The 115343-nt window shown below is 61.7% G+C and carries 99 protein-coding genes, 1 tRNA gene and 4 pseudogenes (2 of these 104 only partly in view); 48 read left to right on the top strand and 56 right to left on the bottom strand.

Features of this window, described 5'->3' with window-relative positions; translation table 11 throughout:
• The 3 genes from CO676_RS10335 to uvrA all read right to left on the bottom strand — a co-directional run.
• Nucleotides 1-3181, bottom strand: partial view of a vitamin B12-dependent ribonucleotide reductase gene (locus tag CO676_RS10335; protein WP_097520841.1) — the 5' portion only. It extends 611 nt beyond the left edge of the window; 3181 of the gene's 3792 nt are visible here — the first part of the coding sequence; its start codon is at nt 3179-3181; the stop codon falls past the left edge of the window.
• Between the two features lie 721 nt (nt 3182-3902).
• On the bottom strand, nt 3903-4706 hold the full coding sequence (locus CO676_RS10330) for a DUF72 domain-containing protein (protein ID WP_097520721.1): 804 nt from the start codon (nt 4704-4706) through the stop codon (nt 3903-3905).
• Between the two features lie 189 nt (nt 4707-4895).
• Entirely contained in the window at nt 4896-7817 is a 2922-nt protein-coding gene (gene uvrA / locus CO676_RS10325) for an excinuclease ABC subunit UvrA (protein ID WP_097520719.1), read from the bottom strand.
• Nucleotides 7818-8101: 284 nt separating this feature from the next.
• Here uvrA and CO676_RS10320 point away from each other — a divergent pair, with 284 nt between their 5' ends.
• The gene (locus tag CO676_RS10320; RefSeq protein ID WP_014764669.1) at nt 8102-8614 is read left to right on the top strand and encodes a single-stranded DNA-binding protein; all 513 of its coding nucleotides are present in this window, start codon (nt 8102-8104) and stop codon (nt 8612-8614) included.
• A 67-nt stretch (nt 8615-8681) separates the two neighbouring features.
• Here CO676_RS10320 and CO676_RS10315 read toward each other — a convergent pair whose 3' ends face one another.
• Nucleotides 8682-9311, bottom strand: a complete 630-nt coding sequence (locus CO676_RS10315; RefSeq protein WP_014764670.1) for a MarC family protein — start codon at nt 9309-9311, stop codon at nt 8682-8684.
• 302 nt (nt 9312-9613) lie between these two features.
• Between CO676_RS10315 and gyrA the strand changes: the two genes are divergently transcribed.
• Nucleotides 9614-12397, top strand: coding sequence for a DNA gyrase subunit A (gene gyrA, locus CO676_RS10305; RefSeq protein ID WP_097520716.1), 2784 nt, complete (start codon nt 9614-9616; stop codon nt 12395-12397).
• Nucleotides 12398-12496: 99 nt separating this feature from the next.
• On the opposite strand, the gene CO676_RS10300 is transcribed toward gyrA, so the two are convergent.
• The 3 genes from CO676_RS10300 to trxB all read right to left on the bottom strand — a co-directional run bounded on the left by CO676_RS10300 (nt 12497) and on the right by trxB (nt 16214).
• Nucleotides 12497-13468, bottom strand: a complete 972-nt coding sequence (locus CO676_RS10300) for a transglycosylase SLT domain-containing protein (RefSeq protein ID WP_179875441.1) — start codon at nt 13466-13468, stop codon at nt 12497-12499.
• 659 nt (nt 13469-14127) lie between these two features.
• The gene (locus CO676_RS10295; RefSeq protein WP_014764674.1) at nt 14128-15024 is read right to left on the bottom strand and encodes a LysR family transcriptional regulator VtlR; all 897 of its coding nucleotides are present in this window, start codon (nt 15022-15024) and stop codon (nt 14128-14130) included.
• A 215-nt stretch (nt 15025-15239) separates the two neighbouring features.
• Entirely contained in the window at nt 15240-16214 is a 975-nt protein-coding gene (gene trxB / locus CO676_RS10290) for a thioredoxin-disulfide reductase (RefSeq protein WP_097520712.1), read from the bottom strand.
• A 409-nt stretch (nt 16215-16623) separates the two neighbouring features.
• Here trxB and CO676_RS10285 point away from each other — a divergent pair, with 409 nt between their 5' ends.
• The 4 genes from CO676_RS10285 (at nt 16624) to CO676_RS10270 (ending at nt 20086) form a co-directional block, all read left to right on the top strand.
• Nucleotides 16624-17094, top strand: a complete 471-nt coding sequence (locus CO676_RS10285) for an Lrp/AsnC family transcriptional regulator (protein ID WP_012708105.1) — start codon at nt 16624-16626, stop codon at nt 17092-17094.
• Nucleotides 17095-17203: 109 nt separating this feature from the next.
• Nucleotides 17204-18016 (top strand): glycosyltransferase family 2 protein, encoded by an 813-nt coding sequence (locus CO676_RS10280; RefSeq protein ID WP_097520839.1) that lies wholly within the window; start codon nt 17204-17206, stop codon nt 18014-18016.
• Between the two features lie 19 nt (nt 18017-18035).
• Nucleotides 18036-19067, top strand: coding sequence for a glycosyltransferase (locus CO676_RS10275; RefSeq protein WP_097520709.1), 1032 nt, complete (start codon nt 18036-18038; stop codon nt 19065-19067).
• Nucleotides 19064-20086, top strand: coding sequence for a glycosyltransferase (locus CO676_RS10270; RefSeq protein ID WP_097520706.1), 1023 nt, complete (start codon nt 19064-19066; stop codon nt 20084-20086). Before CO676_RS10275 ends, CO676_RS10270 begins: the two co-directional genes overlap by 4 nt.
• A 9-nt stretch (nt 20087-20095) precedes the next feature.
• Here the strand turns inward: CO676_RS10270 and CO676_RS10265 are convergent, their stop codons facing one another.
• The gene (locus CO676_RS10265; protein ID WP_097520705.1) at nt 20096-21151 is read right to left on the bottom strand and encodes a glycosyltransferase family 4 protein; all 1056 of its coding nucleotides are present in this window, start codon (nt 21149-21151) and stop codon (nt 20096-20098) included.
• Between the two features lie 140 nt (nt 21152-21291).
• Complete coding sequence (gene greA / locus CO676_RS10260) at nt 21292-21768, bottom strand: transcription elongation factor GreA (RefSeq protein WP_014764680.1); 477 nt, start codon at nt 21766-21768, stop codon at nt 21292-21294.
• A gap of 289 nt (nt 21769-22057) precedes the next feature.
• On the opposite strand from greA, the gene CO676_RS10255 reads away from it, so the two are divergent.
• Entirely contained in the window at nt 22058-23521 is a 1464-nt protein-coding gene (locus CO676_RS10255) for an MFS transporter (RefSeq protein WP_097520703.1), read from the top strand.
• 9 nt (nt 23522-23530) lie between these two features.
• Here CO676_RS10255 and CO676_RS10250 read toward each other — a convergent pair whose 3' ends face one another.
• From CO676_RS10250 to CO676_RS10240, 3 genes are all read right to left on the bottom strand, one after another.
• Nucleotides 23531-23818 carry a hypothetical protein gene (locus CO676_RS10250; RefSeq protein ID WP_097520701.1) on the bottom strand — a complete coding sequence of 96 codons (288 nt, stop codon included), beginning with the start codon at nt 23816-23818 and terminating at the stop codon, nt 23531-23533.
• 174 nt (nt 23819-23992) lie between these two features.
• Nucleotides 23993-27484 (bottom strand): carbamoyl-phosphate synthase large subunit, encoded by a 3492-nt coding sequence (carB, locus tag CO676_RS10245; RefSeq protein ID WP_097520699.1) that lies wholly within the window; start codon nt 27482-27484, stop codon nt 23993-23995.
• Between the two features lie 219 nt (nt 27485-27703).
• Nucleotides 27704-28729, bottom strand: coding sequence for a zinc-dependent alcohol dehydrogenase family protein (locus tag CO676_RS10240; RefSeq protein WP_097520697.1), 1026 nt, complete (start codon nt 28727-28729; stop codon nt 27704-27706).
• 215 nt (nt 28730-28944) lie between these two features.
• Here CO676_RS10240 and CO676_RS10235 point away from each other — a divergent pair, with 215 nt between their 5' ends.
• A complete protein-coding gene (locus CO676_RS10235; protein WP_097520694.1) occupies nt 28945-29880 on the top strand; it encodes a neutral zinc metallopeptidase in 936 nt (311 codons plus the stop codon).
• A 38-nt stretch (nt 29881-29918) separates the two neighbouring features.
• Here CO676_RS10235 and CO676_RS10230 read toward each other — a convergent pair whose 3' ends face one another.
• On the bottom strand, nt 29919-30917 hold the full coding sequence (locus CO676_RS10230) for an aldo/keto reductase (RefSeq protein WP_097520692.1): 999 nt from the start codon (nt 30915-30917) through the stop codon (nt 29919-29921).
• Between the two features lie 115 nt (nt 30918-31032).
• Here CO676_RS10230 and CO676_RS10225 point away from each other — a divergent pair, with 115 nt between their 5' ends.
• From CO676_RS10225 to CO676_RS10215, 3 genes are all read left to right on the top strand, one after another.
• Complete coding sequence (locus CO676_RS10225; RefSeq protein WP_097520690.1) at nt 31033-31941, top strand: LysR family transcriptional regulator; 909 nt, start codon at nt 31033-31035, stop codon at nt 31939-31941.
• Nucleotides 31942-32103: 162 nt separating this feature from the next.
• Nucleotides 32104-33405 carry a TCR/Tet family MFS transporter gene (locus CO676_RS10220; protein WP_097520688.1) on the top strand — a complete coding sequence of 434 codons (1302 nt, stop codon included), beginning with the start codon at nt 32104-32106 and terminating at the stop codon, nt 33403-33405.
• 135 nt (nt 33406-33540) lie between these two features.
• The gene (locus CO676_RS10215; RefSeq protein WP_097520686.1) at nt 33541-34941 is read left to right on the top strand and encodes an MATE family efflux transporter; all 1401 of its coding nucleotides are present in this window, start codon (nt 33541-33543) and stop codon (nt 34939-34941) included.
• A gap of 193 nt (nt 34942-35134) precedes the next feature.
• On the opposite strand, the gene CO676_RS36760 is transcribed toward CO676_RS10215, so the two are convergent.
• On the bottom strand, nt 35135-35266 hold the full coding sequence (locus CO676_RS36760; protein ID WP_280952024.1) for a hypothetical protein: 132 nt from the start codon (nt 35264-35266) through the stop codon (nt 35135-35137).
• A 227-nt stretch (nt 35267-35493) separates the two neighbouring features.
• On the opposite strand from CO676_RS36760, the gene coaD reads away from it, so the two are divergent.
• From coaD to tgt, 5 genes are all read left to right on the top strand, one after another.
• Nucleotides 35494-35988 carry a pantetheine-phosphate adenylyltransferase gene (gene coaD, locus CO676_RS10210; protein ID WP_041414434.1) on the top strand — a complete coding sequence of 165 codons (495 nt, stop codon included), beginning with the start codon at nt 35494-35496 and terminating at the stop codon, nt 35986-35988.
• Between the two features lie 24 nt (nt 35989-36012).
• Nucleotides 36013-36585 (top strand): peptidylprolyl isomerase, encoded by a 573-nt coding sequence (locus tag CO676_RS10205; RefSeq protein WP_097520685.1) that lies wholly within the window; start codon nt 36013-36015, stop codon nt 36583-36585.
• 22 nt (nt 36586-36607) lie between these two features.
• Nucleotides 36608-37117 carry a peptidylprolyl isomerase gene (locus tag CO676_RS10200; RefSeq protein WP_014764693.1) on the top strand — a complete coding sequence of 170 codons (510 nt, stop codon included), beginning with the start codon at nt 36608-36610 and terminating at the stop codon, nt 37115-37117.
• A 287-nt stretch (nt 37118-37404) separates the two neighbouring features.
• Nucleotides 37405-38490, top strand: a complete 1086-nt coding sequence (queA, locus tag CO676_RS10195) for a tRNA preQ1(34) S-adenosylmethionine ribosyltransferase-isomerase QueA (protein WP_097520837.1) — start codon at nt 37405-37407, stop codon at nt 38488-38490.
• Nucleotides 38487-39617, top strand: coding sequence for a tRNA guanosine(34) transglycosylase Tgt (gene tgt / locus CO676_RS10190; RefSeq protein WP_097520683.1), 1131 nt, complete (start codon nt 38487-38489; stop codon nt 39615-39617). Before queA ends, tgt begins: the two co-directional genes overlap by 4 nt.
• Nucleotides 39618-39636: 19 nt before the next feature.
• Here the strand turns inward: tgt and CO676_RS10185 are convergent, their stop codons facing one another.
• The 7 genes from CO676_RS10185 to CO676_RS10155 form a co-directional block, all read right to left on the bottom strand.
• Complete coding sequence (locus CO676_RS10185) at nt 39637-40053, bottom strand: DUF4864 domain-containing protein (RefSeq protein WP_041415447.1); 417 nt, start codon at nt 40051-40053, stop codon at nt 39637-39639.
• 239 nt (nt 40054-40292) lie between these two features.
• Nucleotides 40293-41180 carry an SDR family NAD(P)-dependent oxidoreductase gene (locus tag CO676_RS10180; protein ID WP_014764697.1) on the bottom strand — a complete coding sequence of 296 codons (888 nt, stop codon included), beginning with the start codon at nt 41178-41180 and terminating at the stop codon, nt 40293-40295.
• Nucleotides 41177-41959, bottom strand: a complete 783-nt coding sequence (locus CO676_RS10175; RefSeq protein ID WP_097520681.1) for a hypothetical protein — start codon at nt 41957-41959, stop codon at nt 41177-41179. Before CO676_RS10175 ends, CO676_RS10180 begins: the two co-directional genes overlap by 4 nt.
• A gap of 10 nt (nt 41960-41969) precedes the next feature.
• A complete protein-coding gene (locus CO676_RS10170; RefSeq protein ID WP_097520679.1) occupies nt 41970-42557 on the bottom strand; it encodes a protein-S-isoprenylcysteine O-methyltransferase in 588 nt (195 codons plus the stop codon).
• Between the two features lie 71 nt (nt 42558-42628).
• A complete protein-coding gene (locus tag CO676_RS10165; protein ID WP_097520677.1) occupies nt 42629-43219 on the bottom strand; it encodes a hypothetical protein in 591 nt (196 codons plus the stop codon).
• 157 nt (nt 43220-43376) lie between these two features.
• The gene (locus CO676_RS10160; RefSeq protein WP_037383394.1) at nt 43377-43520 is read right to left on the bottom strand and encodes a hypothetical protein; all 144 of its coding nucleotides are present in this window, start codon (nt 43518-43520) and stop codon (nt 43377-43379) included.
• A 190-nt stretch (nt 43521-43710) separates the two neighbouring features.
• Nucleotides 43711-44295, bottom strand: coding sequence for a L,D-transpeptidase (locus CO676_RS10155; RefSeq protein WP_097520675.1), 585 nt, complete (start codon nt 44293-44295; stop codon nt 43711-43713).
• A gap of 364 nt (nt 44296-44659) precedes the next feature.
• Here CO676_RS10155 and CO676_RS10150 point away from each other — a divergent pair, with 364 nt between their 5' ends.
• Nucleotides 44660-45415: a glucose 1-dehydrogenase gene (locus tag CO676_RS10150; protein ID WP_097520673.1), complete on the top strand. Its 756-nt coding sequence runs from the start codon at nt 44660-44662 to the stop codon at nt 45413-45415.
• A gap of 65 nt (nt 45416-45480) precedes the next feature.
• Here the strand turns inward: CO676_RS10150 and CO676_RS35180 are convergent, their stop codons facing one another.
• A complete protein-coding gene (locus CO676_RS35180; RefSeq protein ID WP_245424290.1) occupies nt 45481-45750 on the bottom strand; it encodes a DUF1127 domain-containing protein in 270 nt (89 codons plus the stop codon).
• Between the two features lie 137 nt (nt 45751-45887).
• Between CO676_RS35180 and CO676_RS10140 the strand changes: the two genes are divergently transcribed.
• Nucleotides 45888-47396, top strand: coding sequence for a winged helix-turn-helix domain-containing tetratricopeptide repeat protein (locus CO676_RS10140; RefSeq protein WP_097520670.1), 1509 nt, complete (start codon nt 45888-45890; stop codon nt 47394-47396).
• 107 nt (nt 47397-47503) lie between these two features.
• Here CO676_RS10140 and CO676_RS10135 read toward each other — a convergent pair whose 3' ends face one another.
• From CO676_RS10135 to ftrA, 3 genes and pseudogenes are all read right to left on the bottom strand, one after another.
• Nucleotides 47504-47896, bottom strand: coding sequence for a GFA family protein (locus CO676_RS10135; RefSeq protein WP_014764706.1), 393 nt, complete (start codon nt 47894-47896; stop codon nt 47504-47506).
• Nucleotides 47897-48297: 401 nt separating this feature from the next.
• Nucleotides 48298-48468 (bottom strand): annotated as a pseudogene (locus CO676_RS10130) (IS30 family transposase); the annotation flags it as partial.
• 132 nt (nt 48469-48600) lie between these two features.
• Nucleotides 48601-49605, bottom strand: coding sequence for a transcriptional regulator FtrA (ftrA, locus tag CO676_RS10125; RefSeq protein WP_097520835.1), 1005 nt, complete (start codon nt 49603-49605; stop codon nt 48601-48603).
• A gap of 64 nt (nt 49606-49669) precedes the next feature.
• Between ftrA and CO676_RS10120 the strand changes: the two genes are divergently transcribed.
• The gene (locus CO676_RS10120; protein WP_014764710.1) at nt 49670-50071 is read left to right on the top strand and encodes a rhodanese-like domain-containing protein; all 402 of its coding nucleotides are present in this window, start codon (nt 49670-49672) and stop codon (nt 50069-50071) included.
• Nucleotides 50068-50544, top strand: a complete 477-nt coding sequence (locus CO676_RS10115) for a GNAT family N-acetyltransferase (protein WP_144051949.1) — start codon at nt 50068-50070, stop codon at nt 50542-50544. Before CO676_RS10120 ends, CO676_RS10115 begins: the two co-directional genes overlap by 4 nt.
• 105 nt (nt 50545-50649) lie before the next feature.
• On the opposite strand, the pseudogene CO676_RS10110 reads toward CO676_RS10115, so the two are convergent.
• From CO676_RS10110 to metG, 5 genes and pseudogenes are all read right to left on the bottom strand, one after another.
• Nucleotides 50650-51650: pseudogene (locus tag CO676_RS10110) on the bottom strand (IS30 family transposase).
• 285 nt (nt 51651-51935) lie between these two features.
• Nucleotides 51936-53362: pseudogene (locus tag CO676_RS10105) on the bottom strand (ISNCY family transposase).
• 249 nt (nt 53363-53611) lie between these two features.
• Nucleotides 53612-54448 carry an MBL fold metallo-hydrolase gene (locus CO676_RS10100; protein ID WP_097520668.1) on the bottom strand — a complete coding sequence of 279 codons (837 nt, stop codon included), beginning with the start codon at nt 54446-54448 and terminating at the stop codon, nt 53612-53614.
• A 1-nt stretch (nt 54449) separates the two neighbouring features.
• On the bottom strand, nt 54450-55229 hold the full coding sequence (locus tag CO676_RS10095; protein ID WP_097520666.1) for a TatD family hydrolase: 780 nt from the start codon (nt 55227-55229) through the stop codon (nt 54450-54452).
• A gap of 14 nt (nt 55230-55243) precedes the next feature.
• Nucleotides 55244-56794: a methionine--tRNA ligase gene (gene metG / locus CO676_RS10090; protein WP_097520664.1), complete on the bottom strand. Its 1551-nt coding sequence runs from the start codon at nt 56792-56794 to the stop codon at nt 55244-55246.
• 177 nt (nt 56795-56971) lie between these two features.
• Between metG and CO676_RS10085 the strand changes: the two genes are divergently transcribed.
• Nucleotides 56972-57277, top strand: a complete 306-nt coding sequence (locus CO676_RS10085; protein ID WP_014764717.1) for a MazG nucleotide pyrophosphohydrolase domain-containing protein — start codon at nt 56972-56974, stop codon at nt 57275-57277.
• Here CO676_RS10085 and CO676_RS10080 read toward each other — a convergent pair.
• From CO676_RS10080 to CO676_RS10065, 4 genes are all read right to left on the bottom strand, one after another.
• On the bottom strand, nt 57272-58303 hold the full coding sequence (locus CO676_RS10080) for a DNA polymerase III subunit delta' (RefSeq protein WP_014764718.1): 1032 nt from the start codon (nt 58301-58303) through the stop codon (nt 57272-57274). The two genes, CO676_RS10085 and CO676_RS10080, sit on opposite strands and share 6 nt — an antisense overlap.
• On the bottom strand, nt 58300-59004 hold the full coding sequence (gene tmk, locus CO676_RS10075; protein WP_097520833.1) for a dTMP kinase: 705 nt from the start codon (nt 59002-59004) through the stop codon (nt 58300-58302). Before tmk ends, CO676_RS10080 begins: the two co-directional genes overlap by 4 nt.
• A gap of 56 nt (nt 59005-59060) precedes the next feature.
• Nucleotides 59061-60215, bottom strand: coding sequence for a D-alanyl-D-alanine carboxypeptidase family protein (locus CO676_RS10070; protein ID WP_014764720.1), 1155 nt, complete (start codon nt 60213-60215; stop codon nt 59061-59063).
• 66 nt (nt 60216-60281) lie between these two features.
• Nucleotides 60282-61313 carry a septal ring lytic transglycosylase RlpA family protein gene (locus tag CO676_RS10065; RefSeq protein ID WP_041415450.1) on the bottom strand — a complete coding sequence of 344 codons (1032 nt, stop codon included), beginning with the start codon at nt 61311-61313 and terminating at the stop codon, nt 60282-60284.
• A gap of 288 nt (nt 61314-61601) precedes the next feature.
• Here CO676_RS10065 and CO676_RS10060 point away from each other — a divergent pair.
• A tRNA-Ser gene (locus CO676_RS10060) sits at nt 61602-61691 on the top strand.
• 1081 nt (nt 61692-62772) lie between these two features.
• On the opposite strand, the gene CO676_RS35985 is transcribed toward CO676_RS10060, so the two are convergent.
• Complete coding sequence (locus CO676_RS35985; RefSeq protein WP_080605820.1) at nt 62773-63072, bottom strand: hypothetical protein; 300 nt, start codon at nt 63070-63072, stop codon at nt 62773-62775.
• Between the two features lie 173 nt (nt 63073-63245).
• Here CO676_RS35985 and CO676_RS10045 point away from each other — a divergent pair, with 173 nt between their 5' ends.
• A complete protein-coding gene (locus CO676_RS10045; protein ID WP_041414439.1) occupies nt 63246-63488 on the top strand; it encodes a membrane protein in 243 nt (80 codons plus the stop codon).
• Here the strand turns inward: CO676_RS10045 and CO676_RS10040 are convergent.
• Nucleotides 63409-63849: an HNH endonuclease gene (locus tag CO676_RS10040; protein WP_080605642.1), complete on the bottom strand. Its 441-nt coding sequence runs from the start codon at nt 63847-63849 to the stop codon at nt 63409-63411. The genes CO676_RS10045 and CO676_RS10040 overlap by 80 nt on opposite strands.
• Entirely contained in the window at nt 63758-64072 is a 315-nt protein-coding gene (locus CO676_RS10035) for a DUF1476 domain-containing protein (protein WP_014764722.1), read from the bottom strand. The genes CO676_RS10040 and CO676_RS10035 overlap by 92 nt, the downstream gene beginning before the upstream one ends.
• A 224-nt stretch (nt 64073-64296) precedes the next feature.
• Here CO676_RS10035 and purC point away from each other — a divergent pair, with 224 nt between their 5' ends.
• From purC to CO676_RS10015, 4 genes are all read left to right on the top strand, one after another.
• Entirely contained in the window at nt 64297-65061 is a 765-nt protein-coding gene (purC, locus tag CO676_RS10030) for a phosphoribosylaminoimidazolesuccinocarboxamide synthase (protein ID WP_012708153.1), read from the top strand.
• Nucleotides 65062-65094: 33 nt separating this feature from the next.
• Nucleotides 65095-65337 (top strand): phosphoribosylformylglycinamidine synthase subunit PurS, encoded by a 243-nt coding sequence (gene purS / locus CO676_RS10025; protein ID WP_012708154.1) that lies wholly within the window; start codon nt 65095-65097, stop codon nt 65335-65337.
• A 126-nt stretch (nt 65338-65463) separates the two neighbouring features.
• Complete coding sequence (gene purQ / locus CO676_RS10020) at nt 65464-66135, top strand: phosphoribosylformylglycinamidine synthase subunit PurQ (RefSeq protein WP_014764724.1); 672 nt, start codon at nt 65464-65466, stop codon at nt 66133-66135.
• A gap of 53 nt (nt 66136-66188) precedes the next feature.
• Nucleotides 66189-66596 carry a hypothetical protein gene (locus CO676_RS10015; RefSeq protein WP_014764725.1) on the top strand — a complete coding sequence of 136 codons (408 nt, stop codon included), beginning with the start codon at nt 66189-66191 and terminating at the stop codon, nt 66594-66596.
• A gap of 51 nt (nt 66597-66647) precedes the next feature.
• Here CO676_RS10015 and CO676_RS35175 read toward each other — a convergent pair whose 3' ends face one another.
• Nucleotides 66648-66965, bottom strand: a complete 318-nt coding sequence (locus CO676_RS35175; RefSeq protein ID WP_041414440.1) for a DUF1127 domain-containing protein — start codon at nt 66963-66965, stop codon at nt 66648-66650.
• Here CO676_RS35175 and CO676_RS10005 point away from each other — a divergent pair.
• From CO676_RS10005 to CO676_RS09970, 8 genes and pseudogenes are all read left to right on the top strand, one after another.
• Nucleotides 66964-68385, top strand: a complete 1422-nt coding sequence (locus tag CO676_RS10005) for a PLP-dependent aminotransferase family protein (protein WP_014764726.1) — start codon at nt 66964-66966, stop codon at nt 68383-68385. The genes CO676_RS35175 and CO676_RS10005 overlap by 2 nt on opposite strands.
• Nucleotides 68386-68474: 89 nt before the next feature.
• Complete coding sequence (locus CO676_RS10000) at nt 68475-69062, top strand: acyloxyacyl hydrolase (RefSeq protein WP_097520662.1); 588 nt, start codon at nt 68475-68477, stop codon at nt 69060-69062.
• Between the two features lie 291 nt (nt 69063-69353).
• Entirely contained in the window at nt 69354-71585 is a 2232-nt protein-coding gene (gene purL, locus CO676_RS09995) for a phosphoribosylformylglycinamidine synthase subunit PurL (protein WP_097520661.1), read from the top strand.
• A 122-nt stretch (nt 71586-71707) separates the two neighbouring features.
• Complete coding sequence (locus CO676_RS09990; RefSeq protein WP_014328481.1) at nt 71708-71941, top strand: BolA family transcriptional regulator; 234 nt, start codon at nt 71708-71710, stop codon at nt 71939-71941.
• A 6-nt stretch (nt 71942-71947) separates the two neighbouring features.
• Nucleotides 71948-72172: pseudogene (locus CO676_RS09985) on the top strand (hypothetical protein); the annotation flags it as partial.
• 155 nt (nt 72173-72327) lie between these two features.
• Nucleotides 72328-72663, top strand: a complete 336-nt coding sequence (grxD, locus tag CO676_RS09980; protein WP_014764730.1) for a Grx4 family monothiol glutaredoxin — start codon at nt 72328-72330, stop codon at nt 72661-72663.
• Nucleotides 72664-73034: 371 nt separating this feature from the next.
• Nucleotides 73035-74273, top strand: coding sequence for a multidrug effflux MFS transporter (locus CO676_RS09975; protein WP_097520660.1), 1239 nt, complete (start codon nt 73035-73037; stop codon nt 74271-74273).
• A 66-nt stretch (nt 74274-74339) separates the two neighbouring features.
• The gene (locus CO676_RS09970; RefSeq protein WP_097520658.1) at nt 74340-75653 is read left to right on the top strand and encodes a multidrug effflux MFS transporter; all 1314 of its coding nucleotides are present in this window, start codon (nt 74340-74342) and stop codon (nt 75651-75653) included.
• Nucleotides 75654-75714: 61 nt separating this feature from the next.
• On the opposite strand, the gene CO676_RS09965 is transcribed toward CO676_RS09970, so the two are convergent.
• From CO676_RS09965 to CO676_RS09935, 7 genes are all read right to left on the bottom strand, one after another.
• Nucleotides 75715-76539, bottom strand: a complete 825-nt coding sequence (locus CO676_RS09965) for an inositol monophosphatase (RefSeq protein WP_097520657.1) — start codon at nt 76537-76539, stop codon at nt 75715-75717.
• Nucleotides 76536-77426, bottom strand: a complete 891-nt coding sequence (gene ttcA, locus CO676_RS09960; RefSeq protein ID WP_097520655.1) for a tRNA 2-thiocytidine(32) synthetase TtcA — start codon at nt 77424-77426, stop codon at nt 76536-76538. Before ttcA ends, CO676_RS09965 begins: the two co-directional genes overlap by 4 nt.
• 124 nt (nt 77427-77550) lie before the next feature.
• Nucleotides 77551-78498 (bottom strand): glutaminase, encoded by a 948-nt coding sequence (locus tag CO676_RS09955; protein ID WP_041414444.1) that lies wholly within the window; start codon nt 78496-78498, stop codon nt 77551-77553.
• 149 nt (nt 78499-78647) lie between these two features.
• The gene (gene rpsD / locus CO676_RS09950) at nt 78648-79265 is read right to left on the bottom strand and encodes a 30S ribosomal protein S4 (protein WP_014764737.1); all 618 of its coding nucleotides are present in this window, start codon (nt 79263-79265) and stop codon (nt 78648-78650) included.
• 239 nt (nt 79266-79504) lie between these two features.
• Nucleotides 79505-81019, bottom strand: coding sequence for an ATP-binding protein (locus CO676_RS09945; protein WP_097520653.1), 1515 nt, complete (start codon nt 81017-81019; stop codon nt 79505-79507).
• A gap of 417 nt (nt 81020-81436) precedes the next feature.
• Nucleotides 81437-82240 (bottom strand): glutamate racemase, encoded by an 804-nt coding sequence (gene murI / locus CO676_RS09940; RefSeq protein ID WP_097520651.1) that lies wholly within the window; start codon nt 82238-82240, stop codon nt 81437-81439.
• A complete protein-coding gene (locus CO676_RS09935; RefSeq protein WP_097520649.1) occupies nt 82227-83054 on the bottom strand; it encodes an RNA methyltransferase in 828 nt (275 codons plus the stop codon). The genes murI and CO676_RS09935 overlap by 14 nt, the downstream gene beginning before the upstream one ends.
• Nucleotides 83055-83259: 205 nt before the next feature.
• Between CO676_RS09935 and CO676_RS09930 the strand changes: the two genes are divergently transcribed.
• Nucleotides 83260-84474, top strand: coding sequence for an NADP-dependent isocitrate dehydrogenase (locus CO676_RS09930; protein WP_097520647.1), 1215 nt, complete (start codon nt 83260-83262; stop codon nt 84472-84474).
• 153 nt (nt 84475-84627) lie between these two features.
• Nucleotides 84628-85386, top strand: a complete 759-nt coding sequence (locus CO676_RS09925) for an HAD-IIB family hydrolase (RefSeq protein ID WP_245424289.1) — start codon at nt 84628-84630, stop codon at nt 85384-85386.
• 27 nt (nt 85387-85413) lie between these two features.
• On the opposite strand, the gene CO676_RS09920 is transcribed toward CO676_RS09925, so the two are convergent.
• Nucleotides 85414-86262, bottom strand: coding sequence for an AraC family transcriptional regulator (locus CO676_RS09920; protein WP_014764745.1), 849 nt, complete (start codon nt 86260-86262; stop codon nt 85414-85416).
• Between the two features lie 170 nt (nt 86263-86432).
• Here CO676_RS09920 and CO676_RS09915 point away from each other — a divergent pair, with 170 nt between their 5' ends.
• A complete protein-coding gene (locus CO676_RS09915; protein ID WP_097520646.1) occupies nt 86433-88088 on the top strand; it encodes a SulP family inorganic anion transporter in 1656 nt (551 codons plus the stop codon).
• A gap of 46 nt (nt 88089-88134) precedes the next feature.
• On the opposite strand, the gene alaS is transcribed toward CO676_RS09915, so the two are convergent.
• Nucleotides 88135-90798: an alanine--tRNA ligase gene (alaS, locus tag CO676_RS09910; protein ID WP_041414445.1), complete on the bottom strand. Its 2664-nt coding sequence runs from the start codon at nt 90796-90798 to the stop codon at nt 88135-88137.
• Between the two features lie 227 nt (nt 90799-91025).
• Nucleotides 91026-92111 carry a recombinase RecA gene (recA, locus tag CO676_RS09905; RefSeq protein ID WP_014764748.1) on the bottom strand — a complete coding sequence of 362 codons (1086 nt, stop codon included), beginning with the start codon at nt 92109-92111 and terminating at the stop codon, nt 91026-91028.
• Nucleotides 92112-92341: 230 nt separating this feature from the next.
• Between recA and CO676_RS09900 the strand changes: the two genes are divergently transcribed.
• Both CO676_RS09900 and CO676_RS09895 read left to right on the top strand, forming a co-directional pair.
• On the top strand, nt 92342-93289 hold the full coding sequence (locus tag CO676_RS09900; protein WP_097520644.1) for a carbohydrate kinase family protein: 948 nt from the start codon (nt 92342-92344) through the stop codon (nt 93287-93289).
• An 83-nt stretch (nt 93290-93372) separates the two neighbouring features.
• Nucleotides 93373-94311 carry a pseudouridine-5'-phosphate glycosidase gene (locus CO676_RS09895; RefSeq protein WP_097520831.1) on the top strand — a complete coding sequence of 313 codons (939 nt, stop codon included), beginning with the start codon at nt 93373-93375 and terminating at the stop codon, nt 94309-94311.
• A gap of 57 nt (nt 94312-94368) precedes the next feature.
• Here CO676_RS09895 and CO676_RS09890 read toward each other — a convergent pair whose 3' ends face one another.
• The gene (locus CO676_RS09890) at nt 94369-96984 is read right to left on the bottom strand and encodes a PAS domain-containing sensor histidine kinase (RefSeq protein WP_097520642.1); all 2616 of its coding nucleotides are present in this window, start codon (nt 96982-96984) and stop codon (nt 94369-94371) included.
• A gap of 366 nt (nt 96985-97350) precedes the next feature.
• Between CO676_RS09890 and CO676_RS09885 the strand changes: the two genes are divergently transcribed.
• Complete coding sequence (locus CO676_RS09885) at nt 97351-98370, top strand: flagellar biosynthetic protein FliO (protein WP_097520640.1); 1020 nt, start codon at nt 97351-97353, stop codon at nt 98368-98370.
• 123 nt (nt 98371-98493) lie between these two features.
• On the opposite strand, the gene dksA is transcribed toward CO676_RS09885, so the two are convergent.
• On the bottom strand, nt 98494-98913 hold the full coding sequence (gene dksA / locus CO676_RS09880) for an RNA polymerase-binding protein DksA (protein ID WP_012708186.1): 420 nt from the start codon (nt 98911-98913) through the stop codon (nt 98494-98496).
• Between the two features lie 394 nt (nt 98914-99307).
• Here dksA and CO676_RS09875 point away from each other — a divergent pair, with 394 nt between their 5' ends.
• The 4 genes from CO676_RS09875 to CO676_RS09860 all read left to right on the top strand — a co-directional run bounded on the left by CO676_RS09875 (nt 99308) and on the right by CO676_RS09860 (nt 103239).
• Complete coding sequence (locus CO676_RS09875) at nt 99308-99835, top strand: histidine phosphatase family protein (protein ID WP_097520829.1); 528 nt, start codon at nt 99308-99310, stop codon at nt 99833-99835.
• Between the two features lie 184 nt (nt 99836-100019).
• A complete protein-coding gene (locus tag CO676_RS09870) occupies nt 100020-101513 on the top strand; it encodes a YcjX family protein (RefSeq protein ID WP_014764755.1) in 1494 nt (497 codons plus the stop codon).
• Nucleotides 101510-102592 carry a TIGR01620 family protein gene (locus CO676_RS09865; RefSeq protein WP_097520638.1) on the top strand — a complete coding sequence of 361 codons (1083 nt, stop codon included), beginning with the start codon at nt 101510-101512 and terminating at the stop codon, nt 102590-102592. Before CO676_RS09870 ends, CO676_RS09865 begins: the two co-directional genes overlap by 4 nt.
• A 95-nt stretch (nt 102593-102687) precedes the next feature.
• Nucleotides 102688-103239, top strand: coding sequence for a hypothetical protein (locus CO676_RS09860; RefSeq protein ID WP_097520636.1), 552 nt, complete (start codon nt 102688-102690; stop codon nt 103237-103239).
• 38 nt (nt 103240-103277) lie between these two features.
• Here the strand turns inward: CO676_RS09860 and CO676_RS09855 are convergent, their stop codons facing one another.
• The 4 genes from CO676_RS09855 to folP are packed head-to-tail and all read right to left on the bottom strand — an operon-like array spanning nt 103278 to nt 105585.
• On the bottom strand, nt 103278-103805 hold the full coding sequence (locus CO676_RS09855) for an alpha/beta hydrolase (RefSeq protein ID WP_097520634.1): 528 nt from the start codon (nt 103803-103805) through the stop codon (nt 103278-103280).
• 31 nt (nt 103806-103836) lie between these two features.
• Nucleotides 103837-104361 (bottom strand): 2-amino-4-hydroxy-6-hydroxymethyldihydropteridine diphosphokinase, encoded by a 525-nt coding sequence (gene folK / locus CO676_RS09850; protein ID WP_041414449.1) that lies wholly within the window; start codon nt 104359-104361, stop codon nt 103837-103839.
• A complete protein-coding gene (gene folB / locus CO676_RS09845) occupies nt 104348-104719 on the bottom strand; it encodes a dihydroneopterin aldolase (RefSeq protein ID WP_014764760.1) in 372 nt (123 codons plus the stop codon). Before folB ends, folK begins: the two co-directional genes overlap by 14 nt.
• Nucleotides 104716-105585: a dihydropteroate synthase gene (folP, locus tag CO676_RS09840; RefSeq protein WP_097520827.1), complete on the bottom strand. Its 870-nt coding sequence runs from the start codon at nt 105583-105585 to the stop codon at nt 104716-104718. Before folP ends, folB begins: the two co-directional genes overlap by 4 nt.
• A gap of 198 nt (nt 105586-105783) precedes the next feature.
• On the opposite strand from folP, the gene CO676_RS09835 reads away from it, so the two are divergent.
• Nucleotides 105784-106413, top strand: a complete 630-nt coding sequence (locus CO676_RS09835) for a DUF922 domain-containing Zn-dependent protease (RefSeq protein ID WP_097520632.1) — start codon at nt 105784-105786, stop codon at nt 106411-106413.
• Nucleotides 106414-106926: 513 nt separating this feature from the next.
• Here the strand turns inward: CO676_RS09835 and CO676_RS09830 are convergent.
• Both CO676_RS09830 and CO676_RS09825 read right to left on the bottom strand, forming a co-directional pair.
• A complete protein-coding gene (locus CO676_RS09830) occupies nt 106927-107247 on the bottom strand; it encodes a 2Fe-2S iron-sulfur cluster-binding protein (RefSeq protein ID WP_097520630.1) in 321 nt (106 codons plus the stop codon).
• A 193-nt stretch (nt 107248-107440) separates the two neighbouring features.
• Entirely contained in the window at nt 107441-107809 is a 369-nt protein-coding gene (locus CO676_RS09825) for an Hpt domain-containing protein (RefSeq protein WP_014764764.1), read from the bottom strand.
• Between the two features lie 526 nt (nt 107810-108335).
• Here CO676_RS09825 and CO676_RS09820 point away from each other — a divergent pair.
• Together CO676_RS09820 and CO676_RS09815 are read left to right on the top strand one after the other, a co-directional pair.
• A complete protein-coding gene (locus tag CO676_RS09820) occupies nt 108336-115004 on the top strand; it encodes a kinesin (RefSeq protein ID WP_097520628.1) in 6669 nt (2222 codons plus the stop codon).
• A 230-nt stretch (nt 115005-115234) separates the two neighbouring features.
• Nucleotides 115235-115343, top strand: the 5' portion of a protein-coding gene (locus tag CO676_RS09815; protein WP_097520626.1) for a VOC family protein. The gene runs 314 nt beyond the window's last position; the window shows 109 of its 423 coding nt (coding positions 1-109); the start codon lies at nt 115235-115237; the stop codon falls past the right edge of the window.

Raw genomic sequence — 115343 nt, 5'->3', positions numbered from 1 at the left:
TGATCGCGTCGTTGCCCTGGACCATGCCGGCCGGCTCGAACTTGGTGAAGGTGAAGGCCTCCACATATTCCTCGAGCGGCACGCCATATTGCAGGCCGAGCGAGATGGCGATGGCGAAGTTGTTCATCATCGCGCGGAAGGCGGCCCCTTCCTTGTGCATGTCGATGAAGATCTCGCCGATGCGGCCGTCGCCGAATTCACCGGTCCGCAAGTAGACCTTGTGACCACCGACGATCGCCTTCTGGGTATAGCCCTGACGGCGGTTCGGCAGCTTTTCCCGGGCGCGCACGACCTTCTCGATGACGCGCTCGACGATCTTTTCGGTGACGGCGACCGCTTGCGCGGCGCCCGGCGCCTGCAGCAGTTCTTCAAGCGCGTCCTCGTCTTCCTCGTCCTCGATCAGCGAGGCGTTCAGCGGCTGCGACAGCTTCGAACCATCGCGGTAGAGCGCATTCGCCTTCAGTGCCAGCTTCCAGGAGAGCATGTAGGCGTTCTTGCAATCCTCGACGGTCGCCTCGTTCGGCATGTTGATCGTCTTGGAAATGGCGCCCGAGATGAACGGCTGGGCGGCGGCCATCATGCGGATGTGGCTTTCGACCGAAAGGTAGCGCTTACCAATCTTGCCGCAGGGGTTGGCGCAATCGAAGACCGGCAAGTGGTCGGCCTTGAGGAACGGCGCGCCTTCGAGCGTCATGGCACCGCAGACATGGATGTTCGCGACTTCGATGTCCTTCTTCGAGAAGCCCAGGTGCTCGAGGAGATTGAAGTCCATCGAGGCGAGCTGCTCGTCCGTGACCTTCAGCGTGTCCTTGAGGAAGTCGGCGCCGAGTGTCCACTGGTTGAAGACGAACTTGATGTCGAAGGCGGATTTCAGCGCCGTGTTGAGGGCGTCGACCTTGTCGTCGGTGAAGCCCTTGGCTTTCAGCGTCGAAGGATTGATGGCCGGCGCCTGGTTGAGATTGCCATGGCCGACCGCATAGGCCTCGATCTCGGCGATCTGGCTTTCCGAATAGCCGAGGGTGCGCAACGCCTCCGGCACGGCGCGGTTGATGATCTTGAAGTAGCCGCCGCCGGCGAGCTTCTTGAACTTGACCAGCGCGAAATCGGGCTCGATGCCGGTGGTGTCGCAATCCATGACGAGGCCGATCGTGCCTGTCGGCGCGATCACCGTCGCCTGGGCGTTGCGGTAGCCATGCTTCTCGCCGAGCTCGACGGCCTTGTCCCAGGCGCTCTTGGCGTGCGCGATCAGATCCTGGTCCGAGCAATCGGCGTGGATGAGGGCGACCGGGTCGACCGACAGGCCCTCATAGCCCGTGGTTTCGCCATGGGCGGCGCGGCGGTGGTTGCGCATAACGCGCAGCATGTTGTCGCGGTTCGGCGCGAAGCCGGGGAAGGGGCCGAGCTTGGCCGACATTTCCGCCGAGGTCGCATAGGCAACGCCGGTCATGATGGCGGTCAGCGCGCCGGCGATGGCGCGGCCTTCGGCCGAGTCATAGGGAATGCCGGTGGACATCAGCAGGCCGCCGATATTGGCATAGCCGAGGCCGAGCGTGCGGTATTCATAGGAGAGTTCGGCAATCTCACGTGACGGGAACTGCGCCATCATCACCGAAACTTCAAGCACGATCGTCCAGAGACGCACGGCGTGTTCGTAGTCGGCGATGTTGATCCGCTTGTTGGCGGCATCCTTGAACTGCATCAGGTTGAGCGATGCGAGGTTGCAGGCCGTGTCGTCGAGGAACATGTATTCCGAGCACGGGTTCGACGCGCGGATCGGCCCCGCCGCCGGGCAGGTGTGCCAGTCGTTCATCGTCGTGTTGAAGTGCAGCCCCGGATCGGCCGACGCCCAGGCCGCATAGGAAATCGACTCCCAGAGATCACGAGCCTTCAGCGTCTTCATCACCCGGCCGTCCTTGCGGGCCGTCAGGTGCCATTCGCCGTCGGCCTCGACGGCGCGCAGGAAGTCGTCCTTGATCGAGACGGAATTGTTGGAGTTCTGGCCTGAAACCGTAAGATAGGCTTCCGAATCCCAGTCCGTGTCGTAGGTCTTGAATTCGATGTCCTTATAGCCCTGCCGGGCGAACTGGATGACGCGCTTGACATAGTTTTCCGGTACCAGAGCCTGTTTGGCAGCGCGGATCTCGCGCTTCAGCGCCGGGTTCTGTTTCGGGTCGAAGCAGGCATCATCGCTGCCGTCGCAGTTGATGCACGCCTTCATGATCGCCTTCAGGTGCTTGGCGACGATCTTCGAGCCGGTGACGAGTGCGGCGACCTTCTGCTCTTCCTTGACCTTCCAGTTGATGTATTCCTCGATATCCGGATGGTCGATATCGACGACCACCATCTTGGCGGCGCGGCGCGTCGTGCCGCCCGACTTGATGGCGCCGGCAGCGCGGTCGCCGATCTTCAGGAAGCTCATCAGGCCGGAGGACTTTCCGCCGCCCGAGAGCTTTTCACCCCCGGCGCGCAGATGCGAGAAGTTGGAGCCGGTGCCCGAGCCGTATTTGAAGAGACGCGCCTCACGCACCCAGAGGTCCATGATGCCGCCCTCGTTGACGAGGTCGTCGGCGACCGACTGGATGAAGCAGGCATGCGGCTGCGGGTGTTCGTAGGCGGACTTCGATTTCGTCAGCTTGCCGTTGAAGGGATCGACATAGAAATGACCTTGGCCGGGGCCGTCGATGCCATAGGCCCAGTGCAGGCCGGTGTTGAACCATTGCGGCGAATTCGGCGCGACGCGCTGGGTGGCGAGCATATAGGCAAGCTCGTCACGGAAGGCGCTAGCGTCCTCTTCCGTGTCGAAATAGCCACCCTTCCAGCCCCAATAGGCCCAGGTGCCGGCGAGGCGATCGAAAACCTGGCGGGCATCCGTTTCGGAACCGTATTGCTCGTCCTTCGGCAGCGCCTTCAGCGCCTCCGTGTCGGGTACCGAGCGCCACAGGAAGGAGGGGACGCCGTTTTCTTCGACGTGCTTCAGCTTGGCCGGCACGCCCGCCTTGCGGAAATATTTCTGCGCGAGAATGTCGGCCGCGACCTGGGAGAACTGCGCCGGCACGTCGATATTGGCGAGGCGGAAGACGATCGACCCGTCCGGATTCTTGATCTCGCTCGTCGCCTTGCGGAATTCTATCTCGGCATAGGCCGATTGCCCTGCCTTCGTGAACCGACGTTCGATCTGCATTGTCCCGTCCTTCGTTGCCATGCGCCAAGGCGCAGTTAACCTCGCCCGGCCGCGAGGGTCCGCAGCCAGCTTCAGCTTCCGTTCACTAGAGGAAACCCAATACCCGGGTGTTCCGTATCTTGTGGTGATGCTGGCTGCAATCACTAAATATAGTATTAACAGGTTCTTTATGCCAGCCTTAACATTGTTTCGGTGCCCCTCGAATCGCGCAAAATTCCGCCGCTGCGGCCACGCGAGATCACCCGCTTCAGCCACATGCCAGAACCGACGATATGGGGGAATGAACCGGCTTCTCAACTTCCCGGTTCGCCGCCGTCGCAACGTGCAATCCATTAACCGTGAATCGCCTTGGGGCGTCAAGGGGTGGTTTGTGACGGAAATTTGAGCGCTATATCTTGTGTGGATCGACTGTGGAAAACGGGGACATCAACCAAGCCGTTGAAAATCAGGGACTTCCGGTGGCTATCTTGCAACAGGCGGCGACCGGGGAAAGAAAATGAGAGTTTTCACGGGTAAAAAAACAGGTAACGGGGCATCCCGCGGTGCTACTAGCAATTGCGGTGCGCGCCGGAATGTGAAGCGATCGCTTTCGTGATTCGGCTGACTATATGTTGTGCCTGAAGGGCCAGCACCCGAAGTCCGGTACATGCCTCGAATCGCATGTGAACGCGACCATGGCTCTCTTGCGGGGGCTCTCGTGCGGGACTCTCTTGCGCTTGCGTTAGCCCACTCGCTTCTGCAATTCCCGCGCGCCGTTCGGAGCATTGACCTTGCCCGAACTGATGAAAAAGGCAAAAACATCGCGTGGCGCCTTCTTCGCCTTTCGGTCTGGCGCGCTCTTTTCCAATCCGTCCGGCTCGCCGCCGGCGGCAAAGGTCTTGAGCCTGTCGGCCCAGAGATCGAGGCCCGCCGGTGGATAGCAGGTCTTGACGTCGTCGCTGCCCTTCTGCAGCCGCGCATAGACGAATTCTGCGGTCACATCGGCAATCATCGGATAGTCCTCGTGCTCGGCGAGAACCACCGCCGCCTTGTATTTATCCAGAAGCTCCACGAAATCCGGTACCTGGAAGGAAGGATGGCGCACTTCGACGACGTGCCGGAGCTTGAGGCCGTCCTGCTTTTCCGGCAGGAGCTTCAGGAAGCCCTCGAAGTCGTCCGGCTCGAATTTCTTGGTCGGCGCGAATTGCCAGAGAATGGGACCAAGTCGGTCGCCGAGTTCCGTCAAACCCTGCGTCAGGAATCGCTCCATGGATTCGCCGGCTTCCGCCAGGACCTTGCGATTCGTCACGTATCGGCTTGCCTTCAGGGAGAAGATGAAGCCGTCCGGCACCTCCGCGGCCCATTTGGCGAAGGTTGCCGGCTTCTGCGAGCTGTAATAGGTGCCGTTGACCTCGATCGCGCGGAGTTCCTTGCCGGCGAATTCGAGCTGCCGCTTCTTCGCAAGATCGGAGGGATAGAAGCTGCCCTCCCAGGGCTCGAAATTCCAGCCGCCGATGCCGACGCGGATTTTCCCGGTTTCTGCCATAATTTCCTCCTCGAAGCCGTAAGCGCGCCCGCGCTTCTCATCTCATTCGACAGTCTCGCCCGCCACCAGGCAGATCCCCGCAAGGCACAAAACTTGGCGGATCCCTATAGGAACCGCCACCCGTTTCTGTGAGCAGCAAGTCCGCCGACGTCCAACCGCTTGCCCAGCCATAGAAGGCGCGCCGCCCGATCACTCCGCCGCGACGACTTTCCTCACCGGACGTCGCTCCAGAAGCTCCTTCAGGAACTGCCCGGTATAGGAGCGTGGTTCCTTCACGACGTCCTCCGGCGTTCCTTTCGCGATGACCTCGCCACCGCCGTCGCCGCCTTCCGGCCCGAAGTCGATGACCCAGTCGGCCGTCTTGATGACTTCGAGATTGTGCTCGATCACGACCACCGAGTTACCCTGGTTGACGAGTTCGTGCAGCACTTCAAGAAGCTTGGCTACGTCGTGGAAATGCAAGCCGGTTGTCGGCTCGTCGAGAATGTAGAGCGTGCGTCCGGTCGAACGCTTCGACAGTTCCTTGGCGAGCTTCACGCGCTGCGCTTCGCCGCCCGACAGCGTGTTCGCCTGCTGGCCGATCTTGATATAGCCGAGCCCGACCTGGTTCAGCGTCACAAGCTTGTCGCGCACGGCGGGAACGGCCGAGAAGAATTCGACACCTTCCTCCACCGTCATGTCGAGAACGTCGGCGATCGACTTGCCCTTGAAGTGGACGTCGAGCGTTTCCCGGTTGTAGCGCTTGCCATGGCAGACGTCGCAGGTGACGTAGACATCCGGCAGGAAGTGCATTTCGATCTTGATGACGCCATCGCCCTGGCAGGCCTCGCAGCGGCCGCCCTTGACGTTGAAGGAGAAACGGCCGGGCTGGTAGCCGCGCGCCTTCGCCTCCGGCAGGCCCGCGAACCAGTCGCGGATCGGCGTGAAGGCGCCGGTATAGGTCGCCGGGTTCGAGCGCGGTGTCCGGCCGATCGGCGACTGGTCGATATCGATCACCTTGTCGATATGCTCGAAGCCATCGATCCGATCGTGATCGGCGGGGTTTTCGCGCGCCCCCATGACGCGGCGGGCGGCCGCCTTGTAGAGCGTTTCTATGAGGAAGGTGGATTTGCCGCCCCCCGAAACGCCGGTGACGGCGGTGAAGACACCGAGCGGGATCGACGCCGTCACATTCTTCAGATTGTTAGCCCGCGCCCCTACGACAGTGATTTCGTTCTTCTTTTTCGGTTTCCGCCGTTCGCCGGGAACCGCGACGCACAGTTCGCCGGAGAGATATTTTCCGGTCAGAGACTTGGGATTGGCCATGATGTCGGCGGGCACCCCTTCGGCGACGATCTCGCCGCCGTGAATGCCGGCGGCCGGACCTATGTCAACGACATGATCCGCCGTCAGGATCGCATCCTCGTCATGCTCGACGACGATCACCGTGTTGCCGATGTCGCGCAGATGCCGAAGCGTGTCGAGCAGGCGGGCATTGTCGCGCTGGTGCAGGCCGATCGACGGCTCGTCGAGCACATAGAGCACGCCGGTCAAGCCTGAACCGATCTGCGAGGCCAGCCGGATGCGCTGGCTCTCGCCGCCGGAAAGCGTGCCGGAATTGCGCGACAGGCTCAGATATTCGAGGCCGACATCGTTCAGGAAGCGCAGCCGCTCGCGGATTTCCTTCAGAATGCGCACGGCGATCTCGTTCTGCTTCGTGCTGAGATGCTCGGGCAAGGCCTCGAACCAGTCGCGCGCGGAGCGGATCGACATGTTGGTGACCTCGCCGATATGCAGCCGGTGGATTTTTACCGCCAATGCCTCCGGTTTCAGCCGGTAACCGGCGCAGGCGGGGCAGGGAGCGGCCGACATGAAGCGCTCGATTTCCTCACGCGCCCAGGCACTGTCGGTCTCCTTCCAGCGCCGCTCGAGATTGGGCACGATGCCCTCGAAGCTCTTCGTCGTATTGTAGGAGCGGGCGCCGTCCTGATAGTGGAAGGTGATCTTCTCGTCCGTGCCATGCAGGATCGCCCTCTGCGCGTCCTCGGAAAGCTCGCTCCAGCGATTGCCGAGCTTGAAGTCGAAGACCTTGCCGAGCGCCTCAAGTGTCTGGTTGTAATATGGCGAGGTCGATTTCGCCCAAGGCGCGATGGCACCGTCCCGCAAGGTCCGGTTTGGCTCGGGGACGATCAGCGCCTCATCAATCTTCTGCTGACTGCCGAGACCGTCGCAGGTCGTGCAGGCGCCGAAGGGATTGTTGAACGAGAACAGCCGCGGTTCGATTTCCGAAATGGTGAAGCCGGAGACCGGGCAGGCGAATTTCTCCGAGAACAGCACGCGCTCATGCGTTTCGTTCAGCGACTTGTTGGCGGAGCCACCGGCGGCTGTCTCTTCCGGCGGCAGCGGCTTGTCGGCGAATTCGGCGATCGCCAGTCCGTCGGCAAGCGTCAGGCACGTCTCCAGGCTGTCCGCCAGCCGGGCGGCGAGGTCAGCGCGTACGACGACGCGGTCGACGACGACATCGATGTCGTGCTTGTACTTCTTGTCGAGCGCCGGCGCGTCGGCGATTTCGTAGAACTGCCCGTCGACCTTGACGCGCTGGAAGCCCTTCTTCATCAGTTCGGCGAGTTCCTTCTTGTACTCGCCCTTACGGCCGCGCACGAGCGGCGCAAGGATATAGAGCCGCGTGCCTTCGCCGAAGTCCAGGACGCGATCGACCATCTGGCTGACCGTCTGGCTCTCGATCGGCAAGCCCGTCGCCGGCGAGTAGGGGACCCCGACGCGGGCAAAAAGCAGGCGCAGATAGTCGTATATCTCGGTGACCGTGCCGACCGTCGAGCGCGGATTGCGCGACGTCGTCTTCTGTTCGATCGAGATTGCCGGCGACAGCCCGTCGATCTGGTCGACGTCCGGCTTCTGCATCATCTCCAGGAATTGCCGGGCATAGGCCGACAAGCTTTCGACATAGCGGCGCTGGCCCTCGGCATAGATCGTGTCGAAGGCCAGCGAGGATTTGCCGGAGCCCGATAGGCCGGTCATCACGATCAGCTTGTTGCGCGGCAGATCAAGGTCGATGCCCTTGAGATTATGCTCGCGCGCGCCGCGAATGGAGAGGGTCTTGAGTTCGCTCATCGGAAGCCAGTTTTGCATGTCGGTTGAAAGCCCCCTATGTAATGACGAGAACGCCCATGTCGAGGCGCAAACGGCAAACAGGCGGCCCAATTGCGATTCGGTTGACAGGATAATACGGGAATATTAGAACAAATAAAGAACATACATAAGCCTCGGTCTGCCAAATGAGCTGTGGATTATGTACGATGCGGGGCGTATCGGCGACGGCTGGTCGCTAAGATGCGCGCTCTTGAGACATTCGAATGCCGGGCCGGTGGCCCTGCGGAAAGCACGGGAAAAGCGATATGGCTGGTAGCGTCAACAAGGTGATCTTGATCGGGAATGTCGGGGCCGACCCAGAAATCCGGCGCACGCAGGACGGCCGGCCGATCGCCAATCTCAGGATCGCCACCTCGGAGACCTGGCGCGACCGCAACAGCGGCGAGCGGCGCGAGAAGACGGAATGGCACAATGTCGTCGTCTTCAACGAGGGCCTCTGCAAGGTCGTCGAGCAATATGTGAAGAAGGGCGCCAAGCTCTATATCGAAGGCCAGTTGCAGACCCGCAAATGGCAGGACCAGACCGGCAATGATCGCTATACGACCGAAGTCGTGTTGCAGGGCTTCAATTCGACGCTGACGATGCTTGATGGCCGCGGCGAAGGCGGCGGAGCAGGTCGCGGCGGCAGCGATTTAGGCGGCGGTTACGAGGACTACGATCAGCCGCGGCAATCCTCCGGTGGCGGACGTTCCGGCGGCCAGCCGAACCAGGGCGGCGGCAATTTCTCGCGCGACCTCGACGACGATATCCCGTTCTGATCGTCAGGGTTTAAAACCTGCAGAAAAATACGGCCCGCCTCTGAGCGGGCCGTTGCGTTTTCTCGATCTAAATTGAGAATGCCGAGCGCACGCCGTCGATGACGAATTGCACGGCCAGCGCCGCAAGGATCACGCCAAGGAGGCGGGTGAGGATCGCCCGGCCGGTGACACCGAGAAAGCGATCGATCCGTTCGGCAATCACGAGGGCAAGGAACAGGATTGCCATCGACACGGCAATGACCACAAGAAGCTGCACGCGCTCGACGACCGAGGGAAACGAACTGCCGAGCAGGATGGTTGCCGAGATCGCTCCGGGGCCAGCTATCAGCGGCAAGGCGAGGGGAAAGACGGCGATGTTGTGGATGTGGTCCTTGGTCACCGCCGTTTCTCCGGTCTTTTCCTTTCTCTCCTGGCGCCGCTCGAAGATCATTTCGAAGGAGATCCAGAAGAGCAGCAGGCCGCCGGCAATGCGGAAGGCACCGATCGAGATGCCGAGCAGGCCGAGAATGCCGTCGCCGAAAAGCGCAAAGGCGGCAAGAATGAAGAAGGCGATCAACGAGCCGCGGGTAGCGACCTGGAAGCGCTCCTGCCGGCTCAAGCCGACCGTGAGGCTCAGAAAAATCGGCGCGAGACCCGGTGGGTCGAGCGTGACGAGCAGCGTCGTGAGCGCGTTGACCAAGAGATCCAAATCGAACATCCGTTCCCCCTCCGGATTGACCCCGGTATTTCCGGTAGCAGAGCCGCATTGTTAGGCAAGCCATGCGTGCTTGGAAAGGGGCGCTAGCCAAGCGCCGCGCAATGGCTTAAACCCGGTCGACGCGGGAGCATGCCAGCAGATCCGGCGCCTGTAGAGGAAGTTCTTCCGATTGGTGCAGGCGTGCCCTAGAAAAGCCCGTTCCGCCAGCAAAAGACTGTTCAAAACCATTGGCCAAAATTGGCGCTTGAAGCGGCATTCGGCTATAAGAACTGACTGATTCTGAACAAAGATCGTGATCGACATTGACTGAACAAAGCACTCCCGGCGGCGGAAAAACTCCGCCAGGCATCGAGCCGATTTCCATCATCGAGGAAATGCAGCGGTCTTATCTCGATTACGCCATGAGCGTGATCGTTTCGCGCGCGCTTCCCGATGTGCGTGACGGCTTGAAACCCGTTCACCGCCGCATCCTTTACGGGATGAGCGAGCTCGGCATCGATTGGAACAAGAAATACGTCAAATGCGCCCGCGTTACCGGCGACGTGATGGGTAAATACCATCCGCACGGCAACGCGGCGATCTACGATGCGCTGGCGCGCATGGCGCAGGACTGGTCGCTCAGGCTGCCGCTGATCGACGGGCAGGGCAATTTCGGCTCCGTCGACGGCGATCCGCCGGCGGCCGAGCGTTACACCGAGTGCCGGCTGCAGAAGGCGGCCCATTCGCTGCTCGATGACCTCGACAAGGAAACGGTCGATTTCCGCGACAACTACGACGGCACGCTGCACGAGCCGGTCGTCGTTCCGGCGAAATTTCCGAACCTGCTGGTCAACGGCGCGGGCGGCATCGCCGTCGGCATGGCGACCAACATCCCGCCGCACAATCTCAGCGAAGTCATCAATGGCTGCATCGCGCTGATCGACGATCCGGCGATCGAATTGCCGGATCTGATGCAGATCATCCCGGGACCCGATTTCCCCACCGGCGCCCTGATCCTCGGCCGCGCCGGCATTCGCCAGGCCTATGAGACGGGCAGGGGTTCCGTCATCATGCGGGGCCGCGCCCATATCGAGCCGATGCGCGGCGATCGCGAGCAGATCATCATCACCGAAATTCCCTATCAGGTGAACAAGGCGACGATGATCGAGAAGATGGCCGAACTGGTGCGCGACAAGCGCATCGAGGGCATCTCCGATCTCCGCGACGAATCCGACCGGCAGGGCTATCGCGTCGTCATCGAGCTGAAGCGCGATGCCAATGCCGAAGTCATCCTCAACCAGCTCTATCGCTACACGCCGCTTCAGACCTCCTTCGGCTGCAACATGGTGGCGCTGAACGGCGGCAAGCCGGAGCAGCTGACGCTGCTCGACATGCTGCGCGCTTTCGTCTCCTTCCGCGAAGAGGTCGTTAGCCGGAGAACGAAATACCTGCTGCGCAAGGCGCGCGAGCGCGCGCACGTCTTGGTCGGCCTTGCCATCGCCGTCGCCAACATCGACGAAGTCATAAAGTTGATCCGCCACGCGCCCGATCCGCAGACGGCGCGCGAGCAGTTGATGGAACGCCGCTGGCCGGCCCACGATGTCGATGCGCTGATCCGGCTGATCGACGATCCGCGCCATCGGATCAACGAGGACGGCACCTACAACCTCTCGGAAGAGCAGGCACGCGCCATTCTCGACCTGCGCCTGCAGCGTCTGACCGCGCTTGGCCGCGATGAAATCGGCGATGAACTCAACAAGATCGGCGAGGAGATCCGCGATTATCTCGAAATCCTCTCCTCGCGGCTCCGCATCATGCAGATCGTCAAGGACGAGCTTGCAGCGGTTCGCGACGAATTCGGTACGCCGCGCCGCACCGAGATCGCCGACGGCGGTCCGGATATGGACGACGAGGACCTGATCGCCCGGGAGGACATGGTCGTAACCGTGTCGCACCTCGGCTACATCAAGCGTGTACCGCTGACGACCTACCGGGCGCAGCGCCGCGGCGGCAAGGGCCGCTCCGGCATGGCGACGCGCGACGAGGATTTCGTTACCCGGTTATTCGTCGCCAATACCCACACGCCGGTTCTGTTCTTCTCCTCTCGCGGCATCGTCTACAAAGAGAAGGTCTGGCGATTGCCGATCGGCACGCCGCAGTCGCGCGGCAAGGCACTGATCAACATGCTGCCGCTGGAACCCGGCGAGCGCATCACGACGATCATGCCGCTTCCCGAGGACGAAACGACCTGGGAAAACCTGGACGTGATGTTCTCGACGACGCGCGGCACGGTGCGCCGCAACAAGCTGTCCGACTTCATCCAGGTCAACCGCAATGGCAAGATCGCGATGAAGCTCGAGGAGGAAGGCGACGAAATCCTCTCGGTCGAGACCTGCACGGAATTCGACGACGTCGTGCTGACGACGGCGCTCGGCCAGTGCATCCGCTTCCCGGTCTCCGATGTGCGCGTCTTTGCGGGCCGCAACTCGATCGGCGTGCGCGGAATTTCGCTCGGCGATGCCGACCGGATCATCTCCATGGCGATCCTCGCTCACGTCGAAGCCGAACCGTGGGAGCGCGCTGGATATCTGAGACGGTCGGCGGCCGAACGTCGCGCTACCACCGGCGAGGATGAAGAGATCGTGCTTGTCGGGGAGGAGGTCGCCAATGGTGGCGAACTCACCAACGAGCGCTACGAGGAACTGAAGGCCCGCGAGCAATTCGTGCTGACGCTTTCCGAAAGGGGCTTCGGCAAGCGCTCCTCCTCCTACGACTTCCGCACCTCCGGTCGTGGCGGCAAGGGCATTCGCGCCACCGATACCTCGAAGACAGCGGAAATCGGCGAACTCGTCGCGGCCTTCCCGGTCGAGCACAACGACCAGATCATGCTCGTTTCCGATGGTGGCCAGCTCATCCGCGTGCCGGTGGACGGTATTCGCCTGGCAAGCCGCGCCACCAAGGGCGTCACGATCTTCTCCACCGCCAAGGACGAGAAGGTCGTCTCGGTCGAACGGATCAGCGAACCGGAAGGCGAGGACGAGATCGAGGAGATCGTCACGGCCGGTGAAGCCATTGTGGCTGAGCCGCCAGCGGACGCCGACGATTGAGCGAGTTTGCTATAAGCGACAAGGAGCCCGCCGGATATGGCGGGCTTTCTTTATAAGTGAGTTTCGTCGAGGCCCGTGCGACGACACCGAGCTCTCGAATCAGTTCTTGAAGACAACGCAGGCGCCGCCGCTCCGGCGAATGGCGGTGCACAACTTGTCCGCCTCGGCGCGGGTCTGGCGGCCGATGCGGGCGGCATAACGCGTTCTGCCTCCGAAGCTGCCATTGCGCTCGCGCACCACCAGCGCCTTTTCACCACTGATTGGCGCCGGCAGTCTCTTTACGGCATTCACGAACAGGCGGTACGCAATGGTTTTGCGCTGGTGGGCCGCCAGTTGAACGCCCCATGGTGCCCAGGGAGCCTCGTCCACGACGACGACCTCTCGCAGTCGCCGGGTGTTGGCGAGCGCAACGCAGCCATCCAGGAAGCTCTTGTTTTTGTCGAGCGCGAGGTCGGGCGACTTTGGCGGGTTGTCACGCCAATCCTCCACCGGATGGGCGGTGATCGCCAGGACATATTCGCGCGTCTCGTAGGGCAACCAGTCAATCTCGAGAAACCGTTCGAGCCCGGCCTCTCCTGCATTGTAAGCGGCTGCTGCGAAACCAAGATTGCCGTAACGGAGCTTGAGTTCGCTCAGATATTCGGCCGACTTGCCGAGGGCCGCCACGGCGTCGAAGCTGTTGGACAGGCCGCGCAGCTTTGCCGTTCCGGGCATGAATTGGGCGATCCCTTCGGCGCCTTTCGGGCTGACGGCGTCCGGTTGGAATAGGCTTTCGCGCCAGATCAGCCGTGCGAAGAAGGGCGCTGGCAGACCGTTTGCCTCGGCATAATGCTCGATAATGCCGCATACGTCCCGGGCAAAATTCTCGCGGCGGACGCAGAGGGAAACCGACGGGCTTGTCGCAGACACACCGGAGTAGAGGCATTTGCGCGCGACCGGGGCGTCGGTTCGCGCGTCGGCGATACCGGCAAAGGCCATCACGGTCAGCAGTCCGGCCCAGGCAGTGCGCGCCAGACGTCCCATTCGGTTGCTCCAGATGTGGCATCGGCCCGCTCTGCTCGGTTTGACCATACGGCTCCTCGGCGCTGAACGAGTGAATATGAATAGCATCTTCGCCGCCGACGAGAAACGGGGCAGGCGCGGCGGCCGAACGAATCGCCGCTCTGCGCCCATACGCTTCGTCATCTCCCTCAACGATGTCGGGCAAAAAAAGAGGGCCGCAAGAAAACTTGGGCCCTTGTAGTTGTGAAGGTTTCAAAACCTCCAGAGGGGAACAGCTGATGCGGCGGCCGGGGAGGAGGAAGCCGCCAGATGCACCAACTGAAAGGTATATGGTGAACGCCGCGGCCGCGTTCAATGGCTCTGCGGCAGATTCTCGCAACTGAAGGCTGTGCGGTACCGCGGACAAAAAAAGAGGGCCGCAAGAAAACTTGGGCCCTTGTAGTTGTGAAGGTAATTAGAACCTCCAGAGGGGAACAGCTGCTGCGGTGGCACTGGGAGGAGAAGCCACCAAAGTGCATCAGCTGGGTTTGGTATGCTGCTTTTTTGGGCGAGGAGCAATCATTTAATATGCATGACAGCCATGCCGCCTGCGCATCCCTGCATATTTTTGCATCGCACAATGGCATTGCTTTGCAGTACGGTCGCAGCGGAGAAATACTTATTCGCAAAAACAAGAGGTTAAGAGAAGTGCTGGCAACTGCTCATAAATCGGGCAATCGTTCCGAACGTCAGAAGTTCCAGTTGCGTGCCTTGGCGACAATAAAGTCGCGAAAGACCTTCAGCTTCGCGGCGTTCTTCATTTCGTCCGGATAGCAGAAATAAGTATCGAATGAGGGGATATCGGCGCTGATCGGCAGCTGGATCAACCCAGGATCCCGCCCGACGATGTAGTCGGGAAGCATGGCGATGCCGATACCAAGCAGGCAGGCGCGCTTGATCGAGGTCTGACTGTTGATCTGCAAGTGCGATACGCGCGGATTGTCCGGGTCCCGTCCGGCGATCTCCAGCCAGTTCACGTCAAGCAGGTAATTGGGTGCCGGTTCGCCGAAGGTAATGATGCGGTGGTTGTCGAGGTCCTGGATCGACTGCGGCTCGCCGTGCTTGTTGATGTAAGAGGGCGCGGCGTAGATATGCATGTGCACCGTGAAAAGCTTGCGCTGGATCAGATCCGATTGCTGCGGCTGGCGCAAGCGGATGGCGCAGTCGGCGTGCCGCATGTTCACGTCGAGCTCTTCATTGTCGAGAATGAGTTGCACCTGGACGTCCGGGTAGAGCGCCATGAATTCCTGGACCTTGTCCGTCAGCCAGCCCTGGCCGAGACCGACGGTCGTGGTGATGCGCAATTTTCCGCTCGGCTTGTCGGTCGTCTCGGTGAGCTTCGCCTTGACGCTCTCGAGCTTCATCAGCACTTCGTGCGCCGTCCGATAGAGCATCTCGCCCTGTTCGGTCAGAATCAAACCGCGCGCGTGGCGATGAAACAGTTTGATGCCGACATCCTGCTCGAGCGCGCTGACCTGCCGGCTGATTGCCGATTGCGAGAGGTGAAGTTTGTCTGCCGCATGCGTGAACGAGCCGGCCTCGGCCGCCGCATGAAATATGCGCAGTTTGTCCCAGTCTAGCGACATGAAATCCCCCATAAAGGACCGTTCGGAGGAAAGGGTAGAGTCCTCCGCGCGTCACCGATGCGTCTGTTCCCATGCGAAGCCACGCCCTCTACAGCGCAGCGTCAAGTCAGACGCAAAGATCGCCGTAGAACTTTGAATTACCGCATGTTTTTATCCTTAGATCGGCTCCGATCTAAGGAAACATGCAATAGGACGTAGGCCCCGTTTTGCAGCTTCTATTCGGCTGCAATTGCGACGGGCATATGACCCGCCAGATATTTCTCCGCCTCGAGCGCCGCCATGCAGCCCATCCCGGCGGCGGTGACCGCCTGACGATAGATATCGTCGGTCACGTCGCCGGCAGCAAAAACCCCGGCGACATCGGTCGCGGTCGAGTCCGGCGCCGTCCAGAGATAACCGTTGGGCTTCTGGCGCAGCTTGCCCTTGAAGAGTTCCACGGCCGGTGCATGACCGATTGCGACGAACACGCCATCCGCCGCCATTTCGGAAAGAACGCCGGTCTTGGTATTGCGAAGTTTCGCGCCATTGACCGAAGCCGGCATCGGCGGTTTTGCCGGTGTACCGAGATATTCGACCACTTCATGGTCCCAAACGATCTTGACGTTCGACTTGGCGAACAGGCGTTCCTGCAGGATCTTTTCCGCCCGGAATGAATCCCGGCGGTGGACGACCGTGACCGTCTTGGCCAGATTCGAGAGATAAAGCGCTTCCTCGACGGCGGAGTTGCCGCCGCCGACGACGATAACGTCCTTGTTGCGATAGAAGAAGCCGTCGCAGGTGGCGCAGGCGGAAACGCCGAAGCCCATGAAAGCCGGCTCGGTCTCGATCCCTAGCCACTTGGCCTTGGCGCCGGTCGCAATGATCAGGGCGTCGGTCGTCCATTCTGTGCCGCTGTCCGTCCTGATGCGGAACGGCCGCACGGAAAGGTCGACATCGGTGACGATGTCGTTGACGATCTCCGCGCCGACATGCACCGCCTGCTTCAGCATCTGCTCCATCATCCAGGGCCCCTGGACCGGATCGGCATAGCCCGGATAGTTCTCCACATCCGTGGTGATCATCAACTGGCCGCCTTGCTCCATACCGGCAATGAGCACGGGCGAAAGCATGGCGCGGGCCGTATAAATCGCTGCCGTGTAGCCGGCAGGGCCGGAGCCGATGATCAGCACTTTGGTGTGGCGGGCGGTCATGCTTGGGTCCTTAGTTCGCCGGACGGGCGTGCGAGCCGGTTCGGTTCGATGCTGAAAAATATCGCCTTACTTTAGGTATTCACAGCGCGCTCTTTCAAGGGCACCGCTGCTGATACACACAAGTGGTTGCGTCCGCACCATGAATTTGACACCAGATCGGGCATTTTTGCATCGTTTTCGATGCAAAACGACCAATCGAGGGTCTGGAATCCGGCAAGCTGCGTCGTCGCCGTCGACGGCAGAAAGGTTTTTGTGCACGCAACCCCTTGCACTCTCGTTCAAGGGCGCAGTTACGTGCTACCCACAGCATGAAGAATATCGCCTCGGGCGAGACCCGACTCGCCCCGCCCGGGAGCGGCGGGCAAGGGGAACCTCGTCGAGCGAGCTCCATGGAAACGGGGATTGGCAAATGGTCTTACGCGTCGACCTCGATGCAATCGACATGAAAATTCTGCGCGAGTTGCAAGGCAATGGGCGCATGACGAATGTGGAACTGGCCGAACGCGTGGGCATCTCGGCGCCGCCATGCCTGCGCCGCGTTCGCAAGCTCGAGGAAGCCGGCGTCATCCGCGGTTACCGCGCCCTTCTGAATGCCTCTGCGCTCGGTTACGACCTGGTGGCCTTTTGCATGGTCGGGCTAAAGCACCAGTCGGACGCCAATCTCAAGGCCTTTGCTGCTCGCACCGCATCATGGCCGCTCGTCCGCGAGGCCTGGATGGTCTCGGGTGAATCGGACTTTCTGCTTCAGTGCGTCGCCGAGAACCTTGCGGCCTTTCAGGATTTCGTTATTGAAGAGCTCACTGCGACGGACAATGTCGATACAGTACGGACGATGCTGACGATCCGCCAAGTGAAGGACGCCTGCCAGGTGGAGATCTAGCGAAGCATCGCCGTTGTCAATCAATCTGGGCGAAACTGGGAAGCGGAGCTTGAAACTCGCTCGACAAGAGCCCTTTCGCGCCACGCAGGCGGCCGGTCAGAAGATCTCCATGACGCCAAAGCTTCCCCTGTCCGCTTTCATCATCTGCTTGAACGAGGAAGCTTATCTCGGCAATTGCATCGAGAGCCTCGAACAATGCGCGGAGATCGTCATCGTCGATTCCGGCTCGACCGACGGGACGGCGGCGCTGGTGCAATCCTATATCGACAAGGGCTGGCGCATCCGGTTCATGTACGAACCATGGCGTGGCTATGCCGGGCAGAAGGAATTCGCCCTCGAGCAGTGCGGCCAGCCCTGGTGCTTCAATATCGACGCGGACGAGCGATTCGACGAACCGCTCAAGGCTCTGTTGCCTTCGCTCTTGAACGCCCCGGCCGACATCGTCGGCTGGCGGGTGGCGCGCCGCCCCTATCTGATCGGCTACGGCTACACGCCCGAAAAAGTGCAAGAACGGCGCAATCTTCGCCTGATCCGCAACGGCCGCGGCCGCTATGATCTTGGCCAGAAGGTGCATGAAGGGATCGTTCCGGACGGCAAGGTGGGCGCGGCGCGTTCCGGCAGCCTGCTGCATTATCGGCCGCTGATCATCGACGAGCAGATCCTCAAGGAGAACAAGTATTCGACGCTGAAAGCGGATCAGCAGGTCGCGGAGGGCAAGGCAGCGCGGCCGTACAAGCTGCTGTTTAGTCCACCGCTCTATTTCTACCGGCTCTATTTCCGAAATGGCCTGTGGCGCTGCGGCTTTCCCGGCTTCATCGAAGCGATGACCGGGGCAGTCTACGCGTTCCTGACTGCTGCCAAGGTCTATCAGCGGCATGCGCTGAAGGCGCGGCCAAATGTCGACGATGCGCTTTCCCGCTAATGCCCGGAAAAGGTGACCCATGAAAGTCATGCATATTCATTTCGGCAAGGAAGGCGGCGCGGAACGGTTCTTCGTCAACCTGGTCAACGCCCTGCATGACAGGGGCGTCGAGCAGCGCGTGCTGATCCGGCCCGGGCGTAGCTGGCGCAGCGAGATCGAGCGGAGCGCGCAGGTCTACGAGGGCGTCTTCCGCCGGCTTTCGCTGTCGCGATTTTTCCTCCAGTGGCGGATGTCGCGCATCCTGAGGGAGTTCCGGCCCGATGTCATCATGGCCTGGCAGTTGCGCGCCAGCCGCTTCATGCCTTCCTACAAGAAAGCCTTCCGGATTTCTCGTCTCGGCGACTATCCGGAGCATCTTGGTTACTACACCAATGTCGAGACATTGGTCTGCATCACCCCGGACATCGCCGCCAAGGTGCGGGAATTCGGATGGCGCCGTGATATCGAGGTGATCGCGAATTTCACGCGTGCCACACCCGTCGCGCCGGTCGCGCGATCGGAGATGCAAACGCCCGCCGAAGCATTCGTCGTAGTCGGCATGGGGCGTTTCGTCAAACGCAAGGGCTTCGACGGGCTGCTTCGCGCCATCCAGAAGGTCGAGGGTGTCTATCTTTGGCTGCTCGGCGACGGGCCGGAACGGGATGAGCTTGAGGCGTTGACCGACAAACTGGGAATACGCGAGCGTGTCCGCTTTCCCGGCTGGCAGACCAATGCCTATGGTTACCTCGCTGCCGGTGACGCTTTCGCGATCAATTCGTCGCATGAGCCTCTCGGCAACGTGTGTTTCGAGGGCTGGGGCGCCGGCAAGCCGACTATTGCGGCACGGGCCGAAGGGCCTTCCTGGGTGATGACGCATGAGCGCGACGCCTTGATGGTGGACTGCGCCGACGACGAGGGCCTCGCGAACGCGATTCGCAGGCTGCGGGACGATCCGGTGCTACGCGAAAGACTGAGTGCCGGCGGCCGCGAAACACTGCAGACGCGCTTTTCCGAGAAGGCGATCACCGACGCCTATCTCGAGCTCTTCGCAAAAGGTGCGGCGCAGCGATGAAAGTGATGCACTTCCATTTCGGAAAAGACGGCGGCGCGGAACGTTTCTTTGTCCACCTCGTCAACGCGCTTGCCGAACGCGGCGTCGAGCAGACAGCGGTTATCCGGCCCCACCGCCCGTGGCGCCCCGAAATCGAAGGTTCGACCAGGATAAGGGAAAGCCATTTCCGGAACTTGTCTCTGGATCGCCTGCTTCTGCCGCGCAAGGTGATGCAGATGGCGCAGCGCGACAGGCCGGACGCCCTCATGGCCTGGGCACCGCGCGCCAGCCAACTGATGCCGCCTTATAAGCGGTGCATCAAGATTTCCCGGCTCGGCGACTATCCGCCTCGCCTCGACTATTTTCACAACACGGACTGCATTGTCTGCAATACGCCGGGCATTGCCGAGCATGTCCGCAAGCTCGGCTGGAAGCGGGATGTCGAGATCATTTCGAATTTCACCAGCACCGAACGTGTCGAACCTATAAGCCGGGCGACGCTCGACACGCCGGAGGGCGCGCCCGTCGTCATGTCGATGGGCCGTTTTGTGGAACGCAAGGGCTTCCACACACTCATCGAGGCCGTTGCCAAAGTGCCGGGCGCTTACCTTTGGCTGCTGGGCGATGGCGAGGAGGGGGAAAACCTCCACAAGCTCGCAACCGATCTCGGCGTCAGCCAAAGGGTCCGCTTCGCCGGCTGGCAGAAGGACACGAGACCCTTCCTCGCGGCGGCCGATATTTTTGTCATGGCTTCGAACCACGAACCGCTCGGCAATGTCATCCTGGAAGCCTGGGCCCAGGGAACGCCAGTCGTCTCGAGTCGCTCCGAAGGGCCGCAATGGTTCATGCGCGATGGCGAGAATGGCCTGATGGTCGACATCGGCGATGCCGATGGGTTCGCCCGCGCGATCGAGCGGATTGCCGACGATCGCAGCTTGGGCGCCGCCCTCGCCGAACGGGGACATCAGACGCTGGTCAGTCATTTCTCCAAGGAGGCGATCACCGACGCCTATCTGACGCTGTTCGCCTCGAAACGGTAAGCTTCAGCGTCAGCGCATCAGACGGTCGTAGATCGCGCCGATTGCCCGAGCTTCGCCCTCGATAGCGAAATCTCTGGACGCACGCGCCAGACCGTTCGCGGCGGCAGCCGCAAGGCGGGGCAGGTCGTCCATGAAGGTGGCGGCGCCATCGACCATCGCTTCGAGATTGCCGGCCGGAATGATGAGCCCGGTTTCGTCCGGCCCTTCTGCGATCAGTTCGGAAAAGGCGCCGACGTCACTTGCCACGACCGGCACGCCGCTCGCCATCGCCTCGAGTGGCGTCAGACCGAAGCCTTCCCAGCGCTGCGGCGCGACAAAGAGATCGAGGGCGCGATACCAATCGGGAATATTCGTGTGCTCGCCGACGAACAATAGGCGATCGGCGAGCCCCGCCTTGGCGACCCGGTCCTTCAATTCAGCCTCGAAGGCGAGGTGAGGGCCCGTGGCGCGTCCGGCGACGATCGCACCCCATTCAGGCCGGCCGGGCAAAAGGGCGATCATGCTGTCGACGAAAAGGTCGGTTCCCTTCTGATGACGGACACGGCCGAAGCAGCCGACGTATTTCCTGGACGGATCGAGATCGAGCCCACGCTTCGCTGCCGCCTTGTCGACCGGCGGGTGGAAACGTTTGGTGTCGATCCCATGCAGGATGACAGTGCTCGGCACCGCCAGATAGGCGGCGGTCCTGGCGCTGGTGGCGATCACCGCATCCATCCGGCCGATGAGGAACTTGCTCCACCCGGTATGCCGCCGCTGCGAGGCGGAGGTGAAGACGATCCGGATCTTCATGCGCAGCAGGTCGCGCAGCAGGATTGCCGGCAGCATTTCGACATTGCGGCGCGCATGCCAGACGCGGCAGCGGCGGCCTTTCGGCGTCCGCCACAGCTGGATCAGGTCGCGAAACCGGATCGATGGCAGACTCGTGGGCAGCCCGAGCCCGAGGACCGCGATCTTCTGCCCGAGGTTGCGCTGAACGGGAACAAGCTGGATGATCGTCGAAGTGACGCCGGAGAGCCGTCGCTTGAAATTGGGCGCAATAATCTCGATGTCCCGAATATCGGCCACGTGAGCGCTCTCCTTGCGCCGCTAGCAATCAGTTGTTTGGGGGAGAGGGGGGCGGAGCGAACGCCGCGCCTTGGGTGGAATGGGCGAGGCCCTGTTCGGCCTCTGCCGCGTTCGCGCGTTTCGGCCGTGGGATCGGGCGCTCAGCCCCACTGAACGGCGAGGATCTCGTAGGCCTTGGAGCCACCCGGTGCGTTCACTTCGATCGAGTCTCCGACTTCCTTGCCGATCAGCGCGCGGGCGATCGGCGACGAGATCGATATCCGGCCAGCCTTGACGTCAGCTTCCTGGTCTCCGACGATCTGGTAGGTCTTTTCTTCCTCAGTGTCCTCGTCGACGAGCTTGACCCTCGCGCCGAACTTGATCTTCGAGCCGGACATCTTCGACAGATCGATGACCTCGGCCCGGGCGATCAGATCTTCGAGCTCGGAAACGCGGCCCTCGTTGTGGCTCTGGGCCTCCTTGGCGGCATGGTACTCGGCATTTTCCGACAGGTCCCCATGGGCACGCGCCTCGGCGATCGCTTCGATGATTCGCGGGCGTTCTTCCTGCTGGCGCCAGCGCAGTTCCTCCTGCAGATTGGCGAATCCACCCTGGGTCATCGGAACTTTGTCGACCATTTCATTGTCCTTTACCAAGCGCGCGGCGCCACCTCCCGGCGGCACCGACGCAAAAGAAAACGGTCCCCGGTGCAAAAGCACCGGAACCGTCCGAAACATCCGAACCGTTCTTATAACAGAAACGGAAGTGCGAAAGCCAGATTTTTCGCGACTGTCCACGGGCGGCCAAGGCCGCATTCGACCTCAAGCTTCTCGCAATAAGCGGTCGCTTGCAAAAAGCCTCTTTACCTCAACAGCACTTGAGGTTGTATCAGTGCTGGTTCCATGAACAAACGATCGGAACCAATCTATGAGTGTAGCCGAAGAGAACCCGAGGATCTCCAACGTGACAAGGCACAGGGAAGGCGAGGGACGCTGGAGCGAGTTGCTCCGGAGGGATCATCTCGCCGCGACCGTGACATTGTGCCTCGGCGTCGCACTCTTTGCTTTCAACGAATTCTTTATTTCGACGGCCTTGCCGACGGCGGTCGAGGAGTTCGGTGGCGCAGCCTTGCTGTCCTGGGCCTTCACCCTCTACCTCGTCTTCGCCATCATCGGCGGCGCCCTGGCGGCCAATCAGAAAGCCCGATTCGGTGCGCGCAATACGCTCATCGCTGCAGCGCTTGTCTTCGCCACAGGGACCGTCACAGCGACCTTGGCGATCGGAATGCCGCAAGTGCTCACCGGCAGGCTGCTTCAGGGACTGGGCGAGGGCATCATTGCCGGGGTTTGCTACGCACTGATACCGGAGCTTTTTCCGCCGCGGCTCGTTCCCAAGGTCTTCGGGGCGGAAGCGATCGTCTGGGCTTCGGCTGCCTTTGCCGGACCGCTGATCTCCGGGCTACTCACGGAATACTGGTCGTGGCGCGCCGCCTTCTTCGTCAACATACCGGCCGTGGCGGTCTTCATCGCCCTCGTCATCGCGATCGTCGGTCAGCCCAAGCAACGCACGGTAGCGGCGGGCGCCGTTCCATTGCCGCGACTTGTCGCTTTCGGCCTCGGGATCTTGCTGATCTCGCTCTCCAACACCGCCGGCAAGGGTTATGTGATGGCGGTTTTGCTCATGATGGCACTCGCAGTTTTCATAATGGCGATCCGGTCCGACCGCAGATCGCCGCATTCCATTCTGCCGTCCGGTGCGTTCTCGCTCCGCACCGCACTTGGCACCGGCCTCTGGGTCGTTCTGTTGATGCCGCTGGCCCAGGCATCCGGTTCCGTCTATCTCGTCTATTCCATGCAGCAGCTGTGGGACTTCGGACCAACAGCCGCCGGTTTTTCCAGCGCCTTGATGGCCATGTCCTGGAGTGCAACAGCAATTGTGGTCGCCAGTCTGCCCTCGCATGCATTTCGCATCCGGCTGATGTGGACGGGACCGCTGATCCTCTGCCTTGGTCTCGTCGGGCTGACACTCGCCGTCGGCAGCGGCGAGCACCGGCTCGTGTTCATCGGGCAGGTGGCGATCGGTGCAGGCTTCGGGATCAGTTGGGGAACGCTCAGCCAGTTCCTGATGGACGTGTCGACCAGAGAGGAACGCGACAAGACCTCGGCGCTACTGCCGACGCTGCAATCGGCCGGCTACGCGATCGGAGCTGCCGCTTTCGGCGCAACCGCCAATGCATTCGGCTTCGATGAAGGCGCCAGCGACAATGTGTTGTCTTTGTCGTTGCTTGCCGTGTTTGCACTCGCTTGCGTGATTGCCGTCGCATCGGTCTTCTTTGCCGTCAGCACGCTAAGCTTGTCGCGGCAGGCACCTTCAGCCGCCACGCTCAAGTGAGAGCTCCAGTCACGGCGGAGAGGACGGCATTCTCAGGGAGGCGTCGCCTGGACGACGCCTGCCAATGAAGGCAAACTGCTCGTGGCCGCGGCCTTCGGATGGCGCGACGGTCGCGAGCAGTTTGCCCTCGCCCGAGCGTACCTCCACCTTCAGCGATCCATAGTCCGCATCACGGCCGATCTTGTCGGCAATGCGCCGAGCGTAATAAAGCGCCGAACCCTCGTCGAAATGGACGATGCCATCCTCATCGATGAAGCGTTCATCGCCCCAGCGGAGATCGAAAAAATAGAGTTGCACGTCGTGGCCCCGCTTCGCGCGTTGCCGTTATGATTGCGGCTTCGCTGACGGGTGGCATGGAACCACGGCGCATCCGAATGCAGCCTGAAGAAAACGTTCAGGTTGCATTCAGATATCTAACGAGAATTGACGCGCAATGGCGCACCGGAAAACAGATGCGCTATCAGGCAGTCGTCAAGTCTCGAAATAGCTCTGCAGCGGACGCACCTCGAGGCTCCCGGCCTTCAGCGCCTTGATGGCGTGTGCCGCTGCCTCGGCTCCGGCCATGGTCGTATAATAGGGAACCTTCTGCATCAGGGTCGCACGGCGGAGCGACTTCGAGTCGGAGATCGCCTTGTTGCCATCCGTTGTGTTGATGACGAGCTGGATCTGGCGGTTGCGAATGGCGTCTTCGACGTGCGGCCGGCCCTCGAGCACCTTGTTCACCTTGGTGGCGGTAACGCCATGCTCGGCCAGGAACCGGGCCGTGCCGCCGGTTGCCATGACCTTGAATCCGATGTCCACGAGAACGCGGATGGCCGGCAGCACGCGTGCCTTGTCCTCGTCGCGCACCGAGACGAAGACGGTTCCGTCGCGCGGCAGGTCGACGCCGGCGCCGAGCTGGGACTTGGCGAAAGCCAGCGCATAGTCGGTATCGAGGCCAATCACTTCGCCGGTCGAGCGCATTTCGGGACCGAGCAGCGTGTCGACGCCGGGGAACCGGGCGAAGGGAAACACGGCTTCCTTGACGGCAATGTGCTTCAGATTGCGCGGATCCGGCTTCTTCCCATAGGCGGCAATCGCGTCATCCAGGGTTTCCCCGGCCATCACCCGTGCGGCGATTTTCGCAATCGGCGCCCCGATCGTCTTGGCGACGAACGGGACCGTGCGGGAGGCGCGCGGATTAACTTCGAGCACGTAGATCGTGCCGTCCTTGATGGCGAACTGCACGTTCATCAATCCGCCGACGTTCAGTGCCTTGGCAAGCGCTGCCGTCTGACGCTCGAGTTCGTCCACCAGGTCGTTGTCGAGCGAGTGCACCGGCAGCGAGCAGGCCGAGTCGCCAGAGTGAATGCCCGCCTCCTCGATATGCTCCATGATACCGGAAACGAAGACATCCTTGCCGTCGCACAAGCAATCGACATCCACTTCGATCGCATTCGTCAGATAGCTGTCGAAGAGCAGCGGGTTCTTGCCGAGCAGCGTGTTGATCTGGCCGGTCTTGTCGTTCGGATAGCGCTGCTTGATGTCTTCCGGCACGAGTCCGGGAACGGTGTCGAGCAGGTAGCTCTGCAGCATGCTTTCCGAATGGATGATCTGCATGGCGCGGCCGCCGAGAACGTAAGACGGCCGCACGACCAGCGGAAAGCCGATTTCGCCAGCGACGAGACGGGCCTGCTCGACGGAGTAGGCGATGCCGTTGCGCGGCTGGTTGAGGTCGAGCTTCATCAAGAGCTTCTGGAAGCGGTCGCGGTCTTCGGCAAGATCGATCGCGTCAGGTGCCGTGCCGAGGATCGGGATGCCGTTCTTCTCCAGCGCTTCCGCAAGCTTCAGCGGCGTCTGGCCGCCGAACTGCACGATTACGCCGTGCAAGGTGCCGTTTTCCTGTTCGGCCCGCATGATCTCGATCACGTCTTCGGCCGTCAGCGGCTCGAAATAGAGCCGGTCGGAGGTGTCGTAGTCGGTCGAAACGGTTTCCGGGTTGCAGTTGATCATGATCGCTTCATAACCGGCGTCCTTCAAGGCGAAGGCCGCGTGGCAGCAGCAGTAATCAAATTCGATGCCCTGGCCGATCCGGTTCGGGCCGCCGCCGAGAATGACGACCTTCTTGCGATCGGAGACCTGTGCCTCGGAGCGGGCAGCGCCGACGAACGGCGTTTCATAGGTCGAATACATGTAGGCGGTCGGCGAAGCGAACTCCGCCGCGCAGGTATCGATGCGCTTGTAGACCGGGCGGACGTTCAGCGCATTGCGCAGCTCCGCCACTTCCTTCGGGCGCTTGCCGGTCAGCGTCGCAAGCCGGGCGTCCGAGAAGCCCATCGCCTTCAGCATTCTGAGGTTTTCGGCATCCTGCGGCAGGCCGTGTTCGCGGATGCGGGCCTCCATGTCGACGATCGCCTTGAACTGGGCGATGAACCAGGGATCGATCTTGCAGGACTCGTGCACTTCCGCCTCGGTCATGCCGAGGCGCAGCGCCTGGGCGACCATGCGCAGGCGGTCGGGGGTCGGGATGCCGATCGCGGCGCGAATGGCGTTGCGGCCGTCACCGTTCTCGTCGAAATCCGGAACTTCGATCTCATCGAGGCCGGTCAGCCCGGTTTCAAGCCCGCGAAGCGCCTTCTGCAGCGATTCCGCAAAAGTGCGGCCGATCGCCATCACTTCGCCGACCGATTTCATCGCGGTGGTCAGCGTCGGCTCGGCGCCGGGGAACTTCTCGAAGGCGAAGCGCGGGATCTTGGTGACGACATAGTCGATCGACGGTTCGAAGGAGGCAGGCGTGGCTCCCCCGGTGATGTCGTTCTCCAGCTCGTCGAGCGTATAGCCGATGGCAAGCTTGGCGGCGATCTTGGCGATCGGAAAGCCTGTCGCCTTGGAGGCGAGCGCCGACGAGCGCGAGACGCGCGGGTTCATCTCGATGACGACCAGGCGGCCGTTTTCCGGATTGACCGCGAACTGCACGTTCGATCCGCCGGTCTCAACGCCGATTTCGCGCAGAACCGCGATCGAGGCGTTGCGCATGATCTGATATTCCTTGTCGGTCAGCGTCAGCGCCGGCGCGACGGTGATGGAATCGCCCGTGTGGACGCCCATCGGGTCGATGTTTTCGATCGAGCAGATGATGATGCAGTTGTCCGCCTTGTCGCGGACGACTTCCATTTCATACTCCTTCCAGCCGAGCACCGACTCCTCGATCAGGACTTCGGTCGTCGGCGAGGCATCGAGACCGCCACCGATGATCTCGAAGAATTCCGAGCGGTTGTAGGCGATGCCGCCGCCCGTGCCGCCGAGCGTGAAGGAGGGCCGGATGATTGCCGGAAGGCCGACATCGTCGAGCGCCTGGGCGGCGATCGCCATCGCATGGTTCACGTAGCGCTGCTTGCGGTCGCCTTCGCCGAGATTCCACCTGTTCTCGAGATCGTCGAGGGCGGTGTCCAGTTCGGCACCGGAGAACTTGGCCTTGAGCGCGGCGCGCTCCGCCTCGTGCGCCTTGCGGTCCTGCTCCTTGATGTCGGTGGCGTTCGCCAGCCGCGACTTCGGCGTCTCGAGCCCGATCTTGGCCATCGCCTCGCGGAAAAGGGCGCGGTCTTCGGCCTTGTCGATCGCCTCTGGCTTGGCGCCGATCATCTCGACATTGTAACGATCGAGGACGCCCATCCGCCGCAGGGAAAGCGCCGTATTCAATGCCGTCTGGCCGCCCATGGTCGGCAGGAGAGCGTCGGGGCGCTCCTTGGCGATGATCTTGGCGACGACCTCGGGGGTGATCGGCTCGACATAGGTCGCATCCGCAAGCCCCGGATCGGTCATGATCGTCGCCGGGTTGGAGTTGACGAGGATGACGCGGTAACCTTCCTCTTTGAGAGCCTTGCAAGCCTGGGTGCCGGAGTAGTCGAATTCACATGCCTGGCCGATCACGATCGGCCCCGCGCCGATGATGAGGATCGATTTGATATCTTGGCGCTTCGGCATGGTTCTCATCCGTTTTCTGGCTGCGCGAAAAACCGGCCGAGCTGGGAGATCGCCGGCCGGGTGCGCAATGAATGGTGTTTTCAGGCTAGAAGCGGCTTATAGGCAAATGTCTGTGCCAGCGGAACCCCGAAAATTCCGGAATCGACAATAAAGCGAAGATATTTGTGCGCCGATCAAGGCGGACGTCAGCAATCGATTTTCGCTGACGTGCGCGGCCTTCTAGGAAGACGGGATCACCAGCACTTTAACCTCTCCCGGGAGGGCTGGATTGGCAATGATATCCGGGGCCGCGTCGAGGGTCACGCGCCTTGAAATGAGCCGGTCGATTTCGATCGCGCCCGAGGCGACGAGGTCGGCGGCGCGGCGGTGCACAAAGGGATTGATGAAGGAACCTTGAACGCGCAGTTCACGGAAGAGAATATCGAAAGGTTCGATCTCGACCTTTTCGCCCTGCGGCAACACGCCGAGGATGACGACCGTTCCGCCTGCCTTGGCGAGACGTGTCGACTGCTTCACCGTTTCTGCCACGCCGGCGCATTCGATCACGACGTCCACGCCACCGGGAACGAGCCCGTGTGGCCCTGAAATCGCCTCGATGGCGTCGCCGGCCGTCGGATCGACCGTTGCGGTCGCCCCGACCTCTTCCGCCAAACGGCGCTTCGAAGCCTGGCGTGTCGAAAGAATGACCGTCGTGGCGCCGGCCAGCCGCGCGAGTTGAACGGTGAGGAGACCAATCACGCCGCCCCCGAGGACGACAACCGAGGATCCGGCGACGATGCCCGCGCTGTAAATACCGTGCAGGCAGCAGGCGAGGGGTTCGCAGAAGGCACCGTGCACCGGATCGAGACTAAGCGGAATTTCAAAGGCCTGCTTCTGAGGGACCAGCACGTACTCCGCGAAGCCGCCGTCACGATGGATGCCGATGGCGCGTAGATTGCGGCAGAGATTCACGCGGCCCGCCTGGCACTGTGGGCAGCGCCCGCAGGAGATATTGGGGTCTCCGGTGATCCTCGCCCCCCGCTTGAAACCGTGAACGGCGCTCCCAGCCTTCACGACAATGCCGCAGAATTCGTGACCGAGGGTGACCGGAGGCGTGGAGGGAAACTCCCCATGAAGGAGATGCCGGTCGGTCCCGCAAATGCCGCAAGCCTCGACTTTGACAAGCAGATCGTCGGGACCAGGCTCGGGCACGTCGACGTGCCGAACAGAGATGTCGCCGACCGCTTCCAGACGCACTGCCTTCATGCACTGCTCCTCCGATCGTCCTCGCGCCATAGGAACGCGAAAGCGAAGAGACGTCAATCCTTTACCTGGCAGGACGAATCGGCGGCACACGGCATCGCGGAAAATGACCGGTGCGATGAAACCGCGTGGCGGCGATTGCGTTTTACATGGGTTGTCGTGCCGGCATATAACTACTCAACGCGTCAGACAGAAGCGACGTCTCCGGAGGAAAGATCATGGAATGGAAGGGCCGCCGCCAGTCCAGTAACGTCGAGGATCAGCGGGGCGCTAGCCCCGGCGGCCTTGGAGGCGGCCCCTTTGGACGCGGCGGCGGGTTCCGCATACCGACCGGCGGGGGCATGCGTCGCGCCGGCGGCGGCTTGAGCTTCGGCACGATCATCTTCCTCGTCATTCTTTATTTCGTCCTGAAAGCCATGGGCATCGACATGCTCCAGATACTCGAGGGTGGTCCGGTGAACATGCCGGGCTTCGAACAGAGCGATGGCTCGCAGGCGCCGCGTGGCTCGGCCGAAGAAGAGGAAATGAAGGCTTTCATGGCGACGGTACTCGCGGAAACGGAGGACACCTGGAACGGCATCTTCCAGGCGGGTGGCGAACAATACGAGGAACCGAAGCTCGTGCTTTTCAGCAATGCCGTCCAGTCGGCCTGCGGGTTCGCCTCCGCTGCCTCGGGGCCGTTCTATTGCCCGGGTGACCGCAAGGTCTATCTCGACATGAACTTCTTTGAGGAACTCGCCCAGAAGTTCGATGCAGCCGGCGACTTCGCCCAAGCCTATGTTCTGGCGCACGAGGTTGGCCATCACGTGCAGAACCTGGTCGGGGTCCTTCCGAAGTTCAACCAGATGCGCCAGCGCATGAGCGAGGCCGAGGCAAACCAGATGTCGATCCGCGTCGAGCTGCAGGCAGACTGCTTTGCCGGCATCTGGGGCAAATACACCGAACAGAAGGGCTTGCTGGAGCGCGGCGACCTCGAAGAGGCACTCAATGCCGCGACCCAGATCGGTGACGACACGCTGCAGAAACGCACGCAGGGCTATGTCGTGCCAGAGAGCTTCAACCACGGCACCTCGGAGCAACGGATGAAGTGGTTCAGGCGTGGTTACGACAGTGGCAGGATGTCGGATTGCGACACCTTCTCCGGTTCGGTTTGATTGCTCTCCGGACCGGGTAAATCCGGTCCGGAGCTCCGTCATTGTTGCCGCTCACTATCCATATGAACAAGCTGCGCCTCGGGATAGCGCGCGCCGGCGGCAGCGCCCTTCGGAACGGCACGCTCGATTGCCGCGAGATCATCGGCGTTCAATTGAACCGCCTGAGACCCGAGCGCCTCGGTAAGACGCTCACGCCGCCGGGCGCCGACGAGCGGCACGATATCGCACCCCTGAGCGGCAACCCAGGCAATGGCGATCTGCGCCACCGTCGCGCCCTTGTCAGCCGCGATGCGTCGTAACGCTTCAACCAAGGCGAGGTTCTGTTCGAGATTGCCTTCCTGGAAGCGCGGGCTCATGGCCCGGAAGTCGCCGCTCCCGGCCGCACCCTTTTGCCAATGACCGCTGATCAGGCCGCGCGAAAGCACGCCATAGGCGGTGACGCCGATCCCGAGTTCGCGGCAGGCAGGCAGGATTTCGTCCTCGATCCCTCGTGAGATGAGCGAATACTCGATCTGCAGGTCACTGATCGGGTGGACGGCGGCGGCGCGGCGGATCGTCTCCGCTCCCACTTCGGACAGGCCGATATGGCGAACGTAACCCGCCTTCACCATATCCGCGATCGCACCGATCGTCTCTTCGATCGGCACATCCGGGTCGAGCCGGGACGGACGGTAGATGTCGATATAATCGACGCCGAGGCGCTGAAGGCTATAGGCGAGGAAATTCCGCACCGCCTTCGGCCGTCCATCGTAGCCGGACCAGCCGCCCGCCGCATCGCGCAGCGCGCCGAACTTGACGCTCAGTTGCAGCTGATCGCGACGCCGGCCTTCGAGCGCCTCGCGGATCAGCATCTCGTTGTGCCCCATGCCGTAAAAGTCGCCCGTGTCGAGCAGCGTGATGCCGGCGTCGAGGGCGGCATGAATTGTAGCAATGCTTTCTTCGCGATCGGCAGGACCGTACATTCCCGACATGCCCATGCAGCCGAGGCCAAACGCCGAAACTTGGGGGCCGGACTTGCCTAGCGATACCATCTGCATCTGACTTCTCCTTGGTGAGGCCGCTGTGGCCGTATCGTTCGCTGCAATATTTACCCCGGATCAATCTGTGCGATAATCAGGCATTCAACACACAGGTTGTACGGATTTTTGCACAATGAACGATCTTCCCCTGGCCGATCTCGACGCCTTCGCCGCCGTGGCGCGCGAACGCAGCTTTCGTTCCGCCGCGAAGAAGCGCGGCGTATCGGCGTCGGCTCTCAGCGAAGCCCTGCGGCGGCTCGAAGCCAGGCTGGGGGTGCGGCTGCTCAATCGCACCACGCGCAGTGTCACCGTGACGGATGCGGGCAGACGCCTCATCGAACGGCTGGCGCCGGCGCTCGGCGAGATTGCCGGAGCTCTCGACCAAGTGGCGAGCGAACGCGACAACCCGGCCGGAACCTTGCGGCTGAACGTGCCGACGATCGTTGCGCGTAAAATCCTGCCATCCATCGTCGGTCCATTTCTCGCGGCTCACCCGTCGATTGCCATGGAGGTAACCGCCGAAGACGGATTCATCGACGTGCTGGCTGCCGGATTCGATGCCGGTGTGCGTTACGAGGAGCGCGTCGAAAAGGACATGATCGCGATCCCGATTGGCCCGCATGTGCAGCGCTACGTCACGGCGGCCGCACCGGCCTACCTTGCCCGGCACGGAGTACCGCAGCATCCCCGCGATATCCTCGAGCACGCCACCATCCGCCATCGGTTCCAGAACGGCATTGCACTAGCGTGGGAATTCGGTGAGGGCGACGCCGCAATGACCGTGGCGCCGCCGGCAACCGTGCTCGCCAATGCGATCGACCTCGAGATCAGTGCGGCTGTGGACGGGCTCGGAATCATCCGGACGTTCGAAGAATTCCTAATGCCCGAAATCCATGCCGGACGCTTAGTGCCAATCCTCGAAGATTGGGTGACCAGCTTCCCCGGACCGTACCTCTATTACGCCAGCCGACGGCACATGCCGGCGCCGCTGCGCGCCTTCGTCGATTTCCTGAAGGCACGGCAGCGGCAACTGTCGCGATGAGATACACGCGCCGCACGAAGAGCCCTTCACGAATGTGATCATTCCGATAAGAACCTTTGAAATGTTCTCGGATTGTTTCGTTCCGGGCGATGCGATACACCTTATTTGGTGACGTCGTTCATGTTCTGTCTCCGTTTTGGCGGACAGCGGGGAGGAAGCTTCATGCTCGACAAGAAATTCGCGCGACGTGGCCTGTTCCTTGTCTTTCTGATTCTGCTTCTCGACATCATGGGCATCGCCATCATCGTGCCGGTGCTGCCCAGCTATCTCCAGGAACTGACCGGAACGAGTGTCGGCGAGGCCGCCATCGAGGGCGGTTGGTTGCTGCTCGTCTATTCGGCGATGCAGTTTCTCTTTGCCCCGCTGATCGGCAATTTGAGCGACCGGTTTGGACGCCGGCCGATTCTGCTGGCCTCCGTGCTGACTTTCGCGATTGACAACCTGATCTGCGCTCTGGCAACCAGCTACTGGATGCTGTTTGTCGGCCGCATTCTTGCCGGCATCAGTGGCGCGAGCTTTGGAACGGCGTCCGCCTTCATCGCCGACGTCAGCGACGACAGCAACCGCGCCAGGAACTTCGGGCTGATCGGCATCGCCTTCGGCACGGGCTTCGCGCTCGGTCCGGTCATCGGCGGCTTGCTCGGCGAACTTGGCCCGCGTGTTCCCTTTTATGGGGCGGCTGGCCTGTCCTTTGTCAACTTCGCCATCGGCGTGTTCCTTCTCCCCGAGACGCTTGATCCGGCAAATCGGCGCCGCTTCGAGTGGCGCCGGGCAAACCCGCTCGGCGCGCTGAAGCAGATGCGCAACTATCCCGGCATTGGCTGGGTGGGTCTCGTCTTCTTTCTCTACTGGCTCGCCCATGCCGTCTATCCGGCGGTCTGGTCCTTCGTTTCCTCCTACCGCTACGGCTGGAGCGAGGGGCAGATCGGGCTGTCGCTCGGCATCTTCGGCGTCGGCGGCGCCGTTGTGATGGCGGTCGTCTTGCCGCGCGTCGTGTCTAGATTTGGCGAGCGAAGAACGGCAACGCTTGGTCTTATCTTTACCGCGCTTGGCATGGCAGGCTACGCCGCAGCCTGGGAGGGCTGGATGGTTTATGTCGTGATCGTCGCGACAGCGCTCGAAAGTCTCGCCGATCCGCCCTTGCGCAGCATCGCGTCGGCCCAGGTGCCGCCCTCGGCGCAGGGCGAACTACAAGGAGCTCTCACCAGCATTTCGAGCATAACGACGATTCTAGGACCGCTTCTTTTCACGCAGATCTTTGCCGTCTTCACGGGCCCGGCAACGGCCTATTCGTTCTCCGGCGCCCCTTATGCGGTGGCGGCGTGCCTGATCGTCGCAAGCCTGGCCGTCTTCCTGTTGCGGGTGCGCACCGTCCGAGGCAATGCGTTCCAGAATATCGTGCAGACTCCAATCGACGCTCCGCGTGAACAGGTCACGCCGCGATCGCAAGCGCCTGCGGATTGATCAATTTTCTTGATAGACCGATGAAAAATTAAGCAGCTCCGCCCTTGTCGCTGGCGCCCGTGCCGGTGGTGCTGTAATTCGGCTTACTCCTAGAATTTTATTTGTGCCTATGCGCCGCAGAGCGAGGATTTTTCCATGCTGATCGCGACAAAAGAGTTTGTCCCTGCGCAAACCGATAATTCGTGGGGCACCCACTTTCGCGCCAGCATCTATCTCGGCGTTCCCTTCATCGGTGCACAGCTAGCACAGCTTGCCATCAACACCACCGACGTGCTGATGGTCGGCAGGCTCGGAGCGGTCCAGCTTGCCGCGATTATCCTTGCCACGCAGTTCTTCTTCACCGTCTTCATCTTCGGCAGCGGCTTCGCAAATGCCGTGGTGCCGATGGTCGCGCAGGCACAGGGGCGCGGAGACCGGATCTCCGTTCGACGCTCCGTGCGCATGGGCATGTGGGTGGTCGTGCTTTACGGCCTCGTTACCGCGCCGATCCTCTGGATGGCCGAGCCGATCCTGCTTCTCGCCGGCCAGAAGCCGGAGGTTTCGGCGCTTGCTGCGGAATATCTCCACATCGCGCAATGGGCGATCTTTCCGAGCCTTATCTTCATGGTGCTGAGGGCGTTCCTGAGCGGACTGGAGCGGGCTGGGATCATTCTCTATGTGACGCTCGCGACCTTGGTTCTCAACGCCGTGCTCTGCTACCTGCTGATCTATGGCCATTTCGGCTTTCCGGCGCTTGGCATTTTCGGCGCTGCGGTCGCGGCTCTCGGCGTGGCACTGCTTGGCGCAGCGCTGACGATCGGCTACATACGCAGCCAGCCTGAACTCGATCGGTACGAGCTGTTCGTGCGCTTCTGGCGTCCGGACTGGCCGGCTTTCCGAGAGGTCATCTATCTCGGTGTGCCGATTTCGGTGACGATTCTCGCGGAAGTGAGCCTCTTCACCGTCGCTTCGCTGCTCATGGGGACGATCGGCACGATCGAGCTCGCCGCGCACGGCATTGCGCTCCAGTTCGCGTCGATCGCCTTCATGATTCCGCTCGGACTCGCCCAAGCGGGCACCGTGCGAGTGGGTCTCGCCTATGGCAGCGGCGATCTCATCGGCGTCCGGCGCGCCGCCATTGCCGTTCTTGCCCTCGGCTCCGGGTTCGCGGCCATCGGCAGTACGATCTTCGCCCTGCTTCCGTACCAGCTTGCGACGCTCTATCTCGACACGAGCCGGCCCGATGCTGCCGAAGTACTAGCCTTCGCCGGCCCGCTGATCGTCATTGCGGGTGCGTTCCAGCTGGTCGACGGGCTTCAGGCGCTCGCCGCCGGCATGCTGCGCGGACTAAAGGATACGACCGTCCCGATGATCCTGGCGATGATTTCCTATTGGCCAATCGGCTTCGTCTGCGCCTGGGCCTTTGCCTTTCCGCTGAAGTTCGGCGGCGTCGGCGTCTGGTTCGGCTTCGTGCTAGGGCTGGCGGCGGCGGCCGTGCTGCTCAACTGGCGCTTCTTCCGCCTCATTCATTCGATGCGCGCTCCGACTGCTATTTGAGTGCACGGCGATCGCAAGAATATGCGAACAGGGTTCGCAGAAAAAGGAAAGCCGGACGCGCAGGGGATGCCGTCCGGCTTGTAATGAGCGGCCCCACCAGGGGAAGAAATGAGACCGCTTGTTGCGAAACTTCCTGGCAGAAGTTTCTGGAGGCATTCATCTCACAGCCACAGCGACCTAAGCACGGTCGCCGTCATTTTCTCCTCAGCCCATCCCTTGCTGCCGACAGGACCGTCACACGGTCACGGGCCTCGTCACGAAGCGCATGGATCGTCGCGAAAATCATCGCGAAAAACATCGCCATCGAAAACAGAGCAAGTCCCATGTCCGTCTCCTTTCAGCTGCTAAACGGCACGCCCTATGAAAAGTTCCGTTCACTTGTTGTTTCACGCTACAACTTCCGGTGTGAAACCATCTTGAACGTTGCCCTTCATCTAGCATTCATTCTCCCGTCGCTGCTGTTTCCGGTGGAACAGGGCTAGGGGGATCGCCCCACCCTTGCGGACGAGCGCCGTCCGTGACAAAAGGCTTCACCAAACGGAAACAGGCGCGATGACCACGGCTTTCTATCCCGGCTCCTTCGATCCGATGACAAATGGTCATCTTGATGTGCTCGTTCAGGCGCTCAACGTAGCGTCGAAAGTGACCGTCGCGATCGGCATTCATCCCGGGAAGGCGCCGCTTTTTTCGTTCGACGAGCGGGCAGACCTGATCCGCCGGTCGCTGAGCGAATTCCTGCCGGAAAGGGCAGGGGACATTGCCGTCGTCTCCTTCGACAATCTGGTCGTGGATGCGGCCCGTCAGCATGGTGCAGGCCTCCTTGTGCGCGGCTTGCGGGACGGTACGGATCTCGATTACGAGATGCAGATGGCCGGCATGAATCGACAAATGGCCCCGGATATCCAGACCCTGTTTCTGCCCGCGGGGACCGCATCCCGGCCCATTACGGCCACATTGGTCCGGCAGATCGCAGCCATGGGCGGCGACGTCAGCGCCTTTGTTCCCAGGGCGGTCTTTCAGGCGCTGCAGGCGAAGCACAGGGCCTGAGCTTCCACCACGCAAGGAGAACGCATGAAAATCCTCCAATTCGCTTTTGCAGGCGCCCTGGCGCTCGCCACCTTCACGGGAGGCGCGCAAGCGCAGTCGAGCGACAACATCCTGACGATCGAGCTCAAGGACGGCCCCGTCGCCATCGAGCTGCGCCCGGACATCGCGCCGAAGCACGTTGAGCAGATCAAGGCCCTGGCAACCGCGGGCGAATACGACAATGTCGCCTTCCATCGGGTCATCAAGGGCTTCATGGCACAGACCGGCGACGTGCAGTACGGCGACATGAAAGACGGCTTTCAGCCGGAGCTTGCCGGCACGGGCGGCTCCTCGAAGCCGGATTTGCCGGCCGAGTTCTCGGATGTTCCCTTCGAGCGCGGCACCATCGGCATGGCACGCTCGCAGGACCCGAACAGCGCCAACTCACAGTTCTTCATCATGTTCGCTCCTGGCGACTTCCTCAACGGACAATACACGGTCGTCGGCAAAGTCGTCGAAGGCATGGAAAATGTCGACAAGATCAAGCTTGGCGACGAAGCCAACAACGGCGCCGTCACCGACCCTGACCGCATGATCAGCGTCAAGGTCGGCAAGTAAGCTCAGCAGAAGGAGAAAAACCATGGCCGAGATCAAGGATCCGGAAAACACGATCATCATGGAAACCACCAAGGGCAGGGTGGTGATCGAGCTTCGGCCGGACGTGGCTCCCGGCCATGTCGCCCGCATCAAGGAGCTGTCACGCGAGGGCGCCTATGACGGCGTCGTCTTCCATCGCGTGATCGAGGACTTCATGGCCCAGACCGGCGACGTGCAGTACGGCAAGTCCGGCGGCGAGCACTTCGACCCGGCGCGCGCCGGCATGGGCGGTTCCTCCAAGCCGGACCTCAAGGCCGAGTTCTCCGAGGTCGCCCATGTGCGCGGCACCTGCTCGATGGCACGCAGCCAGATGCCGAATTCGGCAAACTCCCAGTTCTTCATCTGCTTTACCGACGCTCCCTGGCTCAACAAGCAGTATTCCGTCTGGGGCCAAGTCATCGAAGGCATGGAAAACATCGACCAGATCAAGCGCGGCGAGCCGGTGCGCGATCCCGACTCGATCGTGTCCATGCGGGTTGCCGCCGACGCCTGATTTGCGCCAATGCATGTCGCCCAAAAGTGTGCAGCGGTTTTGGGATGACGACATGCATAATAATAAAGACCTAAAGCGCGCCGCATGAATACCAATGCGACGCGCTTTAATGCACAGACCCGCCCCGGTCGCTTGGATCACAATGGTTATGGGTCGAATCGACCCATAATCATGACCCGTGATCGATTGCAAGAAGTTGGAGCGGGACGCGGGCGGAAAACCGCGCACACTTTTCCTCATCCCGCTCTAGAGCCATCGGGGCGGGTTTGCTTTTGTTCGACACCCAGATGCGCGTAGACCTGTTCGATTTCGACCTGCCGGAGACTTCCATTGCGCTGAGGCCCGCAAGCCCCCGCGACAGCGCCCGCATGCTCGTTGTGCGGCCGCAAAGGGAACAGCTTCTCGGCGACCACGGCGTGCTCGATCTCCCTTCCTTCCTGAAGCCCGGCGATGCGCTTGTCTTCAACGATACGAAGGTCATCCCGGCGCAGCTCCAGGGCATTCGCCGACGCGGCGAGGACGTCGCCACACCAGTCTCGTTGACGCTGCACATGCGCGTCGCGCCCGACCGCTGGAAGGCATTCGCACGGCCGGCGCGGCGGCTGAAGCCCGGTGACAGGATCAGTTTCGGCCACGGCGAAAATGCCTGCCTGCTCGGTGCGCTCGATGCGACCGTTGAAGAAAAGGGAGAGGCGGGCGAGGTCACGCTTCGCTTCGATCTTTCAGGCCCGGTGCTCGACGAGGCGATCATGTCGGTGGGGCACATTCCCCTGCCACCTTACATCGCCGCCAAGCGCCCGGAGGATGCCCGCGATCGAACAGACTACCAAACGGTCTATGCGCGCGAGGAAGGCGCCGTCGCTGCCCCGACAGCGGGTCTGCACTTCACCGATCGCCTCTTCGCCAAGCTCGACGAAGCAGGCATCGAACGCCACTTCGTTACGCTTCATGTGGGGGCGGGAACTTTCCTGCCCGTCAAGGCCGACGATACCACGGATCATGTGATGCATGCGGAGATCGGTCATGTGGATGCGGCGACCGCCGAAAAGCTTAACGCGGTTCGGGCGCGCGGCCGGCGCATCGTCTGCGTCGGCACGACGTCGCTTCGGCTGATCGAAAGCGCAGCGACAGAGGAAGGCGAGATACGTCCTTGGTCGGGGCCGACCAGCATCTTCATCACCCCCGGCTACCGCTTCCGTGCCGTCGACATGCTGATGACCAATTTTCACCTGCCGAAATCGACATTGTTTATGCTGGTGTCCGCCTTCGCTGGGCTGGAAACAATGCGTGCCGCCTATGCTCATGCGATCGAGGCCGGCTACCGCTTCTATTCCTATGGCGATGCAAGCCTGCTCTTCCGGAAAGACCAATGACCGAGACCTTTCAATTCAACCTACTCGCGACGGACGGTAAAGCGCGCCGCGGCGAGGTCTTGACGCCGCGCGGAACGATCCGCACGCCGGCCTTCATGCCGGTCGGAACCGTTGGCACAGTCAAGGCCATGTATCTCGATCAGGTGCGGGATCTTGGCGCCGACATCATCCTCGGCAATACCTATCATTTGATGCTGCGTCCCGGCGCCGAACGTGTTGCGCGGCTCGGCGGACTGCACGATTTTATCCGCTGGGAGCGGCCGATCCTGACCGACAGCGGCGGCTTCCAGGTCATGTCGCTCTCGAGCCTGCGCAAACTCAACGAACAGGGCGTGACCTTCAAGAGCCATGTCGACGGCGCGCTTTATCATATGTCGCCGGAACGCTCGATCGAGATTCAGGGACTGCTCGACAGCGACATACAGATGCAGCTCGACGAGTGCGTCGCGCTGCCGGCAGAGCCGGGCGAGATCGAGCGCGCAATGGAAATGTCGCTCCGCTGGGCGGAACGCTGCAAGGTCGCTTTCGGCGACCAGCCGGGCAAAGCGATGTTCGGTATCGTCCAGGGCGGCGACATCCCGAAATTGCGCGAACGTTCCGCCTTGGGACTCAAGGAGCTCGATCTCAAGGGCTATGCCGTCGGCGGTCTCGCAGTCGGCGAGCCGCAGGAGGTCATGCTCGACATGCTCGACGTCACGTGCCCCGTCTTGCCGGCCGAGAAACCGCGCTACCTGATGGGCGTCGGAACGCCGGACGATATCCTGAAGTCGGTCGCGCACGGGATCGACATGTTCGACTGCGTCATGCCCACGCGCTCCGGTCGCCATGGGCTGGCCTTCACGCGCCATGGGCGAATCAATCTGCGCAATGCGCGCCATGCCGAAGACACGCGTCCGCTCGACGAGCGGTCATCGTGCCCGGCGACGCGGGACTACTCGCGCGCCTACCTGCACCACCTGATTCGTTCCAACGAATCGCTCGGCGGCATGCTCCTGAGCTGGAACAATCTCGCTTATTACCAGGAACTGATGGCAGGCATTCGCAACGCGATCGAGGAGGGGCGTTATGCCGATTTCATGGCCGAGACGCAGGAAGACTGGCAGCGCGGCGACCTTCCGCCCGTCTAATTCGGCGTCGTGAGCTTGTTCAGAGCGCAGGACCAGGTGCCGTCGGCACCATCAAGACGCCATTGACCTTGTAGCTGCCGTCCGGCTGCGGGACGAGTTCGTAAATTGCCGTCCAGTCCTTGCCGTCTGATCCGACGATCAGCACCTCCTGGATGACTTCGTTGCCGACCAACTTCGATCGCCCGAAGGCAAAATTGCCGGGGCGGTACAGGTGCTGGTAGCGTCTCTTGACCATCTCGAAAAAGGCCAGCTCGTCCGGAAATTTTTCCCGGATTCCGGGGGAGGCGAAGGAATAGGCAGTTTCCGCGTCGTCCTCCAGAAAGGCCGTGATCTGGGCACGAATGACCGATTGCGCCTCATCGACAGGGTCCGCAAGTGCAGGTTTTACGCCCAGCGCGAGCACCAGACAGAGAGCGACGGAGACCCATCTTGTCATGGGTGCCTCTATTAGCTTCTTGTCATTGAAGAATATGCCCGGCAGTCGCATTGATAAGCACCACCTTCGGCTTACGGCGAGGCCGTGCGGGTGAACTCTACGATAGCGCTTTAATCTTTTCAGGGACTTATGCGGGCCAATTAAACATCTTGCGAAGCAGTCACAATCTCGTGAGCGAGGCCGCGTCGCCCTTCGCCTCGGGACGCACCGCAAGGAGCGCACGCACGCTTCTCGAAAGACTAACCGCGCTTCGAGATCGCCGGTTCTATCTTATGGTGGCGCGCGCCGTGGCATGTCGCGTATTTCTTGCCGGATCCACAGGGGCATGGATCATTGCTCCGGCGCTGCAGACGGCCGATCAAAGGCAGCAATAGCTTGGACGGCAACAGGGAAGTAACAAGGATTGCCAGCTTGGCCGAGATACCCGGTATGACGAGGCGACGGCCGGATCTGAAACCGCGCCAGGCGCATTCGGCGACATATTGAGAATCGACCTTGGGCAAGACCTTGAAGAGCGCCGCCCTGTTGGCACCCGATCGCTCGAGGAACTCGGTCGATACCGGTCCGGGGGCGACGCAGGTCACGGTCACGCCGGTGCGATGAAGTTCCTGGTGAAGGGCCTCCGAAAACGACCGCACGAAACCCTTGCTGGCGTAGTACAGGGCCATGTACGGGCCGGCCGTGAAGCTCGCGACGGAACCGAGATTGATGACGCCGCCGCGGCCGCGCGCCACCATGCCCGGCAGGAAGCGAAGGGTAAGGTCGGTGAGGGCGCGTATGTTAAGGTCGACGATCCCCAACTGCTCACCAACGGGCAACACCGTTGCACTGCCGCGAAGACCATAGCCGGCGCTGTTGACGAGGACATCGCAGAACAGGCCGTTGGCAGACAGGTATGATTCGAGCTGGCGTGCCGCATCGCCCGCCGAGAGATCCAAGGCGAGGGTGAATACCTCGCCGCCGGCCTTCGGCATATGCGCAGCGGCGGCCGAGAGACCGTCTGGCGAACGCGCCACCAGCACCACCGTGGCGCCGTCCCGGGCGGCAATGTCGGCAATCGCCTTGCCGATGCCGCGTGAGCCACCAACGACGACGACGGCTGGCCGGAGTTCCGTTTCCGCCGTCATGCCGCACCTGAGACGGCGGCGCCCGCAACTCCGGTGGTTTCCGCCAGACTAGCCACCTCGGCGGCGATGTCACCGTTCAGAATACTTTCGAATCGCTCCAGCGCCCGCGCCACATTGGCGCCATCCATGACCCGATGATCGTAGTGGATGCGGACGGTCACCGTTCCCTGGTCGTCGATCGGACCATAGTTGAAGATCGTCGTCAGAGGTGTCAGCGGATTGAGGGATTCGGCGCCGAGGCCCGAATAAACCGACAACTGGAAAGTCCCGAAATGACGGCCGCGCTGACGACCGAGATTGAGTCCCAACCACATGAGCAGCCAACGGATCGGCCCCGGCAGGCGGGCAATCTTCAGGGCGCGCCGGAACTCCTTGACCTCCATGATGGGACGCGTCCGCGCGGCCTCAACCAGGGCCGCGAGCTCGGCAATCGGCCGGCGTTCGGGAGTCTTGATCAGGCTCAGAAGCACAACCCGCTCGCCGTCAAGCTCGCGCTCGTGGGCGATCGAGGCAAGGCTTCCCGGATATTCGTAAAGCTGTGGTCTCGGCAGCTTGACATAAGCCCGCCGCAACTCTGGGGTTTCGAGAGAAAGAAGCGCATATCCCTTGAGAAAGAGCACCGTCCAGGAGGGTCTGCTTTGCTGTGCCATGCGAGCCTTCAGCAGCGGACCGAGATTCATCTGCCGCTGCACGGTTACCCTCGGCACACGAATCGAAAACCGCATCAGATCGCCGACGAGGCGTCGCGACCCCGAAAGCTTGAGAGCTCGGCCTCGCATCAGGGCACCTCTAGTAAAGATATGGGATGATTCGCTTCGTTCTTTCCATGTAGGCGCGGTACTGCGGGCCGAATGTTTCCAGCATCATGCGCTCTTCCTCGTCCACCCTTAGGAAAAACAGGATCGCGAATCCGACGAGACCGGCGAATCCTGCCACCCAGTTCGACACCAGAAATGCCTGCCCGACTCCCATGAGCATGAACGAAGTGTACATCGGATGGCGGACGAGGCCATAAGGCCCGCCGCTGATCAGCTCGTGCCGATCGCGAATCTCCAGTGTGATGGACCAGTTGCGGCCAAGTTCCTTATGGGTCCTGCGAAACACCCACATGGCGGCAGCGAAGACGACGGCCCCGATCGCCACAGACCAGGCCTTGGCCGGATAATCGGCAGACTCGGGAATCCCCGTTACCACATAGAACCCCGGTACGACTCCGAGCCCGAGCAGGGCCGCAGCAAGCCCGATCATCTCCGAGCGCGAGCGACGGTTGCTGACGACCTCTACGCGCTTTGCGCGGCGTTCATAGGGACGGCGAATGAAGTACCAGGCGATGATGCCAAGCACCCAAATAATCTGCCCGATGGAAGCTATCGACATGCTTACCCTAGCTTACAAGGCTTTATTGCGATCATGCCGCTGAGAAGCGGGCACAGCTCAAGCCGACCGCGTTAGCCGCCGTTCATCTCACGGAGCCTTGTAATGAATTCCTGCGGCCTTAGCCAGATGCCCGGGGTCTTATACCCCATGGAGCGCGCAATCTCCGCCACGAAGGCATTACAGTTGTAGACCGACGCATGCCAGACGCGCGATTTTTCCTTCAGCTTGCGTATGAAGGCGACGACCTCGTTGTATTCTGCCTCGGTCAACATGATACGCCAGCTTGCCGACCTGTATTGCTCTTCCAGATCGCCATCGCTCGCTCCGGTCTCGGCCGGCACCGGAAGGAAATGACCAAATACATAGGGAGCGGCGTCATTGGTCGCCGGAGCGAGACCCGCAACCTCGGGGCTGATCATCGCCCCCGACGCATTCGTGCGGCCGAAAACTGCGTAAGTGTGGCCGTAGCTCAACGCATAGCGCGAGCGGAATTCGATGAAGTACCCTTGCTCTCGGGATTGGGAAACCAGCTTCGCCGGCCCGCCATTCTTTTGGCTGCTCGACACGTAAGCGGGTAGGGGGCCCTTGTCTTGCGTCTGGCACGCTGTTGCAGCGAATGCGAGTAAGAACACAGGGAGGATACGGCTTGCTGCAGATGTCATCACGTCACTTCGCTCTGTCGCCGAACTTTATTTTAGCAGAACTTTGGCCGGCTTGGGCCGATCAGTGGCGCTCTTTGACCGTCGGCCTTGCGCTGATTCGGTCGTAAAGGCGCCCCGTGGAAGGCGATTGGAGCCTCCCACGGAGCAAATTTAGATTTTATTTATAAACAGGGGCAGGTTCTACTGCCGGCTCTGCTGCAACTGGCGGCGGAGCCTTCCCTTTGCCCTTGCCGATCGTATCACAAGCCGTCAGGCCGGCGACAGAAAGCAACGCAATCATCACGATCAGAATTCTGCTCATCAAGTAGTCCTTTCCTCAATAGTCGGAATGGTTTATCGAAGGCAACACTCGAAGTAATAGTGGCGATTTGCGCCTAGGCCTAGTGCAAGAAGGACACAGTTGGCATCAGCTTTGTCGGTGCGGAACTGTTCAACGGGTACTTCAACACACATGGCTTGATTATTTATACCAAATACGCGCGCAAACACCATCAGATGATCAATACCGTGGTCCCGACGGGGGTCCGACTGTAGAGATCAACGATGTCGTCGTTCGTCAAGCGGATGCAACCGCTCGATACTGCCTGGCCGATCGTCCATGGTTCGTTCGTGCCGTGCAGGCGGAACATGGTGTCATTCCCGCCACGATAGAGGTAGAGAGCGGACGCACCAAGCGGATTGTGTAACCCGCCTGAGACGCCCCCCGCATACTGACGCAGGTGCGGTTTCCGTTGCATCATGTTTTCGGTGGGTGTCCACGACGGCCACTCCGCCTTTCGGCCGATCGTCGCCTTGCCCTTGAGCGTGCGTCCTTCCTCTCCGACGCCGATGCCGTAGCGCATCGCCCAGCCGCCCCCTTGGACGTAGTAGAGATAGCGTTGCTCGGTGTCGACGACGATCGTTCCCGGTGCCTCGCCCCCGTGATAGGCCACTTCCTGCCTGCGGTAGCGCGGGTCGATACGCGTCCTGGACGCGATGGAGCTTTCCATCGGTCGCGAAATCGAACTGCATCCAGTGACCAACAAAGCCAAACTACCCAACACGAGCATGCGACGCGTAACGTGGTTCTTGTCCATCTTCACCTGCTGAGAAATTCGTGAGTCCCCATTTTGCGTATTTAACACCGCTGCGCGTGCCGGCCAAGCCTAGCATCTCAGGCGGGCACAACGATGTGAATTTGACGTTCAAAATCAGGACGGTGGCTGGCTCGATTCGACACACACGTGGCTTCACTGCGTCGAATCGGTCGACTGATTCGCGTCTGACTTACTCCTCTCAGTGTTCGATTCTTGCGGCCGCGGACGCCGAATCGTGAACGGCTACGACTGCTGACGCCTGCGAATCATGGGGCAGTCCAGCTGCGCGGATTGATTAAACCCTTGCGGCAACCACCTGTGTCTGCTCGACTAGGAGTGGGAAGAGGTAAGAAGGATAGAAAGCATGAAACTGGGCTTCGAGGGCAAGGTCGCCATCGTCACCGGCGGCGGTTCGGGAATCGGCGCCGCCATCTCCCGGCAATTGAGCGGCGAGGGGGCGGAAGTTGTCGTGGCCGATCTCAATCCCGATGCAGCCCAGCAGATCGCCGAAGAGATCCGCTTCAATGGAGGCCGAGCCCGTCACTTCACGGTCGATATCGCCGACCCCCACGCCGTAGAGCGTTTGGTCGACTTCACTGTCCAGGAGTGCGGAGGCCTGAACCTGGCCGTCAACAATGCCGGCATTGAAGGCGTCCGGAAGCCGACCGCGGACTATCCGCTCGACGATTGGGCGCGCGTGATCGATGTCAATCTGAACGGCACGTTCTTTTGCATGAAACAGGAGATCGCCGCGATGCTGGGACGGGGAGGAGGCGCGATCGTCAACGTGACGTCGATTCTCGCCTCCGTCGGCTTGCCAACGGTATCGGCATACACCGCGGCAAAGCATGGGGTTGTCGGCCTGACCAAGACGGCAGCGATCGAATATGCGCGCATGGGCATCCGTATCAACGCTGTCGGTCCCGGATGGATCGAGACGCCGCTTCTGTCGGAGCATGCCGAGCTGGCGAAGACCCGGCGGCTGGAGGCCCTTCAGCCAATGGGCAGGCGCGGAATGCCGGAAGAGGTGGCGGCCCTTGTATGCTTTCTCTTGTCCGACCAAGCGAGTTTCATCACCGGCAGCTACCATCTCGTGGACGGCGCCTACACGGCTCACTGACGGTCATGAAGGTGCTGCGCTGCAGCTCGCGATGTCGTCGAGCGATTGGCGAGCGAATTGCTGCCTTATAACGGATTTGATACTCGCCAGAAGGGCTTGGCGATCTCTGCCTCGACCTGCCGTCTCGTCAGACCGATATCGTCGATCAAATGGGGATCGTCCTTCAACTTCTGCTCGAGCTCCCACCGAAAGCGTATCCGCTCGCCCCAGGTCGCGATAATGCTTCGCAGGGTCGCTAGGCTGTAGTGCCGATGCGAGACTTCCGCCAGCCCCACGGGCGTTCCCGGCCGCGCCGCCTGGTGCGGGGCCGACGCGAAGGTGGGAGTATTGTTCATGGCAACCTCCTTATGGTTTGAGGGTCCGGGGGCCCTCGACCTGAAAGAGGATGAATTCTGCAGGATGCGAACAGCGTCGTAATTAAGCTCTCCCAAAAAGTTCTCAAAAACTTCCAAACGGACTATAGATGCGGCCTATGCAGGGATCGCGTGTTGCCTTTGGTCCGTTCGTGCTTGATCCGGGTGCGGGAACGCTCCTCCGGAACGATGATCCCGTTGCCGTTGGCCATCGCGGGCTGAAGCTGCTTGCGGCGCTCGTCGGACGGCCCGGCGAAATCCTGGGCAAGGCCGAGCTGATGGACGCGGGTTGGCCGGGCACGGCCGTCGAGGAAGGCAACCTCACCGTCCAGATCGCGCAGCTCAGAAAGCTGCTTGGTCCGGCCGCCGACGGCGGTGAATGGATCTCGACGGTTCCGCGCGTCGGCTACCGCTTCACGGGGGTCATCGAACGGCTTGGTGGCGCGAGGCGAAAACCTTTGCCGCTGCCCAGCAAACCATCGATAGCCGTGCTGCCCTTCGTGAATATCAGCAACGACCCCGAGCAGGAATCCTTCGCGGATGGGTTGACCGAAGACCTGATCACCGACCTGTCCAGGAGCTCCGGTCTGTTCGTCATCGCACGCAACTCGGCCTTTGCCTACAAAGGAAAGGCGATGGACGTCCGCGAAATCGCTGAGGACCTTGGCGTGCGCTACCTGCTGGAGGGGAGCGCAAGACGCGCCGCTGGGCGCGTGCGCATCAACGCCCAGTTGGTCGACGCGGCGAATGGCGATCATCTATGGGCGGAACGCTTCGATCGCAGCCTGGAAGATATATTTGCCGTTCAGGACGAGGTCACCGGCAAGATCGTGGAGGCGTTACTCGGCCGGCTGCGCGCACCGCCGCCGCGCAATCGGCCCAAAAATCTCGAGGCTTACGATCTCTGCGTGCGGGCTCGCAAGCTGATGGATGATTCGCCACAGACGGCGCGGGAAGCGCATCTGATGCTCACGCGCGCGGTTTCGCTCGATCCGGGATACGCGGAAGCCTATCGTTGGCTGGCGATGAACCACTGGATGGGATGGGTGCATTGGGGCGAGCCAATCGAACCAAACCGTAGCGTTGCCTTGGAACTGGCGCGAAAAGCTGTAGCGATCGATCCCAACGATGCAGGCTGCCGCTGGGTCCTGGCCAACCTGCTTGCCTATGAGCGCAGCTTCGCCGACGCGGACGCGGAATTCGCCAAGGCGATCGAGCTCGACCCGAACGAGGCCGACACCTGGGCGACATTGTCCGACATCGCGGTCTTGGCCGGGCGGGTAGAGGAGGGCCTTGAGCACATTCGCAAGGCGTTCCGGTTGAACCCGTTTCCGCCAAGCTGGTACTATCTGACGCTCGGCCAGACGCAATATGCGGCCGGCGAATACGAGGCCGCTGTCGAGACACTGCGCAGGGACGAGACTTATCGTACAAGCTCACGCCGTTTCCTGGCGGCAAGCCTTGCCCAACTGGGCCGGCTCGACGAGGCGCGCGCAGAGGTCGAACTGTTCCTCGTCAGCAACCCGCATTTCACAACCCGCCACTGGGCCACGACGGAACCATTTCGCGACGCTGCGACGCTTGAGCATTTCGTCGATGGATACCGCAAGGCCGGTCTTCCGGAGTGACGCTCCGGCGTGATCGAGGGCGCTGTCCTCGAGTATCTGGTTTGAGATGTCGAACAAGGCTTACATCTCGGTCACTCGTAACGGCGCCTTCGCACCTTTCGTGCGACCTACTCCTCAAAGCGACCCGTGGCGTCACGATCGCGTTCGTATCGCCTCGTGAGCGGAAACGGCGGCAACCAGGATTCGCGACGGATGATCCAGCTTTCGTAGGTTGGCATCAGTTGATCAGGGGCATCCAGGGAACCGAGGTTCACTTCGATTTCGTCTGCGGTGCGTGCGAAAATGGTCGAGCCGCAGCGGGGACAGAAAAACCGCCCGGCGTAGTCGCGTGTTTCGCCATTGATCGTCACCGCATCCTGAGGGAACACCGCGGAAGCGTGAAAAAGGGCGCCATGATGCTTGCGGCAGTCGAGACAGTGACAAAGGCCAACCCGGTATGGGAGTCCCGACGCCACAATTCGGACGTTGCCGCACAGGCAACCGCCGGTGAATCGGTCCATGCTGCGTCTCCTTTAAAATGAAGCGGTCCGAATGGTTACGACGAACAGCACCGTCATTGCAATTGCCCGCTGCGCGCGGTGACGCGTCGTTCTTCCGTAGCGGGCGATAGTGATCATCGCTTCCAGCCGTATGGAGCCTATCAGATGACACACCTGCATCCCCACCCAAACCGAGGCCCGATAAGGCTCTGACGAGCCTAGGGGTATAGCGAGGCTAAACCAAAGGAGAATATAAGCATCCTGGGCGGTTTCGAAGTCGAGGATCGGCTGAAGGCAGCCGTGCAGAAGATCGCCGTGGAGTTGCTTGCCGCTACACTGAGGGAGAAGGCTGCGAAGGCAAAGGCGTCGCATCTTCAGGTCGGAGACCTGTTGACGACGGCTTAGCGTAAGTGGGGCTCTCTGATCGGCTGGGGTATAGATCGATGCGCCTCCAATCGATCGATCACACGGTGGCGCAGCTGCGGGTGGCGCCTGAGCTTTCGTAAGCGTCCTCGACGCTCCTTGCTGATGTCGTCGGCGATGCCGCCGTAATAGCCGCTGTATTCCGGAAACTCGCGATCATGGAAGGTGTTGAGCGATAATCTTCGCTCGGACATGCAAAAATCCGCACCGCCAGCTCTGATCCGATCCAGCAGACGACGCACCTGGCGGGTGCTCAGATCGAGCACATGGGGGTCGGTTCCGGCACGGGGCGAAATGACACCTTAAGCCGATGCGATCTGTTTATCGGGCGCCTCGATCATAAAACGTGCGCGATATTCACTTGGGCTAATACCGACTTTCTTTCGAAAGTGATGCCGAAGCGTATGAGAGCTTCCGAAACCCACTGTCATCGCTACCGCCTCCATTCTTGCGTTGCCTTGGCACAGCAAACGCTTCGCTTCGTTGACGCGTTCGGCGGCGACCCAATCCCCTGGGGTCTGTCCCGTGGCTTCAGAAAACCGGCGTAGAAATGTTCGCGTGCTCATCCGGGTTTCATGTGCCATTCGCTCGACGCTCCAGTTGTTCGTGAGATCGGCACGTATTCTGTCCAGAAGCGGGGCGATTTCCAGCCCTTCCCGGATCGGAACAGGACGCTCAAGAAACTGCGCCTGCCCCCCTGTTCGGTGCGCGGGCATCACGAGACGTCTAGCGACGGAGTTCGCTGCAACCGCCCCGAAATCCTGCCTGACGATCTCGATCAGGAGGTCGATCCCGGCCGCGCTACCCGCTGACGTGTGGATGCGATCATGCGCACGATAGAGCGACGCGTCATCGACCTCGATATCGGGATAATGTTCGCGGAGCTTGTCAGCGTAGCGCCAGTGCGTCGTTGCTGTCCCACCCGAAAGCAGACCTGTCGCGGCCAGAACAAATGCGCCGGAACATATTGACGCGAGCCGGGCTCCGCGCATGTGAGCGGCACGAAGCTGCTGGCATAGTGTCTTTGGAACGGGAACGTCGGCGCCCTTCCCACCCGGAACGACAACGATGTCGGCTTGCTCGATGACCTCTGGTCCATGGTGCGCCACGATCAGCAAACCGCCATGGGCGCGCATCGGTCCTTCATCGACCGCGCAACTCGCAAAGCGATACCATTCTGATCCCATTTCTGGTCGAGAGAGCCCGAAGATTTCGGCGACGATGCCGAATTCGAAGGTGCAAAGGCCATCGTAAAGAAGGGCGACAACGAGTGGTCCGGTGAGGTTTGGCATAATCTTTACGTACATTGTCATTCACGCCAATTGCAAGCGTGGCGGCAAATCGTAGACAGAGAGAACAAAAGAGACCGATATGACCACATCCGTTACAGCTGTCCCGCCTGCACCGAGCGCGCTCGCCCGCGAACACTTCGCCGCTGAATTTGCCTTTGAATCCGATTGCTGGGACGTACACGAGGCCCTGGAGAAGGGTGCTGATTTCGTACTGCTCGATGTGCGTAGCCCAGCGATGTTTGCCAAAGGCCATGTGCCTGGCGCGATCAATCTTCCTCACGGCAAGATCGTCCGGTCGAAGATGAGCGTCTGGCCTGAGGATACGATATTCGTGACCTATTGCGCCGGCCCACATTGCAACGGTGCGGCACGTGGTGCTTTGCGTCTCGCTGAGTTGGGGCGCCCAGTCAAGATCATGGCCGGGGGCATCACCGGGTGGATCGATGAGGGTTTCAGGCTTGAAACGGTCGAAAACACATGACTCGAGTAAGGGGTGCTTTGCCGGAAGATGCCGCACAGTTGCTGGATTTGATCCGACAACATGCCCTCTTCGAGCGGGCGACCGCGCGCGTGACCGAAGCGGGGCTTGTCTCCATTCTTAGTACCGATAAGCCGCTTACACATCTTATCGTAGCCGAAGATGGAAAAAGTCTGATCGGCTATGCGGCAGTGACATTTGACTATGCATTGTGGACCGTTTGCCGCTTTGCTCACCTCGACTGCCTGTTCGTGCGCGAAACGGCGCGCGGACAGGGAATCGGAAAGCGTCTCTTTGAGCGCGCCTGCTTGCTGGCCGAGGAAGACGGTGCGGAACGGATAGAATGGCAAACGCCATCATGGAATCTGGATGCAATCCGATTTTACCAACGCGAGGGCGGCACAGGTCAACCAAAAATACGTTTCAGCAGGCATGTCAACCAACCGGAAGGATCTGGTGGTTCCGGCCGACATTAAGAAGGCATACCCAACCGATTTTTCGGTGGCCGTCGCCGAACGACGAAACGAAGGGCCGTGGGGAATCTAATCCAAGTGCAACATTGACGTGTGAAGGGTAGGGCACTACGCGCATTCGCGCAAATGCGCCATGAACACCTCGGCTGGTGTCCGATAGCCAGGCACTTCCTGGGCAGCGAATTTAGATGGTGGGCAAGGGCGACAAGCTGCTGCTGGCTGACAGCGGATAGGTCCGTATCGCTCGGCACAAAGCGGCGGATGCGCTTATTGGTGTTCTCGACCGCACCTTTCTGCCACGGTGAATTTGGATCGCAGAACCAGCTCTTGGCGCCGATCCCATCTTCCAAAGCCCTGAAACCGCGAAACTCGGTACCACGGTCGAAGGTGAAGCCCTGCCGGGCAAAGGCGGGTAGCGGTGAGAAGGCATCGACGATCTTGTCGATGAGCGGCCGAGAGTGGCGGCTGCCATTCTTGATCATCACCGTGGAGCGGCTTTTGCGCTCGACCAGCGAGGTGACATTGGCTTCACCGAGGTCGCGCCGGAAGATCAGGAGATCGCCTTCCCAATGTCCGAACTGCGAGCGATCGGCAATAAAATCAGGACGTTGGCTGATCCTGCAATCAAACGGGATCGAGCCGTCGCGGGGCTTGCGGGAGCGGCGTGGGCGGCGCTTACGGCGGCCTTCCGGCAGATGCTGATAAAGCTCCCGCGCATCATCTTCCTTGCAATAGATGAAGCGGTAGATCGTCTCGGTGCAGACACGGACCGCGCTCACACCGTCGGCAAGCAGGCGGCCGGCGATCTGCTCCGGCGACCAAAGTGCCTTCAGTCGATCGATAATCAGCTCACGCAGCTGCGGGTGGCGCCTGAGCTTGCGCAGACGTCGCCGACGCTCCTTGGAGAGGTCGTTGGCGATGCCACTGTAATAGCCGCTGTATTCGGGAAACTCAGCATCATGAAAGGTGTTGCGCTTCAGCTCGCGGTAGATCGTCGAGCGATGGCGCCCGAGTTGCCGGGCGATCTCACCGACAGGAACCTTGCGTTCCATGAGCTGATGCAAACGTCGGCGATCGGCAAGGGCGAGCTGCGAATAGCACTGCGACATACAAAAACTCCAAGGGACAAGCCATTGTTTTTATTGGCATGTCGCACTTGGAAATAGAATGCACCCCGCTACACACAACATGTCACAGCTATTTAAAGATGAGACAAAGTAGTCAACTTAGAAATGCGACACCATCTTATTCCTTAGTACTGCGTTTGCAAGTTGCTATATTTACCAAGTACGAAGACGCAAGCCGCCGACCGGGTGGAGCTGGTCAGGGTTGCATAGCCCGGTCGGCGGCGGATGGCTCCAGCTGCAAGATAAACTTTAGCTTGGACATCCCGATCACTCCGCCGCTTTCAGCTGCGCAAGGGCTTGCTGGCGTCGGGCGATGACCACCGGATCCTTGGTAAAATCGGTCTTGCGGCCAGGCTTCGTGCCGCGCTTTTGGTAGCCATTGCTCTGACTGCCGTCGCGAATGCCGAACATATGGTCCGTCTGGCCGGTGCGACGCGGCCCGCCCTTGCTGCGCTGTTGCTCTCGTCCGGCCTGCATCTCGGCCACCAGCGCCAGCATGTCATCAAGGCGCTTGTTCTCAACCACCTCGGAGCGGTGCACCGAGCGCAGCGTGTCGAAGGTTCTGTAGGGCAGGGACGTCCCCTCATGGGTGATCTCGAGGCGACCATCGGGATAGTCGCAGACAATGAGCTTCTGGCCGGCCAGCGCCGTGGCGAAATCCGTGGATCGAGGATGAACATCACCTTGTCATAGCGCAGCGTCAGCGACTGCGACAGCTTGCGGATCTCCTTGCGGCACATGGCGCCATCGAGGTTCTCATGCGCGGCAAACGGCCGATGCATGTCCTTCGGATTGCGCGGCGCCTTGCCAAAGCGACGATTGAAGTCGGCCATGAACGCCGGCGCATAGGCATTGGCCGCCGCGATCGTGTCGATGCCGCGCAGCCGCAGTTCCTTGACGAGGCGATCCTGCAGCGTCTGGTTGGCGCGCTCGACGCGGCCTTTGGCCTGCGGGGTATTGGCGCAGATGATGTCGATGTTGAGTTCATAAAGGGCCCGGCCGAACTGCGTCAGGCCACTGGTTCTGTCCTTCTTGGAAGCATGGGTGGTGCGGAAGATGCCATGCTTGTCGCTGTAGAAGGCGATCGGCTTGCCCCATTGCTGCAGGTAGGCCTTCGTCGCGTGCAGATAGTCGAAGGTGCTCTCCGAGGCAGCAAAGCGTAAGTGCAACAGCTTGCCGGTGGCATCGTCGATGTAGACGAGCAGGGCGCATTTGGGACCGCGGTTCTCGAACCACCAATGAAGCGAGCCATCGATCTGGACCAGTTCGCCGAAACAATCGCGCCGGCCGCGCGGCTGGAAAACCCGCTTCTTGCGCTCGCGTCGCGACACCCAGATGCCGGCTTCCATCATCCACTGACGCAGCGTCTCCTTGCTGACGGAAATCCGGTGGCGTTCGAGCAGCTTCTCGGCGGCCAACGTCGGTCCGAAATCCACGTAATGCTCACGCACCAGGTCGAGCACCAGGTTGCGGAAATCCTCGCTGTGGCACCGGTTGCTCGGCCGGCCGCGCTTCTTCGAGACGAGACCGTCGGCGCCGACCAGGTCATAGGCCTGCAACAGCCGATGCACCTGACTGCGACTGAGACGAAGCAACTCGGCCGCCTGGACGACGCTCAGGCTACCACCGCGAATCCGCTGGATCAGTTCAAGACAATGCAATTCCTTCTGCGACATGGTGATCAAACAAGACATGACGACTCCGAACGCTCATGGTCTCAACCACGCTTCACGTCGCCAGTCTTCCTTCCAAACCTTGACGTTTGACCAGCCTCCCAAGAGGCGACGACTGTCGCATCTCTAACTGGCTCATATGTCGCATCTCTAAAATGCCGCTACACAACAAGGTCGCATAAGATAGATTATGGAACATGCAATACGTGGCTAGAGGCCGCACGTCCCAATCTAAATCAACATCTTGCAGGCAAATTCTGTCAGCGGACTTTAGGCTTCTTCCGTCGATGGCATATCGATCTCGAACTCCAGCCGCATCATGTCGTAGGCCGGCTCGACATGCTCCGGCGTCTCGTCGAGCACAACGTCGTAATCCAATGGCACATGCATGTGGGTCAGCACCGCGCGCTTCGGCTGCAGCCGTTCGATCCAGCCAAGCGACTGCACCAGCGACAGATGACTTGGATGAAATTTGTACTGCAGCGTGTCGAGGACAAGCAGATCGAGCCCACTGAGCTTGTCGACGGTTTCGGCCGGAAAGTCGCTGACGTCGCTGCAATAGGCAAAATTGCCGATGCGGAAGCCGAGCGAATGGATATTGCCGTGGAACTGCAACAACGGCTGGAATGCAATCGGCCCGCCGGCGCCTTGAACGGTAAACGGTGGAAGATCTTCCGGCATGACGTGCGGCTCGACGATCGGCGGATAGCCGCTTCCAGGCGGCGATTCCAGACAGTACCGAAATCCGTCGCGAATCCGCCCCATGGTAAAGGCGTCTGCCCAGATCGGCACACGCTTGCGATTCTCGATAACGAAGCCGCGCAGGTCGTCGATCCCGTGCAGATGGTCCGCGTGGGCGTGGGTATAAAGCACGGCATCGATGTGGCGGACATTGGCCGCCACCATCTGGGTACGGAAATCCGGCCCCGTATCGACGACCACGGTCGTCTTGCCGCCCTCCGGTGCGATTTGCTCCACGAGCAGAGCGGCCCTCGAGCGACGATTCCGCGGGTTTGACGGATCGCAGGCGCCCCAATCGCCGGTGATGCGCGGCACCCCGGGCGACGAGCCGCAACCCAGGATCGTAAAGACGCGCCGGAACGCCATGTCAAAGCCTCGGCATCTTAGCGAAGATCCGAAGGGCGTTTTCCGTGGTGATCTCCGCGATCTCCTCCTTCGAGACGCCGATCGTTTCGGCGAGCACTTCGGCCGTATGCGCAACATAGCCCGGCTCGTTGCGCTTGCCGCGGAAAGGCTTCGGCGCCAGATAGGGCGCATCCGTCTCGACAAGCAGCCGATCGCGTGGAACCGTTTTGGCGATGTCCCTCAGTTCCTGCGACTTCGGAAAGGTGAGAATTCCGGAAAAGGAGACGTAGCCGCCGAGTTCGACGCCGATACGCGCCAGTTCGGCTCCAGACGAAAAGCAATGGAGAAGGAAAGGAAAGGCGCCCTTCCCGGCTTCCTCCGTCAGGATCGCGGCCATGTCGTCGTCCGCCGACCGGCTGTGAATGACGAGCGGCAAGCCGGTTTCACGAGCCGCCGTTATGTGGCGTCGCAAGCCTTCCGCCTGGGCATCGCGCGGCGCGTTGTCATAGAAATAATCGAGCCCCGCTTCACCGATCGCAACGACCTTCGGATGCGCCGACAGGCGGACGAGATCCTTCGTCGTGACGTCCAGTTCTTCGTCGGCGTTGTGCGGATGCGTGCCGACCGAGCAGAAGACGTTCTCATATTCCTCGGCGATCGCCAAAATCGTCTCGAACCGTTTCACACGGGTCGAGATTGTCACCATCTGGGTCACGCCTGCCTGCCGGGCGCGCTCGATGATCGCGTCGCGCTCAGCGTCGAAGTCCGGAAAATCCAGATGGCAATGCGTGTCGATCAGCATGGGTTCGCTCTCGCTTACGCTTCCGGCGCGACGTAACGCGGGAAGACCGGCTTCGGCGCCTCGAGCGGCGTTCCGGGCACCAGACGGCCGGACTCGCCGAGCTCGGCGAAACTGCGCTTTTCCGCAGGAACTGCCAGCAGATCCAAGAGCTTACCGGCCGAGTCCGGCATGAAGGGTTGCAGAAGGATCGCGATCTGACGCACGACCTCCGCCGTTGCGTACAGCACGGTCGCCATACGCTCCGGATCGGTCTTCTTCAGCGCCCAGGGCTCCTGGCCCGCGAAATAGCGATCCGTCTCGGAAACGACGGCGATGATCGCGGCAAGCGCGCGGTGGATGAGCTGCTTGTCCATTTCCTCGCGCGTCGCCTGGAGTAGCGAGTCAGCGGCAGCGAGCATTGCGCTATCCTCTTCCGTCAGCGCTCCGCACGCCGGGATCTGGCCGTCGCAGTTCTTGACGATCATCGATAGCGAGCGGCTGGCCAGATTGCCGATCCCGTTGGCGAGGTCGGAGTTGATTCGGGTCGCGATCCCCTCCTCGCTGTAGCTGCCGTCCTGGCCGAAGGAGACTTCCCGCAGGAAGAAATAGCGGATCTGATCGAGGCCGAAATGCTCGACGAGGTTGAACGGATCGACCACGTTGCCGAGCGACTTCGACATCTTCTCGCCCTTGTTGAGCAGAAAGCCGTGCGCGAAGACGCGCTTCGGCAGCGGCAGTCCGGCCGACATCAGGAAGGCCGGCCAATAGACGGCATGAAAGCGAATGATGTCCTTGCCGATGACGTGGATATTTGCCGGCCAGAACTTTGCTCGCGGCCCTGATGGATCGGTCAGATAGCCCGTCGCGGTGACATAGTTCGTCAGCGCATCCACCCAGACATACATGACATGGGAAGGATCGTTCGGGACACGGATGCCCCAATCGAACGTCGTGCGCGAGACCGACAGATCCTTCAGGCCCGACTTGACGAAGGAGATGACCTCATTTCGCCGCTCGGCCGGGCCGATGAAATCCGGGTTCTCCTCGTAATGCTTCAGGAGCTTTTCCTGATAGGCCGACAGGCGGAAGAAGTAGCTTTCCTCCTCCACCCACTCGACCGGCGTTCCCTGAGGCCCGTAGCGCACGCCGTCGCCGCGCAGTTCCGTCTCATTTTCCTGGTAGTAGGCCTCGTCGCGGACGGAGTACCAACCGGCATAGGAATCCTTGTAGAGATCGCCCGCCTCGCCCATGCGGATCCAGATCGCCTGCGATGCCTCGTGATGTCGCTTCTCCGTTGTGCGGATGAAGTCGTCATTCGATGCGTTAAGCAGCTCGGCCATCTTTTCGAACTCGGCAGAGTTGCGGTCAGCGAGCTCCTGCGGCGAGATGCCTTCCTTCCGCGCCGTCTGCTGCATCTTCTGGCCGTGTTCGTCCGTGCCGGTCAGGAAGAAGACCTCGCGCCCGTCCAGCCTCTGATAGCGCGCCATGGCATCCGTCGCGATCAACTCATAGGCATGACCGATATGCGGTTTGCCGTTGGGATAGGAAATCGCGGTGGTGATGTAAAACGGGGACGTGTCTCTCATGGCGGACTTCGACTTACCTCGGATCGGAAACTACCGCTGCTATTAGCGCATCGCCTTTAGGTAGGGAACCGCCGCGCCAGAAAAAGCCTCACCGACAAGTGTGCCGCTTTCTTCCGCGGACGTTGACATCTGCGGCCATCAGGAACAAAACAGAAACACGGAAAAAGGGGAAATGCCGTGCTAAGCGACCTCAAGGACAAATTCGAGAAGGCTTCGGCCGCCTATGCGGCCGAGCACGCGATCATTCGCGATCCGGATTGGTACATTCTGAAGCTGCAGGAAGAGCTGGGTGAGCTCACACAGGCATGGAACAAAGCGAGCGGTCGCGGCCGAAAGCGCGGCGCGCCGATCGAGGAACTGCGCCGGTCGCTTGCGGATGAAACAGCCGATCTCCTCGGCCACGTCCTGCTCTTTGCGCACAACAACGGTATCGACCTTGCCGCGGCGATCGAGCGGAAGTGGAAATTCAGGCCGGCCCTATAAGGCGTCCTTCAGATCATCGAGCAGTGACAGGATCGTCTGCTTGCGATCGAGATTGTACGCGTCGCTTAAATTCAGGCGCTCGGTAAAACTGCTGGAGAGCCTTGCAAAGCGCTCGGCGCGGCCGATGTCGCCGGCAATCGCCGCCTCGCGCGCCAGTCGCATCACACGCCCCATGAGGAGCGACGAGAAGAAGTCGTAGATCGTTTCGCCATCCTTCGCCGAAAGGATATCGGCAAGCTTGTGCATCTGCTTGCGGACAGCTGGCCCCTGCCCTCTAATGACGTCCTCGAAGGCGGCGGCGATATCGACGCCGCCATAGTTGATCAGCTTCAGCGCCTCCGAAACGCTGCCGCTCGCCGCGGCAACGATCGCATCGGCGTTCGGACCCGTCATTTCGAATCCCAGATGGGTGAGCGCCAGGCGCATGGAGTCGGCCTCGAGCGGCTTCAGCCGCAGCGGCAGACAACGCGAACGGATCGTCGGCAGCAGCTTGCCCGGCGCGTGCGTCAGCACCAGGAAGAGCGAGCGGCGCGGCGGTTCCTCGAGAATCTTCAGAATGGCGTTGGCCGCATTGCGGTTGAGGTCGTCGGCAGGGTCGATGATGACGATGCGCCAGTTCCCCGTTCCCGATGTCTGCCCGAAGAACTTTCCGGCGCGCCGGACCTCGTCCACAGTAATTGCCCCTTTCGCCCTGCCCGTCTTCTCATCGACGGGGCGCGTCAGATGCAACAGGTTGTGCGACGCGCCGGAGGCAAGCTGGCGCGTGACGATCGAAGTCGGAACGGGGTCTGCGAGGTGCTCCGGCGCCTGCGCAGGCTCCGGATGGCTGAGCACATGGTTGGCGAATCGGAAGGCGAGCGTCGCCTTTCCAATGCCTTCCGGACCCTCGATGAGGATCGCATGGTGACCCTTGCCGGACCTGTAGCTCTGCGCCAGAAAGGCTTCGGCATCCCGATGGCCGAAAAGCTTGCTGTTTTCGACGGGAGCGACTGCCCCTTCGAGCACGCCGGGACGTTCCATCGTCATGACGCCGCTTCCACCCTGGACGGTTGCGGTTCGCCATCGCCCGGCAGCAGCGCTTCCACGTGCCTCAGCACTTCTGCGGCGATCACTTCCGGCGGACGCGTCGCGTCGACGACACGGCACCGTTCCGGATCGGCCTCGGCAATATCCAGGAAGGCCTCCCGGCGTTTCTCGTGCGTCTCCAGCTGCTCCTTCTCGAACCGGTCAGGCCCCTCATTGGCGGAACGGCGCCGGGCGCGTTCGAGCCCGACCTCTGCCGGCAGGTCGAAGATGATCGTCCGATCGGGAGTGACGCCGTTGACGGCGACGCGCTCGAGCGTTTCGACGAAGCCCGGCTCGAGATTGCCGGTGACCCCCTGGTAGACGCGGGAGGAATCCATGAAGCGATCGCAAAGGACGATCCTTCCCTGCTGCAAGGCGGGCCGGATGACTTGCTCGACATGATCGCTGCGCGCCGCCGCGAAGAGAATCGCTTCCATGCGAATGCCGAAGGGCTCCGCCGCGCCTGACAGCAGGACGTGTCGAACCGCCTCCGCGCCGATGGAGCCACCGGGCTCCCGGGTGGTCAGCACGTCATAGCCTCGGGCACTGAGCGAATCGGCAAGAAGGCGCATCTGGGTCGACTTTCCCGCCCCTTCTCCACCCTCGAATGTTACGAACAAACCCTTTGTTGGCGACACAAGTTCTTCCAGATCGGCGTGCATATCGGTTCTGTTTAGCCGATTGATCTGACGGAAGGAACCGCCAAGCGCCGCATTTGTCACAGCCAGAAGAACAGGAGTTCCTGAAGCGCATCGAGCGCACGGCTAGTGAGCGTGCCGGGTTCTACCGCCTCGGCCGTTTTGACCGGAACTTCCCTCAGCAGCTTGTCGCCGTTCCAGAGTTTGACGACGCCCACTTGCTGACCGGCCGCCACCGGCGCTGCCAGTGGCCATTTATAGACGATCCTCGCCGTCAGCCGTTCCGGATTGTTGACCGGAAGCAGCAAATCGACCGGGCCGGCGGCAACCAGCGAGACACGAGACGCTGCGCCGCCATAGACGCTCGCTTCGCCGATCGTTTCGCCATTGGAGAAAATGCGCCTTTTCTCGAAGTTCGTCATCGCCCAGTCGAGTACCCGGCGACTTTCTTCCGTCCGCTCCTTGTCGGTTTCGAGGCCGCCCATCGCCAGATAGACCCGGCGGTCGCCGCGCTGCATCGATGCGGCAAGCGAGAAGCCGAAGCCCTCCGCAAACCCCGTCGCCAGCCCGTCGACACCGACATTGGCGGCAATCAACGGGTTCTTGTTGCGCTGCAGGATCTTGTTCCATTCGAATTCCGGCTGCGCGTAGAGGCGATAGAAATCCGTATGCGCCTCGCGCAGATGGCGCGATAGCGCCACGAGTTCGCGCATCGTGATCCTGTTTCCCGGATCCGGGAGGCCGGTTGCGTTCTTGAAGGTCGCAACCGGCATACCAAGTTCGCGCGCACGTGCCGTCATCCGCTCGGCGAAGGCAGCCTCGCTGCCGGCCAGGCCCTCGGCGAGGATGATGCAGGCGTCATTCGCCAAGTGAACGATTGCACCTTGAACGAGGTCCGCAACGCGGATCTGGGATTTGATAGCAGCAAACATTGTGGACGTGCCGGAGGGCGCGCCGCCCGTGCGCCAGGCATGTTCGGAGACCGGGAAAACCGTCTCGGGCGTCAGTTCCCCTTTGTCCAGAGCCTCGAAGACCACCTCCATGGCCATCAGCTTGGCAAGCGAGGCGGGCGGTACGGGCTCATCTTCGCCGCGGGCAAAGAGCACGGTCCCGGTTTCCGCGTCGATGAGATAGATCTGCTTCGCCTTCGTATCGAAGGCCGGCGTTTGCGCCGCCGCCTCCCCCTGAGCAATCGCGGCCAGGATGCCCACGATCGCGAACCACTTCATGCGCATGAGAAACTCCGGTTTCTACACGGGCATAGCAGCGCAGACACCCCCGTTCAACCGGCGTCAACAGGATCAAATGGCGCCTTGCTGCCGCTTTGCATAGGCAAGGATCGACTCGGGCGTCAGCGGATTGGGGTCGACCATGATCGCTTCGAACGGCGAGGCCTTGTCGCTGACCCGCACTTCGACATAGGCCGCAGCATAGGCCAAGGTGCCGTCCGGCAGCGGGATCAATTCCGGTCTCTCGGTCGGGATCGGCCCGATCTCCGGCAGCAGCACGAACTCGGTCATCGAACGCGGCGTCGGAAAGCCTTGCGCCGGCGCGGCAAGGGCATTCACCGGGACTCCCGTGTCGAGCCGCGATTTGGCTGGGACAGTGACGGTGCCGAGGTCTTGCACCTGATTGCGCAACGGCTCGTTCGATGCGACCATGACACCCGTCGCGATCTGTCCTTCCGGCCTCACACCCGGGCTGCGATCGCCTTTGGTGACATAGGACGCCATAAGATAAGGCATGTCGTTGCCCTCGAGAGGTGCCCGGCCGACATATTGAACGCGGACCTTGGCACTTCCCTTGCGCTTGATGTCGAGCATGTCCGCCGTCTTCGACGATACATCGATGATCCGGCCGTATTCATAGGGACCGCGATCATTGACACGCACGATAACCGAAGTGCCGTTCTCCATATTGGTGACGCGGGCATAGCTCGGCAGCGGGAAAGTCGGGTGCGCGGCCGAGAGGTGATACTTGTCGTAGACTTCGCCGTTAGCGGTCATGCGACCGTGAAAGGCCGACCCGTACCAGGACGCGACACCGGTCTTGTTATAGCCGAAATCCTCTTTCGGCTGATACCATCTGCCCTTGACCTGATAGGCTTTGCCCACCTGATAGCGGCCGCCGCCCTTGGGGATGTTGCGGCCGGTGGCGACCCGGGGGCTGGCTTTGACCCCATAGACGGATTCGGCGAAGTACTCCGTGCTTCGCGACTTAGTCGTCTTGACACTGGATGCCGATCCGCAAGCGGCAAGTGCCGCGCACAGTAATGGAACGGCTGCGAGCCGTATTCCCCCCGCAAGGTATGCCGCTTTTCTATCGGAAGTCATCTGTCCCACAAGATCATTCGCAAAGCCGCACTCGAAACAATCCGCCCTAGCCCCCGCGGACATTTCGATGTTCCAAAAAAGAACAATCGAGTAATCATGACAACAACAAGGCGAAATTGCGAATTGATGGCGAAGACGCGATGCAAATCTCGCGTTATGGTTTATAAAGAGTAAAGCGCCGAAGCGGCACGCCGGCCAATGCCACCCCTGCGCAGTCCAATAAAATCATGCCGCCGCGCATCCTAAATCTTGCAAAGGCTTCCTGCTTCGGGCAATAACGCGCTGCCCGGAGGAGTGGCCGAGCGGTTTAAGGCACCGGTCTTGAAAACCGGCGTGCGTGAAAGCGTACCGTGGGTTCGAATCCCACCTCCTCCGCCATTTCCTCATTTTTGCCTCCCCTGCCCCATTTCTCAAATCGAGTACAAGGCGCATTATCGCCCCCGCCATGAAGGGGAAGGATCACAGCGAGCCGCCAACCGATTGCCGGGCCAGCGCTCAACGGCAAGCTCGGCAACATGAGCCCACGGCCATGACCCGCGAACCGCCGACAGCCGAGCAGATAGCCGGGATGATCGGCGAAATCCGCCGGCACGGTTTAGGACCGGCGGCGATAGCGCGCGAGGCGGGGATATCGAGGGATATTTATAGGATTGAGCAGGGCAACTCCGCGCGACCTCTTACGAAACCGTGCGCAAGCTTGAGGCGCTGCGGGATAGGGTATCGGCGAGCAACGATAACAGAATGCTCCGTGCTTACTAAACTTCATCAAAGTCACCCTCGTTGTCCTCAAGAGTAGCCTCAAGGCGTTGGAGCCTCGTGGCGACCCAAGGGTCCTCAGGCCTTGCACCTGCCAGACGTCGGATCGTTGTGTGCACAATACAAGCATCAAAGAGTTCATCGAGCGAGGTTCGCTTTGCTCTGTAGCCTGGCGGCATAAACAAAGCTGCCAACGTTGAGAGTGCCTCCAGAAAGTCGAGCTGCGCCGTGAGCGCGGTGCGCAATTCGCCGTCTCAGCGATCCGTGTTTGAAATCACGCAAATCGCTTCCACGTTTGGCAACCGCCTGACCGCCGTGCCGTCCAGCACCGCATCTCGATACCGAGGTAGCTCGCGGGAGAGCAAGGCTTGGGTTTCCTGCCGATCGAACACCTCGTTTCCTCTCGCAGGAGAGTGTTTTGCTGGGCCGTGAGCGAAGAGATGTTTGCGCAAGATCCACGGAACCAAGACGAGATCTCCGGCGGCTATCAAGGCTTCGATTGCGGCTCTAAGCCTAGCAACATGTTCGCTGTTGCGGTGCCCAAACCGGTACAAAGCAGCCCGCCGCGTCGTCGGCCAGCATATTCGCTGCGTCGCGGCCGACCAACCAATCTGTCTGTCTCAAAGGAGTGTTGCACTTCAATTTAGCAGACCGATAAAAATCGCCCGAATACGGACACGGCAAGCGCCAGCGCGTACAGCCGCTAGAAGTTAAAGTAGATGGTGACGCCCGATCGCCGGTGGTAGCGGTGATAGTGGCGGTAGTTGGAGTACCCGTAATGGCGAGGGTAGCAGTGACCGTAATATCGGCAAGAACGGCGCGCGTAACGTCTATTCCAGTGACGTTCCGCGCGCCAATGGCGGTGACGTCGGTGATTGACTTGCTCGACGGCGTCAGCCTGCACTTGCGCGGGTTTCGGCACGAAAATGGGTGCGGCGCTTAGCGGCAAGGCAAAAGACGCGGCCAGAATTGTGGCTGTGAGGGCCGATAAGAGCTTACTCATCATGGTATCCTCCTCGGTGGCTATCAGAGTGCGCCAGGGAGGCTGAACTGCGGATGAACGGCTGCTCTTGAGGTTGACCTGCTGCGAGCAATGCGGCGTGCGGGGTCGGTGTGCTGATATCCGGAACCTCCCCGCCCGTTGTCGGTTCCTCCTTTCTCAACAGGAGAAACAACATGGCCAACGACGAACTGAGCGCCGGCTTCACCGGGACGCCGACCGAACCGCCCACTGGTGTCCGAAAGGTAGCGAAGACAGCCACCGACGCAGTGAGCCGCGAAGCAAACGCTGTGGTGGTCGGGGCCGCGGATCACCCATACACCGCAACTGGCTTGGCGCTCACAGTCGGCCTCGCCTTCGCGATCGGTTATGTTTTGGGCCGATCGTCAGTCGACAACGGGCGGAGTTACTGGCGATAGACGCCGCGCGAGACAAAAAGAGTACGGCGGGCCGGCGCGCTGCTTGTGTAGGCGCAAGTTGTGCTCGCGCCGGCCATAGGCAACTCAGAAATCGCCAGAGAATCTCGAAAAACTCACCTCGCCGCCAGGTCGTGTATGTCAACCAATCCATCGCGCCACGTTCTCTGTTGCAGCGGAGGCACGCGAGCGCAACGTTGTCGCGGCGCTTGCTTCCTCCCTCAGCGCGCCGCTCGAGGTGCTCGATCGTCTCAGCGTCGAGTGGCAGGAGCCTAGCTGTTCTGGACTTGCTCGATCGCCTGCGCCAGAAATTCCAGCATACGAACGCGGATCTCGCCTTCCGACTGAGGCACTCCGGCCGCATCGAAGTCAGCCTTGATCTTGCGCACGACATCTTCGTGGCCCGCTTCCTCGAAATCGGCGGCAATGACGTCCCGGGCATAGGCTTCCGGGTCCGACTTATTCAGGAGACCTGCGGCCCAAAGGCCGAGCTGCCTGTTGCGCCGTGCCAAGGCCTTGAACCTCAACTCTTCGTCCAGCGCAAACTTCGCCTCGAAGGCCTTCTCGCGATCCTGCATCGTCGTCATCAATCGGTCTCCCTGAAGTTCCTAGCGAGCATTCTCGCACAATCCAGTGCGCGGGTGAAAGAGCTACGTGCTTTTTCGTCTTTGGTGACTTTCATGATACCCTAATCTAATTCGGGGGACTGAAAGATACGCCGATTGTGAAATGCGTTCTTTTCAGATATGGACCCGCTGAGAAAATTCCAAATGCGCGACCCAAGAGCGCCAACAACCACAGAGACAAGTCCATGAATCGTCGCCGCCGTATCTACGAGGGCAAGGCCAAGATCCTTTATGAGGGCCCGGAACCGGGCACGCTGATCCAGTTCTTCAAGGATGATGCGACCGCCTTCAACAAGAAGAAACATGACGTCATCGACGGCAAGGGCGTGCTCAACAACCGGATTTCCGAGTACATCTTCACCCATCTGAACAAGATCGGCATTCCGACTCACTTCATTCGCCGACTCAACATGCGCGAGCAACTGATCAAGGAAGTGGAGATCATTCCGCTCGAGATCGTCGTGCGCAACGTTGCCGCCGGCTCGCTCGCAAAGCGTCTCGGCATCGAGGAAGGCACGGTGCTGCCGCGCTCGATCATCGAGTTCTATTATAAGGCCGATGCGCTCGACGACCCGATGGTGTCGGAAGAGCACATCACCGCCTTCGGCTGGGCAAGCCCGCAGGAACTCGACGATATCATGGCGCTCGCCATCCGCATCAACGACTTCCTTTCCGGCCTTTTCCTCGGCGTCGGCATCCAGCTCGTCGACTTTAAGATCGAGTGCGGCCGCCTCTACGAAGGCGACATGATGCGCATCATCCTGGCCGATGAGATTTCGCCCGACAGCTGCCGCCTGTGGGACGTCGAAACCAAGGAAAAGATGGACAAGGATCGGTTCCGCCGAGACATGGGCGGGCTGGTCGAGGCCTATCAGGAAGTGGCCCGCCGTCTCGGCATCATCAACGAGAACGAGCCGCCGCGCGGTTCCGGCCCAGTGCTCGTCAAATAGTGATGCTGGTCAAGTAATTTTCGGAGATAGCAAGTGATCAAGGCACGCGTAACCGTGACGCTGAAGAATGGTGTTTTGGATCCGCAGGGCAAGGCCATCGAGGGGGCGCTGGGGGCGCTTGGCTTCGACGGCATCGGCCAGGTCCGCCAGGGCAAGGTGTTCGACCTGCAGCTCGAGACAGCGGACAAGGCCAAGGCCGAAGCAGAGCTCAAGGCCATGTGCGAAAAGCTGCTCGCCAACACCGTGATTGAAAACTACAGCATCTCCCTCGCCTGAGGGCGGGCATTTTGCGCCGGCGGCCTCGCACGGACAGTCATCCGTACGGTCCTCCGGCGTCTGCAATGCACTGAAAATCGCCTCACGCCGCAGAGGCCGCGGGGCCAAGGCAAGGTATCTACGCCCATGAAGTCAGCCGTCGTTCAGCTTCCAGGCCTCAACCGTGATCGCGACATGATCGCGGCGCTCACGAAGATCTCCGGCAAGGCTCCGGTGACCGTATGGCAGACCGAGACGGAAATTCCGGATGTCGACCTGATCGTCATTCCCGGCGGCTTTTCCTACGGTGACTACCTGCGCTGCGGTGCGATTGCCGCACGCATGCCGGTGATGCAGGCAATCAAATCCAAGGCCGAGCAAGGCGTGCGCGTCCTCGGCGTCTGCAACGGTTTCCAGATCCTCGTCGAAGCGGGTCTGCTGCCCGGCGCACTGATGCGCAATGCCTCGCTGAAATTCGTCTGCCGCGAGGTGAAGCTCGAAGTCGTCAATGCCGATACGGATTTCACGCGTGCCTATGCCGAGGGCCAGGTGATCCGCAGCCCTGTCGCGCACCACGACGGCAACTATTTCGCCGACGCCGAAACGTTGAAGGCGGTCGAGGGCAATGGCCAGGTCGTCTTCCGCTATACCGAGGACACCAATCCGAACGGCTCGATCAACGACATTGCCGGCGTGATGAACGACAGGGGCAATGTTCTTGGCATGATGCCGCATCCGGAAAACCTCATCGAGGTCGCCCATGGCGGCTCGGACGGTCGCGGCATCTTCGCCTCGGCGCTCGATGTAATCGCTGCTTAACCTTATCGCTGCTAGATGGCGGCATCGATCGTCCCCCGTGTCCGAGGCCGCCTATGCCATCCATGAACCGCAGACATTTCAACGCTCTTGGCTGCGCTGCCGCAAGCCTCCTGCTCGTCGCCGGCTGTCAATCCAATCCCCCGGCCTCCCCGCCCGCGAGTTCCGCCGCTTTGCCGACGATGGAGCGCATCGCGCTTGGCGCCAATGGCTGCTGGTTCAAGTCGGGCGACGCGGCCTTCAAGGCCTATCGTCTTGCGCCGGAACTCAACTCCTTCTCGGGCCGCCCGCGCATCCTGATCGTGCCACGCAAGTCGCCCGAGTCGCGCCCCCTCGCCGTCATCGAGGCCGAAGGGCACCCTGCCCGCCTGCAGGCTTTCGGCCCGCTTCTCAGCGAGCCGGTGGGCACACGGATTGCGTCGGACGTCCGGCGCTGGGCCGCCGGCGGCCAAGGCTGTGGTTAACTTAGACAAATCTCCCGCGTCCCCGCCTAGCCTTCGCTGTGTGCCGGGTGGCTAACGCCAGAACGGAATGGCGGCCTCTCGCCGGGCCTCCGCCTCGGTGACGCCGATATCCTTGAGCTGGTCGACGCTCAAATCGCCAAGCTCCAGACGGCTGCGCCTCTTGGCGGCTAAAGTGCAATAGGCACGCCAGAGCCGAGCCAGAATATTCTCGTCACCAGGCGAAGCCCGAAACGCGGAGTTCTTGGTCCTTTGCGGTGACAATCGGATTGTATCAATTGTACTCATTGCATTGACCTGTGTGCCGTTTAAGTCTTGTCTTGTTGTAATAATTGACAGGGCAATCGTGGCAATATAGATAATTGTCACCATGACAACTACTTGGCTTCCCGACATACAGCAGGGACACGGCCCGCTTTACGCGCGGATCGCCGACCAGATCGAGCAGGCGATCGGCAATGGGGCGCTGCCCGTCGGCACCAAGCTGCCGCCGCAACGCAACCTCGCCTTCGATATCGGGGTGACGATCGGCACGATTGGCCGGGCATACAATATCGTGCGGGAGCGCGGTCTCGTCAGTGGTGAGGTCGGCCGCGGCACCTATGTGCTCGATCATCCGGAGAGCAGACCGCCCGAACAGGCCGATCCGCTCACCACCTCGCTTGCCGGTACCCGGCCGATCGTCGCACCGCCCGGCAAGCTGCGCTTCGACAGTACGGCGGCGCCGGACATCGGTCAGGGTGACATACTGGCGAGATTGCTCGGCGACATTAGCCGGGAGCACCACGCGGACATCGCAAGCTATGCCCGGAATTTTCCGGATCATTGGTTCGAAGCGGGCGCGCAGTGGCTGGCGAGCGGTCGTTTCCGGCCCGCACCGGAATGCATCGTGCCGACGCTCGGCGCGCACGCCGCGGTCATCGCAGTTATTTCTGCCGTCACCTCGCCAGGCGACCGCATCGCCTTCGAGACCCTCACCTATTCGCAGGTGAGCCGCAGCGCCGGGCTGATCGGGCGCCGAATCACGTTGATGGCAAGCGACGAGTTCGGCTTGATACCGGAGGATTTCGAGCGCGTCTGTGCCCAGCAGCATCCGAAGCTCGCATTCCTGATGCCCAGTGCGCAGAACCCAACGGTAGCAATCATGCCGTTCGAGCGGCGCCAGGCGGTCGCTGAGATCGCCAGGAAATACGGCGTCTGGCTGGTCGAGGACAATCTCTACGGTTCGATGACCGGTGACCCCATTCCGCTGCTTGCCGAACTCGCGCCAGAGCGGACCTTCCTCGTCGGCGGCCTGTCGAAGTCCGTCGCCGCCGGTGTGCGCGGCGGCTGGGTGGCCTGTCCGCCGCATTTCAGCCAGCGCATCCGCATCGCCCACAAGATGATCAGCGGCGGCCTCCCCTTCCTCCTTGCCGAGCTTTGCGCGCGGCTGGTCCTTTCGGGGGCCGCATCTTCATTGCGCGGTCGCGGCGTCGAGGAAATCGGCGAGCGCGTCGCCATGGCGCGGGAAATCTTCGCCGGCTTCGAGTTCAACTCCCATCCCAAGGTGCCCTTCCTCTGGCTGAAGCTGCCGGAGCCGTGGCTGTCGGGAACCTTCAAGCAGGCGGCACTCCAGGAAGGCGTGCTGATCGATGACGAGGACGAATTCAAGGCTGGCCGGGCCGATCGCGTCTTCCACCGCATCCGTATCGGCTTCTCCTCGCCGGCCAAGCGCGCCGACGTGGAAGCGGGATTCCACATCCTAAGACGCCTGCTCGACAGCGGCCGGACCGGCTACGACAGCTTCGATTGAATCCCTGGAAGACAGGTTTCGCGCAAGCGACGACGGTCTATAGTTCTTCGCATTCTGCGTGAGTCGATTCGTCTTTCCGAGGATTTTGCATGCTCTCTTCAACTTGGCTTGGGAGTCGGGATCGAGTCGTTCGCTCTACGGCTATCTCGGTACTGTTCGGATGCGCTTTAGCGACCTCCGTCCATGCGGAAGAGCCAATTTTCGATGAACTGCGTTTCGGTGCCACGACCTCCATCGGCGACGGCGACAATCAGGAAGACGGCGTCTTCCCGTCCGTCACGGTCTTTTTTGACCCATTTGGTGCGGACAATGCCGGCGGCTTTGTCGAAAAGGTCCTGCGGCCACGGGTGCACGCCGGAGCCTCGATCGCGACCGCGTCGAACGGCGTCAACCAGATCTATGGCGGCTTCAGCTGGGATGCCGATATCACCGAACGCTTCTTCGTCGAACTGGGCGCGGGCGCGACGGTCCACGACGGCGACCTCAACGACGATGGAGCGAGCGGACCGAAGCTCGGCTGCCGGCTGATGTTTCGCGAGTATGCCGCCGCCGGCTTTCGTTTCGACGACCACTGGAACCTTTCGGCAACCGTGGAACACTCCTCGAATGCCAATCTTTGCAACGGGCCCAACGACGGTCTGACCCGTGCGGGCCTGATGCTCGGCTACAAGTTCTAACAGCGGGAACGACGGAGTTTCCGGCCAGCAGTGCGTCGACCGGCCACCTGTTGATCTGCGGTATTTTTCTGTCGCGCCATGACGCAGCTTAGGCTAATAAGCCGCAAAGCGCCCCCACAGCGCCGGGCGTCTTATCAGACGCGCGAAGGTGCTGTAGCACTTTGAGTTGCTGCCTGTTTTGTCCTTGCATCGGCTACGATTAAGGAAACATGCAGTGTGTCTGTTGCGGTTCGCACGCGCCGTGTCCCTGTCGGAAGGGGTGCGGGCCGCCCGAAGGATTGACGGTCGACGATGACGATTTCCAACACCCGCCCCATCACCCCGGACCTCATCGCCTCGCATGGGCTGAAGCCCGACGAATACGAGCGCATTCTGAATCTCATCGGGCGCGAACCGACCTTCACCGAGCTCGGCATTTTCTCGGCGATGTGGAACGAGCACTGCTCGTACAAGTCCTCGAAAAAATGGCTCAGGACGCTTCCGACCAAGGGTCCGCGCGTCATTCAGGGGCCCGGCGAGAACGCCGGCGTCGTCGATATCGATGACGGCGACTGCGTCGTCTTCAAGATGGAGAGCCACAACCATCCTTCCTATATCGAGCCGTACCAGGGCGCGGCGACCGGCGTCGGCGGCATCCTGCGCGACGTCTTCACCATGGGCGCGCGTCCGATCGCCGCCATGAACGCGCTTCGCTTCGGCTCACCGGATCATCCGAAGACCCGCCACCTTGTTTCCGGGGTCGTTGCCGGTGTCGGCGGCTACGGCAATTCCTTCGGGGTGCCGACCGTCGGCGGCGAGGTTGAGTTCGACGCGCGCTATAATGGCAACATCCTCGTCAACGCCTTTGCGGCCGGCCTCGCGAAGAGCGATGCGATCTTCTATTCGAAGGCGGAAGGTGTCGGCCTCCCCGTCGTCTATCTCGGCGCCAAGACGGGCCGCGACGGCGTCGGCGGCGCGACCATGGCGTCGGCCGAATTCGACGAGTCGATCGAGGAGAAGCGCCCGACCGTGCAGGTCGGCGACCCCTTCACCGAGAAATGCCTGCTCGAGGCCTGCCTCGAACTGATGCAGACCGGCGCCGTCATCGCGATCCAGGACATGGGCGCGGCGGGTCTCACCTGCTCGGCCGTCGAGATGGGCGCCAAGGGCGATCTCGGCATCGAACTCGACCTCGACAAGGTGCCGGTGCGCGAGGAGCGCATGACTGCCTACGAAATGATGCTTTCCGAAAGCCAGGAGCGCATGCTGATGGTGCTGCGCCCGGAAAAGGAAGAGGAAGCCAAGGCGATCTTCGTCAAGTGGGGCCTCGATTTCGCAATCGTCGGCAAGACGACCGACGACCTGCGCTTCCGCATCCTGCATCAGGGCGAGGAAGTGGCGAACCTGCCGATCAAGGACCTGGGCGACGAGGCTCCGGAATATGACCGCCCCTGGAGCCCGGCCAAGAGCCCTTCGCCGCTTGCCACCAACGACATTCCCGAGACCGATGTCGCCGAAGCGCTTCTGAAGCTGGCGGGTTCTGCCAACAACTCCTCGCGCCGCTGGGTCTACGAGCAATACGATACGCTGATCCAGGGCAATTCGCTGCAACTGCCGGGCGGCGACGCCGGAGTGGTCCGCGTCGACGGCCATGCGACGAAGGCGCTCGCCTTCTCCTCCGACGTCACGCCGCGCTATGTCGAGGCCGATCCTTTCGAAGGCGGCAAGCAGGCAGTCGCCGAGTGCTGGCGCAACCTCACGGCAACCGGTGCGCTGCCGCTCGCTGCAACGGACAATCTGAACTTTGGCAACCCCGAGCGGCCGGAAATCATGAGTCAGTTCGTGCACGCGATCAAAGGCATCGGCGAAGCCTGCCGCGCTCTCGATTTTCCGATCGTTTCCGGCAACGTCTCGCTCTACAACGAGACGAACGGTCAGGGGATTCTGCCGACCCCGACCATCGGCGGCGTCGGCCTGATCGGCGATTGGGCAAAGATGGCACGCATCCGCTTTGCAGCCGCCGACGAGGTGATCCTCGTTGCCGGAGCGCCGGAAGGCTGGGGAACCCATATCGCCCAGTCGGTCTACATGCGTGATATCCACGGCCGCACCGATGGCCCGGCGCCACATGTCGATCTGGCGCATGAGCGCAAGGTTGGCGACTTCGTTCGCGGCCTGATTGCGGACGGGCTGGTCACGGCCGTGCATGACTGCTCTTCGGGTGGCCTGGCCCTTGCCGTCGCGGAAATGGCGATGGCCTCCGGGATCGGCGCGACGATTGAAGCGCCCGCTGGACACGATCCGATTGCGGCCTTCTACGGGGAAGACCAGGGCCGCTATGTCGTGACCGTTACGCCCGGGAAGCTCGAGACGGTCGCCGCACGGGCGAGAGACGCTGGCGTGACCTTGCCGGACATCGGCACGACCGGCGGCGACACGGTGAAGCTCGGCGATGCGAAGGCGGTCTCCGTCGAGGAATTACGCTCGGCCCATGAAGCCTGGTTCCCCACTTACATGGGCGGCGATCTCGCTCCCGACAATTGAGGGATTGGCGGTTCGAAGGGGGCAAATCATGATTTGCCTTCCGCCCCTGAATCGTGGTTCCCTTGAAGTCACGAGCGGTGGCAGCGCCGCCACAGAAAAATAACAAAGGGAGTTGGCATGTCATGCCCATGACACCAGGCGATATCGAAGACATGATCAAGGCCGGGATCCCCGGCGCCAAGGTCACGATCCGCGATTTGGCCGGTGACGGCGACCACTATGCCGCCGAAGTCGTGGCCGAAGCGTTTCGTGGCAAGACCCGCGTGCAGCAGCACCAGATGGTCTACAACGCTCTAAAGGGCAATATGGGCGGCATACTCCATGCGCTCGCCCTACAGACCAGCGCGCCGGAGTGAGCCTGTATGGCGGATCTGATCAAGGAGCTCGTCAGCGGCATCGTTGACAGCGCGCTGAAGGAGATTCTGAAAAAGACCGGCGCCAGGAAAGCCTCAACGCGGCGGGCGAAGCGTCGGACCCGGAAGACCGTTTCGGGCGGTGGCATCCTCGAGGAGATCATCGAGGCTGCGATCCGCAGACCGGCAAGGAAACAGGTCAGCCGCCGCCGCACGGCTGCGTCCCGAGCAAAGTGCGCCGCCGCTCCGCCTGAGGGAGTGGTTCGCGAGCCGCATTTTGAGGACCATCAATATTTCTTGAGATTGGGTGGTGAAAATCGCGCCCGCGCATGCTATCTAAGCTGCAAAACGACATCCGGTCCTTGAAGCCGGCCAGGAAGGAAGACGATATGAGCGGAATTCAAGATTTCATCGCCAACGAAGTCAAGACGAACGACGTCGTTCTCTTCATGAAGGGCACGCCGCAGTTTCCGCAGTGTGGTTTCTCCGGCCAGGTGGTGCAAATTCTCGACTACATCGGCGTCGACTACAAGGGCATCAACGTGCTCGCCGATGCAGACCTGCGCCAGGGCATCAAGGATTACTCCAACTGGCCGACCATTCCGCAGCTCTATGTGAAGGGCGAATTCGTCGGCGGTTGCGACATCGTGCGCGAGATGTTCCAGGCGGGCGAGTTGCAGGAGCATCTTCAGGGACAGGGAATTTCCGTAAAGGGCGCCGCGTAAGGCCGCTAGTACCGAACAACTCTCGGAAAAGGCGGGCTGACCGCCTTTTTTGATTCCGGGATTATATGTCTCTCGGCTAATTTTCGACGTGCTCCAGGACCAGGCGGAGAAATTCACCCGCTCGGAATGCGCCTTCAACGGCCCAGAATTGGCAGACTTTTGACTTGCCCTCCATGGGGTTATCGACGGCATGCATTGACCCGGGGTGTGCGTCGTTGCGGCGGGATATTCTCGGCATCGACATCGGCAACGGTTCAACTCAGAACTGAAGTTTTACAGATAGTTCAACGTATTAAAGAGAGTTTTGCGCCTTCCGCATTAGCGGCGCGCTCTGGACTGCCGCCTGGTGGACGGTTAGCGGGAATCATGAAATGACAAAGCCTATAGATCAAACTGCCATGCTTTCCGGGCTGACCAAGGTCCAGTTCATCGCCCTGATGGCGATGCTGATGTCCATCAACGCAATTTCGATCGACATCATGTTGCCGGGACTGCAGGAAATCGGTGCGAGCCTTGGCGTTGCCGACGAAAACGACCGGCAATATGTCATCTCCGCCTATTTGTTCGGCATGGGCTTTGCGCAATTGTTCTTCGGCCCGCTTTCCGACCGTTTCGGCCGAAAAGCGCCCCTGCTGGCCGGGCTCGCGCTTTATGCTCTCTGCGCTGTCGCGATTGTATTTGTGCCGACATTCACGGCTCTTCTCTTCTTCCGCTTCCTGCAGGGTGTCGGTGCGGCGGCAACGCGCGTCGTCACCGTCTCGATTGTGCGGGATGTTTATGGCGGGCGCCAGATGGCGGAGATCATGTCGCTGGTGATGATGGTCTTCATGATCGTCCCGGTCGTTGCGCCGAGCATTGGTCAGTTGATCATGCTGTTCTCCGAATGGCACATGATCTTCGTCGTGATCGCCCTGTTCGCAACGATCGTGTCCACGCCGGTCGCTTTGCGGCTTCGGGAAACACTTGTTCCGGCGAACCGACGCGCTTTCACCCTGTCGACGATCCTGGACGGCTTCCGCATCGTTCTAACGAACCGGATCGCCCTATTCTATACGCTCGCGACGTCCGCGCTCCTCGGCGGCCTCTTTGGCTTCATAAACTCGGCGCAGCAGATCCTCGTCGGGATCTACGGGCTCGGCATCTGGTTCCCGGCTGTCTTCGCCACCTTTGCCGGGATGATGGCCGTTGCCTCGTTCACGAATTCGCGCCTGGTGGAGCGATTCGGCATGCGGGCGCTGTCGCATGCGGCACTGCTCGGTTTCGCCCTGGCAAGCTTCGTCTGGATGGTCGCGTCGCTGATCGGGCCGCTGCCGCTGCCGCTCTTCGTTCTCCTTCAGGCCGCCGCAATGTTCCAGTTCGGCCTGATGGCCGCGAATTTCAACGCGATGGCGATGGAACCGCTTGGCCATGTGGCTGGCACCGCCTCCTCCGTGTTGGGATTTACGCAGACGATCGGCGGCGGCTTTATCGGTGCACTCGTCGGCCAGGCTTTCGACGGGACCGTGACACCGCTGGCCGTCGGCTTTTCCATCGTAGCCACCCTTGCTCTGGTCTTCGTGCTGATCGCGGAGCAGGGAAAGCTTTTCAAACCGCACAATCCTGCCGGCTAGCCGGACGCCCGGTGTGGCACAACGGCCGGATTGTTCCTCCCAAATCTGCCTATTGTGGATACTCAAATGACTTCCATCTCAGAAGATACCCTCAACGCCCGACAACAATCGAAACATATCGACACGGTTTCAGGCGCGGCACGGATCGGCATGGGCCTCGTCGAATTCGTCGTGACCATTGCCGTGATGACGGCGAGCGTCGCGCTTGCGATCGACAGCATGCTGCCGGCGCTTTCGAGCATCGGACAGTCGTTCGGCGTTGCCAATGCCAATGACGCACAGCTCGTCATCGGCATCTTTTTCCTCGGATTCGGCTTTTCGCAGATATTCTTCGGCAGCCTTTCGGACGCTTTCGGGCGCCGTGTCGTGTTGCTCGGTGGATTGGCCTTCTTCACTCTTTCGAGCTTTGCCGCCTCGCAGGCGACGAGCTTCGAAGCGCTGCTCGTCCTCCGTTTCATCCAGGGGATCGGCGCGGCGGCCGTGCGGATCACGACCATGGCGATCGTGCGCGACTGTTTCGGCGGTCGCGAGATGGCACGCGTCATGTCCTATGTGATGATCGTCTTCATGATCGTGCCGATCGTCGCTCCGTCGCTCGGACAGCTCGTCATCCTCTATGCCGATTGGCACTGGATCTTCATCCTGATCGGACTGATCGGCCTGATCCTGTTCCTGGTAGCCCTGACGCGCATGTCGGAGTCTCTACCGGTTGAGGAGCGCCTGCCACTCTCGGTCAGCGCGATCCTTTCAGGATTCCGGACAGTCCTGACGAACCGCATCACCTGCGGCTATATGATCGGCCTGACATTGTTCACAGCGGTCATCTGCGCCTACATCGTCAGCGTTCAGCAGGTGTTCGGTGAGATCTACGGCCTTGCCGATTGGCTGCCGATCGCCTTCGCCGGAACGGCCGGCGGCATCGCCGTCGCGAATTTTGCCAATGGCTTCTTCGTCCGCAGCTTCGGCATGCGCCGTATCTCGCACGTTGCAATGATCCTGTTCACGCTGCTTTCAGCGGCAGGCTTTGCCATATCGCTTGCCGGCACTCCGGCCTTCGTCGTCAGCTATCTGCTGTTCTCGGTCCTGCTGATGTTCTTCGCCCTGATCGCAACAAACTTCACCGCCATCAGCCTTGAGCCAATGGGACATCTCGCCGGAACGGCGACGGCGATCACAGGCTTCATCTCGACGACCGCCGGCGCCCTCATCGGCAGCGCCGTCGGTCAGCTGTTCAACGGAACACTGCAGCCCCTGTTCGGTGGTTTCGCCCTGTTCGGACTGCTCACCATTGCCGCAACGCTCTGGGCGGAAAAGGGAAAGCTCTTCACGCATCCGGGCGACAATCCCACGGCGCACGATCACGGCGGCGGTCATATCTAAGACAACGCCCGCTCGTCGTTTCGAGCGGGCTTTTTTTTTGTCTCCGTGCTTCCTGTCGCGCTCAGACAGTAAAGACCTCGCGCCGCAGCACTTCCCAGCTTTCCTTGTCGGTGGCGAGCAGCAGCCCGCCATTGGTGTGCGCCGGTAGGTAGCGTGACCCGTCGAAGCGTGCCGCATAGGCGCCGGCCTCTTCGGCGATCAGCGTGCCGGCGAGGTGGTCCCACGGCATGAGCTTCTGGTACATCAGGAAATGCAAATGACCAGAGGCGAAGATGCGGTATTCATGCGCAGCACAGCGGTAGCTGGTGGCAATCCTCACCTTGGCCATATTGCCCATCACGATGCGGCGGTCATCTTCCTTGTAAAAGGCCGTCGATGCGCCACCGACCATGTTTCCAAGCGGCACGCCGGCGGTGACCGACAGCTTCTCCTGCGATCCGTTCGGCCGGCACATCCAGGCACCGGAGCCCTTCTCGGCAATGACCCAATCGTTGCCGAGCGGGTCGTAGATAATCCCGGCAACCGTTTCCCCCTTGGCGACGACGCTCGCCATCACCCCAAAGAGCGGCATGCCGGCCGCGAAGTTGAACGTGCCGTCGATCGGATCCACGACGATAGCGAGATCAGCCTCCGCCAGCTTGTCGAGGAGCGCGGGATCGGCAGCGACCGATTCCTCGCCGATGAAGACTGCGCCAGGCGCAACCGCATCGATCTTCGATTTGATGAGCCTCTCGGCAGCCTCGTCGCCCTCGGTCACGAGATCGATAGCCTCGGACTTCATCCGCACATCGCCCGATTCCAGATTCCGGAAGCGAGGCAGGATCTCCTTCACCGCCGCCTCCTGCAATAGGTTTGCGAGGGCGGCGATATCGACGGATTGGCTCATTCTTTGGGCTCCGGAGAAAGGGACTGGAAATCGAAAAGCTTCGGGTCGAGGAGGTGAGCCGGGTTTACATGGCCGAGCGCGCGCAGCATCGTATCCTTGCGGCCGGGCATGCGCCGCTCGATATCGGCAAGCATTGCCTTCATGGCATTGCGCTCGAGGCCATCCTGCGAGCCGCAGAGATCGCAGGGGATGATCGGAAACTCCATCGCTGCGGCGAATTTCGCCAGATCTTCCTCGGCCGCATAGGCAAGCGGCCTCAGGACCATCAGGTCGCCTTCGTCATTGAGGAGCTTCGCCGGCATGGATGCAAGCCGGCCGCCATGGAAGAGATTCATGAAGAAGGTTTCGAGAATGTCTTCGCGATGGTGCCCGAGCACCAGCGCGTCGCACCCCTCCTCCCGCGCGATGCGGTAGAGGTTGCCACGTCTCAGCCTGGAACAGAGCGAGCAATAGGTGGCGCCCGTCGGCACCTTTTCCTTCACGATCGAATAGGTGTCGCGGTATTCGATCCGGTGCTTGATGCCGATCGAGGCGAGATAGTCCGGCAGGATGTGCTTTGGGAAATTCGGCTGGCCCTGGTCGAGATTGCAGGCAATGAGCTCGACCGGCAGAAGCCCGCGCCATTGCAGGTCCATCAGCAGTGCCAGCAAGCTGTAACTGTCCTTGCCGCCCGAAACGCCGATAAGCCATCGCTTTGACCCCTTCAGCATCCCGAATTCATCGAAAGCCTGACGCACCTGGCGCAACAGGCGCTTCCTGAGCTTATTGAAGGAGACGGAGGACGGCATGCGCGCGAACAGCGGATGCGCACCGGTGTCCAAGCCGGGATCTTGCTCATCGATTGCGATGCCCGTCGTTTCGCACTGGGACGATTGTGAGAGTTCCATGGCGGTGGTCTCGGAATCTGCGGCGATAATAGAGCGCCCAAAGGTCTGCCTCAGCACTTGCCCCGTCCGGCCCGGAAGATCAAGGGAAAACGGGGGGCGTCCGTTCGTCACTTCCGTCCGTTCGTCACTGGCCGAAGACCGACCAGCCGGTGCGGGCGGCCAGCATTTCGAGTGCCAGCGATCCGAGCAGCGAATTGCCGTTCTCGTTGAGGCCCGGCGACCAGACGGCAATGGAGGCCTTTCCGGGCGCAACGGCCATGATACCGCCGCCGACGCCGCTCTTGCCGGGCAAGCCGACGCGATAGGCGAAGTCGCCGGAACCGTCATAGTGGCCGCAGGTGAGCATCAGTGCATTGATGCGCCGCGCCCGCTGGCGCGACACGACGGAATGGCCGGTCAACGGATTGGTCCCGCCGGCAGCCAGAAACAGGCCGGCCTTGGCAAGCTGGCTGCAGGTCATGGCGAGCGCGCAATGGTGGAAATAGACGCCGAGCACATGTTCGACCGGATGATCGAGGCGTCCGAACGACCGCATGAAGCTGGCGAGCGCGAAATTGCGGTAGCCCGTGGCCGTCTCGGAGCGGGCCACCTCGTGGTCGATGACGATATTCTCGTCGTCGGCAAGATAGCGGACGAAACGCACGATCTCGCCGATCAATTCCCTCGGGGTATGGCCGGCGAGGATGAGATCGCTGATCGTGATCGCCCCGGCATTGATGAACGGATTGCGCGGCTTGCCGCCTTCATGCTCGAGCTGCACGATCGAGTTGAAGGCAGAACCGGACGGCTCGCGCCCTACCCGGTGCCAGATATTCTCGCCATGCTTGCCAAGCGCCAGCGTCAGCGTGAACACCTTGGAAATGCTCTGGATCGAGAACGGCGCTTCCGCATCGCCGACGCGATGCATCTCTCCACCAGTCGTGATGATTGCCATGCCGAAATGCCGGGGATCAACGCGGGCAAGCTGGGGAATATAGTCGGCTACCTTTCCCTCGCCGAACCGCGGCGTCAGCTCTCGATAGATGTCGTCGAGGATCAGTTGCAGATCCTGTGGCGCTTTCTGCTCCGGCATACGGCACTCCTCGATCTCAATCGGGATAGGAATGGTCTTTGCGGCGCGTCACCGCTTTCCCACTCCATCTATGATTCTCGTTTCAACATTTCCGTACAAAAAAACCGCCCGTCTCCGGGCGGTTTTCGAAAGTCGCAGGCGAGCCTGGATTAACGCGAATAGAATTCGACGACCAGGTGCGGTTCCATGACGACCGGGTACGGGACGTCGGTCAGAGCCGGGACGCGGACAAAGGTCGCGACCATCTTATTGTGATCGGCTTCGAGGTAGTCCGGAACGTCGCGCTCAGCGAGCTGGACGGATTCGAGGACCGAAACGAGCTGTTTGGACTTGTCCTTGACTTCGATGACGTCGCCCGGCTTGCAACGGTAGGAACCGATGTTGACGCGAACGCCGTTGACCTTGACGTGGCCGTGGTTGACGAACTGGCGGGCGGCAAAGACGGTCGGAACGAACTTGGCGCGGTAGACGATCGCGTCGAGGCGCGACTCGAGCAGGCCGATCAGGTTTTCCGGGGTGTCGCCCTTGCGGCGGGAAGCTTCGGCGAAGATCGCGCGGAACTGCTTTTCACGGATATCGCCGTAGTAGCCCTTCAGCTTCTGCTTGGCGCGCAGCTGCACGCCGAAGTCGGAGAGCTTGGACTTGCGGCGCTGGCCGTGCTGGCCCGGGCCGTATTCGCGACGGTTGACCGGGGACTTCGGACGGCCCCAGATGTTTTCGCCCATGCGGCGGTCAATTTTATACTTGGACGATTCGCGCTTGCTCATCGCATTTCCTTTCAAACAGTTACACCGGCCTGTTACCAAACCGGATCAAGGAAACACGCCCTCCTCTGAACCCATTTTAGGGGTTCTGACAGGTTTCTCACGATCGCTGCCGGAGAAACCACGGGACATGTCAAATGAAACACCGGGCATCGCTGCCCGGCGTTGGGCGGGTGTTTACGCATTGGGCGGTGAATTGTCAAACAGATTTACGCGAAAAACGCAGAGATTTCCGGCACTCGTCACTCCGCGGCGGCGCGTTCAGATATGCCGGTATCGAGCGCATTCGCATCGCCCGGCATGGTCTCGGCCGCGAGATCGGGAAAGGCTACGATGCGCCTGCCAGAGAAATCCGCATGAACGACGATCAGCCCCTGCTCCTCGAAATAGCCGAGCAGCCGCCGCGCGCGCCGGGCCGAGTGGGTGCCGTAAGCGCGCGCGATCATTGTGTCCGATGGGCACGGCAGGCCACGCACGGCCGCCTGTGCGATCATCAGGAAGACAGCCTGTAGGTCTTCGGTCACCCGATCGGCGAGACGGAGAGCCGATGCCCATGCTTCGGTCGCGGCCGTCTCCGCATCGACGCCCGAGCGGGCCACAGCCATTCTGCGCCGAAAGACACTCAGAGATGGTGCGGAGCCGGGTACACGGCGAATGCGGCAGCGGACAAGAAAATCCTGATACAGTTCCGCGTCCGGCCGGAAGGCCGCCTCAGGGTTGGCGAGAATTTCCGCGAACAGGCCGTCGAGCATGGCTTCGCGTTCTTCCGCTGAAATCTGTGGCTGCGCGGGCTTCAAGTCCACCGGCGCCACCGGCTCCGGTCGCGGTCGGGACAATTCTGCAAGGATATCGCTCGCGGGCCGCGGCTGCGGCGCCGGACGGCGCATGACGGGCCGGCTCAACTCTTCCGGATCCGGCGTGAAGATCAGGTCCTCGACGTCCTGCGGTGCTTCCGGCAGCGGCATCAGCTTCGGGCTCGTCGAGCGCGCCGAAGTCTCGACCGATCCGATCGTTACCTTCAGCGGCCGACGGGAAAGCGCCGGGCCAAGCGCCACGAACGAGCCGCGCTTCAGATCGCGGAACATTTCGGCCGTGCGCCGGTCCATGCCGAGAAGATCGGCAGCGCGCTGCATGTCGATATCGAGGAAGGTGCGCCCCATCAGGAAGTTCGAGGCTTCCGCCGCGACGTTCTTCGCGAGCTTCGCCAGGCGTTGCGTGGCGATCACGCCGGCAAGCCCGCGCTTGCGGCCGCGGCACATCAGATTGGTCATCGCGCCGAGCGAGATCTTGCGCGCCTCTTCCGATACGTCGCCTCCGACAGACGGCGCGAACATCTGCGCCTCGTCGACGACCACCAGAACCGGATACCAGTATTCGCGCTCGGCATCGAACATCGCATTGAGGAACACGCCGGCGCTGCGCATCTGCTGCTCGATATCGAGGCCTTCAAGCGAAAGCACGCAAGAGACGCGGTGCTGGCGAATGCGCGTCGCGATACCGATCAGTTCCGCGTCCGTGCGTTCGCCTTCGATCACCACATGGCCGAACTTGTCGGCAAGCGTCACGAAATCGCCTTCCGGATCGATGATGCACTGCTGCACCCAGGGCGCGGATTGCTCGAGCAGCCGGCGCAACAGATGCGACTTCCCGGAGCCGGAATTGCCCTGCACCAGGAGACGCGTCGCCAGAAGCTCCTCGATATCGAGCGAGGCCGAAGTCCCCTCGGACGTCGTTCCCATGTCGATGCCGACTTTCATTCTTACCTCTTCGTCAGGAATGATTCGCAACCCCGCCGGGATCGCCAAACGAGCGACACCTAGCACGGTTTTGCCAGCGGTCAGCGCCGCTATTCTGACAACTCACAGGAATACGAAGGCCACTCAGATAGAGCAAAACGCTTTGCAGGGAAAAGCTCGCAAAAGTTGAAATTGGATAGATGCGCTCCTATATGTTTATCCGCCTGAAAATGGCCCACAGAGGACTGCAACTCTTCCGATGTCCCAGTACGAAACCGAAAACCACTTTCAATTCGACCAGCAATTGCGCGAATCCGGGAAGGACGCTTACCGCGTCATCTCGCGAGCCGAAGCGCGGCGCTCCTGGCCAGCTTGGCCCTTGCTATCGCCGTTGTGCTTGCAATAGCCGCCTTCATCCTGCCGACGGCCTTCTGACGATCATGCGGAACGTACAGTGAGCCCAAAGCCCTGCATCAACCGTCGCGTCGCGAAATCGGGCCTGCCGGAGGTGAATATCGCCGGGTCCTCGCCATTCAACGGTTCGAAACCGTTCGGCAGCGGCACGAGCGAATGCGCCCGCCGCGCGATCGCCTCGGCCGGATCCAGCCAGTCGACCGGCCAGGGCGCCAGCCGTCGGAAGACGTTCGCCATGAAGGGATAATGCGTGCAGGCCAGCACGACGATATCGGTCTGCCTGCCGTCCATCTCGACGAAGCACGGCGCGATCTCCGCCAGCACCGCCTCGTCCTCCAGCTTTTCACCGCGGATGTAAGCTTCCGCCATGCGCGCCAGATTTTCGGAGCCGACAAGCCGCACGTGACATTGAGAGGCGAAGGACTGGATGAGGTCGCGGGTGTAGGCGCGCTTCACCGTGCCGGGCGTCGCCAGAACCGCGACCAGCCCTGAACGTGTGCGCTCGGCCGCGGGCTTGATCGCCGGCACCGTCCCGACGAAGGTCATCTGCGGATAGGCCGCGCGCAGATCCGACCCGACGAGCGTGAAGGCTGTGTTGCAGGCGATGATGCAGATTTCCGGATCGTGCTCCGCCAGCAAGTCGCCGAAGAGCGCAATCACCCGGGCCTTCAGAGCGCCCTCCTCCCATCCGCCATAGGGAAATCCCGCATCGTCGGCGACATAGATGAAGTGCCGCTCCGGCATGAGCACGCGCGCTTCGCGCAGCACCGTCAGGCCGCCGATGCCGCTGTCGAAGACGAGAATGGGTTTCAGTTCAGTCGTCGTCACCGCTGCCTCGCACTTTCCTGCCGTCGGCGGGTGCGCCCGAGCCGCGCGGGTTTTCGCGCGTGAAGCGGTCGAGCGATGAGATGACGCCGCGGAGCACCCGGATTTCTGATTCGCTGAAGGATGGCCTAGTCAGAACAGCGCGGAGATTTTCCACTAATTTCGGCTTTTTATCGGCGGAGCGAAAATAGTTGCGCGCCTCGAGCGCCTCCTCGAGATGATCGAACAAGCCCTGGAGATGCTCCTTGGTGGCAGGCTGCTGTTCGATCGCCTGGAATGAAGTTTCGTCCTCCGACTCCATGCCGGTCTTCATCCACTCATAGGACATCAGCAGCACGGCCTGGGCAAGATTGAGCGATGCGAAGGCCGGATTGACCGGGAAGGTGACGATCTCATCCGCCAGAGCCACTTCCTCATTGGTCAATCCGGTGCGCTCGCGGCCGAAAATAATGCCGACCGCCTGGCCGCTCTTGAAGCGCTGACGCAGCGTGCGAGTGGCGACGATCGGCGAACGCACCGGCTTGTAACCGTCACGGTCGCGGGCCGTGGTGGCATAGACGAAGTTGAGGTCGCCGATCGCCTCCTCGAGCGAACTATAGAGCTTGGCGCCGTCGATCACGTGATCGGCGCGGCTCGCTGCCGAGCGCGCCTTCTCACTTGGCCAGCCATCGCGAGGATTGACGAGGCGCAGCTCCGACAAGCCGAAATTCGCCATCGCCCGGGCGACCATGCCGATATTTTCGCCGAGCTGCGGATAGGCGAGAATGATCGCCGGACCTTCGGTCAAGAGTTCGCGCTCGCTGTTGGTGCCTGCCATTATGATACCCTGCCTCCTTTGCCGCTTCCCTCGCACAAAAGCCTTCGAAGTTAAAGCCGGGACGCTGAAGACGGCAACCGTCCTACGTCACCCAAAGTTTCGGCCAAGCATGCTTTGCCTTGTGGGTCCACAGTGCTATAGGGCTCTGGATTTTCCCACCGTCGGAATGCCGCACGCGGTGTTCCGCAAGCTACGAGGCATATTCATGGCAAAGATCAAGGTCGCCAATCCGGTCGTCGAACTCGACGGCGATGAGATGACCCGCATCATCTGGCAGTTCATCAAGGACAAGCTGGTCCATCCCTACCTCGACCTTGATCTCGAATATTACGATCTCAGCGTCGAAAACCGTGATGCGACGGAAGACCAGGTGACGATCGATGCTGCAAATGCCATTAAGAAGCACGGCGTCGGCGTCAAGTGCGCGACGATCACGCCGGATGAGGCACGCGTCGAGGAATTCAACCTGAAGAAGATGTGGAAGTCGCCGAACGGCACGATCCGCAACATCCTTGGCGGCGTTATCTTCCGCGAGCCGATCATCTGCAAGAACGTGCCGCGTCTCGTTCCCGGCTGGACGAAGCCGATCATCGTCGGCCGTCACGCTTTCGGCGACCAGTACCGCGCCACCGACTTCAAGTTCCCGGGCAAGGGCAAGCTGTCGATCAAGTTCGTCGGCGAGGACGGCCAGACGATCGAGCACGACGTCTATGACGCGCCGGGCGCCGGCGTTGCGATGGCCATGTACAACCTCGACGAATCGATCACCGAATTCGCCCGCGCCTCCTTCAACTACGGCCTGCAGCGCAAGGTGCCGGTCTATCTCTCGACCAAGAACACCATTCTGAAGGCCTATGACGGCCGCTTCAAGGACATCTTCCAGAAGGTGTTCGAGGAGGAATTCGCCGAGCAGTTCAAGGTCGCCAAGCTCTGGTACGAGCACCGCCTGATCGACGACATGGTCGCCTCGGCACTGAAGTGGTCCGGCGGCTACGTCTGGGCCTGCAAGAACTACGACGGCGACGTGCAGTCGGACATCGTCGCGCAGGGCTTCGGCTCGCTCGGCCTGATGACCTCGGTGCTGATGACGCCCGACGGCAAGACAGTCGAAGCGGAAGCCGCGCACGGCACGGTCACCCGCCACTACCGCCAGCACCAGAAGGGCGAGGAAACCTCGACCAACTCGATCGCCTCGATCTTCGCCTGGACGCGCGGCCTTGCGCATCGCGCCAAGCTCGACGGCAATGCCGAACTCGCGAAGTTCTCCGAAACCCTGGAACGCGTCTGCGTCGAAACCGTCGAAGCCGGCTTCATGACCAAGGACCTGGCGCTGCTGATCGGTCCCGACCAGCCGTGGCTCTCGACCACCGGCTTCCTCGACAAGATCGACGAGAACCTCAAGAAGGCGATGGCCGCTTAATCGGCCCATTCCAGACCACGAATGAGAAACCCGGCCTCGCGCCGGGTTTTTGCTTTTGACCAGAATAGACGGCTCGCGCGATAATTGGAGCGCGGGAGAGGCCGGCAGAGGACATGGTACTCGATCCTTTCCTATGGATGGTCCAATCATAAGATGGAGCGATCGCGATCTAGACCGGTAAGACTCGTCGCTTCTGATATCGACGGCACGCTGCTTGGCGATGACGCGGCTGCCGCACGCTTTCGGTTGACCTGGGAAGCGCTTTCCGAGGGCGAGCGCCCCCTTCTGATCTACAACAGCGCGCGTTCGTCCGAAGATATCCTGTCATTGGTCGACGCAAATCTATTGCCGGCGCCGGACTACGTGATCGGTGGCGTCGGCACGATGATGACCGAAGGGCGGATGCGCACGCGGATAGAGGCCTTCATCAAGGAGCTCGGTCCAGCCCTCGACCCGGCTGCCATCGCCGCGATCATCGGCTCGATCGAGGGTGCAATATTTCAGGTGACCGCGGACCAGAATCCGCATAAGGCGAGTTGGCACCTACATGATGCCGAGCAGGAACGCATCCACGACATCGCGGCACGATTGAGGAGCGCCGGGTTGGACGTGAAGCTGATCTATTCCAGCAGGCGTGATATCGATATATTGCCGCGCACCGGCGGCAAGGGCAGCGCGCTTGCCTGGATTTGCCGGGAGCTTGCAGTCGATCTCGACGAAGTGGTCGTCGCCGGCGACACCGGAAACGACCTGGAGATGTTCGAGATGCCGCTTGTCCGTGGCGTCGTCGTTGCCAACGCACTTGCCGAACTTTGCCGGGCCGTTGCCCAGGATCGCCGACACTATCTTGCCCGCGCCTCCCACGCCGACGGGGTGATCGAGGGCCTGCGCCACTTGGGTGTCGTGCGGTAGTTCCGGCCGAACGCCAAGCTGACAATGTCACTTCAGCGGCAGGTAGATTTCCGTCAGCAGCTCCGTCGGCGCCACTTCACGCGGATTGTTGAGGTATTTCTCGAACATGACGCTGTCACGGATTTCTCGGCCGGAGTTCGACAGCCAGGTCCCATAGAACCATTGATAGGCCTTCGGCATGTCGGCATAGGGCCCCTTATGCCGCAGCACGGCGTATTGCCCCCCGTCGATCGTCTGCGGCGTCAGCGGCGCCTCCGCCAACCGGTCTTCCTTTGTCGTGACGCAGGCGAAAGATCGGAGCTTGTCCGTCTCCACCAGTTCCGGATCATCCAGGTAGATGCCGATCATTTCCATCTCCGGCCGGAACAGGCCGCGCGCGAAGAGTGTGCCGTAGAGTGTCTCGAAGGCCTGACCGACGGCCATGTAAGAGCCGGAATGGGCAACGCCCAGCAAAGTCAGCGGATCTATCGTCCTCAGCGTAACGTCGTACATGACAGCATTTCCTTCCATCCAAGGGGTTTCAAAGGCTTTGTGGCTCCCCTCCTTCCTGTAGCGCGCCGGCGGAAGGCCAAAGACGGCCTTGAAGGTACGGTTGAAGGATTGAACATTCGGGTAGCCCGAGCGTCGCGCAATCGCGTCCACTGCGAGGTCGGTCTGGACGAGTTCTGCCGCCGCCCGCTGCAGCCGCAATCTCTTGACCGTCGCTGCCAAGGTCTCGCCGTGCACCGCCCGGTAGATGCGATGCCAGTGGTGCGGCGACAGGCAAGCGATCTCCGACAACCGATCGAGATCCAGCTCTTCGTCGAGATGTCCGTAGATATAGGCCGAGACGCGATGAAGCCGCCTCTCATATGTCGCCCATGCACCGCCCGTCATATCGAACCTTTCGCACTTCGCTCGAACACGTTCAAACCACGTATCGATTTGACAAATCCTGCTGATCTGAAGACCCGACCACCCGCTTGTACGGCATGGCGACTCAGATAGGCTGAGAATGCCCGGCACGTACGATTCCGCCAACGTGGCGGATCTGGAAAGTCTCGCCGATGTCCGATTCCCTCGTTCCGAAAACCGCCAGCGTCCTGGCCGAAGGATATGGCCTTGCCCGGCTGAAAGCGGACGCTTTCGCAGGCCTGACCGTCGCTATCGTTGCCTTGCCGCTCTCCATGGCAATCGCCATCGCCTCCGGCGTCACCCCCGATCGCGGCCTCTACACCGCGATTGTCGGCGGCTTCCTCGTTTCGCTCCTCGGCGGCAGCCGCGTCCAGATCGGCGGTCCGGCGGGTGCCTTCATCGTTCTCCTCGCCGAGACCGCCGCCCGGCACGGCATCGATGGCCTGTTGCTCGCGACTGCCATGGCCGGCGTCATGCTCGTTGCGGCCGGCTACTTACGCCTCGGGCAATACATCAAGTTCATCCCCTACCCCGTCACGGTCGGCTTCACGGCGGGCATTGCCGTGATCATCTTTGCCAGCCAGTTGCGCGACCTTTTCGGCCTGACGCTTCCGGGCGGCGAACCGGGACCGATTGTTGAAAAGATCATGGCACTCGGCCGGTCGGCCGACACGTCCAATTGGGCGGCAGTACTGACGGCTGCCCTGACCATCACCATCATTCTCGCGCTGCGCCGGCTGGCGCCGCATTGGCCCGGCATGCTGATCGCCGTCGCAGCGGCATCGATTGTCGTCGTCATCCTGCACCTGCCGACCGAAACGATAGGCACACGCTTCGGCGGTATTCCTCGCGGACTGCCGCTTCCGACCTTGCCGCCGCTGTCCTTCGAGAAGGCCGTCGCCGTCTTCCCGGATGCGGTCTCCTTCGCCCTTCTCGGCGCGATCGAATCCCTGCTTTCGGCCGTGGTCGCCGACGGCATGACGGGTCGCAGACATCGATCCAGCATGGAGTTGATTGCCCAGGGAATCGCCAATCTGTGTTCGGCGCTCTTCGGCGGCATTTGCGTGACCGGCACCATTGCCCGGACGGCGACGAATGTGCGGGCCGGAGGGACAAGCCCCTTCTCGGGCATGCTGCATTCCGCCTTTTTTCTTCTCTTCATGCTGCTCGCAGCACCACTCGCAAGCTATATCCCGCTCGCCTCGCTTGCGGGCGTGCTCGCCGTCGTCGCCTGGAACATGATCGAGAAGCCCGCCTTCATGGCGCTCTTGCGATCCTCCTACGGTGACGCCGTCGTGCTGCTCGCCACCTTTCTCATCGTCGTCTTCCGCGAGCTGACGGAAGGGATCGTAGTCGGCGTCGCACTAGGCGCCGTCCTGTTCATCAATCGAATGGCGAGAAGCATCGCAGTCGGCGAAACGAAGCCGCTCGCGATGCTGCAGTCGGCGAACGGCGAAGAGCACCCGGTCATCGCCGATGATCCGGATACGGTGATTTATCGGATCTCGGGTATCTTCTTCTTCGGCTCGGCGGCCACCGTTGCCGCAGTGCTCGACCGGATCGCCGACCAGCGCCGAAACTTCATTCTCGACTGCTCCGAAGTCCCCTTCATGGATTCGACCGCCGCCAACGTCATCGAAGGTACGTTGCGCAAGGCGGAGAGGATCGGCGTGCACTTCATCATCGTCGGGGCCAATACGCAGGTTCGCCGCGCCCTCTATCAGCACCACGTTCGTCCGCCGCGCGTCTTGATGCGCGCCTCTATCCAGGCGGCGCTCGAAACCATCCGCAGCGAAAAAGGCGCATGAAAAAGGGCGCCGCAGCGCCCTTCCGTCTGTCTTTTCTCAATGCTGTTCAGCCGGCTAGTGCGACGGCGACCGCCTCGATCGCTTCGGCGGCGCGCCCGCCATCCGGGCCGCCGGCCTGGGCCATATCGGGTCGTCCGCCGCCCCCCTTGCCGCCGAGCGCGGCTGAGGCGACACGCACCAGATCGATGGCGCTGACCTTGGAGGTGAGATCGTCCGTGACGGCCACCACCGCGCTGGCCTTCCCGTCGCCCGTGACGCCGACGAAGGCGACGACACCGGAACCGAGCGTCTTCTTGCCGTCATCGGCTAGGCTTTTCAGGTCCTTCGCCTCGACGCCGGAAACGACCTTGCCGAGGAACCGGACGCCGCCGATCTCGCGGGCCGCATCGCCCGAGCCATTCTGGCCGTCGCCGACGAGCGCGAGTTTCTTCTTGGCTTCGGTGAGTTCGCGTTCGAGCTTGCGTCGCTCGTCGAGGAGTGCCTCGACCCGACCAAGAACATCCCCGGCCTGTACCTTCAGCGCAGCCGCCAGCGTCTTGACGCGCTCATCCTGTTCGTTGAGGTAAGCCCGGGCCGCTTCGCCGGTCAGCGCCTCGACGCGGCGTACGCCGGCGCCCACCGCGCTTTCCGAGACGACGCGCACCAGGCCGATGTCGCCGGTTGCGGAGACGTGCGTGCCGCCGCAGAGTTCGACCGAATAGGGTTTTCCGGCCTTCGAGCCGCGAATGCCTTGGCCCATCGCTACGACGCGGACCTCGTCGCCGTATTTCTCGCCGAAAAGTGCCATGGCGCCCTCGGCGATCGCATCGTCCACGCTCATCAGCCGAGTCGTGACTGGCGTATTCTGGACGATGATCTCGTTCGCCATCTCCTCGACTTCCTTCAGTTCCTCCGCCGACATCGGCTTTGGATGGGAAACGTCGAAGCGCAGCCGCTCGGGTGCGACGAGCGAACCCTTTTGCGCCACGTGGGTGCCAAGCACCTCGCGCAGCGCCTCATGCAGCAGGTGGGTTGCAGAATGGTTGGCGCGCAGGCGCGCACGGCGCGCATGGTCAACGGTGAGTGCGGCCGCCTCGCCCGTCTTCAGAATGCCTTCCGCTACCACGCCATAATGGACGAAGAGCCCTTCGCCGCGTTTCTGCGTGTCGTTGACCGTAAGTTTCCCCGTTTCGGTGGCGATCACGCCGGTATCGCCCACCTGCCCGCCGGATTCTCCGTAGAAGGGTGTCTGGTTCAGGATCAACTGGACACTCTCGCCTTTGGTGGCGGACTCAACGACTGCGCCATCGCGGACGATTGCCTGGATCACGGCCTCAGCCGATTCCGTGTCGTAGCCGAGGAAGTCGGTCGCGCCGTGCTTCTCCTTCAGTTCGAACCAGATCGTCTCGGTGGCGGCTTCGCCGGAGCCGGCCCAATTGGCCCGCGCTTCGGCTTTCTGCCGATCCATGGCAACCGAAAACGCGTCAGTATCGACGGTGATGCCCTTGGCGCGCAGCGCATCCTGCGTCAGGTCGAGCGGGAAACCGTAGGTGTCGTAGAGCTTGAAAGCCGTTTCGCCATCGAACTGGTCACCCTCGGAAAGGCCGGCCGAAGCGTCTGCGAGCAGGTTCAAGCCGCGCTCCAGCGTCTTGCGGAAACGGGTTTCTTCGAGCTTCAGCGTTTCGGAGATCAGCGCTTCGGCGCGGACCAGTTCCGGATAGGCCCGGCCCATCTGGCCGACAAGCGCCGGCAAGAGCTTCCACATCAGCGGATCCTGCGCGCCGAGGAGCTGCGCATGACGCATGGCGCGGCGCATGATGCGGCGCAGCACATAACCGCGCCCCTCGTTCGAAGGCAGGACGCCGTCGGCGATCAGGAACGCGGAGGAACGCAGATGGTCGGCGATGACGCGGTGGCTCGCTCGACGGTCACCCTCGGCCTTGACGCCGGTCGCTTCCTCGGAGGCAGCAATCAGTGCGCGGAACAGATCGATGTCATAATTGTCGTGCTGGCCCTGCAGCACCGCGGCGAGGCGCTCCAGACCCATGCCTGTATCGATCGACGGGCGCGGCAGGTCGACACGCTCTTCTTTCGTGATCTGCTCGTATTGCATGAAGACGAGGTTCCAGATCTCGATGAACCGGTCGCCATCTTCCTCGGCCGAGCCGGGCGGCCCACCCCAGATCTGCTGGCCGTGGTCGTAGAAGATTTCCGAGCACGGACCGCAGGGGCCGGTATCGCCCATGGCCCAGAAGTTGTCGCTGGTCGGAATGCGGATGATGCGGTCGTCACCGAAACCGGCGATCTTCTTCCAAAGGCCAAAGGCTTCATCGTCGGTGTGATAGACGGTGACGAGCAGGCGCTTGGCGTCGAGACCGTATTCCTTGGTGATCAGGTTCCAGGCGAGCTCAATCGCGCGCTCCTTGAAATAGTCGCCGAAGGAGAAGTTGCCGAGCATCTCGAAGAAGGTGTGATGCCGGGCCGTATAGCCGACATTATCGAGGTCGTTGTGCTTGCCGCCGGCGCGCACGCATTTCTGCGACGTTGCCGCCGTCGTATACGGACGCTGCTCGAGGCCTGTGAAGACGTTCTTGAATTGCACCATGCCGGCATTGGTGAACATCAATGTCGGGTCGTTACGCGGCACCAGAGGGCTCGACGGCACGATTTCGTGACCGTTCTTGCGGAAATAGTCGAGGAACATCGACCGGATTTCATTCACGCCGCTCATCTTGCGTCCTATCTGTGCACATACCCGGCTGCAACCCACACGTTTTCCGCGCTTTGAGCCGTTATCTTTCAATCCCGCGTCTATCACCCATAAACGCCTGCCCCGATGACGCCGCCATCGGAACCACAGGCTTTTATCGTTCGCATATCATGCTGTCCAGACGGCAGCAAAAACCGGCCGATCTGACCGACGGCCGGTTGATGCAGCATCCAAACCCGAAGCAGCTCCTACATGTCGGCCGCTTCGTCGCCTTCGCTCTCCGGCCCGCCATTCTCGAGGAACCGATCGGCGATGAGCCCGGCGTTCTGCCGCAAGGACATCTCGATCTCGCGGGCCAGATCCGGGTTTTCGCGCAGGAAAAGCTTGGCGTTTTCGCGGCCTTGGCCCAAACGCTGGCTGTTGTAGGAGAACCAAGCCCCGGATTTCTCGACGATACCTGCCTTGACGCCGAGGTCGATGAGTTCGCCGGTCTTGGAAACGCCCTCACCATACATGATATCGAACTCGACCTGCTTGAAGGGCGGCGCCATCTTGTTCTTGACGACCTTAACACGCGTCTGGTTGCCGACGACTTCCTCGCGCTCCTTGACCGAGCCGATGCGGCGGATGTCGAGGCGGACCGAGGCGTAGAATTTCAGCGCGTTGCCGCCCGTCGTCGTTTCCGGCGAACCGAACATAACGCCGATCTTCATGCGGATCTGGTTGATGAAGATCACCATGCAGTTGGACTTGGAGATCGATGCCGTCAGCTTGCGCAGCGCCTGGCTCATCAGGCGGGCCTGCATGCCCGGCAGGCTGTCGCCCATCTCGCCTTCGATTTCAGCACGCGGCACGAGTGCTGCAACCGAGTCGACGACGAGCACATCGATTGCGCCGGAGCGAACCAAGGTGTCGGTGATTTCGAGCGCCTGCTCGCCCGTATCGGGCTGTGAGATCAGCAGGTTTTCGAGATCGACGCCCAATTTGCGCGCATATATCGGATCGAGCGCGTGTTCGGCGTCGACAAACCCGCAGATGCCGCCTTTCTTTTGCGCCTCGGCAATGGTCTGCAGCGCCAAAGTCGTCTTGCCCGAGCTCTCCGGCCCGTAGATCTCAATAACACGCCCCTTTGGCAGGCCGCCGATGCCGAGCGCGATATCGAGGCCGAGCGACCCGGTCGAGACGGTTTCGATCTCGACGACGCTGTCCTTCGATCCGAGCTTCATGATCGATCCCTTGCCGAACGAACGTTCGATCTGGGAAAGAGCCGCTTCAAGTGCCTTGCTTTTGTCCACCGATTTGTCCTCTACGAGCCGCAAAGAGTTTTGTGCCATTGGTCCACCTTTAGGTTATTGGAGCTATCGAGGCAATGAAGCCGCCGCAGGAGTTTTTGTACATGTTTTGTTCCGATTTGGCAATGACGCTTCAAGCAACTGAATAATAAGGATTATCTCCAGAGTGTTCGATTCCTGTTCACGGGATGTTGTACTCCGTTTCCAGAAATTGTCCGGCGGTTCAGTCTGACGTCTCGCCAATGGGCCGATTCGCCGATAGAGGTGTTCAAATGACGAAGCGGGAAATTGCCGTTCTGGGCGGCGCCCATATCGACCGGCGCGGCCGTATCAGCGACACGACCGTCCCGGGTGCGAGCAACCCCGGAACATGGTTCGAGGAAGCGGGAGGCGGCGGCTTCAACGCCGCCAGAAATCTCGCGCGTCTTGGCCATCGGGTGCGGATGATCAGCCCGCGCGGCGGCGATTCCGCCGGCGAGACGGTGGCAGCCGCAGCCGCAGCGGCGGGCGTGATCGATTGTCCGTTCACCTTTCTCGACCGGAAGACGCCGAGCTATACGGCGATCCTCGAAAAGGATGGCAACCTGGTGATCGCGCTTGCCGATATGGATCTTTACGCGTTGTTCTCGCCGCGCCGGCTGCAGCAGCGCGCGACGCGCGAACTCCTCGCGGCGAGCGATCTCGTGCTCGCGGACGCCAACCTGCCACAAGAGACGCTGACGGCGCTGGTCGAGGCGACCGCCGGAACGAACCGGATCCTGGCCGGCATCGCCGTTTCACCGGCCAAGGTTGTCCGCTACAGCCAATGCCTGGCCGGGCTCGACTTCCTCTTCATGAACGAAGCGGAGGCCCGTGCCCTGACGGGCGCCGAGGCTGCCGCCGCCGAGGAATGGCCGTCACTGCTGCGTTCCGCGGGCCTTTCCGGCGGCGTCGTAACTCGCGGCGGCAAGGCTGCGGTGGCCTTCGACCGCGAGACCGCCTGCCTGGCCGTACCGCCTGCCCTGCCCGCGCTTGCCGACGTGACCGGCGCCGGTGACGCTCTGGCGTCGGGCTTTCTTGCCGCCCTGCTCGACGGTATCGGTCTTGCCGGGTGCCTCCGGCATGGCATCGCCGCCGCCATATTAACACTCCACTCGCCCTTCGCCGCCGCTGTAGAGATGTCGCCGGGCAATCTTGCACGGGTGCTGACCCTTGTGCCGGAGCCGCAAATGCTGTCATGAAATCGGCAGCCGAACTCCAGGCGGGAAGCGGAAAAATGCACGGCAATTTTCCGCCACGCCCCACTCATTGGAAGCGAAAGACCATGACAAGACCCACCTCGCCCCTCCTGCCCATTGAATATTCCGATGAAGTCGCATCCGCCAAGGCGCGCGGCGCGCCGATCGTGGCGCTGGAATCGACGATCATCACGCACGGCATGCCTTATCCGGGCAATCTAGACATGGCGCGCAGCGTCGAGGCAATCATCCGCGACCAGGGGGCGGTGCCCGCCACCATCGCGGTAATCCATGGCATTCTTCACATCGGTCTCGATGACACGAAGCTGGAGGCGCTCGCGAAAACCCAGGGAGCCATGAAGCTGTCGCGCGCCGACCTCGCCTTTGCACTCGCCGAGCGCCGCACGGGAGCCACGACGGTCGCAGCAACAATGATCGCCGCCGCCCGCGCCGGCATCAGCGTCTTTGCGACCGGTGGCATCGGCGGTGTCCACCGCGGAGCCGAACAGAGCTTCGACATCTCCGCCGATCTGGACGAACTCGCCCGGACCGGCGTGATCGTCGTCTGCGCCGGCGCCAAGGCCATTCTCGACATACCGAAGACGCTCGAAGTGCTGGAAACGAGAGGCGTCCCGGTCGTCACCTATGACAGCGAGACCTTCCCCGCCTTCTGGTCGCGCGATTCCGGCATCAAGAGCCCACTGATGCTGAACAGCCCGGCGGCTATCGCCAACTTCCAGCGGATGCGTGACGTGCTCGGGGTCGAAGGCGGCATGCTGGTCGCCAATCCGGTTCCGGAAGAAAGCGAGATTCCGCGCGAGGAGATGGAAATCTACATCGCGCGTGCGCTGGACAATGCGGCGAGCGACGAGATCTCCGGCAAGGCGGTGACGCCCTATCTGCTCGACAACCTCTATCACATGACCGAGGGTCGAAGCCTCGAGACCAACATTGCCCTCGTCGAGAACAACGCGCGCCTCGCAGCCGAAATCGCCGTCGCCTTGGCGGCAAGCAAGGCGAAATAGAAGACCTCTGCGCCCGGCGCAAAAGCGTCGGGCCATCTTCCGGACTACCGCAGAGCCTTAGGAATCCAGCATTTCACGGACGGCCACCGCCAATTGCTTCAGAGAGAAGGGCTTCGGCAGGAAGCCGAACTTGGCATCGGCCGGCAGGTTGCGGGCAAAGGCATCCTCCGCATAGCCCGACACGAAGATGAACTTCAGATCCGGGTATTTCTTCCGCAATTCGCGCAAGAGCGTCGGCCCGTCCATCTCCGGCATCACCACATCCGAAACGACGATATCGACCGCGCCGTCGAGCTCCTCCATAATCTCGAGCGCTTCGACGCCCGATCCCGCCTCATGGACCGTGTAGCCGCGTGTCTCGAGCATCCGCTTGCCGCCGCGACGCACCGCTTCCTCGTCCTCGACAAGGAGCACCACGGCGGAATCGCCGGTGAGATCCGTAGGCTCCGTCTGCGCGGCCAGTGTCGCTGCATCGCTTGCCGGCGCCCGCGCTTCCTTGACCGGCGCGCCGCCGGATACGGACTCTTCGCCGGTCTCGGCAACTTCCACATAGCGCGGCAACAGAATACGGAAGGTCGTGCCCTTGCCGACCTCCGACTCCGGATAGATATAGCCGCCGGACTGCTTGACGATGCCATAAACCATCGAAAGCCCGAGGCCCGTACCCTTGCCCACCTCCTTCGTCGTGAAGAAAGGCTCGAAGATCTTGTCCAAGATCTCCGCCGGAATACCCGTGCCCTGGTCGGAGACTTCGACCATGACGAAGTCGTCTTCCGGCAGTTCTCGACGTGCGAGCGCGGCGACTTCGCCCGCCGGCAGGTTTCGCGTCCGGAGCGTGATGATTCCGCCCTCGGGCATGGCGTCGCGGGCATTCACAGCCAGGTTGAGCAGCACCTGTTCGAACTGGCCGAGATCGGTCCTTACCGGCCAGAGGTCACGACCATAGTCCACCTCCACCTTGACGTTGGTGCCGGTCATCCGATCGACGAGCATCCTGAGATCGCCGATGACATCGGTGAGATTGAGGACGGTCGGCCGCATCGTCTGCTTGCGGGAGAAGGCGAGCAATTGCCGCACCAGGACGGCGGCGCGGTTGGCATTGCGCTTGATTTCCATCAGGTCGGCGAACGTCGCATCCGCCGGCCGCGCCGAGAGCAGCAGATGGTCGGCAGAAAGCAATATTGCCGTCAGCACATTGTTGAAGTCGTGCGCGATGCCGCCGGCGAGCGTTCCTACGGCATTCATCTTCTGCGTCTGCGCCATCTGGTTCTCGAGCGCCTTCTGCTCGGTGATCTCCAGCGCATAGACGATCGCCGCTTCTTCCGGTGCCTGGTCGCTCTGGTCGATGACGGCATTCACGTAGAAGCGGAAGTGGCGTCCTTCATCCGCCGGGTGCAGCGAGTCGATCGGCGCTATGTCGCCTTGCCGGTCCTTCGCCGCGGCGAGCGCCTCTTCGAGCTGGCCCCGCACGGCTTCGTGCATAACCGCGTCGATCAGCAGGCCGCGCTCGACGTCGTCCTGCGAAACAAGGCCGGCAAAAAGCTTCAGGAACGGGGCGTTGGTTCTGAGAATCCGCCCGTCACCGTCCACCGAGGCGATGGCCATCGGCGTGTTGTTGAAGAAGCGCGTGAACCGCATCGCCGCATTCGAGGCCGACTGATCGCCCTCGTCGCCCTCGCGGGACATGACAATCGTCCTGCTTTCCCCGGGCGCGCCGTCGCGGGTCGAGGAAACACGGTGGACCAGTCTTACCGGCAGGCTCTGGCCGTTCCCCTTGCGCAGGTCGAGATCCAGAACCTTGGTCTTCTTGAGGCCGGGCTCGGCCTGGACGGACTGAATGAGCGCAAGTCCCTCGCCCGCGACGAGATCGGCGATGCTGATCGATCCCGGCTGAAATTTCGTAAGGTCGATCCCCAGCCAATCGGCAAGCGTAGCGTTGATATAGAAGATCTCGCCCTTGCGCCCGGCGGAGAAAAAGCCCGCCGGCGCGTGGTCGAGATAGTCGATGGCGTTCTGCAACTCCTTGAAAAAGCGTTCCTGATCGTCGCGCTCTGCCGTTATATCGGCAATCTGCCACAGATAGAGCGGGTTGCTGTCGGCGTCCTCCAGCGGCAGCACCCGCGCCTTCAGTCGAAACCAATGCGCTCCTGAACCCGTCATCGCGCCATTTGCCAGAGGCTTCAGCAGGCGGAATTCCTCGTGCCCCTGCTTGCCCTCGTGCAGTCCGTTGGTCAGCCGGTAGATCGCCTCGGTCGCCTCCCTGTTGCGCGACAGGATGGTTTCCAGCGATTGGATTCCGGCGGCACCTTTAGCGCCAGTCAGGGCGCCGTAGGCCGCGTTCGCGTAGACGATGCGTCCCTTGCGGTCGGTCACCACGGTGCCGTCCTCATGGGCATCGACAAAGGCGCGGGCCAGTTCATCCGGTCGGGATTGCGGCATGACCTCGATGAAACCGATCACTGACGAAACCAGGAAGAATATCCCGACCATCGCCAGCACGCCGAGAATACCGAGGACGATCTCGTTCTCGAGCTGGTTCTTGAAAACGACGAAGGCGGCAGCGGACGCGGTCAACACGATTGCCAGCACGATGATCCTGAACACAGTACCCGGCCGTACGCCCCGGTCAACGACCGGCATCTGGTAGTCACCTGATTGCCGTAATTTCGTCATCGGGTCCTCACCTGCTGGCGGGATCGTCCGCCGCTACACCGGTACCCCGCTGACTTGCCGCGCCACGCATCCCGCGGACGCACAAGGGCCACCGTAATCCTTTGAATTGCCGCATAATTTATCCCTAAAACCGACCCGGTTTAAGGTCCTATGCAGTTGCCGGCATCCGATAATGCTTTGCGAGACTCAAGTGTGTCGCATCCGCTTCGTCGAACTGGAATCATCTTTAACAATCAGAGATAACAGCAGAAAGCGTCTCGACGGAAGCGCAGAGGTCAATTCACAGGGAATGTCGGACGCAACCTTGTCCCGGCCCGAAAAAAGCCGTCAAATGTTGCAATTCGACCGGTAAAAGGAGTTCAGCCCATGATGGAAACGTTGGTCGGGGACAACGGTAGCCGATTCATCATCGCCGCCGGAGCCGTCGCCATCGGCCTCCTGTGTCTCGTGGCGGTGCTCTGGATCATGCGGACCAGACCCTCGTCTCCCTTCGTGCGCGGTGGCAAGAACCGACAGCCGCGGCTCGCCGTGCTCGATGCCGCCGCCGTCGATACGCGCCGGCGGCTCGTGCTCGTCCGCCGCGACGATGTCGAGCATCTGATCATGATCGGCGGGCCCACGGATATCGTCATCGAAAGCCGCATCGTGCCCGATGACGCGACGCCGACCGCGAGCCCCGTTCGCGCGGCGGCGGAACAGCAGACCGGCAAGCCCGCGGCCGCGCCGGAGCAATCCGTCTCGGCACCTCAACCGGTCGCGCCCCCCACACCTGCGGAAACCGAAAAGATAGAACCGATCCGGTCCGTGGGGCCGGATGAGACGCCGCGCGCCGCGCCCGTCCGAGAGCCACCGAAGGCCGAGGCGACCCTGCAGCAGCGTCCCATGCCTGTCGAACCGCCGCCTCGGCCGGAACCCGCCGTCAGGACCGCCCCCCCCGCCCCGGCGATCGCTCCGGTGTCCGCCGTCGAATCGCCCCAGGAAACCCTAAGGGCGGCGCGCGACCGAATTCTTCCGATGACCCACCCCTTGCGTGAGGAGCGGTTTCCGCAGCCGGTAGCAGCGGCGCCGGAGGCTCCACGACCCGTCCAGATCCCGCCCGCCCCGGCCCGGCCGGCCGAGCCGGTGGTCGCCGAACCGGTTGCCATTGACAAGCCGGTCGCCGTTGACAAAGCAGCGGATTTCGAACGATTCCTCGATGCGGAAATCAGCGGCGATCTCCAGCGGCTTTCACCCACAGTGACGCCGAGGCCGGAAGTCCGCCCGACAGCAGTCACCCGCCAGGAACCGGTACTCGGCCCGGCACGAGAAGACAGCCGCAAGGAAGAGACGATCGAGGAAGAGATGAGCCGCATGCTGGCTGACATTTCCGCTGGCCGCAAACCCTGACTGGCGAAGCATGCATTTCTGCTGCTTCTGGACGTCTTGGCCCACACGCAAAGAAAAGTCGATAACGCAAAGAAAAACGGCGCGACCAAGCCGCGCCGTTCTCATAAGTCTGGAAAACCGGGCCTACTCGTCGCGATAGACCTTCTCGCGACGCTCGTGACGCTCCTGGGCTTCGATCGAAAGCGTCGCAATCGGCCTGGCGTCCAAGCGCTTCAGGCCGATCGGTTCACCCGTTTCCTCGCAATAGCCATAGGTGCCTTCGTCGAGGCGCTGCAAGGCGGCGTCGATCTTGGCGATCAGCTTCCGTTGGCGATCCCGGGCACGCAATTCGATCGCCCGGTCTGTTTCTGAGGAGGCTCGGTCTGCGAGATCCGGATGATTGGCGCTTTCCTCAGCCAGGTGATCAAGCGTCTCGCGGGCTTCGCGAAGGATATCGTTTTTCCAGGCATTCAGCTTTGCACGAAAATATGCCCGATGATTGGCATTCATAAAATCCTCGTCCTCGGAGAGGACATAGGTACTAAGATCGATCTTCTCACTCAACGCGATTCTCCTGAAGAACATCTCATTGCGGCGGTGTATAGACCTATGAAGGGCGCGATTCAAGCCTCGCCGACGACACCTCCGCTTATTTTAACAATGCTTTCATTCCAGGCTAACTGGCGAATATTTCACCAAAAATACACATGAAACGCCTTTCATAATATTCCGCTGGCGCTCGACGGCAACCCTGGGTGATGCCGGCCCAGCAGTTCAACCACATGGCCAATTGCGACGTTCGGTGTGCGGCGTGCGTCATATCAACGGCAGTGAGATTACCGAACGAAAACCGTGGAGAACGGCTTGATCTTTGCGCCGACAGGGAGACAAGTTACCAATGCGACGGTATCCCGCGAAAGACTTCGCGGTTCCGGCGGCATCAGATTCGGATGGACATATGCAAGACAGCGCTCCGGCATTCCGCCTCATCCTCCTGCGTCACGCCCGGTCCGGCTGGGCCCTGCCCGGACAACGCGATTTCGACCGGATGCTTGACGAGACCGGCTATGCCGAGGCGAAACTGATTGCACAAAGTGCGGCAGATCGTGGGATACGTCCGGATCTCATATTGTGCTCGACCGCGGTGCGCTGCCGCCAGACCGCCGAACCATTCCGCCGGGCGCTTGGCGAAGACATCGACATCCGTTACGTCGATCAACTCTATGCTGGGCCTGCAGCCGTCTACACCGATCTAGTCGAGGCGCATGCTGAACGGGCGTCGCTGATGCTGATCGGACACAACCCAATGATCGAGGACGTTTTCCGAAGGTTCCTTGGCGAGGAGCATTCCGCCTTGGCGAACGGCTATCCGCCCGCCGGCCTGGCGGTCATCGATTTCTCGACACGTTCTGCGGCCGGCCGCATCTCGGCTGCGGCGCTCTCTGCATGGCTGCTGCCAGAGCCCGAGGAAGTCGCAAGGCGGTGAACCGGTCCTTCATCAGGTTCGAATTGGGGCCCAGGAACAGTCAACCCGGGAACGGTTAAAAGGCGGTGCATCATTGCGCCGACGCAAACACTCCCTATATCGCGAAACACGTGAATGCGCGTAACCCGATGGGATACCGGGAAAAACGCTGGATCGATGGAAAATCCCGAAGGGGCGGAGACATTTGGCGTCCTTACTGACCAGCTTTAAAGACGGCGCGCTGATCGCCCTGGACAACCTCTCCGATCGCGCGGCGGGGCTCGTCAGTCCCTCCCTTCGGCTCGGCGTGACCGGCCTGTCGCGGGCGGGCAAGACCGTTTTCATCTCTTCATTGGTGCACAATCTGCTGAACGGCGGACGCCTGCCGCTTTTCGAGCCGGTCCGCTCCGGTCGGGTATCGAAGGTAAGGCTCGAGCCGCAGCCGGACGATGCGGTCCCACGCTTTCAGTACGAGGACCATATTGCCGCTCTCGTGCGCGACCGCGTCTGGCCGGATTCGACCAGGGCGATTTCGCAATTGCGCATCACCATCGACTACGAGAGCGCAAGCGGTTGGAACCGGATGTTTTCTGCCGGGCGCCTGTCGATCGATATCGTCGACTATCCGGGTGAATGGCTGCTGGATCTGCCCCTGCTCGCCCAGGATTTCCGGCAATTCAGCGAGACCACCGTGAAAAGGGCGCGTATCGGCACGCGGGCTGCACTGTCTCGGGAATGGCTGGCGCTTGCCTCCGCGAGCGGAGCGGAGACGGCGGCCGACGAGGGGAGCGCCCGGCGCCTCGCCGAGAGCTTCACCACCTACCTCAGGGCCTGCAAGGAAGACGACCATTCGCTCTCCACCCTGCCGCCTGGCCGATTTCTGATGCCCGGCGACCTCGAGGGATCGCCCGCGCTGACCTTCTCTCCGCTTCCGAACCTGCCCGAAGGCCGGGCACCCAAGGGCTCGCTCTGGGCGATGATGGAACGGCGATACGAAGCCTACAAGACGCATGTGGTGAGCCCCTTCTTCCGCGAGCACTTCGCCCGGCTCGACCGCCAGATCGTCCTCGTCGATGCGCTCCAGGCAATCAATCGCGGCCCGGAGGCAATGAGGGATTTGGAGCAGGCGCTCGCAGACGTGCTCGCCTGCTTTCGACCCGGGACCAATTCCTGGCTCTCCTCTTTCCTCACGCGCCGAATCGATCGGGTGTTGATCGCCGCCACCAAAGCCGATCACCTCCATCATGAGAGCCATGATCGGCTTGAGCGCATCGCCGCGCGCCTCGTCGGCCGTGCCGCCGATCGGATCGGTATGAGCGGCGCCGGCGTGGAAGTCATGGCTCTCGCCTCCGTCCGGGCGACGCGCGAGGCGACCGTCAATCATGACGGACATGCCCTGCCCGTTATCGTCGGCACGCCGATCGCCGGAGAGAAAATCAACGGAGAGGTTTTTGACGGCGAAAAGAAAACAGCGATATTTCCTGGAGATTTACCGGAAGATGCTGAAGTTCTTTTCCAACATATCGGTGGCAATTCTACGTCAATTCCGGCCGACCTGGAGCACGCAATGCCGGAGCTGAATTTCGTGCGCTTCCGCCCTCCTCATCTAGAGGAGACGCGCGGCGGATTGAAGCTCTCCGTACCGCACATCCGGCTCGACCGGGCCATGCAGTTCCTGCTTGGAGATCGACTGGCATGAACGACGATCCGAAGCATCGCCCCCGCAAGCCTGCCGTCTTCCCGGTGGAACCAGAAACACGTGCGGCACAGCGTCGCACGCAACCAGCACGGCGCCCGCCCGCAAGCTTCAGCGACAGGGTCATAATGACGCCCGATGCGGAGGATCCGTTCGTGGCGACGACCGCAGCGGTCGAAGCGCTCGATCCGCCCGAGGCGCGTCCCCGCCGGCACCGCCTCTCCTTCGGCAAGGTGGCTGCCGGGGCGTTTGCCATTGTCCTTTCGCTCGCCGCGGGGCTGTGGATCGACCACCTTGTAAGGGACCTCTTCTCGCGTGCCGATTGGCTCGGCTACACGGCGATCGCCGTCGTGGCGATCGGCACCCTCGCCCTGCTGGTCGTCGTCGGCCGCGAACTCGCCGGCATGATGCAGCTGACGGCGATTCAGAAACTGAAATCGGAGGTCACCGATGCAACGACGCTCGGCAACAGCAAGGCCGCGCGAGCCACGACTGCGCAATTGGTCCACCTCCTTGCCGCCAATCCCCGCACCGCCAAGGGCCGGGCGCGGCTTGCGGAGACCGACGGCGAGATTATCGACGCGGCCCATCTTATCGAACTGACGGAGCGCGAGCTCCTTGCCCCGATTGACCGCGACGCCCGCCGAATCATCCTGGCCGCCTCGAAACGCGTCTCGATCGTCACTGCCGTCAGCCCTCGTGCCCTCGTCGATCTCGGTTACGTTCTTTACGAGTCGGCGCGGATGATCCGGGCGATGGCGGAACTCTATGGAGGACGGCCCGGCACGCTCGGCCTGCTGCGGCTGATGCGCGATGTGATCGCCCATCTGGCGGTCACCGGTTCCATCGCCGCCGGCGACAGCCTGATCCAGCAGGTCCTCGGCCACGGTCTCGCTTCCAAACTCTCCGCCCGCCTCGGCGAGGGTGTGATCAACGGCCTTATGACCGCGCGTATCGGCATCGCGGCTATGGATCTCTGCCGGCCGATGCCGTTCCGCGCTTTGAAGCGCCCGGGCATCGGCGATTTTCTGGCCGATCTGACGCCAGGCGCCTCGAGATCGGAGGGCTCGAACGGCGCCTGAGGTCTGCTTTCTGGAGCGGCGCGGAAACCCTCCATTAACCATTTTAGCGCAAATGTGGTTGCCAGATTTCGACGTTGACCCATCAAGGATCGATCATGTTCTCGCGCCCTTCTTTGATTGTTCGCGGCGTTGCCGCCATCGCGCTTGCAGCCACTGCCGGCATCGCGACGCCCGCGTCTTCCGGCGCGCGGGATAAGGCCTTCTTCGAGAAGGTCGCCGGCCAGTGGAAAGGCCCCGGCGAGATCGTCGCCGGTAAATACAAGGGCACCAAATTCACCTGCGATCTGACAGGTGAGCCGAGTTCAGGCAAGGATGCCGGGATAAAGCTCGACGGCTTCTGCCGCGTCGGCGTCTTCAAGCAGCCGATGTCGGCGATGATCACCCAAAAGGGTACCAGCTACACCGGGAAATTCCTCGATGGTGCGGATGGCAAGGGCCTGGACATCGTGTCCGGCAACGTCGCCAGCGACAAGGTCGTCGTCGGAATCAACCGCAAGAAATTGAATGGTGCGATGATTGCCCGCCTGCAGGACGCGGAGACGATGAACATCACGATCTCCGTCAAGGTCGAGGAGACGATGGTGCCCGTCATCGGCGTCAGCCTCAACAGGCAGATGGACGACATCGCCGTCGGCTCGATCAAGTAGCTGCATCGATCGGCTCCGAGCATGGGCGGACCTGGCAGCTACTCCAGATCGAGGAAGCCTGCGATCCTGGGAAGACACAGCTTCAGCGCTTGCCCTTCGAACGCGTAGAAGTCATGAGCGGCGGCAGGGACTGTATAGCTTTGCACAGCCTCGCCTCTTGCCCAGCAATCCGGGGGTCTGTTCGGATCATTTTCGCCGAAAACGGCCAAAGTCGGCTTCGGCATCATCGAAGAATTCACCTCGCGTAGCCTTGTCGAGGATATGCAAATCAGGCGATCAACGGTCAAGCCGTGTAGTACGCTGTGCCATAGAACCGTGCCACCGGCGCTGTAGCCCAAGGCAACATCGGCAAATGCCGCAAGGCCCACCAGACGTTCGGATGCCCGGATAAATCCCTCGTTTTCAACAAGCTCGCGATGCAGGCGTTCGCCCCTATAGTCCACCCCAAGCAATTCGGAGACGCTTACAGTACGAGCGAGCGATTGCTGCACGCCAGGCAAACGGCGCGACAGGCAATGATCGGCTGACGGCCTTCCGTGGATGTCGGTGACGATCAATAAACGCATCACTGCCTTCCCGATATGGAGCGCAACGCCGTCAATTGTAGGCCCGCCACCAGTCGGCCTTCTCGTCGGCCACTTCGATTCCTGTCACGTCTGCGTCCGCCAGCCACTCACCGACCGTTCTGCCCGCGACTTCGAGTTCGGCCGCAAAATCGGCAAGCGGCATCAACACGAAACCCCGCTCTGTCATGCGTGGATGAGGCAACTGCAGCTTGTCGCTGGCCAGGCTCGCTCCCTCGAAGGTCAGGAGATCAATATCGATCGTGCGCGGCCCCCAGCGCTCCTTGCGGACGCGCTTCATGACCCGCTCGATCTCGAGGCAGGTTTCAAGAAGCGCTTCTGGATCGCGTGTGGTTTCGACCGCTGCGCAGGCATTGAAGAACCAATCCTGGTCCGTCTTGCCCCAGGGCGGCGTCCGGTAGAGCCGCGAAACTGCCGCGACCCGGCAATCCGGCCGATCGTCCAGCTCCCGCAGGGCGTCCGCCATAGCACGGCGCGGATCGCCGATATTGCCACCCAGCCCCAGTGTAGCGCGCCGCCACTTCTTATCCCGCGGCATGCTCGACCGTGACTTCCACGTAGTCCAGGACCCCTGGGACCGGAGCATTAGGCTTGCGGATGGAGACTTTCGCTCGGCGTACCTGCCGGAAACGGGCGCACAAAGTCTTGGCGACTTCCAGGGCGAGCGCCTCGATCAGGTAGCGCCGGCGCCCGGTAACGATCCTTTCGATCTCGGCGAAGGCGATACCATAATGCACGGTGTCATCGATGCAGTCTTCGGCGAGCGCCGTGCCCTGCTCCACCTCGAGTTCGGCGTCCACGAAGAAACGTTGGCCGAGGAACTCCTCCTCGTCAAGCACGCCATGGCGGGCAAAGAAGGCGCAGTTCTTCAGGGTGATCGTATAGGTCGCAGTCATGGCTTCATGTCCCGTCGGCTGTTCTTTGCGATGAGCATAGCATCCGCCATCGCCAGTGCATCCCTGTTGATTGCGACATCATGCACCCGAAAAATCGCCGCTCCAGCAACCCTGAGGAGCGCAGTCGTCGCGGCAGTACCGGCGTCGCGGTCTTTCGCCTCGCGGCCGGTGACGGCGCCGATGAAGCGCTTGCGCGACGTGCCGACCAGGAATGGCAGGCCGAGCCGGTGCAGTTCCGCAAAACGCGCCATGAGTTCCAGATTTTCGTCTACGTCCTTGGCGAAGCCATAGCCGGGATCAAGAACGATCCGGTCGCGCGCAACGCCTGCCTCGGCGGCAATCTGCAGCGATCGACTCAGAAAATGGAACTGATCCTCGACGACATCGCCGAGCTTCTGACGATCGCGCCCCGTATGCATGACGCAAAGTCCGGCGCCTGTTTCGGCAGCGACTTGCGCGATCGCCGGCTCTCGCTGCAGACCGTGCACATCGTTGACGATATGCGCGCCGGCTTTCACCGCCAGGCGCGCCGTATCGGCGCGATAGGTGTCGACCGAGATGATTCCATCCGTCTGGCGGGCCAATGCTTCGATGACCGGCAGAATGCGCGCCTGTTCCTCGGCGGCATCGACCGGATCCGCGTCGGGGCGGGTCGACTCCCCGCCGATGTCCAAGATCGCCGCCCCATCATCGATGGCACGCATCGCCGTGGCGACAGCAGCCGTGGCATCGGCAAAGCGGCCACCATCGGAAAAGGAATCCGGCGTCACATTGATTATCGCCATCAGGACACCGCGCGGTCCCAGTTCCAGCGTGCGCCCATGCGCCAATTGCCAATGAGATATTCGGAAGGGGTCACAGGTCATCTTCGGGCGGTCCGCGGCTTTAAGCAGCGCCATCCTCGTCGGCATCGTGGGAGAGCGAGCGCCTTTGAAAGCAAAGGGTTAGCACGACTCTTTCACGCAGCTATCGATTTGTCGACTTCGGAATGGGCCGATTTTATGTTGCGCTCGCCCCGGCTATGCCCCAAGCTTGCGCCAACATCAATCCACGAGTGCCGACCAATGTTCCGAGTTCGCTATCCGCTGAGAGCCGTCCTGATCGGATTTCTCGTCGGCCTTCCGCTTGGCAATGCCTCGGGCGAGACCTTGATCAGTAAAACCGTCACCTATTTCTCGATCGGCGGACGTACGGCGGCGGAGCTCGACAAGGCCCTTGCCGCCAGCGGCCCGCTGATGAAGAACACCGGCACGCGCCACCCCGGCGCGACACGCATCCAGTTCGGTGGCACTATAACCTATGTCAGCCGCGGCGGCCGCTGTGCGGTCGGCACGGCGCGCGTGACGCTTAGCACGCGCATCATCTTGCCGCGCTGGAAATACCGCCGGCAGGCAGGCCGCGATCTCGCGGTCGTCTGGGATACGCTCGCAGCGGACATCAAACGCCATGAGGAGCGCCATGCCGAGATCGCACGCAATCACGCCCGTCACATGGAAAGGGCGTTTCTTGGCCTGAAGCCGGAGGCGGATTGCGACCGCATGCAGGCCCGGGTGGCCGATCTGAGTGCGGCGGAAGTCGAACGCCACGACAAGGACCAGGCGCGCTTTGACCGCACGGAAGCAGCGAACTTCGACCGCCGGATGATTCGACTGCTGCAATACCGCCTGGACTCGCTGAAGAAAACCGAACGCTAGTCTAAGGCTAGGCGACGCCGGTGCTGGCCATTGGCCCCGTCCGTACCATTCTCCGCCAAACGCCACCGCCCCAAAGAACAGCGTGATTTCGCCCTCAGCCGCCTCGGGCAAAGGAGCGAAAACCCACAGTATTTTATTGGCGGATTCTAACGATAGCCGGCGATAAACGACTCAGCTATATTAACACCATGAAACGAGTGGCGGAGCTAAAGTTCAACCACTCGACGGTAGGGACGTTTATTTTCGAATCGACAGTAAAAACGTCGCATTTGGATCGTCGACTTTGTACTTAATAGGGTTCGCTTCATTGCTTGTGGGTGTTCCAGCGGCCCCCGTGACATGAAGCAAAACAGGTTCTCCTGGCGTGTCTTGGTGCAGCAGGTGCTCCCTCCCTCATCTGTATGCGATACGCCCCCCTTGCCTCGCTCGTCGCCACGACCAGCGAGGCATTTTTTTGCGTATCCTCGATGCGTGGAGAGCAAGGACCGGGGGCGTGCTTCAGAAAGACAGGCCCTAGGCCTGGCGCTCCGGCACATGCACGACGAGACCATCCAGGGCCTCGCTCATCTTGATCTGACAGGAGAGCCGCGAGGTCGGCCGTAAGTCATAGGCAAAGTCGAGCATGTCTTCCTCCATCGCCTCCGGAGCACCGACGGCCGCCGCCCAGGCATCGTCGACATAGACATGACAGGTTGCACAGGCACAGGCACCGCCGCATTCGGCCTCGATGCCTGGCACGGAATTGCGAACCGCATTCTCCATGACCGTGGAGCCGTTCTCGACATCGAGGTCGTGGCGCGTGCCGTCAAAGGCTACGATCGTAAGTTTTGTCATTTCTCTTTCCGGAATGAATGGATGGGATCCGCCCGCGAGCGCCGACCGCCGCGGCAGACACCGCCGGCCTGAATTCAGGGCAGTTTCTTCCAACAAATCGGCTGGTCAGTCAACACGAGGCCGTGCCGGGCCGCGGGATGTCCGCGCAAAAAGACCATGACCGGGCATTCAACGACGCCGGGCCGACCCGGGATCAGCGGCAAAGCTTGAGGATGAAGAGCTCGGCTTCGAGTACGGCTGCGCCCAGTGCCGCGCGCAGGGTCCAGTCGGTCGGCCGCTGCTCTATGGCGGCGGCGGCTTCAGCGACACGAGTGGCTCCGATCGCGAGAGCTGCCCCCTTCAGCCGATGCGCCGATTGACCGAACCCGCCCGCATCCGCGTCGTTGAGTTCAGCCATTGTTTGACGTGCCTGGCGCGCAAACAGTTGAAGCACCTCGATTTCGAGGCCCTTGTCCCCCATCGTTTGCATGGAGAGCTGGACAAAATCGATAGGCTGTCTCCCGGCAGGAGATGAGTTTGCCGGGTTATCTGGCGAGTCGAAGGTTATTTTGAGCGCCGTCATGAGCCGATTTCCTTAATTGACGATACATCGGGTCCTGATCGACAATGCATCGGGCAACCGCACCATTTTCAGACATGATCATCCGGCGCGTGCGCTGCCATCGGCTTAAGAGCCATGGCGATGGAGGGGGAAATCTGAGGACATGGTTAACGATTGCTAAACAGGCTGATTCTCTTGGTTTTTCGGAGCGCGGCATCGTTGCCTCGTTAACAATTCATTAGGATTCTAGCGAATGCGGATTGCACTTAATTGTAAGAACCGGGCTAATGTGTCACTACGATACGATTAGGAACGGGCCTGCATATGAAAATGGCAACTGTTCTGGTGGATAAGCTGCGCGCCCGGTGTCCTGGGACGAGAGCTACGGCTATTCCATCGAGGCGATGCAATGGTGACCAATAGTAGTATTTGCGTAGATATCTTGCGCGGAGCTTATGGGTCACCGCCCTGGTGAGGGAGTCTTGTGGCCTGGTATCGGCGCCAATGAGACGGCCATGAGCGGGCAATAGTAGTGAGGCGTATCCCTATGGCGACGAAGAAGAGCAACGAATCGATTGACGAAAAGGCCTTTCAGGCTCTGGAAGCTGCGCTGAAGATCGATTTTGACGACCTGAAGTCGGCCGTGCATGACAAGAATTCCTTGGATGATCCGGAGGAACAGGTGTCCGAGCCCAGCAAGAAGGCGGCCGCATCCGAGCAGAGGCGCCCTGCGAAGGAACAGCAGGAAGCACAGAAGGCCCGGACGAGTGAGACGCCTCGCAACCTTGCGCCGGAGCCCGCCCCGAAGCAGCCAGCACTTTCCCCGGCCAATGACGATACGCGCAGATCGCCTGCGGCAATGCTCCGCTCCCTCGAAGTACGATCCAGCCGAGCGGCGATCCGCGTCGCGGCGCTGATATCGCTGGTGTGGGCGCTTGCGGGTGTAGCGATCGGCCACCTCCTCTATGCGCCGCAGATCTGGCAGATACGCTCCCTCGGCGACCTGGCGGCCACGCCCGGTGTGGTCGGCATCCTGATCGGCATCGCCTTGCCGATCATGCTCTTCTTCTCCTTTGCCATCATGATTGCGCGTGCTCAGGAACTGCGCAATGCGGCCCGCTCGATGGCCGAGGTCGCCTTGCGGCTGGCGGAACCGGAAACCGCGGCAGCAGACCGCGTCATGGCCGTGGGCCAGGCGGTTCGGCGCGAAGTGTCGGCCATGAACGAGGGCATCGAACGCACGATCGCACGGGCGACCGAACTCGAGGCCCTTGTCCATTCCGAAGTCAGTGCGCTTGAACGCAGCTACAGCGAAAACGAACTGCGCGTTCGCACTCTGGTCCAGGAACTGGGGCTGGAGCGCGAAGCCATCGTCGGCCATTCCGAGCGGATCCGCTCGGCGATTGTCGGTGCCCACGGCAAGCTGAAGGATGACCTGGAGCTCGCAAGCGAAGACATCGCCTCGCGCATCGCGGTCTCGGGCGAAGCCTTCGCATCTCTGATCGATACCCGCGCCGCGGCCCTCAGCGAGAAATCGGATCATGCGCTGCAGACCCTCGGCACCATGCTCGACACCCGCACGGATGCGCTGCTTTCCGGCCTGACCGACGCCGGCGTGACGCTCAGCAAAGAGTTCGATGTGCGGCTCGATGCCCTCAGCGAGAACTTGACGAAGCGCGGCGAACAATTGCTCAGCCAGTTCGAAACCCGTGCCTCGACGCTCGATGCAAACACCGAGAAGCTGAACACCGCCCTTAACGAGCGCGCCCGCCAGCTGAATGAAACCCTGATCGCGCGCACCCGCGACCTCAACGAAAGCTTGAGCGTCGGCCAACACGCGATTGCCGGCGGCCTCGAAGACATGCTTTCGTCGCTCAATGCGGCACTGGACGAAAAGGGCGCGAGCTTCCGCCAGAGCCTGAAGTCGAGCGCCGACGACGCGATCATGGATCTGGATCTCCGCGGCGGTTTCTTCGAAGAAAAGCTGCAGACGACCGTCGGACACCTGGCAACCGCCTTCGACGAGCGCTTCCACGAATTCGCCAGTGCCTTCGACAAGCGGGCGAGCCTGCTCGACACCAAGTTGATGGAGAGCCTGCACAGAATCAACGAAACCGTGTCCGGCGGGTCGGATGCGATCGGCACTGCCTTGGACAGCAGCGTCGACAAGATCAGTTCGGCGCTCTCCGACCAGTCTCTGACGCTCGCCACGGCGCTTGGAGCAACCCAGGATTTCATCGAAGAGACGATCGGCAATCGCACCGCGGAACTCAGCAGCCTCATCGGCAATGCTCACAGCCGCATCGAGGGCGTGCTTACCGACAAGACCAGTTCGCTGATGGGCGCTCTGACGGAAGCACAGGAGAGGATCGAAGGTGGTTTCGGCCAGCGCGCCGATGCCCTCGCCAATGCGCTGACGACAAGCGAGCAGCGTCTGACGGAAGGTCTGGATTCCCGGACATCCGCCTTCATCGACGGCCTGCAATCGGCCCATGCCCGCATCGAGCAGACGCTCACGGGCTCCACCGACGAGATCACCAGCGCCATCGCTGCCAGCCAGCATCGGCTGGACAATACGCTTTCGGAGCGCACCGCCGCGCTGTCGGCCGCCCTCACCTCGGGCGCGAGCGCACTGGAAGACACGGTCGGCGGCACGGCCGACCGTCTGGAGCGCGTCCTCTCCGAACGTGGCCAGACGATCTCCGCGGCCCTGACCGGCCAGACGACAATGCTTGAAGGGGTCCTGTCGGAGCGCAGCCAGGCGATCACCGACACGCTGGCCAGCCAGACGGCTGCCCTCGACGGCGTGCTCTCCGAGCGCGCCGTGCAAATCGATAAGACCATGTCGGCACGCGCAAGTGAGATGGCGGACTCGCTCAGCCGCCATGCCGAAGACGTCGCCGACAGCCTGACCTTCCGCGCGATGGCCGTGGCCGAAACGATGACCGACCGCGTCGGCGAGATCGAGAACAAGCTTTCGCTAAGCGTCTCCGAGGTCGCCGAGAATCTGGGCGGTCGCGTCAGTCAGATCGCCGACACCCTCACCGATACCAGTGCACGCATCGCCGAGGATCTCAGCAGCCGCGTCGGCAAGATTTCCGACTCGCTGGCAGGAACCAGCGCTGAGATCGCCGAAGCGCTGACGGCCCGCACGTCGGAAGCAACGGCGTCGCTCGCCGGCAAGGCGGCCGAGATCGAGCAGACGCTCTCCGGCAAGGCCGACCATCTGCGGGACACGCTGACGACGACGCATGATCAGATACGCTCGACGCTCGACGATCGCATAAAGGCGATCGATCTCGCCGTCGGGCAGGGCCGCGATCAACTGGAAGAGCTGCTGTCCGACCAGTCGATGGCGATGGCAACGTCGCTTGCGACGAGCGCCGGTATGCTCGAAATGTCACTCGAAGAACGCCAGGCTTCGATCACCGGCGCGATCGAGCGCGGCACCGAGGCGCTCACCGCACGGACCTCGGAAGCGGCCGCGTCGCTCGCCAGCACGGCGGCCGAGATCGACCAGACGCTCTCCGGCAAGGCCGCACAGTTGCGCTCGAGGCTCGACCAACAGATCGACACAATCAACCTGGTCGTCGGACAGGGCCGCGAGCGATTGGAAGAGCTGCTGTCCGATCAGTCGATGGCGATGGCGACAACGCTTGCGACGAGCGCCAGCATGCTCGAAATGTCGCTCGAAGAGCGCCAGGCTTCAATCGCCGGCGCGATCGAGCGCAGCACCGAAGCACTCGCAGCACGGACCTCGGAAGCGGCCGCATCGCTTGCCGGCAAGGCGGCCGAGATCGACCAGACGCTCTCCAGCAAGACCGAACAATTGCGAGACACGCTGACGACGACGCGTGACCAGATACGCTCGACGCTCGACGATCGCATAAAAGCGATCAATCTCGCCGTCGGCCAGGGCCGCGAACAATTGGAAGAGCTGCTGTCCGACCAGTCGATGGCGATGGCGACGACGCTGGCGACCAGCGCCAGCATGCTCGAAATGTCGCTCGAAGAGCGGCAGGCCTCGATCGCCGGCGCTATCGACCGCGGCACCGAAGCGCTCGATCAGCGCATGCGCTCGACGACCGGCAACATCGCCGAGCGACTTGCCGAGACGGCCGACCAGATCAGCCTCGCTGCCGACACTCTGACCAATCGCGTCGATATTTCGCTCAACGGCATCAACTATCGTCTCGACGAGACCGGTGCGAGGATCGAATCGAGCTTCGCATCGCTCGAAGACCGCGTTCGCGGCGGCGTCAGCAACGTCAGCGCCATCGTCGACGACACCGGCGGCCGCATAGAAACGACGCTGGGCTCCCTCGAGGATCGCGTCCGCGACAGCGTCGGCAGCGTCAAGTCCATTGTCGACGATACTGGCAACCGCATTGGAACGACGCTCGGCTCTCTCGAGGGTCGCATCCGCGACAGCGTCGGCAGCGTCAACGCCATCGTCGACAATGCCGGACAGCGGATCACGGAAAGCCTCGCGGAGCGCGCCGGCGAAATCGACCGAATCAGCGAGACCGCGGCGGCCCGCATCACCTCCGCCATGGACGACGGGGCTGGCCGCATCGCCTCCGCGATGGATGCTGGTGCAGGCCGCATCGAAGAGCGACTCGGCACGATGGACCGCGCCCTCAACATCGGCCTCGAAAACGTCAACCGGACGATCGAAGGCAAGGCGGCGGCGCTTGTCACCAGCCTGCGAAGCGCCGTCAAAGATGCTTCCCAGGAAATTGACACGGAAGCCGCACGTTCCGCCGAGTTGCTCTCCAAGGCCGGTGCTGATTTCGCCAGTGCCTTGGCGGCCCGCAATGCCGAGTTCGCCAATTCGATCGAAGAGACGGCATCGGCGACGGCGGCACGCCATGCCGAACTTGCCCGGACGGTCACGGACGCCGCCGATAAAGCCACAACCCGCCTCGCCTCGACCCAGGATCAGATCGCCGGCCACACCCAGAGCATCCAGCAAAGCCTGACGGATGCGGAAAAGGCGCTCGATGCGCGCGGCCAGTCGATCCGCAGCGTACTCGACGACAGCACCCGCGAGCTGAATTCCATGCTGGCCGGCCGTTCGCTCGAACTCACCCGTCTCCTCGACGAGCAGGCGCGTCCAGTCGTCGAGCAATACGCGGCAACGGGCAAGGAAGCCGCCGCACGTATCGCCGCCCTGACCCAGGAAAGCGCCGAACGGCTGCGGGCGGAAAACGCGGCGCTCGTCAACGCCATCACGGAACGGACCAGCGAAACGCTCGATGCGATCTCGCTCCGGGCCGAAGAGACCGCCAAGGCGATGAAGATGGTCGAGAACCGGCTGCAGTCGACGGCCATGGGGCTCATCGACCAGCTTGCGACCAACAATTCCGCCATTGCATCGGTCATCGAGCAGGCGAACGGCAGTCTCGGGGACATGGATCAGCGTCTGGAAGCGGCCGCAGCAAAGGTTTCCGAATCGACGCGGCATGCATCCGACATGCTGTCCAGCTCCACCCGCCTCATCGAAGGCCGCGTCGACAAACTCTCCGACATCGCCGCATCGACGCTCTCGCAGATCGGCGGCATCGTCGGCCGGTTCGAGGACCATTCCAAGGTGCTTGGCCAGGCCTCCAACCTGCTGGCAGCAGCCCAGTCGAACCTGGTCAGCACGCTGGAGGAGCGGCAGGACGCCCTGCGGACCCTTTCCGTGGGTCTTGTTCAGCGTTCGGAAGAGATCGAACGCACGATGCGCGCGCTCGAAGGTTTCGTCGACGGCGCCTTCCAGCGAGCCGAGGAGCGCTCCGGTCAGGTCGCCGGCAACCTTCGCAACGGCATCCAGTCCTCCTTCGCCGATGTCGGAAAGCTCCTCTCCAACACCGAGCAGCGTGCTGCGGAAGCTGCCGAGGCCATGCGCACCACGCTTGCCGAAGCAGGCGGCGAAGCTGCCGCGTCCGTGGAGGGCGTGTTCTCTCGCGCCGAAGAGCGGTCGCGGCAGATAGCCGAGGCGCTGCGCTCCGGCATCGAAAGCTCAATCGCGGACGCGAACAAGACGCTATCGCAGATCGAGGGCCGCGCGCTCAGCGCCTCCGAGGCCCTGCGCCAGGCAGTCGCCAAGGCTGGTGACGAAGCAAGCCAGGCACTTGAAGGCGCTTTCGGCAACGCGGAGGAACGCGCCAAGGATGCGGCGTCCCGCCTGCGCGGCAGCATCGGCGCTTCGGTCTCGGACGTCGAGCGGATGCTGGCGGAAAGCGGCAAGAAGTCGGATGGCGTTGCAACGCAGCTGCGCGAGGCCATGCGCCAGGCGATCGACGAAGCGATCAACCGCTTCAGCGGCGCGACCGATGACATCCGTCGTTCCGCCGGCGAGATCCGCAAGGAACTCGACATGACCCGCGAGGAATTGAAGCGCGGCGCCTTCGACCTACCGGAAGAGGCCAAGGAGAATGCCGCGGTGATGCGTCGCGCCGTTGCCGAGCAGATCAAGGCGCTGCAGGAGCTCTCCGAAATCATCGGCAAGTCTTCGACGCATCTCGAGGTCGCCCAGCCGGTTCGCCAGCAACCGGCGCTGGCCGCTCCCGCCCCTGTCGTTCCGGCGCCCGTCGCGCCGCAAGAGCCTGCAGCCCAGCAGCCAGCGATCCAACAGCAGCCAGCGGTCCAGCCGCAGCCTGCCGCGCCGGCCCCGGCGCTGCGCGGCAGCCTGGGCCTGGAACAGGCGACGCGGCCGTTGCAGCCTGCCCGTCCGACGGCCGCCGAAGAGCGCGTCGAGGAAGGCGGCGGCTGGATGCGCGACCTTCTTCGCGCCGCCTCCCGCGAGGAAGAGCCGCAGGCCGCACGCCCTCGACCGGCCGAGAGCCAGCCTGTGGCACGCGCCGGAGACAGCCGCAATCCGCGTCACGTGGTCGAATCGTTGAACTCGCTGTCGGTGGATATCGCCCGGGCGATCGACCACGACGCCTCGGTCGAACTGTGGCGTCGTTACCAGCGCGGCGAGCGGGACGTCTTCACCCGCCGGCTCTATACGCTGAAGGGGCAGCAGACCTTCGACGAGATCAAGCGGAAGTATGATCGCGAGCCCGAGTTCCGCACCGCGGTCGATCGCTACATCGCCGACTTCGAAAAGCTGCTTGCCGATGTCGCACGCAACGATCCGGACAAGCGCATCACCCAGACCTACCTGACGTCGGATACCGGTAAGGTCTACACCATGCTCGCCCACGCGGCCGGACGCTTCAGCTAATCGCTGGCAAAAGGATCCTAGATGTTGAGAACGGCCTCGTTGAAAGACGGGGCCGTTCTTGCATTTGAACGAACGCAGCCCCAGCGTGATGTCAGCTCCTGCAAGTCTCCTTAAATCGGAGCCGATTTAAGGGTAAGAGCATGCAGCAGCCATTCAAAGTTCTACAGAGACCTTTGTGCGACTGAAAAGACGCAACGGCTCTGCGGTCCGCAGCCGCTCAGGAGTGTGCCATGAGACCCCGGATAAAAGTCCTTACGCTCGCCGTGAACGATCTGCAAAGGTCCCTCGCCTTTTATCGCGACGGCTTGGGCCTGCCGACCAAGGGCGTCATCGGTGAGG

The sequence above is a fragment of the Sinorhizobium sp. BJ1 genome, from assembly GCF_002531555.1.
GTDB classification, from domain to species: domain Bacteria; phylum Pseudomonadota; class Alphaproteobacteria; order Rhizobiales; family Rhizobiaceae; genus Sinorhizobium; species Sinorhizobium fredii_B.
The sequence above is the reverse complement of the archived record's forward strand: the minus strand, read 5'-3'. Positions and strand labels throughout refer to the sequence as shown.

Coding starts and splice junctions, on each gene's coding strand:
- coaD (WP_041414434.1), top strand. CDS start 35,494: ATGACCACGGCTTTCTATCCCGGCTCCTTCGATCCGATGACAAATGGT.
- CO676_RS35175 (WP_041414440.1), bottom strand. CDS start 66,965: ATGGTGACAATTATCTATATTGCCACGATTGCCCTGTCAATTATTACA.
- CO676_RS10065 (WP_041415450.1), bottom strand. CDS start 61,313: ATGACTTCCGATAGAAAAGCGGCATACCTTGCGGGGGGAATACGGCTC.
- CO676_RS10035 (WP_014764722.1), bottom strand. CDS start 64,072: ATGACGACGATGCAGGATCGCGAGAAGGCCTTCGAGGCGAAGTTTGCG.
- CO676_RS10115 (WP_144051949.1), top strand. CDS start 50,068: ATGACTCGAGTAAGGGGTGCTTTGCCGGAAGATGCCGCACAGTTGCTG.
- CO676_RS09990 (WP_014328481.1), top strand. CDS start 71,708: ATGCCCATGACACCAGGCGATATCGAAGACATGATCAAGGCCGGGATC.
- carB (WP_097520699.1), bottom strand. CDS start 27,484: ATGCCGAAGCGCCAAGATATCAAATCGATCCTCATCATCGGCGCGGGG.
- greA (WP_014764680.1), bottom strand. CDS start 21,768: ATGGTCGACAAAGTTCCGATGACCCAGGGTGGATTCGCCAATCTGCAG.
- CO676_RS10235 (WP_097520694.1), top strand. CDS start 28,945: ATGGAATGGAAGGGCCGCCGCCAGTCCAGTAACGTCGAGGATCAGCGG.
- purL (WP_097520661.1), top strand. CDS start 69,354: ATGACGATTTCCAACACCCGCCCCATCACCCCGGACCTCATCGCCTCG.
- CO676_RS10095 (WP_097520666.1), bottom strand. CDS start 55,229: ATGCTGATCGACACGCATTGCCATCTGGATTTTCCGGACTTCGACGCT.
- CO676_RS09825 (WP_014764764.1), bottom strand. CDS start 107,809: ATGACGGCGCTCAAAATAACCTTCGACTCGCCAGATAACCCGGCAAAC.
- CO676_RS10165 (WP_097520677.1), bottom strand. CDS start 43,219: ATGACATCTGCAGCAAGCCGTATCCTCCCTGTGTTCTTACTCGCATTC.
- CO676_RS10080 (WP_014764718.1), bottom strand. CDS start 58,303: ATGACGATGGAACGTCCCGGCGTGCTCGAAGGGGCAGTCGCTCCCGTC.
- CO676_RS10045 (WP_041414439.1), top strand. CDS start 63,246: ATGGCCAACGACGAACTGAGCGCCGGCTTCACCGGGACGCCGACCGAA.
- CO676_RS09900 (WP_097520644.1), top strand. CDS start 92,342: ATGACGAAGCGGGAAATTGCCGTTCTGGGCGGCGCCCATATCGACCGG.
- CO676_RS09890 (WP_097520642.1), bottom strand. CDS start 96,984: ATGACGAAATTACGGCAATCAGGTGACTACCAGATGCCGGTCGTTGAC.
- CO676_RS10180 (WP_014764697.1), bottom strand. CDS start 41,180: ATGACGGCGGAAACGGAACTCCGGCCAGCCGTCGTCGTCGTTGGTGGC.
- CO676_RS09945 (WP_097520653.1), bottom strand. CDS start 81,019: ATGAAAGTCGGCATCGACATGGGAACGACGTCCGAGGGGACTTCGGCC.
- CO676_RS10015 (WP_014764725.1), top strand. CDS start 66,189: ATGCCATCCATGAACCGCAGACATTTCAACGCTCTTGGCTGCGCTGCC.
- CO676_RS10205 (WP_097520685.1), top strand. CDS start 36,013: ATGAAAATCCTCCAATTCGCTTTTGCAGGCGCCCTGGCGCTCGCCACC.
- CO676_RS10100 (WP_097520668.1), bottom strand. CDS start 54,448: ATGGCGTTCCGGCGCGTCTTTACGATCCTGGGTTGCGGCTCGTCGCCC.
- CO676_RS10005 (WP_014764726.1), top strand. CDS start 66,964: ATGACAACTACTTGGCTTCCCGACATACAGCAGGGACACGGCCCGCTT.
- CO676_RS10185 (WP_041415447.1), bottom strand. CDS start 40,053: ATGACAAGATGGGTCTCCGTCGCTCTCTGTCTGGTGCTCGCGCTGGGC.
- grxD (WP_014764730.1), top strand. CDS start 72,328: ATGAGCGGAATTCAAGATTTCATCGCCAACGAAGTCAAGACGAACGAC.
- CO676_RS10155 (WP_097520675.1), bottom strand. CDS start 44,295: ATGGACAAGAACCACGTTACGCGTCGCATGCTCGTGTTGGGTAGTTTG.
- CO676_RS36760 (WP_280952024.1), bottom strand. CDS start 35,266: ATGGGACTTGCTCTGTTTTCGATGGCGATGTTTTTCGCGATGATTTTC.
- CO676_RS09875 (WP_097520829.1), top strand. CDS start 99,308: ATGCAAGACAGCGCTCCGGCATTCCGCCTCATCCTCCTGCGTCACGCC.
- CO676_RS10135 (WP_014764706.1), bottom strand. CDS start 47,896: ATGGACCGATTCACCGGCGGTTGCCTGTGCGGCAACGTCCGAATTGTG.
- CO676_RS10140 (WP_097520670.1), top strand. CDS start 45,888: ATGCAGGGATCGCGTGTTGCCTTTGGTCCGTTCGTGCTTGATCCGGGT.
- CO676_RS09925 (WP_245424289.1), top strand. CDS start 84,628: ATGGAGCGATCGCGATCTAGACCGGTAAGACTCGTCGCTTCTGATATC.
- CO676_RS10220 (WP_097520688.1), top strand. CDS start 32,104: ATGCTCGACAAGAAATTCGCGCGACGTGGCCTGTTCCTTGTCTTTCTG.
- CO676_RS09885 (WP_097520640.1), top strand. CDS start 97,351: ATGATGGAAACGTTGGTCGGGGACAACGGTAGCCGATTCATCATCGCC.
- rpsD (WP_014764737.1), bottom strand. CDS start 79,265: ATGAGCAAGCGCGAATCGTCCAAGTATAAAATTGACCGCCGCATGGGC.
- queA (WP_097520837.1), top strand. CDS start 37,405: ATGCGCGTAGACCTGTTCGATTTCGACCTGCCGGAGACTTCCATTGCG.
- CO676_RS09965 (WP_097520657.1), bottom strand. CDS start 76,539: ATGAGCCAATCCGTCGATATCGCCGCCCTCGCAAACCTATTGCAGGAG.
- tgt (WP_097520683.1), top strand. CDS start 38,487: ATGACCGAGACCTTTCAATTCAACCTACTCGCGACGGACGGTAAAGCG.
- CO676_RS10330 (WP_097520721.1), bottom strand. CDS start 4,706: ATGGCAGAAACCGGGAAAATCCGCGTCGGCATCGGCGGCTGGAATTTC.
- CO676_RS10200 (WP_014764693.1), top strand. CDS start 36,608: ATGGCCGAGATCAAGGATCCGGAAAACACGATCATCATGGAAACCACC.
- CO676_RS09895 (WP_097520831.1), top strand. CDS start 93,373: ATGACAAGACCCACCTCGCCCCTCCTGCCCATTGAATATTCCGATGAA.
- CO676_RS10225 (WP_097520690.1), top strand. CDS start 31,033: ATGAACGATCTTCCCCTGGCCGATCTCGACGCCTTCGCCGCCGTGGCG.
- CO676_RS10315 (WP_014764670.1), bottom strand. CDS start 9,311: ATGTTCGATTTGGATCTCTTGGTCAACGCGCTCACGACGCTGCTCGTC.
- CO676_RS35985 (WP_080605820.1), bottom strand. CDS start 63,072: ATGAGTAAGCTCTTATCGGCCCTCACAGCCACAATTCTGGCCGCGTCT.
- CO676_RS10215 (WP_097520686.1), top strand. CDS start 33,541: ATGCTGATCGCGACAAAAGAGTTTGTCCCTGCGCAAACCGATAATTCG.
- CO676_RS10230 (WP_097520692.1), bottom strand. CDS start 30,917: ATGCAGATGGTATCGCTAGGCAAGTCCGGCCCCCAAGTTTCGGCGTTT.
- alaS (WP_041414445.1), bottom strand. CDS start 90,798: ATGAGCGGCGTGAATGAAATCCGGTCGATGTTCCTCGACTATTTCCGC.
- CO676_RS10285 (WP_012708105.1), top strand. CDS start 16,624: ATGGTCTTACGCGTCGACCTCGATGCAATCGACATGAAAATTCTGCGC.
- CO676_RS10175 (WP_097520681.1), bottom strand. CDS start 41,959: ATGCGAGGCCGAGCTCTCAAGCTTTCGGGGTCGCGACGCCTCGTCGGC.
- CO676_RS10160 (WP_037383394.1), bottom strand. CDS start 43,520: ATGAGCAGAATTCTGATCGTGATGATTGCGTTGCTTTCTGTCGCCGGC.
- CO676_RS09975 (WP_097520660.1), top strand. CDS start 73,035: ATGACAAAGCCTATAGATCAAACTGCCATGCTTTCCGGGCTGACCAAG.
- CO676_RS09930 (WP_097520647.1), top strand. CDS start 83,260: ATGGCAAAGATCAAGGTCGCCAATCCGGTCGTCGAACTCGACGGCGAT.
- purC (WP_012708153.1), top strand. CDS start 64,297: ATGAATCGTCGCCGCCGTATCTACGAGGGCAAGGCCAAGATCCTTTAT.
- uvrA (WP_097520719.1), bottom strand. CDS start 7,817: ATGAGCGAACTCAAGACCCTCTCCATTCGCGGCGCGCGCGAGCATAAT.
- CO676_RS10280 (WP_097520839.1), top strand. CDS start 17,204: ATGACGCCAAAGCTTCCCCTGTCCGCTTTCATCATCTGCTTGAACGAG.
- ttcA (WP_097520655.1), bottom strand. CDS start 77,426: ATGGAACTCTCACAATCGTCCCAGTGCGAAACGACGGGCATCGCAATC.
- tmk (WP_097520833.1), bottom strand. CDS start 59,004: ATGCACGCCGATCTGGAAGAACTTGTGTCGCCAACAAAGGGTTTGTTC.
- metG (WP_097520664.1), bottom strand. CDS start 56,794: ATGAGAGACACGTCCCCGTTTTACATCACCACCGCGATTTCCTATCCC.
- CO676_RS10040 (WP_080605642.1), bottom strand. CDS start 63,849: ATGCGGCCGGAGTGCCTCAGTCGGAAGGCGAGATCCGCGTTCGTATGC.
- CO676_RS09920 (WP_014764745.1), bottom strand. CDS start 86,262: ATGACGGGCGGTGCATGGGCGACATATGAGAGGCGGCTTCATCGCGTC.
- CO676_RS09830 (WP_097520630.1), bottom strand. CDS start 107,247: ATGACAAAACTTACGATCGTAGCCTTTGACGGCACGCGCCACGACCTC.
- CO676_RS09935 (WP_097520649.1), bottom strand. CDS start 83,054: ATGGCAGGCACCAACAGCGAGCGCGAACTCTTGACCGAAGGTCCGGCG.
- CO676_RS10150 (WP_097520673.1), top strand. CDS start 44,660: ATGAAACTGGGCTTCGAGGGCAAGGTCGCCATCGTCACCGGCGGCGGT.
- CO676_RS10295 (WP_014764674.1), bottom strand. CDS start 15,024: ATGTCGCTAGACTGGGACAAACTGCGCATATTTCATGCGGCGGCCGAG.
- ftrA (WP_097520835.1), bottom strand. CDS start 49,605: ATGTACGTAAAGATTATGCCAAACCTCACCGGACCACTCGTTGTCGCC.
- folK (WP_041414449.1), bottom strand. CDS start 104,361: ATGCCGCGGGATAAGAAGTGGCGGCGCGCTACACTGGGGCTGGGTGGC.
- CO676_RS10255 (WP_097520703.1), top strand. CDS start 22,058: ATGAGTGTAGCCGAAGAGAACCCGAGGATCTCCAACGTGACAAGGCAC.
- CO676_RS09835 (WP_097520632.1), top strand. CDS start 105,784: ATGTTCCGAGTTCGCTATCCGCTGAGAGCCGTCCTGATCGGATTTCTC.
- CO676_RS10275 (WP_097520709.1), top strand. CDS start 18,036: ATGAAAGTCATGCATATTCATTTCGGCAAGGAAGGCGGCGCGGAACGG.
- CO676_RS10270 (WP_097520706.1), top strand. CDS start 19,064: ATGAAAGTGATGCACTTCCATTTCGGAAAAGACGGCGGCGCGGAACGT.
- folB (WP_014764760.1), bottom strand. CDS start 104,719: ATGACTGCGACCTATACGATCACCCTGAAGAACTGCGCCTTCTTTGCC.
- CO676_RS10300 (WP_179875441.1), bottom strand. CDS start 13,468: ATGGTCAAACCGAGCAGAGCGGGCCGATGCCACATCTGGAGCAACCGA.
- CO676_RS09860 (WP_097520636.1), top strand. CDS start 102,688: ATGTTCTCGCGCCCTTCTTTGATTGTTCGCGGCGTTGCCGCCATCGCG.
- recA (WP_014764748.1), bottom strand. CDS start 92,111: ATGGCACAAAACTCTTTGCGGCTCGTAGAGGACAAATCGGTGGACAAA.
- CO676_RS10070 (WP_014764720.1), bottom strand. CDS start 60,215: ATGCGCATGAAGTGGTTCGCGATCGTGGGCATCCTGGCCGCGATTGCT.
- CO676_RS10000 (WP_097520662.1), top strand. CDS start 68,475: ATGCTCTCTTCAACTTGGCTTGGGAGTCGGGATCGAGTCGTTCGCTCT.
- trxB (WP_097520712.1), bottom strand. CDS start 16,214: ATGACCGCCCGCCACACCAAAGTGCTGATCATCGGCTCCGGCCCTGCC.
- CO676_RS09955 (WP_041414444.1), bottom strand. CDS start 78,498: ATGCCGGAGCAGAAAGCGCCACAGGATCTGCAACTGATCCTCGACGAC.
- CO676_RS09915 (WP_097520646.1), top strand. CDS start 86,433: ATGTCCGATTCCCTCGTTCCGAAAACCGCCAGCGTCCTGGCCGAAGGA.
- CO676_RS09855 (WP_097520634.1), bottom strand. CDS start 103,805: ATGCGTTTATTGATCGTCACCGACATCCACGGAAGGCCGTCAGCCGAT.
- CO676_RS09970 (WP_097520658.1), top strand. CDS start 74,340: ATGACTTCCATCTCAGAAGATACCCTCAACGCCCGACAACAATCGAAA.
- purQ (WP_014764724.1), top strand. CDS start 65,464: ATGAAGTCAGCCGTCGTTCAGCTTCCAGGCCTCAACCGTGATCGCGAC.
- CO676_RS10170 (WP_097520679.1), bottom strand. CDS start 42,557: ATGTCGATAGCTTCCATCGGGCAGATTATTTGGGTGCTTGGCATCATC.
- CO676_RS10240 (WP_097520697.1), bottom strand. CDS start 28,729: ATGAAGGCAGTGCGTCTGGAAGCGGTCGGCGACATCTCTGTTCGGCAC.
- CO676_RS35180 (WP_245424290.1), bottom strand. CDS start 45,750: ATGAACAATACTCCCACCTTCGCGTCGGCCCCGCACCAGGCGGCGCGG.
- CO676_RS10120 (WP_014764710.1), top strand. CDS start 49,670: ATGACCACATCCGTTACAGCTGTCCCGCCTGCACCGAGCGCGCTCGCC.
- CO676_RS09865 (WP_097520638.1), top strand. CDS start 101,510: ATGAACGACGATCCGAAGCATCGCCCCCGCAAGCCTGCCGTCTTCCCG.
- CO676_RS09820 (WP_097520628.1), top strand. CDS start 108,336: ATGGCGACGAAGAAGAGCAACGAATCGATTGACGAAAAGGCCTTTCAG.
- folP (WP_097520827.1), bottom strand. CDS start 105,585: ATGACCTGTGACCCCTTCCGAATATCTCATTGGCAATTGGCGCATGGG.
- CO676_RS10320 (WP_014764669.1), top strand. CDS start 8,102: ATGGCTGGTAGCGTCAACAAGGTGATCTTGATCGGGAATGTCGGGGCC.